The organism is Streptomyces sp. NPDC003284 (assembly GCF_053589675.1).
The window spans coordinates 57672-173014 of sequence record NZ_JBSFSI010000015.1 but is presented as its reverse complement, the minus strand read 5'-3'; the positions used below and the strand labels follow the sequence as shown (position 1 = coordinate 173014).

Sequence of the window (115343 nt, the reverse complement as noted above, 5' to 3'; positions counted from 1 at the left end):
GAGGATGGACCGGCCGCCCAGCGCCCGCGGCCCGAACTCCATCCGGCCGTGGTACCAGCCGACGACCTTGCCCTCGGCGAGCCGCCCGGCGACCGCGTCGAGCAGTTCGGGCTCCCGGCCGCGGAAGTCCAGGAAGCCGCGCGGACCGGCCGCCTCCACGGTCCTGGCCACCTCGGCGGCCGGGACGGGCGGGCCGAGCAGCGCCGAACGCATCCGGGCCGGGGCGATCCGGCTGCCGGTGATCCGCTGGTGGGCCACGGCCGCGGCGCCCAGACTGCCCCCGGCGTCCCCGGCGGCGGGCTGCACGAACACCTCCTCGAACGGCCCCTCCTCGACGACCCGGCGGGTGGCCACCACGTTCAGCGCGACACCGCCGGCCATGCACAGCCGGTCGGAGGGCACCAGGCGCCGGGCGCGGGCGGCCAGCGCGAGCAGGGTCTCCTCGGTGACCAGCTGGAGGCTGCGGGCCAGGTCGCAGTGGACCTGCCCGATCTCCGACTCCGGTTCCCTGGGCGGCACCTGGAGCAGTTCGGTGAGCCGTTCGGTGCCCATGCCGTCGGGGTCGCGGAAGTCGAAGTAGGACAGGTCCAGGGTGAAGGTGCCCTCGTCGGTGACGGTGATCAGCTGCCGCACCCGGTCGGCGAACCGGGGCTCGCCGTAGGGCGCGAGGCCCATCACCTTGTACTCGCCCTCGTTGACCTCGAACCCGAGGTGCCCGGTGATCGTCGAGTACAGCAGGCCCAGGGAGTGCGGGAAGCGGACCTCGTCGACCAGGTCGAGCCGGTCGCCGTCGCCCCGGCCCCAGGTGGTGGTCGCCCACTCGCCGACGGCGTCGACGGTCAGCACGGCCGCGTCGGGGAAACCGGAGTAGTAGTAGGCGCTGGCCGCGTGCGAGAGGTGGTGCTCGACGATCTCCAGCCGCCCGTCGAACCCGAGCACCTCGCGCACGTCCCGGCGCGGCCGGTCCGCGTCGAGCCGGAACAGCGCCTCCGGCCGGGTGTCGGGCACCTTCGGCAGCCCCATCCACAGCTGCCGGTCCAGCTTCTTGACCGGGTCCTCGTAGTACGCCACACAGTCGACGTCGGCGAGGGTCAGCCCCGCCTCGTCCAGGCAGTGCCGCAGCGCCCGGTGCGGTATGCCCGGGTCCTGCTTGACGCGGGTGTAGCGCTCCTCGTGCGCCGCGTTGACCAGCTCCCCGCCCACCAGCACGGCGACCGCCGAGTCGTGGAAGTGCGCCGATATCCCGACGACGACCGGCCCGTCCGCGCGGGCGGCCATCACCGGCCCCGCCGCGGCAGGTCGTACTCGTCGAGCAGCAGGTTGAACGTGATCACAGTCATCAGCAGGTCTTTCTCGAAGGGGACGTTGATCCGGAACCCGGGCCGGGAGTACTCCTCGACGAGCCGGGCGACGGCGCCCGGGTCGAAGTAGCCGTCCGCCTTGATCCGTACGGGATCGAGCAGCGACTCGACGAGTTCGTCCTGCTGCCGCAGGAGGTAGGGGCTGCCGGGCGCGGTGAAGCCGAACTTCTCGCGGTCCACGATCGACGCCGGGATCCAGTCCCGCGCGACCTGTTTGAGCAGGTACTTCTCCTCCAGGCCGCGCACCTTCAGATCCGGCGGCACGCTCGCCACGAACTCCACCAGCTCCCGGTCCAGGAACGGGTGCCTGCTCTCCACGGAGTTGGCGAACGCCATCCGGTCGCCGTGGTCGCCCAGCAGATGGTCGGCCAGGCGCACCTTCAGGTCGATGTAGGAACGGCGGTGCAGCGGGTGCAGCCCCACCAGGCGCTCCCGGTCGAGCAGCGGATGCTCCAGGCAGTCGATGTCCGGGACGTCCTCCAGCAGGCCGTCCGCGTACAGGGCGCGCTTGGTGGCGCGGAAGGCGACGTCGTCGCCCTCGTAGAAGAAGTTCTCGTCGCCCCACACCCGCGCGCGCAGTTCGGCCTCGCGCAGCTCGTCCGGGCCGAAACCGGTCACCTGGCCGCCGCGCACCTGGTCGAAGCGGTAGCCGATGTAGCCGCCGAAGAACTCGTCGGCGCCCTGCCCGGTCAGCACCACCTTGACGCCGTTGTCGTGCACGGTCTCCGACAGCGCCATGGCGGCGGCGTCGAAGGACTCCTTCAGCGGGCACTCGGTGTGCCGGATCACCTGTCTGAGCCGCTCGCTGATCTCGTCGCCGTGGATGAACCGCTCGTGGTGCCCGGTGCCCAGGGCGCGGCTCATCGTGCGCTGGTGGTCGGCCTCGGACAGCTCGCGCTCCGGGAACGCGGCGGAGAACGAGGGGATGTCCGCCTCCGGCATCAGCCGCCGCATGATCGCGCCGACCAGCGAGGAGTCGAGCCCGCCGCTCAGATAGAGGCCCACGCCCACATCGGACAGCAGGCGCTTCTCCACGGACCGGACGAGGAGTTCCTCCAGGCGCTCGGCGTAGTACCGCTCGCTGTGCCGCTCCACGGGCTCGTCGGCGCGCGGGTAGACGAGGTCCCAGTACTTCTCCTCGCGCGGCCGCTCGCCGAGCCGGCACAGCACCGTGGTGCCCGGCGGCACACTGCGCACACCCCGGAACATGGTGCGCGGGCTGACCAGTCCGGGCAGGGTCAGCACCTGGTCGAGACCCACCGGGTCCACGTCGCGTTCCACCGCCGGGTGCTGGAGGATCGCCTTGATCTCGGAGGCGAACACGAGGGTGTCGCCGGTGCTGGTGTAGAAGAGCGGGGTGACCCCGAAGTGGTCCCGGGCGCCCAGGAAGAGGCGCTCGCGCCGGTCGTAGAGCACCAGCGCGAACTGCCCGTCCAGCCGGCGGACGAAGTCGCTGCCGTACTCCTCGTACAGATGCGGCACGACCTCGGTGTCGCAGGTGGTCCTGAAGACATGGCCCCGCGCCGTCAACTGCCGCCGCAGGTCCTGGTGGTTGTAGATCTCCCCGGTGGTCATGGCGACCACGCGGCCGTCCTCGCTGTACATCGGCTGCTGTCCGCCGGCCGGGTCGTTGATGGCGAGCCGGGCGAAACCGAAGGCGACGTGCTCCTCCACATGGGAGCCGAAGAAATCAGGGCCGCGATGCTGGATCGCGTTCTGCATGGACCTGAGCTCGGGGGCCTCGGCGGGAATCGCCTTCGTGCTGATGAAACCGCATAGTCCGCACATTGAAATAGACCGTTCCCCAGTGTCGAAGACGCGAGTGCACACGGCCGCGCCGACTGTGAAGCGGCATGGATCGGCCCATCGGAACGCACTCGGGGACCAGGGAAACGTAGCACCGACACGGCCCGCGGGCAGGGCCTGTCGAGCACTTCTCCAACGCCGCTCCAGCCGCCGCCCGGCCCTCGGGCCCTGGTGGGGGCGGCGCAAGCGGCCCGATCGGGACGTGCTGAAGGATTGCTGGAGCACACGGCGTACGGCATTGACCGCCCGCCGCGCCCGCACCTTGTATGAGAACTCATGAGCCCGATTCCACAAGCTCCTTCGACGCACCTCCTGGAATTCCGTCCAGTTCGTCAAGAGCGGCGGAAGGCGGTCACTTTCCATGGGTGACCGCTTGTCGGAATCGTCCCCGATACCCATGGAATTCGACGCGGACACCGCGGACACCGACGAGGACGGCTCGCTGCGTCTGCTGAGCGGGCTGGCCGCCCGTGCCGCGGCCCGCTGGCCCGGCCGCACCGCCGTCGTCGGTTCCGGACGCGCCGTCACCTTCGCCGCGCTGCGGGACGCCGCCGACGCGGCCGCGCACGCCCTGCGGCGGGCCGGGATCACCCGCGGCGACCGGGTCGTCGTCGCCTGCGAGGACGCGGCGAGCACCCTCGCGCTGCTGCTCGCCACGGCCGCCCTCGGCGCCGTGCACATCCCCGCCGACCCGCATCTGCCCGGCTACGCCGCCGCGCACCTGCTCACCGACGCCGCACCCGCCTGCGTGGTCGCCGACGGCTCGGCGCCGCTCGCGGCCGCCGCCCGCGACCGGCACACACCGGTACGCGATCTGCGCCCCTTCGACCTGCCCGGAGCCCCGGGCGGCCTGTCGCGGCCGCACCCCGGGCCCGGCGCGCCCATCCCGTCCGACCCGGTGAGCATCCTGTACACCTCCGGGTCCACGGGACGGCCCAAGGGCGTGGTCAGCACCCACGCGGGCGTGCTGTTCTGCGTCCGCGCCATCGCCCGCCGACTGCGCCTGCGGCCCGGCGACGTCATCGGCTGCGTGCTCCCGCTCACCTTCGACTACGGCCTCTACCAGCTCTACCTGGGGCTGTACTCGGGCGCCGCGGTCGCCGTCGGACACGGGGTGGACGCCGGACCGGGCCTGCTGCGCTTCCTGCTGCGCCACGAGGTCACCGTGCTGCCCTCGGTGGCCGGACTCACCTGGTCGCTGTGCCGGCTCGCCGAACGGCAGCGTGAGCGGCCGCCGTTGCGCATGCTCACCAACACCGGCGCGGCGCTCTCGCCCGCGCTGGCGGGCCGGGTGAAGGAGGCGTTCCCCGGGATCGACGTCGTCGCCATGTACGGGCTCACCGAGTGCAAACGCGTCTCCGTGCTGCTCCCCGAGGAGTGGGAGCAGCGGCCCACCTCGGCCGGCCGCCCCCTCGACGACACCGAGGTCCTCGTCCTGTGCCCGCGCACCGGACGCGTGCTGCCGCCGGGCGAGGAGGGCGAACTCGTGGTGCGCGGACCGCACCTGATGCGCGGCTACTGGAACGACCCGGAACTCACCGGGCAGCGGCTGCGCCGCGTCGGACCCGCCCAGGAGACCATGCTGTTCACCGGCGACCGGGGGCGTGTGGACGCCGAGGGCTATGTGTACGTGAGCGGACGAGACGACGACGTCTACAAGGCGAACGGCTTCCGCGTCAGCGCCGCCGAGGTCGCCCTCGCCGCCGAGGACGTACCGGGCGTGGAGAAGGCGCACTGCCTGCCCGCGCGCGCCGAGCGGCCCGCCCGGCTCGCCGTGGTCAGCGGCCGCCCCGCCGAGGACATCCGGCGCGAACTCGCCGAGCGCATCGAATGGTTCAAGGTCCCCGACCACATCCACGCGCTGGCCGCCCTGCCGCTGCGCAGCAACGGCAAGACCGACACCGCGGCGCTGGAGACCCTGCTCACCGGAGGCACGGCATGAACGGGGGGTACGGCATGACCGGACCCGCGCGGCTCGCCGGACTGGCGGAGCGCTACGGCACCCCCCTGTACGTCTACGATCTGGCCGAACTGCGCGCCGCCCACGCCGCGTTGCGCCGGGCGCTGCCCGAGGGGGCCCGGCTCTACTACTCCCTCAAGGCCAACCCGCACCCCGAGCTGGTGCGGGAACTGGCCGCGGCGGGCTGCTCCGCCGAGGTCTGCTCCGAGTCCGAACTGGACGCCGCCCGCACGGCCGGGGTGCCCGCCGCCGACGTGCTGTGCACCGGCCCCGGCAAGACCGAGGCCGAACTGCGGCACGCCCTCACGCACGGCGTGCGCCGCTTCTCCGTCGAGTCACCGGTCGACCTGGCCCGCCTCGGCGCCACCGCCCGCGCCGCCGGGGTCCGGGCCGAGGCGCTGCTGCGGCTCAACCCGGAGACGTACCCGGCGGGCGCGGGCCTGGCCATGGGCGGGGCGCCCACCCAGTTCGGCAGCGATGTCTCCTGGGTCCGCCGCTCGCCCGAGGCGTTCCGTACCGAGGGCGTCGACCTGATCGGCTACCACGTCTACTCGGGCAGCAACGTCCACGAACCCGCCCAGCTCGCCCATTGGTTCACCGCGGCGGCCGACGCCGTGACCGAGGCGCAGCGGGCCCTCCGCCTCGACCTGCGCGCGGTGGACCTGGGCGGCGGCTTCGGCCACCCCTACCTCGTCCCCGGCGGCAGGCCCGACCTCGGCGCCCTGCGCCCGCTCCTCACCCGGCTCCTGAAGGACCGGATCGCCCCGCTCGCCGGGCGTCCCGTGGAACTCGCCTTCGAGTCCGGCCGCTATCTGGCGGGCGCGGCCGGCCGGTTCGTGGTCCGCGTCCAGGACGTGAAGGCCAGCAAGGGCCGCCGCGTCGTCGTCGCCGACGGCGGCATCAACGCGCTGGGCGGCATGTCCGGACTGCGCCGCATCCCCCCGATGGCCGCCACCGCGGTGACCTTGACCGCGGGGGGCGGGGGGCGGCCGGGCGGGGCCGGGGGCACTGTCGGTGCCGGTGACACGGGGGGTGCCGGTGACGCCGGGGGTGCCCATGACACCGGCGGGCCGGGGTTCACCGGCGGTGTCGCGTCTATCTCCGGTGCCGGGTCCACCGGCGGTGCCGGGTCCACCGGCGGTCCGGAGTCTGCCGAAGGCACGGAGTCCACCGGCGGGGCCGAATCCATCGGCGGTCCGGGGTTCGCCGGAGGGCCGGAGTCCACCGGAGGTGTCGAGAACACCGGTGAGGCCCAGGCCACCGGCGGCACTGACGACACCGGCGGCCCGGGGATCACCGGCGGGCTGGAGCGTATCGGCGGGCTGGAGCGCATCGGCGGTGCCGGGTCCACTCGGGGACCGAGGGCCGCTGGTGGTCCCGAGTCCACCGGAGCCCCGGAGCGCACCGCCGGTGCCGGGTCCACCGGCGGCCCCAGGGCAACTGGCGGTCCGGAGCGCACCGGCGGCGCCGAGCCCACCGGGGCCCCGGAGTCCAACGGAGGCGCCAAGCACACCGGAGGCGCCAAGCACACCGGCGGCGCCAAGCACACCGGCGGCGCCAAGCACACCGGCGAGGCCGAGGTCACCGGTGGTGCCGATGGCACCGGAGGCCCGGAGCGCATCGGCGGTGCCGGGGACTTCCGGGGTGCCGGGCCCATCGGCGATGCCCTTCTGACCGGCCCGTTGTGCACCACCCTCGACGTCCTCAACGCCCGGCTCCCGCTGCCCGACGTACGCCCCGGAGATCTGCTGGCGATCCCCAACTGCGGGGCCTACGGGATGACGGCGAGCCTGCTCGGTTTTCTCGGGCGCCGGCCGCCCGCCGAGGTGTTCGTCGACGCGGGCCGGGTCCGCGCCGCCACCGTGCTGCGGCTGAGCCGCCACGACATCCATCCCAGGAGGCATCCATGAGCGCCGCCCGCACCGCCTTCCGCGACGTCCTGCTGACCTACCTCACCTGCGACGCGGCGGGGCTGCGGCCCGAGGAGCGGCTGCGTGCCCTCGGTCTCAACTCGATGCGCGCCGTGGACCTGGTGCTCGACCTGGAGGACCGCTTCGGCTTCGCGTTCCCCGACGACCGCTTCACCGACGAGAACTTCGCCACCGAGGCCAGCCTGTGGGCGGCCGTCGAACCGCTGCTCGGCGCGGGAGCCCGGCCGTGACCCCCGCCGTCCCGGACACCCTGGAGAAGGAACTCGCCGCACTCGCGCGCGACGCCGACGGCGACGGCGACCCGGAGGGCCGCGTCGTCGCCCTGCTGCGCGCCCACCGGCTGCTCGGCCACGCCGTGCCCCGGGAACTGGGCGGCGAGGGCGGCGACCTGACCGCGCTGGCGGCGCTCGCCCACCGGATCGGCGGGGTCAGCCCGGGAGCGGGCGTGCTCTGGGTCATGCACTGCCAGCAGGTCGCCATCCTGCGCGACCACGCCCCCGAGCCGCTGCGCACCCGCGTCCTGCGCCGGGTCGCCGAACGGCAGCTGCTGCTCGGCTCGGTGACCACCGAGCCCCGCAAGGGCGGCCATGTGCTCACCGCGCACGCCGCCGCCCGCGCCGAAGGCGGCACCGTCGCCTTCCGCCGCGCCGCCCCCGTGGTCAGCGGCGGCGCCCACGCCGACGCCTTCCTGCTGTCCCTGCGCCGCACCGAGGAGAGCGCCCCGGACGACGTGGTGCTCGTCTACGCCGACCGCGCCCAGAGCGGCGCCACCGTGCTCGGACCGCTGGACCTCATGGGGATGCGGGCCGCCGGGAACGTGGCGATGGAGTTCGACGGCCGCGTCCCGGCCGGCCAGGTCATCGACCCCGAGGGCGGCTTCACCCGGATCACCCTGCGCACCCTCGCCCCGGTCGGCCATCTCGGCTGGGCCGCCTGCTGGACGGGCGCCGCCCGCCGGGCGCTGCGCCAGGTCGTCGCGCTGCTGCGGTCCGGCACCCTCACCCGTACCGACTCCGCCTACCACGCGCTGGCCCGCGCCCGCGCCCGGATCGACGCCGCCGAGGCGCTCGTCCTCGCCGCGCTCGCCGAACACCGCGCCCGGTCGGCGCCGCTGCCCGGCGAGGACCCGGACCGGGCGGGCGCCCGGCTCGACGCGCCCGCCTTCCAGATCCTCGTCAACAACGTCAAGCTGACCGTCTCCGAGGAGACCTGCGCCGCCGTGGACGCCCTGCTCGGCCTGGCCGGGCTCGCCTGGGGCTATCGGCGCGACGCGGGCACCGACCTGGAACGGCTCTTCCGCGATCTGCGGGCCGCCCCCCTGATGTACGGCAACGACCGGCTGGCCGCCGCCGGAGGCCGGCTCGCGGTGATGGACCGCGCCGCGTGCTCCTTCCTGGACACGGGCCTGGACGCCCTGCTCACCGAGGGCGGCGAGGGCCGGTGAACGGGCGGCGCGCGGCGGACGCGGGGGCCCCTGAGGGGCGTACGGCGGTCCGGGGCGACCTGCTGTCCTGCTACACGGCCGCGGTGGCGGTGCTGGCCGAGGCCCGCGGTCTGTCCCACCGGGCGGTGCTGGGCGGGCAGGTGTTCCTCGGGGTGCGCCGGGACGGCACGCGGTGCGAGGTGGTGCACCAGCACACGCCGCTCACCGGCGACGGCGAGATGTTCGCGCTGCCGCTGGTGCGGCGCGGCGCGGCGGACGCCGAGGAGGCGGGGCGCGCCGTCGTGGCGGCCGCCCGCCGGGACGGCGCCGTCATCGTCACCGGGTCCACCGACCGGCTGCCGTGGCTGGCGGGCGCCGCGCCCGCGCCGCACTGGTTCGCCGTCACCCACCGGGACGGTCGGACGGCCGTCGAGGACGTGTTCACCTGGAGCGACGACCGGGGCGACTTCGGCCCCTGCCGCGCCCCGGCCGACGCGCACGCCCTCGGCCCGCTGGCCGCCGCCCCGCCGCCCCCGGACCCGGCGCACCGCACGCGCGAACGGCTGGCCCTGGGCGGCACCGGCGCCGGTCCGGCCGCCCGGCTCGGCCTGCCCTACCAGTGGCTGGAGCTGTCGGCGGCCGGTGACCCGCCGGGCACGCCCGCCGCCGCGCCGCCCGCCGCCGCGGACGTCCTGCTCCGGATGCTGCACCGCACCGCCGCGCCGCCGGACCTCGGGCCGGGGTGGCTGACCGGCCGGGCCGCGGTGGAGGCGCTCGCGGAACTGCTGGCGGAGGCCGGCCGCACACCGGAGGTCCTCGCCGTGCAGAGCGACCTGTGGGTGGCGGCGCGCGGCCGCGCGCTGTTCCGGCAGGTGCTCGCCGCCGAGGCCGCCGCTCTGCTGGGCCCGGCGGCGGCCGGACTCGGCGACTGGCTGGAGGAACGGGTGCTGCCGCTGTGGAGCGGCGTGGTCCGCGCCGTCCAGTACAACGCGCTGCGGATCCGGCGCGGTCACGCGCCCCAGCAGGGGATGGCGCGCGAGCTGCGCCGGCTCGGCGCCTTCGAGGACGAGTTGCGCGACCGGCTCAGGGACGTCCTGGCGCCGGTGGCCCCCGCCGGGGGCCGTACGACGAGTGGGAGATGACATCGTGTCGACGAAGAAGCGGGTGTGTGTGATCGCGGCCAGGGAGCCGCTGCTGCGCCGGGCCGCGGCGCTGGACCTGGAGGTCCTGTCGGTGCAGTCGCCGCAGGAGTTCAGAAGCCTGCCGGCCGGACTCGCCGACTCGGTGACCACGCTGGTGCTGGACTACCACGACCGGGACCTGCTGGTGGAGACCGTGGGCGCGCTGCACGCCGCCCGGCCGCTGGACGGCGTCTTCACCGTCTACGAGGAGGCGCTGCTGCCGACCGCGCACCTGGTCGACGCGCTCGGCCTGCCCGGCGCGTCGTACGAGACGGTCAAGCTGCTCACCGACAAGTGGGCGATGCGCGAGCATCTGCGCGAGGCCGGTGTCGGCACCGTCGCGGCGGCCCTCGGCCGGGGCGAGGCGGACCTCGCGGCCTTCGGCGCCGGGCACGGCTACCCGTTCGTCGCCAAGCCGGTGGCCGGTTCGGCGAGCCTCGGGGTCTTCCGGGTGGACACCGCCGACGAGGTGCCCTCGGTGGCCGGGCGGCTGCGCGAGGTCGGGCTCGACCTGTTCCTGATGGAGGAGTTCCTCGACGGCCACGAGATCAGCGTGGACGGCATCAGCTTCCATGGGCGCTACGTCATGCTGGCCGTCTGCGACAAGATCACCGGAGCGGGCTTCATCGAGTTCGGCCACTCGCTGCCGACCGCGCTGGACGCCGACCGGCTCGGTGCCGTCGAGGAACTGGTCGCCTCCTTCCTGGAGTGCGTCGGGCTCACCGAGGGCCTCTCGCACGTCGAGGTGAAGCTGACCGCCGCCGGACCGAAGATCGTCGAGGGCCACAACCGGCGCGGCGGCGACCGGCTGAACACCATGGTCGACGCCGTGTACGGCGTCGACCTGGAGGAACTGGGCCTGGCCTGGGCGGCGGGCGCCGCCGAGGAACTGCCCGCCGCGCCGCCGGCCCGCTGCGGCACCGCCGTGCGCTTCTTCACCGCCGAGCGCGGTGTGGTGCGCGAGGTGCTGGGCGCCGACGAGGTCCGCGCCCACCCGCAGGTCCTCGAACTGCACGTCAACTTCCCCGTGGGCCGCAGCGTGCCCCGGCTGCGCTGGTCGCTGGACCGGGCCGGGTACGTCGTGGTCCGGGCGGACACCGCCGCCGAGGCCCTCGCGCTCGGCCAGGACCTCGCCTCGCGGATCCGGCTCGTCGTGGACCCCGCCGACCCGGACCGCGCCGCCGACGACGCCTCGCACCGCGAGCTGATCGGCGAACTCGACCAGGCCGGGCGCCTGGGCTACCGGACGTCCTGAGCCGCCCCTGCCCCGCACCTGCCCCGCCCTCCCGCCGGCCGCACGAGAGACGACAGCGGAGTGACCATGTACACGAGCACGTCGACCCTGATGGATCTGCTGGACCGGCAGTGCGCCCTCACCCCGGACGCGGTGGCCGTCGTCGCCGACGACGGGACACTGACGTACGGGCAGCTCGCGCGGCGCTCCCGGGCCGTCGCCGCGCGGCTGCGGGCGCTGGGGGCGGGGCCCGACCGGGTGGTCGCCCTGGCCCTGGAGCGGTCGGCCGCCCTGGCCGTGGCGGTGACGGCCGTGATCCGGGCCGGCGCCGCCTATCTGCCGCTGGCGCCGCAGGACCCGCCCGAGCGGCTGCGGCTGCTCCTCGCGGACTCGGCGGCGGTCGCGGTCCTCACCACGCCCGGCACGGCGCCGGGCACCGAGCCCTGGCCGGTGCCCGCACTCGCCCCGGACGCACTCGATCCGGACGCCCCAGGCCCGGACGCCCCAGGCCCGGTCATCCCAGGCCCGGACACCGCCGGGCCCGTGGCGCCCACCAGCGGTGACCTGGCGTACGTCATCTACACCTCGGGCTCCACCGGCCTGCCCAAGGGCGTGCTGACCGAGCACGGCGCCATCGTCAACCGGCTGGAGTGGATGCAGCGGACGCTGCCGATCGGGCCGGGCGACACCGTGCTCCAGAAGACGCCGTACACCTTCGACGTGTCGGTGTGGGAGCTGTTCTGGCCGCTGATCACCGGCGCCCGGCTGGTGTTCGCCCGGCCGGGCGGCCACCGCGACCCGCGCCATCTGCTGGAGACCGTCCGACGGCACCGGGTGACCGTGACGCACTTCGTGCCGAGCATGCTGGAGGAGTTCCTGAAGGAACTGCCGCACCCCGGGGCCGCGTCGCTGCGGCGCGTCCTGGTCAGCGGCGAAGAGCTGAGACCACGCGTGCGGGACCGTTTCTTCGAGGTGCTGCCCACCGCCGAACTGCACAACCTCTACGGCCCCACCGAGGCCGCCGTCGACGTCACGCACTGGCGGTGCGCCCCCGGCCAGGACCCGGACCGGGTGCCCATCGGACGGGCCATCGACGGCGCCCGGCTGCATGTCCTGGACCCGGAGCTGCGGCCCGTGCCCCAGGGGGAGAGAGGTGAACTCTGCATCGGCGGACCGGTCATCGCCCGCGGCTACCTCAACCGGCCCGAGGAACAGCGCGCCCGCTTCGTCCCGGACCCCTACGCCGACGAGCCCGGCGCCCGCCTCTACCGCACCGGGGACCTCGCCTCCCTGCGCCCCGACGGCGTCATCGACTACCACGGCCGGATCGACCACCAGGTCAAACTGGGCGGCGTCCGCATCGAGGCGGGCGAGGTCGAAGCCGCCCTGGAGGCGCTCGACGAGATCGACCAGGCCGTGGTCGGCCTGCGCACCTGGCCCACCGGACGGCCCGTCCTCGTCGGCTGGGTGACCGGCTCCCCCGGCCCCGCGGGCACGGCCGGCCTCACGGAACGGCTGCGGCGCACCCTGCCCGCCGCCTTCGTCCCCGGCGCGCTGATCCCGCTGGAGCGGCTGCCGCTGAGCCGGCACGGCAAGGTCGACCGCGCCGTACTGCCCTGGCCGCCACCGGAGGAGAGCACCGGCACGGCCGCCGGACCCGACACCTCCTGGCCCGCCGGGGAACCGGAGCCCGGCACCACCGCCGCCCGGGTGCACCGGATCTGGCGCGAGATGGTCCCGCGCCCCGGCCCCCACTTCTACGTCTCCGGCGGGGACTCGCTGCTCGCCGGGCAGCTCGTGGCCGCCGTCTGCCGTGCGTTCGACATCGACCTGTACACGGCCGAGTTCCTCCAGACCCCGCACCTGGAGGGCCTGGTGCAACTGGTCGACAAGGCGCTCGCCTCCGGCGGCCGGGAGAGCGCACGGGTGCCCGCCGTGCCCCGCACCGGCCGGCTGCCGCTGTCCTCGGCGCAGCGCCGGATGTGGCTGCTGCACCGCTCCGACCCGGCGGACGTGGCCATGAACATCCACGGCGGGCTGCGGCTCACCGGGGCGATCGACCCGGCGGGCGCCGCCCGGGTGCTGACCGGGCTGACCCGCCGCCACGAGGTGCTGCGCACCGCGTTCCCCGACTTCGACGGCCACCCGGTCCCGGTGATCGCCGACGCCGTCCCGGTCGAGGTGCCCGGCGAGGAGCACCGGGGACTGGACGCGGCGCGGCGGGAGCGGGCCGTGCGCGACGCCTGCGCCGCGATCGGCGCCGCGCCGTTCGACCTCGCCCGGGGGCCGCTGCTGCGCGCCCGGCTGCTGACCTTCGCCGACGACGACCACTTCCTCGCCCTCGGCCTGCACCACATCGTCACCGACGGCTGGTCCTGGTCGGTGCTCGCCCGCGACGTCGCCCGCCTGTGGGCCGAGGACGGCGCGAGCCTGCCCCGGCTCGCGGTGCAGTACCAGGACCACGCGGCCTGGGAGGCGGCTCAGCCCGAACGCGAGGAGGACGTGGCGTACTGGACCGAGGTGCTGCGCGACCCGCCCCCGCCCCCGCGCCCGGCCGGCACCCCCGGGCGCCCCCCGGAGCTGAGCATCGCCGCCGGGGTCACCGACGTGGTGTGGCCGGACGGCTTCGCCGCGCGCCTCGAAGCGTTCTGCGCCCGGCACGAGGTCACCGTCTTCACCGTGCTGCTCGCCGGGTACGCGCTGCTGCTGGGCCGCCTCGCCCAGCAGGAGGACGTCATCGTCGCCGCCCCGGTCGCCAACCGGACCGGCGTGGACGTGGAACCCCTCGTCGGCTGCTTCATCAACACCCTGCCGCTGCGCCTGGAACTGGACGAGGACCAGACGTTCGCCGAACTGCTCGCGCGGGCCCGGGAGACCGCGACCGCCGCGCAGGCCCACGGACGGCTGCCCATCGAACGGATGCCGCTGGCCGACGCCGACCGCGGCCCCGGCCGCTCCCCGCTGCTCCAGGCCCTCCTCGTCGTACAGAACACACCCCCCTGGCGGGCGGAGCACCGCGGCCACCGCGTCGAGGTCGTCGAGCAGCCCAGCCCACGCACCCACTACCTGCTGAAACTGGAGGTCCTCGGCACCGGCGCCCCGCTGCCGGCCCGGCTGGTCCACGCCGCCGACGCGTTCGGCGCCGCCGAGGCCGCCACCCTCGCCGCCCAGCTGGCCACCCTGCTCGACCAGGCCCTGAGGGACCCGGACGGATACGTCTACGACTTCTCACTCCTCGACTCCCCGCGGCGCTGAGCCCGCGCTCCCCGCCGCACCCGACCCGGAGGAACTTGCCGTCATGACCCCGCACAGCAGCCAGGCGGGCCTGCTCACCGCCCCCGCACCGGCCCTGCCGACCACGGCGCAGGCGGCGGCCCCCCTCACGCCGACCCTGCCCGTACCGCTGACCGCGCGGGTCGAGCGCCTCGCCGCCGAGGCACCCGACCGCCCCGCGGTGCGCCGCGCCGGACGCGCGTGGACCTACCGCGAGCTGGCCGACCGCGCCCACCGCATCGCCTCCGGCCTGGCCGCGGCGGGCGTCGCGCCCGGCGAGACCGTCGCGGTGCACGGCGGGCGCACCTTCGAGACGGTGGCCGCGCTCCTCGGCGTGCTGCGCGCCCGCGCCGTCCTGCTGCTCCTGGACCCGGCCCAGGCGCCCGACCGCACCCGGCTCCTGCTGGCGGAGTCCGGCGCCCGCCGCGTGATCGCCACCGGCGACGCCCCCGAGGGCCTGGACCGGCCGGTGCTGCGCGCCACCGAGCTGGCCGCGACCGGGCCCGCCGCGCTCGCCGAGGTGGACGCCCGGGACCCGGCGTACGTCATCTTCACCTCCGGGACCACCGGACGCCCCAAGGGAGTCCTCGGCTGGCACGGCGCGCTCGCCCACTACGTCGAGTGGGAGCAGACCCGGTACGGCTTCGGGCCGCACGACCGCGTCGCGCAGATCGCCTCGTTCTCCTTCGACGCCGTACTGCGCGACGTGTTCCTCGCGCTGGGCTGCGGCGCCACGCTCAGCCTGCCGCCCACGGACCGCCCCTTCGAGGACCCCGAAGGGCTGCTCGCCTGGTTCGACGAGGAGGCCGTCACCGTCGTCCACACCGTGCCCAGCGTGCTCGCCTCCTGGCTGCACGCCGCCCCCGGCACCGGCGGCCCCTCGCTGCGCGCCGTCCGCCTGCTGGGCCTGGCCGGGGAACCGCTCACCGGCGCCCTGGTACGCCGCTGGCGCACCCGCTTCCCCGGCTTCACCGGAGTGGTCCTCAACCTCTACGGCACCACCGAGGGCACCATCCTCCAGTCCTGCCACGAGGTCCCCGAGGACCCCGCCGACACCGTCCTGCCCGTCGGCACGCCCATCGCCGACACCCAGCTGCTGGTGCTCAACCGGCGCGGCGCGCTGTGCGGCGCGGGCGAGCCCGGCGAGGTCGTCGTCCGCTCGCCGTTCCTGGCCCGCGGCTACCTGGACGCGCCCGCCGGATCCGGCTTCGCCGCCAACCCGTTCCGCGACGACCCGGCCGACCGCGTCTACCGCACCGGGGACGTGGGCCGCTTCACCGCCGACGGCACCCTGCACCTCGCCGGACGCCTCGACGACCAGGTCAAACTGCGCGGTGTGCGGGTGCAGCCCGCGGAGGTGGCCGCCGTGCTCGCCGCGCACCCGGCGGTGCGCCAGGCCGCCGCCGTCGCCCGCACCGCCCCGGACGGCCGCCCCGAACTCGTCGGCTACGTCGTCCTCGGCCCCGACGCCCCCGCAGGCTGGCGGCAGGACCTGCGCGACCTGGTCGCCGCCCGCGTCTCCACCGCCGCCGTCCCCGCCCATCTGCTGCCCCTGGAGGCCCTGCCGCTGTCCGGGAACGGCAAGCTGGACCGCGCCCGGCTGCCCGAGCCGCCCGCCGCCGACGAACAGCCCGCCGGGACCGAGGAGCCGGTGACCGACCCGCTGGAGCGCAAGGTCGCCGCCGTCTGGGCCGGTGTCCTCGGCCTGGCGGTCGCCGCCGTACCGCGCGAGCGGCACTTCTTCGAACTGGGCGGCGACTCCCTGACGATGGTCCGCGTGCTGTCCCGGCTGCGCCGCGACACCGGCGCCGACGTGGGCATGCAGGACTTCTTCCGGCACCCCACCGTCGCCGCCCTCGCCGCCGCGGCCCGCGAGCACGGCGCCGGGACCGCGGGCGGCGGCGACACGATCACCCGCCGCACCCGCACCGGACCGCTCCCGCTGTCGCAGGAGCAGGAGGGCCTGTGGTTCGTCCACCAGGTCGCCCCCGACAGCCACGCCTACCACATGTCCGGCGCCTTCGAAGTCGCCCCGGGCACCCGGCCCGTGGACGTCGAGCGCGCGCTGAGCGATCTGCTGCGCCGCCACGAGGCGCTGCGCACCGTCTTCCGGACCGGCGGGAGCGGCGACGGCCGGCCCGTGCAGATCGTCCTCGACACCAGCGCGCCCGACCTGGCCGAACTGCCCGCGGCCGCGGACCGCGCCGCCGCCCTGGACGCCCTCGCCACCGCCGCCGCCCGGCCCTTCGACCTGTCCCGGGGGCCGCTGCTGCGGGCCCGCCTGATCGCCGAACCGCGCGGCCTGCTGCTCGGCCTGACCGTGCACCACATCGTCTGCGACGGCTGGTCGTGGGAGGTGATGGCGGCCGAGCTGAACGCGTCCCTGGCCGGGCACGCCGAGCCCGCCGCACCCCTCCCGCCGGGCTACGGCGACTACGCGCTGTGGCAGCGGGAGCGCACCGACGAGACACGGCTGGCCGGGCACCTGGCCTTCTGGACCGAGCGGCTGGCCGACGCCCCCCAGCTCGACCTGCCGCTGAGCAGGCCCCGCCCGGCCCGCCTCACGCACCACGGCAAGGTGCGGCGCTTCACCCTCGACCTGCCGCTCGCCGCCGAACTCGACCGGTTCTGCCAGGCCCACGGCTTCACCCGCTACACGGCCCTGCTGACCGCCTTCGGACTGCTGCTGTCCCGCTCCGCCCATCAGGACGAGGTCGTCGTCGGCGTCGACAGCGCGGGCCGCGACCACGCCGAACTGGAGCAGACCGTCGGCTTCTTCGTCCGTACCCACGCCGTGCGCATGGGCTTCGCCGACGGGCCCGGCTTCCTGGACGCGGTGCAGCGCGTGCACGACACGTTCCTGGAGGCGTACCCGCACCAGGACGTGCCCTTCTCCCGGATCGTGGAGAGCCTGAACCCGGAACGCGACCCGAGCCGCACCCCGCTGTTCCAGGTGCTGTTCCGGATGCCGCCGAGCGGGGTGCGCACCGGACCGGCCACCGCGCTGCGCCCGGTGGACCTGGAGGGCACCTTCGTGACCTCCAAGTTCGACCTGACCCTGATGGTGCGGGCCGACGAGAGCGGCCTGGTCTGCGAACTGGAGTACAACACCGACCTGTTCGACGACGAGGTCGCCGAGGCGCTGGGCGCCCGCTACCGCGCCCTGCTCGCCGCCGCCGTCCGCGCCCCCCGCACCCCCGAGCCGGCCCTGCTCCCGGCGGACGGCCCGGACAGCCAGGACGGCCCGGACGGGCAGGACAGCAAAGACGGTCAGGACAGCCAAGACGGCCGGGACGATCAGGAATCCATCCCGTCCGACGCCGGGAGCGAGGCGGCCGGGAAGGACACCCCGCCCTCCGCGCACGCCGCGTTCACCGAGACCGCCCGGCGCACCCCCGGGGCGGCGGCCGTCCGCGAGGACGGGCGCACCTGGACGTACGCCGAACTCGCCGACGCCGTACGGACCCTGGACGCCGCGCTGCCCGAGCGCGCCGTCGTCGCCGTGCTCGGCGGACGCGACCTCGCCTCCGTCGCGGCGCTCGTCGCCGCCACCGACCGGGGCCGCGTCGCCGTCCCCGTCGACTCCTCGCTGCCCCCGGTGCGCCGCCGGGAGATGCTGGCCCGCGCGGGCGTCCAGCTCGCCGTCGTCGTCGGCGCACCGGACACCGAACTGCCCGTGCCCGCCCTGCACATCGGGCCCGACGCCCGCCCCACCGCGACCCCGCCCGACCTGTCCGCCCTCCCGGCGAGCCGGGTCCCCGACGGCGCCGCGTACGTCTTCTTCACCTCCGGCACCACCGGCGAGCCCAAACCGGTCCTCGGACTGCGGCGCTCGCTGGACCACTTCGTCGACTGGGAGCGCCGCCGGTTCGACGTCGGCGCCCACGACCGGGTCGCCCAGCTCACCTCGTACTCCTTCGACGCGGTGCTGCGCGACGTGTTCCTGCCGCTGTCCTGCGGCGGCACCGTCGTGCTGCCCGCGCCCGCCGTCCGCGACGACGCGCTGCGCCTGCTCCAGTGGCTGGAGAGCGAGCGGATCACCGTCCTGCACACCACGCCCAGCGTGCTGGGATCGCTGCTCGCCGTCGCCGCGGACGCCGACGGGACCACCCTCGGCGCGCTGCGCCTGGTCTGCCTGGCCGGCGAACCGCTGACCGACGCCACGGTGAGCGGACTGCGCCGCCGCTTCCCCGGCTGCCCGGCCCGGGTCGTCAACTTCTACGGGCCGACCGAGACCACCATGATCAAGAGCTGGTTCGAGGTGCCCGAACCGCCGCTGCCCGGGGTGCAGCCGGTCGGCCGGCCGCTGCCCGGCACCCGGATCCGGCTGCTCGGCCGCGGCGGACGCCCCTGCGCGCCCGGCGAGCGCGGCGAGATCGTCATCGACACCGGCCACGGCACCCTCGGCTACCTCGCCCCGCCGCGCGCGCCGGGACACCTCGACGTCCTGCCCGGCATCCACGGCGTCCCCTACCGGACCGGCGACATCGGCGTACGGCGGCCCGACGGGACGCTCGTCGCCCAGGGGCGGCGCGACGGACTGCTCAAGATCCGGGGCGTACGCGTGCACCCCGCCGAGATCGCGGCGGCCGCCCTGACCCACCCCGACGTCGCCGCCTGCCACATCGAGGCCGTCGCCCAGGACGGCGGCACCCGGCTCATCGCCTTCCACAGCCCGCGCGAGGGCGCCGCCGTCAGCGCCGAGGCGCTGCGCCGCCACCTGGCCGGGCGCCTGCCCGCACCGGTGGTCCCCGGACTGCTGTTCACCGTGCCCGCGCTGCCGCTGCTGCCCAACGGCAAGGTGGACCGGCGGGCCCTGCTCGACCGGTCCCGGCCCACCGCCGCGAACCGGCCCGCCCCGCCCACCACCCCCACCGAACAGGCCCTCGCCCGGATCTGGGGCGAACTGCTGCACAAGGACGGACTCGGCGTCCACGACGACTTCTTCGAGACCGGCGGCCACTCCCTGCTCGCCACCGTCATGATCACCCGGGTGCGCAAGCAGCTCGGCGCCCAGCTCACCCTGCGCCAGGTCCTGGAGATGCCCCGGATCGCCGAACTCGCCCGCGCCGTCGACAGCGCCCGCGAGGCGGCCGGACCGGAGGACGAGGGCCAGCTCGTACGGCTCTCCGGCGGCGCGGGCGGCGGCCGCCCGCTGTTCTGCGTGCACGGCATCGGCGGCGACGTCCTGCCCTTCCGCGCGCTCGCCGGGGAACTCGGCGACGACGGACCCGTCCTGGCCTTCCGCGCCCAGGGCACCGCGCCCGGCGAGCGGCCCCGCGACGACATCCGCCAGCTCGCCGCCGCCTACCTCTACGAGATGCGCAAGGTCCAGCCCGAGGGCCCCTACCGGATCGCCGGCTGGTCGCTGGGCGGACTCGTCGCCCACGAGATCGCCCGCCAGCTCTCCTTCGACGGCGAACGCACCGAACTGCTGCTGCTGGTCGACACCTACGCGCCCGGCACCCGCGCCTACGACGGCTTCGACGGCGACGCCGCCGCCCGCGCCCGCTCCTTCACCGCCGAACTCGCCGGCACCGGCTTCCCCGGCGACATCCCCGACCCCGGATCCCTGGTCTCGCCCGACGGCACGGCGGACGGCCCCGACGACGAACTGCGGCGCCGCTTCGCCGTCTACCTGGCCCACTCCCGCGCCGCCGCCCGCTACCGCCCCGGTGCCCGGCGGCTCGACGCCGACCGGATCCTGCTGGTGCGGGCCACCGGACAGGAACGCCCCGAGGGCACCTCGCCCGCGCTCGGCTGGGAACGGTTCACCGGCGGCACCGGACCGGAGGTCCTGCCCGTCGACGCCGACCACTACTCCGTGCTGCGGCGGCCCGCCGTCACCTCCCTCGCCCGGAGTCTGCGGGAGGCCGGCACGCAGCACTGACGGCACCCCCGCCCCCACCGCCGCCGCACCCACGGAGATGACGCATGACGGCCCCCGCCCCCGCCCTCGCCCCCACCGCACCCCGGACGCCGTACGTCTACCGACGGCGCGCCCTGGAGGAACCCGACCGGACCCGCTTCCCCGGCTGGCGCACCGTCACCGAGGCCGAGTGGCGCTCCGCCCAGTGGCAGCGCAGCCACTGCGTCAAGAGCGTCCGGGACCTGCGCGCGCTCCTCGGCGACCTGCTCGACACCTGCGTCTACGACGACCTCCAGGCCGACCAGGACAAGCAGGCCACCATGTCCCTGCTGATCCCGCCGCAGATGCTCAACACCCTGATGCCCGACGCCCGTCCGGCCGGACCCGGCTCCCTCAGCGAGGCGTTCCGCACCGACCCGGTCCGTCGCTACATGCTGCCCCTGGCCTCCGACCGGCACCCCGACCGGCCCTCCCACCCGATGGCCGCCCGCGACTCGCTGCACGAGTCCGAGATGTGGGCGGTGGAGGGACTCACCCACCGCTACCCCAACAAGGTCCTGGCCGAACTGGTCTCCACCTGCCCCCAGTACTGCGGGCACTGCACCCGCATGGACCTGGTCGGCAACTCCACGCCCACCGTCGCCAAGACCCGCTTCACGCTGCGCCCCGCCGACCGCACCGAGGCCATGCTCGCCCATCTGCGCGCCTCCCCGGGCATCCGGGACGTCGTGGTCTCCGGCGGCGACGTCGCCAACGTGCCCTGGCCGCGCCTGGAGGCGTTCGTCGACCGGCTCCTGGACCTCGACCACATCCGCGACATCCGCCTCGCCTCCAAGGCCCTGGTCGGGCTGCCCCAGCACTGGCTCGCCCCGGACGTCCTCGACGGCCTGCACCGGCTCGCCGCGCGCGCCGCCCGCCAGGACGTCTCCCTCGCCCTGCACACCCACGCCGACGCGGCCCAGTCCGTGACCCCGCTCGTCGCCGAGGCCGCCCGCGCCGTCCTGGCCGCCGGGCTGCGCGACGTACGCAACCAGGGCGTCCTGCTCGCCGGGGTCAACGACAGCGCCGAGGCGCTGCTCGACCTGTGCTTCGCCCTGCTCGACGGCGCCGGTGTGATGCCGTACTACTTCTACCTCTGCGACATGATCCCGCAGAGCGAGCACTGGCGGCTGCCGCTCGGCCGCGCCCAGGAACTCCAGAGCGAACTGATGGGCCACCTGCCGGGCTTCGCCACGCCGCGCCTGGTCTGCGACGTGCCCTACCTCGGCAAACGCTGGGTCCACCAGGCCGCCGCCTACGACCGCGTCACCGGGATCTCCCGCTGGGAGCCCAGCACCACCGGCGCCCGCTTCGCCGACACGGGCGACAGAGGCGACACCGGCGAATTCCTCTACTACGACCCGCTGCACACCCTGCCGCCCGAAGGCCGCCGCTGGTGGGACCGGCACACCGCCTGAGACCCCCGACCGCCCCCGCTTCGCAAGGACGCACCGATGGCACCCAGCAGACTCACGTACGCGGACCTGGCCCTGCCCGGGGAGGAACTGCACCGCTCCTACGAACAGGCCCTCGCCGCACAGCGCCTGGGCGCGCACCACCCGCCCGGCGCCGCCCGCGGCCCGCACCGCACCGAACACTCCCCGCTCGACGGGCGGATCGCCGTCGGGCACTTCACCGAGGCGCACCCCGACAAGGTCCACCACGCCGTGGCCACCGCCCGCGCCGCCCAGCCCGCCTGGGCCGGGCGCCCCTGGACGGAACGCCTGGAGATCCTGGAGGCCGCCGCCGAACGGATCTCCGCACAGGTCCACGACCTGGCCGTCCTGCTCACACTGGAGATCGGCAAGACCCGCCTGGAGGCCATCGGCGAGGCCGAGGAGGCGGCCGAGTTCTTCCGCTACTACAGCGCCCGCTGGCGGGCCGACGGCGGCTTCGAACGGTCCATGGCCGGTGCCTCCCCGCGCGAACGGACCCGCAGCGTGCTGCGCCCGCACGGCGTCTGGGCGGTGATCGCGCCGTTCAACTTCCCGCTGGCCCTGATCGCCGGTCCCGCCGCCGCGGCCCTCGCCGCCGGCAACACCGTCGTCGTCAAGGCGGCCGAGCACGGCTACCTGGCCGCCCTGCGGCTGCGCGAGACCGTCGTGGCCGCGGGCGTCCCCGCCGAGGCCCTGCACGTCCTGCTCGGCGACGGACCCACGGTCGGCGCGGAACTCGTCGGCGCGGGCGTGGACGGCATCACCTTCACCGGCTCCTACGACGTCGGCACCGAGATCCTCCGGCGCACCGCGGCCGGACCCTGGCCGCGCCCGGTCGTCTGCGAGATGGGCGGCAAGAACACCGCGATCGTCACCCGGCACGCCGACCTCGACGCCGCCGCCGAGGGCATCGTCCGCTCCGCCTTCGGGTTCGGCGGGCAGAAGTGCTCCTCGTGCTCCCGGGTCCTCGTCCAGCACACCGTCCACGACGACCTGGTCGCCGCCGTCGTCGAACGGGCCGCCCGGCTGCGCGTGGGCGACCCGCGCGCACGCGCCACCGACTACGGCCCGGTCATCGACGAACGCGCGGCCAAGCGCTTCACCCGCGCCGTGGAGAGCGCCGCAGCGGCCGGGTCGGTGCTCACCGGCGGCGCCCGGCTGACCGGCGGCCCGTACGCGCACGGCGTCTATCTGGAGCCCACCGTCGTCGCCGTGCCCCGCGACGAACCCCTGTGGCAGGAGGAGCTGTTCCTGCCGCTGGTCGCCGTCTCCCGCTTCGACACCTTCGAGGACGCCCTGGCCGAGACCAACGCCACCCGCTTCGGCCTGTCCGCCGGACTCTTCTCCCACGACGAGGCGGAGACGGCCGCCTTCCTCGACGGCGTGCACTGCGGCGTCGTCTACGTCAACCGGCCCGGCGGCGCCACCACCGGAGCCTGGCCCGGCATGCAGCCCTTCGGCGGCTGGAAGGGCTCAGGCAGCACCGGCCGCGGCGGCGGTGGCGAGCACTACACCCAGCTTTATGTGCGGGAACAGAGCCGCACCCTCCACAGTCTGCGAGGAGACCAGGCATGAACGACCAGGTCAGCCGGCTCGGCGACCACTCCGGCCCGGTGCTGCGCACCCCCCTGCCCGGCCCCCGGGCCCGCCGGACCGTGGCCGAGGACGAACAGGTCACCAGCCCGTCGCTGCCCCGCGCCTACCCCTGCGTCCCGGTACGCGGCGAGGGCTGCCTCATCGAGGACGCCGACGGCAACGTCCTGCTCGACTTCAACGCGGGCATCGCCACCAACTCCACCGGCCACGCCCACCCCCGGGTGGTCGCCGCCGTCCAGGAACAGGCCGCCCGGCTGCTGCACTATTGCAGCTCCGACTTCTACGTCCCCGTCTACGCCGAGCTGTGCGCCCGGCTCGCGGGCCTCAGCCCGTTCGGCGAGGACGCCCGGGTGTTCCTCGCCAACTCCGGTACGGAGGCGGTGGAGGCGTCCCTCAAGCTCGCCCGGCGCCACACCGGACGCCCCAATGTCGTCTCCTTCCTCGGCTCGTTCCACGGCCGCACCTACGGCAGCGTCTCGGTCACCGGCTCCCAGCACACCTACCGCGACGGGTTCGGCCCGCTGCCGCCCGGTGTCTTCCACGCCCCGTACAACGACACGTTCACCCACCCCGACGGCACCCGCACCACCGTCCCCGGCTATCTGGAGGACGTGCTGTTCACGCGGCTGACCGCGCCCGAGGAGGTGGCCGCGGTCCTCGTGGAGCCGGTCCTCGGCGAGGGCGGCTACGTGCCCGCCGACGCGGACTGGCTGCGCGGCCTGCGCGCCCTGTGCGACCGGCACGGCATCCTGCTGATCGCCGACGAGGTGCAGACCGGCTGCGGACGCACCGGCGCCTTCTGGGCCTGCGACCGCTACGGCGTGACCCCGGACATCCTGCTGGCCGGCAAGGGCCTCGCCAGCGGGCTGCCGCTGAGCGCGATGATCGCCCGCGCCGGAGTGATGGACTGGCCGGTGGGCACGCACGGCTCCACCTTCGGCGGCAACCCCGTCAGCTGCGCCGCCGCCCTCGCCACGGCGGACCTCGTCACCGGTTCGCTGGCCGAGAACGCCCTGAAGCAGGGCGCGTTCCTGCTCGACCGGCTCCAGCATCTCGCGGACGGACCGCACGTGGAGAGCGTGACCGGCCTCGGTCTGATGATCGGCGTCACCTTCGCCTCGGCCCGCTTCGCCGCCGAGGTGGAGGCCGCCTGCTTCCGCCGCGGTCTGCTGGTGCTCCAGGCGGGCGACCGCACCGTGCGCGTCTCCCCGCCCCTGGTGCTGCGCGAGGACCAGGCGGCCACCGGCGCCGACCTGCTGTGCGAGGCCGTCGCCGCGTGCGCGGCGGCGGGGATCCGGTGAGGCGCGGCGCCCGCCGGGACCGTACCGTCAGGAGGGTCCGCTGATGCCCGCTCACCTCACCCTGGACGACAGCCGCACGGACGGCACCGGGACACCGTCCGGCCACGGGGAGCACCGGCTGACCGTGTCCGTGCGCATCGCGTCCGCCACCGCCGCCGCGGTGCGCGCCGCGCTCGGCGTGGCCCTGGCCGCGGCTCCCGGGCCGCCCGCCCCGGCGTCCGTACGGACCGCCGTGCGCGACACGGCGGACGGCGCCGAGCTGACGCTCTCCTGCCCGGCCCCCGCCACCGCCGTCGCCGACGCCGCCGCCGTGGGGCGGCTGTTCGCGGACACCGCCCGGCTGCTGGCTCCACCGGACGCGCGGGACGGCGGCGGAACCCTCCGGTGGGAGCGGACCCCGGCCGGGGAGCCGCCCGGACCCGAGCGGCCGGGCGGCTCCCCGGACGCGGCCCGCGGCGATCTGCTCCGCCTCGCCGACGTGATCCCCGGCACCGGCTCCGGCCCGTACGTCCGGCACCTCGACCGCCGCCTGCCCGCCGCCCTCGGGGCCCGCCTGGACCGGCTGGCCGACGAGACGGGCCGCACCCCCGACGACGTGGCGCACCTCGCGCTCACCGTCGTACTGCAACGCCTGGGCGTGGCCCCCGAGACGCTGGGCACCCTGCGCCCCGGCCGGACGGACCGGACCGGGACGGACCGGACCGGCGCGCGCGGGGCACAGGAGGCCGTGCCCGCCCGGCCCGTGGACCCGGACCAGGACGCGCGGACGGCCCTCGCCCTGCCGTCCACCGGACCCGCCGCCACCGGCGCACCGCCCTTCGACCTCGTCCTCGACCGTCGCGGCACGCCGCCGCTGCCCCAGGGCTGGGAGCTGCTGGACTTCTGGTGCCCGGCCGGGGACGGGATCACCCTCGCGCTGCGCCGCACCGGCACCGGTCCGGTGCTGCGCGCCGAGTCCGCCGCACCGGCCGGACAGGACCGCCTGCGGGCGCTGCTCGACCTGTGGGAGGGCCTGCTCGCCGACCTGCTGGCCCGCCCCGGCGCCCCGCTGTCCGCACTCGCCCTGCTCCCCGCCGGCCAGGAGGAGCGGCAGGCCGCGGTGCTCGCCCGCGCCCAGGCGCGGGCCGCCGCGGCGCCCGCCACGCCCCTGGCCGCCCGCTTCCGGGAGCACGTCAGGACCCGGCCCGACGCGCCCGCCTGCCGCCAGGGCATCCGCACCTGGAGCTACCGGCGGCTGGGCCGCCGTGCCGCCGCCGTGGCCGCCCGGCTGGCCGGACTCGGCGACGGTGCCGTCGTCGCGGTGCTGGCCGACGCCGAACCCGACCTGCTCGCCGCGCTGCTGGCGGTCTCCTCGCGCGGCGCCACGTTCCTGCCGCTGTCCCCGCAGGAACCCGCCGCCCGGCTGCGGGACGCCCTCGTACGCTCCGGCGCGTCCCTGCTGCTCACCGGCACCGGCGCGGCCGCCGTCCCGGCCCCCGGAGAATGCCCCGTCCTCGCGCTGCGCGACATCGAGGACGCCGGGCCGGACGGGGAGGAACTGCCCGCGCCGCCCGCCGGGGACTTCGCGGCCCCGGCGTATCTGCTGCGCACCTCCGGCTCGACCGGCGTGCCGAAACTGGTCGCGGTCGGCCGGCCCAGCCTGGACAACTACCTGGACTGGGCCGCCCGCGCCCTGCTGACCGGCGGCAGCCCGGTCCCCGTGGTCTCCAGCCCCATCTTCGACGCCAGCCTCAAGCAGACCCTGGGCCCCCTGTACGCGGGCGGCTGCGTGCAGTTGCTGACCGCCCACCGGCTGGACCTGGAGGCGGTCCGCGCCGAACTGAGCCATATGGCAGCGCCGGTCACGCTGAACTGCGTACCGAGCTACTTCTCGGCGCTGCTGTCCGACGAGGAGGACGCCGGGGACGGCCCGACGATGCGCCTGGACCGGCTGCTGCTGGGCGGCGAACCACTCTCCGCCGACCTGCTGCGCCGGGTCCGGGACCGCTATCCGGCCGTCGAGGTGTGGAACTTCTACGGCCCCACCGAGACCACGTCGACGGCCACGGCGGGACCGATGCTCCCGGCGGGCGGCATCCATGTCGGCACACCGGTGGCCGGTGCCGCCGTCGCCGTCGTCGACCGGCACGGCGCGGTGCTGCCGGAGGGGGTCGTCGGGGAGGTGGTCATCGCGGGCCCCGGAGTGGCCCTCGGCTACCTCGGCGAGGGGTCCGGCCCGTCGCCGTTCACCACGGTGCGGCCGGCCGGACGGACCGTCCGGGTCTACCGGACCGGCGATCTCGGCCGGCTCGACGGCGACGGCAACCTCCGGGTGGCGGGCCGCCGGGACAGCCAGATCAAGCTCAACGGGTGGCGGATCGACCTCCAGGAGGTCGAGCAGGTCGCCCGCCGGGCGCCGGGCGTGCGCGAGGCCGTCGTCGTACTGGACGACCGCACCGGCACCCCCTGCCTGCGCGCCTTCGTCACCGGCCGGGACGCCGAGCCCGCCGCCGTCCGGCGCGCCCTGGGCGAGCTGCTGCCCCGGCCGATGGTGCCCGCCTCGGTGACGGTGCTGCCCCGCTTCGACACCACCGCCACCGGCAAGGTCGACCGGGCCGCCCTCCTGGCCCGCGCGACCGGGCCCGCGTAGCGGCCCGGCACCCGCACAGCAGGGAGCCGGGCGCCCCCCGAGGGGGCGCCCGGCTCCTTCGGCTGCGGCGCGGACCCCGTCCCCGGAGCCCGGCTGCCCGCCTGCCCGCTCCGCCGCCTACCCCTCGCGCAGGGCCTCGCCGAGCCGCGCCGCGACCCCGGCGTCGGTGATCACGGAGTAGTGGTCGGTGTCCGCGACCACCACCGGATCCACGGCGCGGCCGAGCAGTTCGGCCCAGCCGAGGGCCGCGGTGGTCCCCTCGGGCCTGCGCTGGGCGCCCGCGGCGAAGAGCAGCACCCGGGTCCCCGGCAGCCGGGGCGTGGCCGCCCGGTAGCGGGCGGCGCAGGCGCGGTGCGCGCCGAACAGGGCGAGGCGGCGGCGGAGTTCGGCGGTCGTCTCCTCCTCCGGCGCCCCCGCGTGCGGTGTGCGCAGCAGGGCCGCCTCGGTCTCAGCCGGGTCGGCGCCGGTGAGCCGCCCCACGTCCTCGGCGAAGGCCCGCAGATCGGCACGGGCAGAGGACGCGGTGCCGCCGTAGGCCGGGCCGCCCGGGGCGTAGCTGTCCAGCAGGACGAGGAGTTCGGTGCGCTCGCCGTCGAAGGAGAGCTGCCGGGCCATCTCGGCGGCGACGGCACCGCCGAAGGACCAGCCGCCGAGCCGGTACGGTCCCGAGGGCCGCACCCGCCGCAGTTCGTGCAGATACCGGGCGGCCAGCTCGCGCAGGTCGCGCGGCACCGGCCCGCCGTCCAGGGCGGGCGCGCGGAAGGCGTGCACGGCCGGTCCCGGTGGCAGCGCCCGCACCAGCGGCCGGTAGCAGACGACGTCGCCGCCCATCGGATGCACCAGGAACAGCGGGCTCTCCGCCGTGGGCCCTTCCCGCAGCAGGAGCAGCGGCCCCTGATGGCCCGTGGCGCCGCCGCCGTGGCCGTCGCTGCCGCTGCCTTCCGCCGCGCCGCCGGTGCCCGCGCTGCCCTCGGTGCCCGCGGTGCCCTCGGGACCTTCGGCGCCGAGGGCGGCCAGCACCGGGGCCAGCCGGTCGACGCGCGGCGCGGCCAGCAGGTCCCGCAGGGACACGGCCACCCCGAACTCCTTGCGGATCCGGGTGATGAGGACCGTGGCGAGCAGCGAGTGCCCGCCGACGGCGAAGAAGTCGTCCGTCACCCCGGTCTCCGGCCGCCCGAGGACATCGCGCCAGACGCGCAGCAGCCGGGCCTCCCCGGGGGTGCGCGGCTCGGCGCGCCCGGCCGGGGCGGCGGCCCGCGGGGTGGCCGCCGCGCCGCCCAGCAGCGCGTCGCGGTCCGGTTTGCCGTTGGGCAGCAGCGGCAGCGCGTCGACGAAGAGGACCAGGGCGGGCAGCAGCGCAGCGGGCAGCCGTCCGGCCGCGTGCGCGCGCAGCGCCTCGGTGCTCACCCGGGCGTCCGGGACCCGGACGACGTAGGCGACGAGCGAGACGCGGTCCGCGTCCCGGTGCGGTTCCACATGGCAGCCGGTCACCTCGGGATGCGTGGCCAGGGCCGCCGCCACCTCGGCCGGGTCGGCGCGTACGCCGTTGACCTTGACCACGAAGTCCCGGCGCCCGGTCGGGACGATCGCGCCGTCCGCGCCGACCACGGCGGTGTCCCCGGTCCGGAAGAGCAGGTCGTCCGGATCCGCTTCGCGGCAGAAGGAGTTGGGCTGGTACCCGCCCGGCTCGCCGGACAGGTACCGCGCCCGGTAGGGCGTGCGCAGGACGATCTCGCCCCGCTCGTGCGGCAGGCAGGGCCGCCCGTCCCGGCCCAGCACCGCGACCTGGGCGCCCGGCAGCGGGCCGCCGACGGGCAGCACACCCGCGCCGGGCCGCTCGGGCACCCGCAGGAAGGTCTTGATCATCATGGTCTCGGTGGGGCCGTAGAAGTTCACGATCTCGGCCCGGCAGCCCCGCAGCCCGGTGCGCAGCCGCGTCACCAGCTCCCCGGTCAGCGGCTCACCGGCCAGGCAGATCAGCCGCAGCGCCGACAGGTCGGGCCCGGCGGCGTCGGCGCCCAGCGCCAGCCAGGACGCCGCCACCGAGGGGGTCGTGTGCACGACGGTGATCCGTTCGGCCGCCAGCCACTCCAGCAGGCGCAGCGCGTCCTCCCGGGCCGCCGCCGGGGGCAGGCAGAGTGCCGCCCCGGCGGTCAGCGGCACGAACACGTCCCGCAGCACGGCGTCGAAGGAGAACGTGGTGAGCTGGGCGACGCGGTCACCGGGACCGATCGCGAACTCCGCCCGCTCCCAGGCCGCGAAGTGGTCGAGGCCGCGGTGCGCGCCCAGCACGCCCTTCGGTGTGCCGGTGCTCCCGGAGGTGAAGAACACACAGGCGGGCGCGTCCGGCGCGGGCGGGCCGTCCGGTGCGGGGCCGTCCGGTGCGGGGCCGTCCGGCGTGCCGGGGCGCGGCACTTCCGGTACGGCGCCGGGGGCCGCGTCCGCCGCGCGGGCGACCTCCACGACGGGCAGCGCCGCCGCCTCGCACCACGGCGGACGGCGGTCGCGGCCCGCCGCGAGCACCGCCGTGGCACCGGCCAGCTCGGCCAGGGCGCGCTGCCGGGCCTCGGGCAGCTCCTCGTCGACGGGCACGGCGACCGCACCGGCGGTCACGGCCGCGAGCAGCGCCGTGACCGCGTCCGGGTGCTTGCCGCCGACGACCGCCGTGACCTCGCCCGGCCGCAGCCGCCGCGCCGTCGCGGCCACCCGCGCGGCCAGCTCCCCGTAGCCGAGCCGGCCGTCGGCGCAGCGCAGCGCGGTCGCGCCGGGGGCCTCGGCCGCGCGGCGGGCGAACTCGGCCGCCACCCGCGGCTGCGGCCGGGCGGGCAGGGCCGCGCCGAACGGATGGGCGGGGCGGCCCGCGCCGGACACGGCCCGCGGCCGGTCCGGCTCGCGGACGGCCGCCGCCAGCAGCGCCACCAGCCGCCCGCCCAGCGCGTCCACCGATCCGGCGTCGAACAGGTCGGTGTGGTACTCGACGTCCAGCCGCAGCCGGTCCCGCTCCGCGCGCGCCACGAGCGTCAGGTCGAACTTGGCGGCCGGGGCGAGCGCGGCGTCCGCGGGCAGTTCACCGCCCGACAGCTGCCGCACCAGGCGGCCCGTGCGCCCGGGGCCGTCCGGCGGCATCCGCAGCATCACCTGGAAGACGGGCGTCCGGCTCGGGTCGCGGACCGGCCGGACCGCCTCGACCAGCCGGGAGAACGACAGGTGCTGGTGCGGGTGCGAGGCCAGCAGCACTTCGCGGACCCGGCCCACGGCCTCGTCGAAGTCCGGCCCGCCGCCCAGGTCCAGGCGCAGCGCGTGGGTGCGCACGAAGAAGCCCACGGTCTGCTCGGTGTCGGCCCGGTCCCGGCCCGCGCTGTCGGTGCCGAGGACCACCTCGTCCTGGTCCGCGGTGTGCGCGAGGACCAGCCCGAACGCCGCGAGCAGCGCCATGTAGGGCGTCACGCCCCGGTCGCGGCAGTACGCGCTGAGCGCGGCCCCCAGCCCGTCCGGCACCGGCACCGGGCGTACCGCACCGCGATGGGTGCGCACCGGCGGCCGGGGGCGGGCCGTGGGCAGGTCCAGGACCGGGGGAGGGGTGCCCAGGTGCGCGCGCCAGAAGGCGACCGCCGCCGCGCGCCGGGCCTCCTGGCCGGGCCCGCGCGAGCGCAGCGCGTGCTCCGCGAAGCGCGGCGCGGGCGCCGCCGCCTCCGGCTCCCGCCCCTCGCGGGCCGCGTGGAGCAGCCCGTCCAGCTCCCGCAGCAGGATGTCCCACGACCAGCCGTCGCAGGAGAGGTGATGCACGGTCAGGCCGAGGAACTGCTCGGCGGACCCGTCGGCGCACCGCACCAGCCGGGCCCGCAGCGGCCTGCCCTCGGTGAGCGCGAACGGCCGGGCGCCCTCGGCGGTGAGCCGGTCCAGCGCCTCGCCGCGCCCCGCCGCCTCGGGCAGCACACCGAAGTCCGCCGGGCCGGGCGGCAGCACCCGCTGCACCGGCCGGTCCTCGTCCACCACGAACGCGGTGCGCAGCGCCTCGTGCCGGGCCACCAGGCGGTCCAGCGCCGCGCGCACCCACGCGGCCGGTACACCGGCGGGCAGCGCCAGCACCCCGGCCATGTTGTAGGCGCCCGCCTCCGGGGCGAGCTGTTCGAGGAACCAGACGCCCTCCTGCTCGGGGGTGAGCGGGATGCCCTGTTCGGGGGTGAGCGGGATGCCGTGTTCGGGGGTGAGCGGGATCCGCCCGCCCTGTTCCGCGCCGCCGTCCGCCGCCGCCGTCTCCCCGGGTGCGGGGCCGAGGGCGTCGAGCCGGGCGGCGAGCGCGGCCACCGTGGGCGCCTCGAAGAGGTCCCGCAGTTCCAGCGGGGCGCCGAAGTCGCGCCGTACCCGGGACAGGACGCGCGCCATCAGCAGTGAGTGGCCGCCCAGCGCGAAGAAGTCCGCCGCCCGGTCCTCCACCGGCACGCCCAGCACCTCGGCCCAGTATCCGGCGACCGCCTCCTCGGTCCGCCCGCGCGGCGCGCCCGCCGCCTCCAGCGCGGCGGCGGGATCCGCCCCGGCGGCGGGCAGCGCCCGCCGGTCGAGGGTGCCGTACGCGGTCAGCGGCAGCGCGTCGAGCGGGACGACCTCGGCGGGCACCGCGGCGGCCGACAGCCGCTCGGCCACGGCCCGCCGCAGCGCGTCCGGGTCCAGGCCGGTGCCCGCTGCGGGGACGACATGGGCGACGAGCCGCCGCTCACCGGCGCCGTCCTCCGGTACCGGTACCGGTACCGTCACCGCGGCCGAGGCGACCGCCGGATGTCCCGCGAGCACGGCGCCGACCTCGGCGGGATGCACCCGCACGCCCTGGATCCTGACCTGGTCGTCCCGGCGTCCCAGGTACTCCACCGAGCCGTCCGGGAGGTACCGGCCCAGATCCCCGGTGCGCCGCGCGGGCCCGTACGCGGCGTACGCATCGCCCGTGCCGTACGCATCGCCCGTGCCGTTCCTGTCGCTTGTGCCGTTCGTGTCGCCCGTGTCGCTCGTGTCCACGAGGATCTCGCCGAGTTCGCCGACGCCGCACGGCCTTCCGCGCCGGTTGACCACGAGCAGCCGGGTGCCGTCGATGCCGCGGCCGACCGGCACGATGCCCTCGCCCGGCTCGTCGGGCACCGGGTACCAGGCGGCGACCGGCGCCGTACCGGGGGCGCCGTACAGGTTCACGCACCGCGCGGCGGACGCGGGGAACGCCCGGCGCCACCGTCGTACCAGCGCCGCCGGGAGCGGTTCGCCGGACAGGCACAGCAGCCGCAGCCCGGACAGGCCGGGCGCCGGGTGCCCCGCGCCTTCCTCCGCCCCTCGGCCGAGCCCGAGCAGCGCGCCCAGCGCGGTCGGGGCCGTGTGCAGCGCGGTGGCGCCCGAGGCGGCGAGCCGGGCGAGGACCGCCGCCGGGGCCTCCGGCGCACCGCCGGGAGACGGCAGGCAGACGGCGCCCCCGGCGACCAGCGTCGGCAGCACGGCCCGGACCAGGGCACCGGCGGTGAACCCCGCGAGCTGCGCCACGCGTTCGCCCGGCCCGCAGGGCAGCGTGCGCGCCACCCACGCGACTTGGTGGGCGAGGGTGTCGTGGCCGATCGTCGTGGTCACGGTGCGGGGGAGGTCCGGGGAGGCCCCCGTGGCGCCGGATCCGCCGGAGCCCTTAGAGCCCTCGGGGTCTTCCGCGCCTTCCGCGCCTTCCGCGCCGAGGATCAGACAGGCGCCGCCACTGCTCAGCGAGGGCGCGGGCGTCGCGTCTCCCGCGTCCGCACCGTGCGTCATCAGCTCCGCGAAGGCGAGCGTCCGCACCGCGTCGGCCGCCGGGCCGCCGTCCGCCGTCCCGGCCCGCAGCAGCAGGGCCGCCCCCGTCTGTGCCAGGAGCGCCGCCCGGGAGTCCGGCGGCAGCGACGGATCCAGCGGCAGTACGACGCCCCGTGCCCACAGCGCCGCGAGCAGCGCGGGCACCGCCGCCCCCGGGTCACCGCCGTCCACGGCGACCACCGTGCCGGGGCGGAGCCCCCGCGCGCGCAGCGCGGCGGCGCCGTGCCGCACCCGGTCCAGCAGCGTGCCGTAGCTCAGCTCCCCGTCCGGCAGGACCAGGGCCACCGCGTGCGGGGCGGACCGCGCCCGCCGCTCGAAGAGTTCCAGGACGCCGGCCGGGGCCTGCGGGCGCGGGGCGGTGCGCGGGTCGGTGGTGAGGGGGGACGTGGTCATCCGGCACTCCAGGTCAGACGAGGTCAGACGGTGGCGGGGCGGGCACGGGCAGGCACGGGCGGACACGGGCGAGTTCGGGCAGGGGGCGTGGGGGAGGCTCAGGCGAGGGAGTGGTCCCAGACCGGGGCGTCCGGGTCGGTCAGCGCCTGGTCGGCGAGGGCCGCGAGCTGCCGTGCCATCGCCGCGCCGCGGGCCGGTCCGAACATGCCGTCGGGGTGGACGAGCAGGGCCGGCAGACCGGGCCCGGCCGGAAAGACCTCCAGCTTCAGCTCGTAGTGCGTCTGGCCGGACTGCTCCTGGACCACGCTCACCTCGCCCGCCCCGGCGGCGGACCGCCACGACGGGATGTTCTGCACCACCAGCAGGTTCTGGAAGAGCGGCAGACTGCCCGAGCGCCGGTCCACGCCGAGATCGGCCACGATCCGGTCGATGGGCACCCCGGCGTGCCGGTGGCCGTGCAGGGTCGATGTCCGGGCCTGCTCCAGCACGTCCCGGAAGGTCGCGTCTTCCTCCAGCCGCAGCCGGTGCGGCACGGTCGTCACGAAGCAGCCCAGCATCGAACGCGTCCACTCGGGCGTCCGGTTGGCGCTCGGCGAGGCCACGACCACGTCCTCCTGGTCGGCGAGCCGGGCCAGCCAGAGGCCGAACAGGGCCAGCAGCGCCATGTGCCCGGTGACCCGCTCGCGGCGGCAGAAGGCGGCCAGGCGCTCGTCCGTGCCCTCGCTCCAGACGACGGGCCGCACGGCGGCCGGGACGCTCAGCCGCCCGGGGCGCGGCCGGTCGGCGGGCAGGGCGATCCGGGGCGGCGCGCCCGCGAGCCGCTCGCGCCAGTGGGCGCGGGAGTCCGCGAGTTCCGCCTGTGCCTCCTCGTGCCGGGTCCGCTCGTGCAGCCAGGCCGCGTGGTCGAGGAGCTGCGGGGAGGCGCCGGGGGGCGCGGGCGGCTCCCCGCGCCCCACGCGCGCCCAGTCGTCGGCGAACTCCTTGGCGAGCAGCGACCAGGACCAGCCGTCGGTGGCGATGTGATGGAGCGTCAGGATCAGGAGGTGGTCGTCGGGCGCGAACCGCACCAGCCGTGTCCTCACCGGCGGCCCGGCCGCCAGGTCGAAGGGCGCCGCCCCGGCCTCGGCCACCAGACGCCGCACCCGCTCGTCCCGCTGTGCCGGTCCGAGCCCCGGCATCTCCTCGGTCGGGGGCAGCTCGACACCGCCGGGCGCCTCGACGACGGCCAGCGGGCTGCCGTCGCGCTCCGGATAGCGGGTGCGCAGCACGTCGTGCCGCGCGAACAGCGCGGCGAGACAGCGGCGCAGGTCCGCCGGATCGGCGGCGCCGCGCAGCCGCAGCCCGGTCGGGGCGTTCATCGCGGTGCCGTCCGGCTCCAGCCGCTGGAGGAACCACATCCGCTCCTGCACCGGCGCGGGACGTAGCGGCCGCGAGGTGTCCGCACGCGCCGGTCCGTCCGGCCGCGCCGCGGTGCCCGCCTCCGCCACGGCCGCGCGCAGCCCGTCCAGCGTGGGGCGGCGGAAGAACACGTCCAGCGCCACCTCGGCGCCCAACTCGTCGCGTACGGCGGCGAGCAGGGCCAGCGCCTGGAGCGAACTGCCGCTGGAGGCGAAGAAGTCCCGGTCCCCGGCGACACCGGGACCGAGCACCCGGTTCCACACCGCCGCCAGCCGGTCCCCGGCCCCCGCCCCGGACCCCGGCCCCCCGGCCGCTTCCGTGCCCGGCTGTCCGGCGGCCCCCGCCCCGGGTGCCGAGGCCGCCGCCCCTGCCTCCGGCTGCCCGGCCGCTCCCGTCTTCGGCCCCCCGGCCCACTCCGTCCTCGGCCCTTCGGCTGCTCCTGTGCCCGGCCCTCCGGCTGCTTCCGCCCCCGGCTCCCCGGCGGCCCCCGCCCCCGGCTCTCCGGCCGCTCCTGCGCCGGGCGCCGAAGCCGCTCCTGTGTCCGGCTGCCCGGCCGCTCCCGCCCCCGGCCCCCCGACCGCTCCCGCAATGGGCGCCGAAGCCGCCCCCGACCCCGGTTCCCCGGCGGCCCCCGCCCCCGGCGCCGAGGCCGTCTCCGTGCCCCGCGCCCCGGCCGTCTCCGGCGGGGGCCACGGCAGTGCCGCCCGGTCCGTCTTGCCGTGCGCGGTCAGCGGCAGGGCCGTCAGCGGCACCAGCACCGCCGGGACCAGCGCGGGCGGCAGTGTGTCGCGCAGCAGGGCGGTCCACCGTCGGCGCAGCGCGGCGTCCACCGGTTCCCCGGCCACCGGATAGCCGACCAGCAGCGCGGTGCCCGAGCCGCTGTGCCGCACCGCGGCGGCGGCCTGGCGCACCCCGGGGAGCGCGGCCAGCGCCGCCTCCACCTCGCCCAGTTCGATCCGTACGCCGCCGACCTTGACCTGTCCGTCGCGGCGCCCGTGGTACTCCAGCACCCCGTCGGGCCTGCGGCGTGCCAGGTCACCGGTGCGGTACAGCCGGGCGCCGGGCCCGTCGCCGTACGGGTCGGGCGGGAAGCACCGCGCGGTCAGCTCGGGCCGGTTCAGATAGCCCCGGGCGACCTGGACGCCGCCGACGCACAGCTCGCCCCGCTCCCCGTCCGGCACCGGCCGCAGCCGTTCGTCCAGCACATGCAGCCGGACGCCCGTGATGGCGCGGCCGATGGGCACCGGTGCGTCGTCCGGCTCGTCCGGCCGGCACCGCCAGTGCGTCACGTCCACGGCGGCCTCGGTCGGCCCGTACAGATTGTGCAGTTCGACGTCCGGCAGGGCGGCGAAGAAGGCCCGCCGCAGCCCCGGCGTGAGCGCCTCGCCGCTGCACAGCACCCGCCGCAGCCGGGGACCCGCGTCCACCTCGGGCAGCCGCAGCAGCTCGGCGAGCATGCTGGGCACGAAGTGCGCCGTCGTCACCCCGTGTTCGCGGATCGTACGGACCAGGGCACGCGGGTCGCGGTGTGCCCCGGGGGCGGCCATGACCAAGGTGGCGCCGGTCAGCAGCGGCCAGAAGAACTCCCAGACGGAGACGTCGAAGGTGTACGGCGTCTTCTGGAGCACCGTGTCGCCGGGCCCGATCCGGAAGGTGTCCTGCATCCAGCGCAGCCGGTTGACGATGGCCCGGTGCTCGGTCAGCACACCCTTGGGCAGCCCGGTGGAACCGGAGGTGTACAGCACGTACGCGAGGTCCCGGCCCGCCGCCGCGTCCAGCCCGTCGGCGCCCGCCCCCGCCGGGTCCGCGTCCGGGGCCGCCGCCGCGCCGGGCGCGAGCAACGGCACCCCCGACCCGGCCAGCACCTCACGGGCGTCCCCGGCGTCCCCGCCCGCACCGGGGCCCTGCGGGTCCCCGAGGTCCGTCACCACCGCGACCGGTCGGGCGTCGCCGAGCAGCGTCCGCAGCCGGGCGGGCGGGTCCTCCGGGGAGAGTGGGAGGTACGCGGCACCGGACCGTACGACCGCGAGCACGGCGACCGCCAGGGAGACCGACCGCTCCAGGCGCAGGGCGACCACCCGGTCGGGACCCGCGCCCAGGGCCCGCAGCCGGTGCGCGAGCGCCGCGGCGGCCCGCTCCAGCTCCGCGTAGGTCAGGGTCCGCTCCCGGTCCACCACGGCCGGGAGCCCCGGGGTGCGCCGGCACTGCGCCACCACCAGCCCGGCGAGGGACCGCGCACCGGCCGCCGGGACGGCAGCGGCAGCGGCGGCGGTGGTGACGGCGGTGGCGGCGGTGGTGACTTCGGCGGACGGAGGAGGTCGACGGAGCTCAGCGGTCATCGAGGGTCCCTCTCGGCATTCCGGGGGTGCGACCGAACCGGCCCCGGGGCGCGGCTCGCCGCCGCCCCGGACAGCTCCGGAACGTAGCACCGCCACCCGGCACCGGCCGGGCTCGTCCAGCCCTTCTCGACCGCACCTTCAGACGGCCCCGTCCGCCCCGTCCGCCCCGCCACGGCCCCCGCCACGGCCCCCGCCACGGCCCCGCGCTGCGGGACTCACGGACCGCTCCAGGAACGCTGGAACCCGCCCCGGTCCGCCTTGACCGGCGCCGCCCCCGGCCGTTGGATGACACCCCATGAGCCGGACCAGGCACGTTCCCACGACGGACTCGCCGCACATCCCCGGCGAGCGGCGCACGGCGGAAGCCACCCCATGACCGCCCACGTACCGCACCGCACCGCCGCGGGATCCGCCCCGGGCGCCCCACCCCCGGCGCCCCTGCCCTGGCGGCTGTGGACCGTCTGCCCCTCGCACGGCACCGGCTTCGCCGGAGCGCACCCGGCCGACGGGCCCGGCTATCTGCGCCTCCTCGGCGAGCACTGCGCGTGGGCCGAGCGGCTGGGCGCCGACGCCATGCTCGTCTACGACTTCTGGCAGGCCCTCGATCCGTGGACGGCCGCCCAGGAGGTACTGGCCCGCAGCCGCGCCCTCGAACCGGTCGTCGCGGTCACCGCCCCGCTGTCCCGGCCCGCGACGGTGGCCCGCCGCGTGTCCTCGCTGTCCTACCTCCACGGCCGGGCCGTCCACCTGAACATCGTCGCCGGTGCCCGCGGCACGGACCTCGGCCTGCTCGGCGCCGACCCGACGCCCCCGGACGAACGGCAGCTCCGCTGCGCCGAGTTCGCCGCCTGCGTCCGCGCGGTCCTGGCCGGCCGACCGCACGAGTCCACCCACTACCGCGTCCACGCCCCCTCCCCGTCCCCCTCCCCTTCCCCGGGCCCGCTGTCCGGCCGCACCCCGCTCCTGTACGCCCCGGCCTCCGCCTCCCCGGGCTTCGACGCGTTCGCCCCGCTGCTCGACGGCTGCCTGCTGATGGCCAAGCCGTACGACCGGCTCGCCGCCGAGACGGCACGGCTGGCGGAGCAGGGCGCCACCGGGGGAGTGGCGCTGATCGTCGGCATCGTGGCGCGCGAGACCTCCGGCCGGGCGCGGGAGGCGGCCGTCGCCGCGTACGGCGGCTCCCGCCGGGACGCCCTGCTGCGCAAGCTCTTCACCGACGGCCTGACCTCCACCCAGCACCGCGCCACGCTCGACCTGGCCGAGCGGTCCGAGTGGCACGACGACTGCCTCTGGTACGGCGCCGGACGCGTCGGCATCGACACCCCCAAACTCGTCGGCGGCTACCGCGAGGTGGCCGACGCCCTGCTGCGCCTGGCCGCGCTCGGCATGACCACGCTGGTGGTCGACCTCCCGGCCGACCCGGCGGAGTACGCCCATGTGGCGCGCGTGCTCGACGAGGCGGCGCTCGCGGCGGCGGCCCCGGCAGCGCCCGCGGCGGAAACAGGGCGCCCGGCCTGATCGTGCGGCTCTGACCTGGCCGATCGTGTAGAACGAGGGCATGAGCCAGTCGACAACTGCCCCCGCACCGCCCACGATCAGCGCGGAGGGCCTGCTGCTGCGCCCGCTGACCGAGGCGGACGAGTCCGCCGTCGCCGAAGCCCTGCGGGACGCGGACATCCTGCGCTGGGCGGTGGGCAGAGCCGTGACCGGGGCGGCGCCGGGCGAGCGTGCCCGCGCCTGGCTGGCCCCCCGCCTCGCCTGCCGGGACAGCGGCACCGCGGCGTTCGCGATCGCCGACCCGGACCGCGGCACCCTGCTCGGCTCGCTCAGTGTCCGGGAGATCAACCGCCTGCCCGACCAGGCCGTGGTGACCTACTGGGTGACCCCGGCGGCCCGCGGCAGGGGCCTGGCCGCCGGGGCGCTGGACGCCGCGGCGCGCTGGGCGTTCGCCCCGGCCGCCGACGGCGGCCTCGGACTGCACCGCGTCACCCTGGACCACGCCGAGCCCAACATCGGCTCGTGCCGGGTGGCCACCCGGGCCGGCTTCCGCCTGGAGGGCACCATGCGGGACTTCTACGTCGACACCGAGGGCATCCGCCACGACTCCCACCTGCACGCCCGCCTCGCGAGCGACGGCCCGTACCCGCGGGGGTAGCCGCGCCCCGGCTCAGCGGCTGTCCGGGTCCGTGCCGGTGCCGGTGCCGAGCTGGTGGTCGGCCCAGGCCGGCCCAGACGTAGCCCTCGGGCAGCAGCAGCAGCAGCTCGGCGACGGGGACGGCGCGGACGCCGCCCCACGCCCTTCCCCTTCCTCTTCCCCGTCCCCGCCGCCGGGCTGTCGGTGCCGTGTCGATGATCTGTCGCCGGTCTGTCGACGGCCGCCCGGATCGTGGTACCGGCAACAGCGCAGCTCAGGAAGGACACACCATGACCAGCACCCCGGTCACGATCATCGGCGCGGGACTCGGCGGCCTCACGCTGGCCCGCGTCCTGCACGTCCACGGCATCCCGGTCACGGTCCACGAGGCCGAACCCGCACCGGATGCGCGCGCGCAGGGCGGGATGCTCGACATCCACGACTACAACGGGCAGATCGCCCTGGCGGCGGCCGGGCTGACGGAGGAGTTCCGGGCCATCGTCCTGGAGGGCCGCCAGGCGATGCGCGTCCTGGACCGCGACGGCGCCGTCCTGCTCGACCGGCCCGACGACGGCACGGGCGGACGCCCCGAGGTGCAGCGCGGCGAGCTGCGCCGGATCCTGCTCGGCTCGCTCCCGGAGGGCACCGTCCGCTGGGGCAGCAAGGTCACCGGCACCCGCACCCTCGCCGACGGCCGCCACGAGGTGGTGTTCGCGGACGGCGGGACCGTCGTCACCGGACTGCTGGTCGGCGCGGACGGCGCCTGGTCGCGGGTCAGGCCGCTGCTCTCGGACGCGGTGCCCGCGTACGCCGGCGCGTCCTTCGTCGAGACGTACCTCTTCGACGCCGACACCCGGCACCCGGCCGCCGCGAAGGCGGTCGGCGGCGGGGCGATGATGGCGCTCGCGCCGGGCGGGGGCATCCAGGCCCACCGGGAGGAGGGCGGCAGGCTGCACACGTATGTGGCGCTCTCCAGGCCGCGGGAGTGGTTCGACGCCGTCGACTTCTCCGACGCCGCCGGGGCCATCGCCCGGATCGCGCAGGAGTTCGACGGCTGGGCGCCGGAACTCACCTCCCTGCTCACCGAGAGCGACTCCGCGCCGGTGCTGCGCCCGCTGTACGGGCTGCCGGTCGGCCACCGGTGGGACAGGGTGCCGGGCGTGACCCTGATCGGCGACGCCGCCCACCTGGCGCCGCCGAACGGCGAGGGCGCCAACCTGGCGATGCTCGACGGCGCCGAACTCGGCCTGGCCCTGGCCGCGCACCCCGGCGACACCGAGGCCGCCCTCACCGCGTACGAGCGGGACATGTTCCCGCGCGGCGCCGAGGCCGCCACCGACGGCGCGGAGCTGCACGCGCTCATGTTCGGCGAGGACGCGCCGCACGGTCTGCTCGCGGCGTTCGCGGCGGGCGAGGAGGAGGCCGCCGGGGCGCACCCCGGTCAGTGAGTCCGGCCGGTCGGCGAACCCGGCCGGTCAGCGGCTCGGAGTCCGGCCGGTCAGCGACTCGGAGTCCGGCCGGTCAGCGACTCGGAGTCCGGCCGGTCAGCGACTCGGAGTCCGGCCGGTCAGTGAGTCGACGAGGGCCAGGGCGTCGTCGACCGAGCCCGCCGGGTCGTCGAGCGGGTACAGCACGCCCCGGACCGTACGGGAGGAGTCGACGACGAGGGTGAGCCGCTTGAGCCGGTCCGCGCCCCCCGCGCGGAAGGTGGGCAGCCGCAGGGCGGCGGCCAGCTCCAGGCCCGCGTCGGACAGCAGCGGGAAGGCGATCCGCTCGTGCTCCGCGAAGGCGGCGAGCTGGTCGGGGCGCTGCGTACTGACCCCGTGCACCGCCGTGTCGCGCCGCGCGAAGTCCGCCATCCGGTCGCGGTAGGTGCACGACTCCAGCGTGCAGCCGCGGGTGCCGGGGATCAGCTCCCAGCCCGGCGGGTAGGCGTGCGCGCCGGGCGCGTAGGCCCCGGGGAAGCAGTACAGGACCGTGAGGGCCCGGTTCGCCGCGACCGGGTCGGCCGGGGCACCCCCCGGTCCGGCGAGCGTCAGCTCGGGAAGCCGGTGCCCCACCAGGGCGTGCACGCGCCGGGTCTCGGCGGAGTCGGCCGTGCTGGTCGCCGAGAGGGTGCCGTCGCCCATCACATGCCGGGCGCCCCAGTCCTGGAGGGCGACGAGGACCGGCAGCAGTCCGCGCCCCGCCGGTGTCAGGTGGTACGCGTAGCGCGGCGGGTGCGGGCTGTAGAGCCGCTTCTCCAGTACGCCGTCCGCGACCAGCCCCTTCAGGCGCTCGGTGAGCACCTTGCGGCTGATCCCGAGCCCCTCCCGCAGCGCGTCGAACTGGTGCGTGCCGCCCGCGACATCGCGGATGAGCAGCAGCGTCCAGGGATCACCGACCACCGTCAGCGCCTGCGCGACGGCGCAGTCCGGATCGCTCAGCTCTGAGTAGCGCATGATCCATGAGTATAGTGAGTTCCCTAAAGAGACTCACTCGGCTCGCAGGGGGCAGGCATGGCGACGGCGGTACAGGGGCGGCCGGAGGGCGAACGGGACGGACGGGAAGGCCGGGAAGGCCGGGACGGAGCGGAGGGGGAGCCGGGGGACGGCCGGGGGGACGGCCGGGCAGAGGTGCGGAGCGCGGCGGTGTTCTGGCGGTACTGGGGCGCGTCCACGGTGAGCGGGGTCGGCGACGCCGTGACCGGCGTGGCCCTGCCGCTGCTCGCGGTCCTCGTGCTGCACGCCTCCGCGTTCCAGGTCAGCCTGATCACGGCCGCCTCCTACGCCGCGTGGATCTTGATCGGCCTGCCGGCCGGTGTCCTCGTGCACCGGCTGCCGCTGCGCGGGACGCAGGTGGCGATGGACCTGGTCCGGGCCGTCGCGGTGGCCTCCGTACCGGTCGCCGCCGCCTTCGGCGCGCTGAGCCTGGCGCAGCTGATCGCCGTCGCCCTGGTGGTCGGGCTGGCCTCCGTCGTCTTCGACGTGGGCACCTCGACCTTCCTGCCCTCCATCGTCGGCAAGGACGAGCTGACGGCCCGCAACAGCCTCACCTCGGGGACCCGGGCGGCCACCCAGCTCGGCGGCCCGTCCCTGGGCGGCGTCCTGGTCCAGGTGCTCGGCGCGGCGGCCTCGGTCGTGGTCGACGCGGTGAGCTACGTGCTGTCGGCGGCGCTCATGGCCAGCCTGCCGCGCGTCGGCCACCCGGCGCAGGAAGGCCCGCGCCGGGGCATGGGCGAGATGATCCGCGAGGGCTGGCGGTACGTCGTGCGCCACCCCGTCATCGGACCCTGCGCGGCCGACGCGACCGCCGTCAACTTCGTCTGCGGCGGCCTGATGGCGCTCACCCCGGTCTTTCTCGTCCGCACGCTCGACGCCCCGCCCGCACTGGTCGGCCTGCTGATCGCGACCGAGGGCATCGGCACGCTGGCCGGGGCCGCGCTGACCCCCCGGATCGCCGCCCGGCTGGGCACCGGCAGGGCGCTGCGCTGGGCCGCGGTGGCCGCCCCCTGCTTCGCGGTGCTGCTGCCGCTGTCCGGGCACGCCGCGGGCCTCGCCGTGTTCGCCCTGGGCAACGCCGGTTTCGCCGCGGCCGTGGTGGTGACCAGCATCGTCACCCGCACCTACCGGCAGACGGCCACACCCCCGGAGCTGCTGCCCCGGGTCATGGCCACGGTCCGCTTCATCTCCTGGGGCGCGATCCCCTTCGGCGCGCTGACCGCGGGCACCGCCGCCGCCCTGTGCGGCGACCGCGCCTCCCTCGCCCTCCTCGCCGCCCTCTCCCTGATCAGCCCCGCCGTCCTCCTCGCGAGCCCGGTCCGCCGGATGCGCGACCTCACCTGATCCGGCGCCCCGGTTTCCGCTGATCCGGCGGCCCCGGCCGCTCACCGGGCAGCCGCCGCCCCGGCTTCGCTCAGCCGGGCAGGTCCCCGGTGTACCGGTAGATGTTCCCGGCGGAGTTGACCCCCCAGACGGTCCCGTCCGCCCCGGCGCCGATGTCGGTGAGCGCGCCGGGGATCTGTACCCAGGGGCTGGCGTCGTCGCCGGTGTAGCGGTAGATGTTGCCACCGGCGTTTGCGCCCCACACCGAAGTGCGTGAACCGGCGTCGATCGCCTTCAGCCCGCCGCTGATCTGCTTCCAGGTGCTGCTGTCCTGGTCGCCGGTGTAGCGGTAGATGTTTCCGGCGGAGTTGACTCCCCAGACGGTGCCGTCGGCGGCGGCGCCGATGTCGGTGAGCGCGCCGGGGATCTGTACCCAGGGGTTGGCGTCGTTGTTGGTGTAGCGGTAGATGTTGCCGTTCGCGTTGACCCCCCACACGTTGGTCCGGGATCCCGCCGTGATCCGTGTCAGTCCGCCGCTGATCTGCTTCCAGGTGCTGCTGTCCTGGTCGCCGGTGTAGCGGTAGATGTTTCCGGCGGAGTTGACTCCCCAGACGGTGCCGTCGGCGGCGGCGCCGATGTCGGAGAGTCCGCCGGGGATCTGTACCCAGGGGTTGGCGTCGTTGTTGGTGTAGCGGTAGATGTTGCCGCTCGCGTTGACCCCCCACACGTTGGTCCGGGACCCCACCGCGATCCGCGTCAACGCGCCCGAGATCTGCTTCCAGTCGGCCATGGACCGGCTCCTTTCGCCTGAGAAGTGGCTCACCGCGACACTCCCCGAGCGAAACGATTCGCCGGACAAGTGAACTTCCTTGCGCCGTGCGAGAATTGTCCGTGAGGCAACGTTTGGCGACGACGCTGCTCCGCCGGACAGGGCCGCGCCCTGCCCCGGCCATCGTCAACCCGGCCAAAAGCCCTGTCCCACCCAGGGGTTGCCGATCGGCGCGGAGTTGACGGCTCGGCGGATCCGTCAGGCAGCCGTCCGCGGGGGACGGGCCGCGTCGTGGCGGCGCCGGTTGTCCCCGGTCTCCGTGCGCTGGGCGGCGGCCCGGTCGCCCAGCGCGGTCAGGGTGTACTCCACCTTGGGCGGAACGCTCCTCGTCGGCCGCCCCGTGCGCGCCCGGTGATCCGTCAGCCGAACGGCCCGCAAGCGGACTCGGCCCCGGACCCGGAAGCGGCCCCGGACCCGGAAGCGGACCCGGACCCGGACTCGGGCGCGGAGGCGGGTCCCCCCGTCAGATAGCGGACGAGCATGGTGACGAGCTCGTCCTCGAACAGTGCGGCGTCGACCTGTCCGGGGCCCGCCATCACCCGGTGCACCACCATCTCCACCGTGGAGACGACGAGCCGGGCCGCGATGTCGGTGTCGGCGACCCGCACCTGCGGATGACGGCCGAGCAGCGCGCGGACGTACGCGATCCGCCGCTGCTCGTGGTCCGCGACCCGCTCCAGCAACTCCGGTTCCCGCGGCCCCTGTTCGATCATCACGCGGAGCAGCTTCGGGTCGTCGCGGTGGTTCTCGACGACCCCGCGCACGAAGAAGCGGATGATGCCCTCGATGGACTCCGGCAGCCCGTCCTGGTCGAGCGGCGCCGCGGCCATCCCGGCGTCGAGGTGCCGGGTCAGCAGCTCGACCAGGATCGCGTCCTTGTTCGGGTAGTACTGGTACAGCGAGCCGATCGACACCCGGGCCCGCTCCGCGATCCGGTTGGTGGTCCCGGCCGCGTACCCGTACTCGGCGAAAACGCGAGCAGCGGCGTCGAGGATGCGCTGCCGGGTCAGCTCCGCCCGGACCTGACGGGGCTGTTTACGTGGCTGAAGTCCGCGCTGGCCGGACGCCATGGCACCTCCTGCGACGGGCCGTGAAAGCGAGTAGCGCACGACCTGAGTAATTGCTCACAATAGTGTCATGAACTGCGGTGATGCGGCGACAGATCGCTGACGTCCAGCTCGCGCGCCGCCACCCTCCCCGCGCCGAAGGAAGGTGCCATGACCGCCACGACGACCCCGGCCGCCCTGCCGTCCGCCCCCGCGCGCCGCCGTTTCCGCCAGGTCTCCCCACAGGAGGTGCGGGCCCGCCTCGGGCCGCCCGAGGCGCGGATCGAGGCGAAGGTGAAGGACCGCATCGACCGGTACGCCCACTGCTTCATCGCCCACTCGCCGTTCCTGGCGATGGCCACGGCGGACGCGGCCGGACGCGCCGACTCCTCGCCCCGCGGCGACTACCCCGGCTTCGTGAAGGTCCTCGACGAGCACACCCTCGCCCTCCCCGACCGCCCCGGCAACAAGATGGCCGACTCGTTCCGCAACCTCGCCGAGAACGACGGCATCGGACTCTGCTTCCTGGTCCCCGGCGTCCGCGAGGTCCTGCGCGTCAACGGCAGCGCGTACGTCACCGACGAACCCGATGTCCTGGTCCGCATGCGCACCGAGGCGAAACAGCCCGAGCTGGCGATCGTCGTCGAGGTCGCCGAGGTGTACTTCCACTGCGGGCGGGCGCTGGTCCGCTCCCGGCTGTGGGACCCCGCGAGCCAGGCGCTGGCCGAGGAACTGCCCCCGGTCGGCGAGATCGTCGCCGCGCAGTTCGGGGGCGGCGTCGACCCGGCGCTGGTCGAGCGGTCCCTGGAGGACGCGTACCGCAGTCTCTACTGACCGGACCCACCACCCGGCCGACCGGACGCACCACCTGACCGGCCAGACACACCGCCCGACCGAGGGAACACCGCGCGACAGACCGAGGGAACACCGTGCAACAGACCGTCGTCGAACACATCGAACCCGTCGCTCAGGACGTCGTCGCCCTCACCCTGCGCGCCCGCGACGGACACCTCGCGCCCTGGGAGCCCGGCGCCCACATCGACCTGAAGCTGCCCAACTGGCTGACCCGCCCGTACTCGCTGTGCGGAGACCCCGCCGACCGGGACACCTACCGCGTGGCCGTCCGCCACGACCCGCTCAGCCGGGGCGGCTCGGAGTACGTCCACCGCTTCCTGCGCACCGGCCGCCCCCTCGCCGTCTCCGCGCCCCGCAACCACTTCCCGCTCGTCCCGGCCCCGGCGCATCTGTTCCTCGCCGGAGGCATCGGCATCACCCCGCTGCTGCCGATGCTGCGCGCGGCGACGGCCGCCGGACGCCCGGCGACCCTGCTGTACACGGGCCGGTCCGCGCGCACCATGCCCTTCGTGGACGAACTGCGCCGCGCCCACGGCGACCGGGTGCGTGTCGTGGAGACCGAGCGGCAGGGCCGCCCGGACCTCACCGCGCTCGCCGCCGCGCTGGACCCGGACACCCACGTCCACTGCTGCGGCCCGGCGCCCATGCTCGCCGCCGCCGACGCGGCGTTCCCCGCCGACCGGCTGCACACCGAGCGGTTCCAGCCGACGGAGCGCGTCTTCGGCCCCGGCACGGCCTTCGAGGCGCACTGCGCACGCTCGGGTGACACCGTCGCCGTACCGGCCGGGACCTCACTGCTGGACGCCCTCGCCGACGCCGGACACCCGCTGCCCTCGGGCTGCCGCGAAGGTGTCTGCGGCAGCTGCGAGGTCACCGTCCTGGACGGCGAGCCGGAACACCGCGACGACATCGGCGCCGCACGGGGCCGCATGTACACATGTGTGTCCCGCGCGCTGACCCCCCGGCTCGTTCTCGACCTCTGACCCGTTCTCGGTCTCTGTCCGCTCCCGACCTGCGAAAGGCACCCCGCACAGCATGCTGCCCAAGGTGCAGTCACCCACGTCCCGGCGCATGATCACGCTGGAGGTCCGCCGGACCGTCCGGACCACCCCGCACTTCGTCACCGTCACCCTCTGCGGACCCCAGCTCGCACACCTGGTGCCGTCCGGCTTCGACCAGGCCGTCCGGCTGTTCTTCCCCCGCGCGGGCCAGGACACCCTCACGATGCCCACCCTCTCCAACGAGGCGTGGATGGCGCAGGTCCTGCTCCTGCCCAAGTCCCGCAGGCCCTGGGTGCGCAACTACACCGTCCGCCGGGTCCGCCCCGAACTCGCCGAGCTGGACATCGAGTTCGCCCTGCACGGCGCCACCCCCGCCTGCGCCTGGGCGCTGGCGGCCCGGCCGGGCGACCCGGCGGGCGTCTTCGACATGGGCCTGACCTATCTGCCCCCGCCCGGCGCCCGGCGCCAGTTGCTCGTCGCGGACGAGAGCGCCGTACCCGCCGTCCTCGCCATCCTGGAGGACGCGCCCGCCGCCCTGGAGGCGGACGTCTATCTGGAGGTACCCGGGAGCGCGGACATCCGCACGGACCTCACCGCCCCCGCGGGCGCCCGGGTCCACTGGCTGCCCCGCGACGGCTCCACCGCCCTCCCCGGCCGCCTCGCCCTCGACGCGGTCAGTTCCGCGCCGCTGCCCGACGGCCCCTTCTACACCTGGGTCGCGGGCGAGTCCGCCCTCGCCACCGGTCTGCGCAGACACCTCACCCGCGACCGGGGCGTCCCGAGGACCCGCATAGCCTTCCAGGGCTACTGGCGCCACGGCCGCTCCAGCCCCGGCTGACCTGCACGGCTAGGCGGGTACGCAGACTTCCTTGCCCTTCATCGTGTACTGCTCGATGACATCGATGAGCGGGTAGACACACCCGGCGGCGAGATAGGTGGTCCACACCTCCGTGCCGGTGTCGTCGCCCGCGAAGAGCGGTCCGTGGAGGGTCTTGCTGTAGTTCGCGCCGCCGCCCGTGGTGTTCTGCCAGCCGAGGCGTACATGGACGATGTCGCCCGCGTGCTTCCAGTAGCCGACACCGATGCGGCCGGTCTGGCCCACCCCGCCGGTGACGTCGATGCAGAGGTCGCCGTTGCCCAGGTTGGTGCACCGCTGGACATAGGCCAGCGGTGAGCGGGGGGCCGCCGTCGTGGCCGCGCCCGCCGCGGTCGTCGTCGTCAGTACGGTGAGGGCGGCGGCGCCCGCGATGAGCCCGGTCCGGAGGGATGTGCGCACGGGATGTTCCTCTTCTGTGAGGGGGTGCGGGAAAGCCGGCCGTGAGACACGGCCGGCGCCCTCAGCATTCAGGAGCGCCGCGCGCCCGGAACAGCGCGAAACCGGCCAAACGGTGTGATGCCGGGGTGAAGTGATCTCAACGTGACCCGCGCAACCGGAGGACATACGACGCGGTGAGCGCGACGGCGCGGTCCTCGTCCCGGGCCAGTTCCGCGAGGGCACGGGACGAGGTGGCCCCCTCGATGCCCGCGAGCGCCTGGGCCACGGCGTGCCGCCCGTGCGCCGTGAGGGAACCGCGGGCGAGGCGGCCGGCGAGCCCGGCGGCGATCTCCTCCGCCAGGTGCGGATCACCGGCCAGCGCGCTGAGCGCATCGGCCGCGTCGACGTCGTTCGTCCCCCGGACGACCATGTCGATGAGCACCGGGACGGCCGCGGCCACCCCCCGTACGCCGAGCGCCAGCGCCGCGTGCCGGGCGACCACGGATCCGGCACCCGCACCGGCAGCGGCACCAGCACCGGCACTGGCAGCGGCACCAGCACGGTCACCGGCGCCGGATCCGTCTCCGGGCCCGCCCCCGGGACCCGCTCCGGTCTCGCTCAGAGCGCTCCGCAGCAGCGCGGTCGCCTCGTCGCCCTGGATCTCGGCGAGGGCCAGGACGGCTCGTTCGCGCACCTCGGCCACGGGCGAGGCGAGCCCGTCCGCCAGCAGAGCCGCCGCCTGACCGCCCGCCCGCGCCAGCGCCCACCGCAGCGCACCGGCGGCATTCGGGTCCGTCTCGTGCAGTACGGCCTCCACCAGCGCCTCCACCGGCACCGGATCCTGCCCGGCCGAGGACAGGGCCGCGCGCTGGCGCCTCCCGGCGCTCTCCGAGCCCAGGGCGTGCAGCAGCGCGACGGTCTGGAGGACGTCCTCCCAGTCGTCCGGGTCCGCCGCGCCGATCCGCCGGAGCCGGGTGAGCAGCGCCGTCTCCTCCGCGATGCGGGCCCGCGTCTGCCGGACGAGGTCGTCGACGAGCGCCGAAGGCCGGAAACCCGGATCGTCCAGCGCCCGCGCGACCTCGCGCAGCGACAGCCCCAGCGACCGCAGGCTCTCGACATGGAAGATCCGCCGGATGTCCTCGGCGGAGTACTCCCGGTAGCCGGACCCGGTGCGCACGGACGGCCGCACCAGGCCCAGCGACTCGTAGTGCCTGAGCATGCGGGCACTGACCCCGGAGCGCCGTGCCACCTCACCGATCAGCACACGTATCACTCCTCCCGGCCGGTCGGTCCCAGCGCCACGACGCGCTTCGCCTCCTCGATCGCGAACTCGAACCCGGCGTCCGGGTCGCGCAACAGCCGTTCCGTGCCGATCGCGTGCTCACACACCCGGGGGTCGGAGTGCCGGGCCGCACCGCGCAGCACCGGTACGACGACGTCCGCGCCGAGCGCGATCAGCGCCCGGCTCAGACTCAGCCGGGTCTCCCGTCCACCGCGTCCGAGCTGGGTCACCAGCACACCGGCGAGCGCGGGCACCTCGTCCTCGGGGGCCAGCACGACCGCCGCCCGCCAGGCGCTCCGGGCCACCTCGTCGTCGGCGTCGGTCAGCAGCGCCCGGGTGATCGACGGCCAGGCCCGCCGGTCCCCGATCTTGGACAGGGTGTGCAGCGACTGGCTCCGTGCCCGCGCCCGCGCCGAGCGGAGTTCACCGAGGAGCCGGGGCAGCGTCACCGGCACCGGGTGCCGGGTGAGCGCCCAGGTCAGCATGTCCCGTACGAACAGCTCGGGCTCGACGGCGCACCGGTCGACGAGCCCGTCGACGTAGCGCGGATCCGGGTCCGTACCCGCCGCCAGCGCGGTGCGCAGCCGCACCGACGCGTCAGCGTCCTCCAGTCCTCGCAGCACCCGCGCCACACCCGTGCCCTCGCCCGCCTCGTCCATCCCTGTCATCGGGACCACCTCCTGGTCCGCAGTGAAGACCTTGCCACGGTGTCAAGGTCAAACGGCGGCCCTCGGCGGAGAGCCCCTGGCAGCCGGGGCGGCGCCGGAACACCACCCCGAAGCCGCGCTCCCGCACGGCCACCCGGGCCGGGCTAACCGTCCCCGTCTCCCGGCCGGGCCTCCAGCGCGGCGGCCACGAACGACGCGACCAGCGGACGCCGGTCCCGCTCGTTCCAGGCGAGCACGAGACGGCTGGGCGGGGCGTCGGCCATGGGGACGCAGACGAGACCGGCCGGAGCCGGTACGACCAGTGAGCGCGGCAGCATCCCGACCGTCCGGCCCACCGCGACCATCTGGAACAACTGCACGACGTCGGCGACCTCGGGACCGGTGCCGTCGCCCCCGGGCACCCCCTTCCAGCGCGGCAGCGTCTCCTCGGCCAGCTCGGCGGTGCGCACCGAGGCACGCCCGGCCAGGCGGTGGCCGGACGGCACGACGGCCACCCGGTCCTCGGTGTGCAGCGTCTCGTGCGCCAGGCCGTCGAGCGGGTCGAAGGGGGCGTAGAGCAGTCCCGCGTCGGCCCGGCCGTCGCGCAGGAAGTCGGCGCGGTCGGCGGGCCCGCTGAACAGGATGTCCACCTGGTGGGCGTCGGGACGCCGGGCGTACCGGGCGAGGATCGCGGACAGCAGCCCGGCGTCGCCGCCGGGTTTGAGCACGAGCCTCAGCCGCTCCCGGGTGTCCCCGGCGCGCCGGGCCCGCCGGACGGCGGCACCGACCGCGTTGAGCGCGTGCCGCCCGTGCTCTTGCAACGCCTCGCCGGCCGGGGTGAGTTCGACGTGCCGGCTGGAGCGCAGGAACAGCGGGACACCCAGCCGGGACTCGATCCGCCGGATCGCCCTCGACAGCGCCGGCTGGGCGATCGACAGCCGGGCGGCGGCCCGGCCGAAGTGCAGTTCGTCGGCGAGCGTGACGAAGTACTCCAGCTCGCGGGTCTCCAGTTCGGCCATTCCGCCAGGTTATCGCCGCATGCCGAACCGGTCTTGGACGCGGGTGGGGCGAGCCGCCGAGAATCGTCGCATGATTCACCACACGATGCTCGTGTCCTTCGACGAGCCCCTGCCCGACGCCACCCTCGATCAATACCTCACGGACATCGAACGGGCACTGCTCGACTCCGGTCTCGTGCGCTCGGTCGCGGCCCGCCGCCACCTCCCCGTGCCGGGCGAGGAGGCCATCCCGGCGCTGATCGCCACCGTCATCGTCCAGATCGCGGTGACCGACACCGACACACTGGCGAAGGTGTTCGCCGCCCCCGGCCTGCACGAGGTCATCGCCCGCTGGCGGGCCCGGTACTCGTACAAGGTCGCCTGGGCGAACCACGAACCCCTGACCTGACCCGCCCCGCCCCGTCCGGTCCGGCTCAGCGCCGTACGTCGTACACGCGGTTGGTGAGCGTCTCGACGGCGAGCCGCCAGTTGCGCAGGCCCGCCCCGGCGGCGACCGCGGCGAGCGCCTCCTGCCCCGGATGATTGCCGAGCGCGTGCGGCCCGGCCTGTGCCATGGCCGTCGGCAGGCACAGGACGGCCGAGGTGGAGGCGAAGGACCGGCCGATGGGATGGATGTTCTCGCCGGGCTCGGCCGATGCATTCGGTTCGACCACCAGGCAGCTCCCGTCGGCCGCGAGAGCGGCCTCGGCGCGCCGGAGCGCGGCGGCGGGGTCGCCGAGGTCGTGGAGGCAGTCGAAGAACGTCACGAGGTCGTAGCCGCCGCCGGGGAAGTCGTGCGCGGCGGCCACCTCGAACGTCACGCGGTCGGCGACGCCCGCCTCCTCGGCCAGCTTCCGGGCCGCTTCGACGGAGGGCTCGTGGAAGTCGAACCCGTGGAAGCGGGACCGCGGGAACGCCGTGGCCATGAGGACGGTCGAATGGCCGAACCCGCAGCCCACGTCGGCGACCGAGGCACCGTCCCTGAGCTTGGCCTCGACGCCTTCCAGGGCGGGCAGCCACTCCTGGACGAGGGCCGCCTCGTAGCCGGGCCGGAAGAACGCGGCGACGCCTTCCGCCAGTTCCGGCCCGTACTCCCGCCAGCTCACGCCGCCGCCGTCGCGGTAGGCGTCCGCCAGCGCGTCCTCGGCGCCGTAGAGGGCCTTCAGCATGGTGAAACCGGCGGCGACATAGGTCGGCAGAGAGGCATCGGCGAGCACGGCCGCGTGCTCGTCCGGCAGGACGTAGGTGTCCGCCGCCGGATCGTGCAGGACGTAGGCACCGGCGACCTGGGCGGCCAGCCACTCCCGGACGCAGCGCTCGACCAGCCCCGTCCTCGCGGCCAGTTCGTCCGAGGTGAGCGGCCCCGCGCCCGCCATCGCGGTGTACAGCCCCAGGCGGACACCCAAAGAGGTGGAGACCCCGGCGAAGGCGGCGGCGTTGTCGGCCACCACCCGTTCGAGGAATTCCCGTACGCGTTGCTCGTCCGTCATGCCGAAGACCCTTTCAAGCGGCTGATTCCGTTCCCGGTCTTCCCACGAGCGGGACGTCCCGCACGGTTCACCCGGCCCGCTCCCGGTCAGCCGCGCAGATGGCGGCTCACATCACCCACCAGATGGATCCGCACCCGCCGCTCCACGAACCGCCACTCGCCGTCGCGGCGCTCGAAGCGGTCGTGGTAGCGCCCCGCGGCCACGGGCTGCAACGGGAAGTCGGGCAGGCTCTGGAACACGGTCACATAGGCGCGCGCGGTGGCGGTGCCGGCCTCTCCGTCGACCTCGACGGCGACGTTGCTCGTGGCGTGGTGGGTCCGGGGCGTGCCGTCCTCGTAGAGGATCACCGAGTCGCGGAGCATCTTCGCCACGGCCTCACCGCCCCGGACCGGTGCGCCGCTCCCGACGAACACGGCGTCGGCGAACAGTTCCCCGACCCCGGCGAAGTCTCCGGTGTCGACCCGCTCCGCGTAGGAGGCGATCAGGTTGGTGATGGCGTGTGTGTCCGTGGTCGTGTTCATACGTATGAGACTACGTGGCCTTGTGTCCGTCGGTTCCGCACGCGGACCGGCGGGCGGGCACACCTCACTCGCCTCACTCGCCGGGGTGCGCGTCCGGCCGCGCCGCCGCGGCGTCCGCCTTGGCCCGGGTCTCGTCGGCGCGCACGGCGCGCAGCGCGGTGAACAGCTCCGCGGCCCGGTACCAGTTCGCCCGCGCCCGCGCGACGTTCCCCTGCTCCAGCTGGGCGGTGGCGAGGTGGTCGAGCACATCGGCCACGTTGTAGTCGTCGAGGACCTCCTGGTAGATGCCGAGCGCCGTGCCGTAGTGCGCGATCGCGGCGGTGAGGTCGCCCGCGCGCTGCCGGGCGTGCCCCATGTGCCTCCACGTCGCCGCCTCGTCATGGCGGTTCCCGGTCTCCCGCAGCAGCGGAAGCACCTCCTCGCAGGTCGCGACGGCCTCCTTCGGGTCGCCGGACACACAGAGGAAGTACGCCACGATGGCGAGCGCCCGCGCGACCTCGTAGGGCTGTTCCAGCGTCCGGGCGAGGGCCAGGCTGTTGCGGGCGTGCCGCAGGCCCTCGGCGTAGCGCTGCTCGTAGTGGCGTATCCGGCTGGCGTGCCGCTCGGCCTGGAGCTGCTCGTCCAGGGGCAGCCGGGGAAGCTGGCCCAGGATCAGGTCGAGCAGTTCACCGGCCTCGCCGAGGTCCCCCCTCTCGACGAGCGCGCGCGACAGGTGTGCGCCGGTGCGTGCGACGCCGACCGGATCGTCGAGGGTGAGGGCGGCGTCGAGCGCGGTGCGGCAGGCGGCGATCTCCTCGGCCCAGCGCCCGGTGACCGAGTTGTAGGCCACCCACTCCAGCGTGAGGTCGAGGCGGTGGCGCAGCAGCCGCGGGTTGTGGAAGGCGCGCAGAGCGGCGTCGGCGGTGGCCTCCTCCCGGCGGTACCACTCCAGCGCCTCCTCGCGGCCGCCGGTCTCGACACGTGCCACACCCGGCACCGGGGTCCCGGCCGGCCGGGAGGGGAAGCGCCAGACGAACCGGTTGGCGCCGTGGGCGTTGTGCCGCAGATAGTCCAGCAGCCGGGTCTCGGCGCCGAGCCGGTCGTCCTTCTCCTGTGCGAACAGCTCGGTGCCGTAGTCCCGTACGAGATCGTGCAGCACGTAGCGGCCGTCCGTGTCCCGGGTGAGCAGGCTGGCCGCGGTCAGCTCCCGCAGACAGCGCAGGCCCTGCGCCTCCCCGACGCCCGCCAGCGAGGCGGCTGCCTCGGCGGAGACGGCCGGGCCGGGGTGGACGCACAGGTACCGGAAGAACCGTGCCGTCCCGGCGCCGAGCGCCCGGTAGGACCAGGAGAACACGGCACGGACGTCCACCCGGCCGTCGTCGACCGACAGGGCGTCCAGCCGCGGCCGGGTCTCCCGCAGCTCCCGCACGCCCACCCGCAGCGGCATCCCGGGCACCGTGCTGAGCTGGGCGCCGACGACGGCGACCGCCAGCGGCAGGCAGCCGCACAGCTCGACCAGTTCGGCGGCGGCCGCGGGCTCCGCCGCGCACCGCTCCTCGCCGATCCGGGCCGCCAGCGCCGTCACGGCCTCCTCCCGGCTCCACACGTCCAGGCTGACCAGCGAGGCGCCCTCCGCCGCCGCGAGACCGGGCAGCCGGTCGCGCGAGGTGATGATCGTCAGACATCCCGCCGAGCCCGGCAGCAGCGGTCTGACCTGGTCCGCGTCCCGCGCGTTGTCCAGGACCACGATCAGCCGCAGCGCGGCCGCCCGCTCCCGGAACAGGGCGCTGCGCCGCTCGACGCCGGACGGGATGTCCTCGCCGGGCACCTCCAGCGCGCGCAGGAAGCCGCCGAGCGCCTCCCTGGGGTCCAGCGGCTGCCCGTCGGCCTCGAAACCGCGCAGATTGACGTAGAGCTGCCCGTCCGGGAACCGTTCCGCCGCCTCGTGCGCCCAGTGCACCGCCAGCGTGGTCTTGCCGACCCCGGCCATGCCGCCGATCGCGGAGATGACGACGTGCCCGCCGCGCCCGGCCATGTGCGAGGTGAACCCGCGGACGGCCGCGAGCGCCTGCTCCCGGCCGCGGAAGACCGCGAGATCGGGCGGCAGTTGCCGCGGGACCCGCCGGGAGTGCCGGGTGGCCGCGCGCACCAGGCGCCGCCGCTCGCCCTCCTCCAGCCGCAGCGCGTCCAGCAGTTCGCCCAGCGTGGCCTGGCGCGGCAGGCTCCGCCCGCGCTCCATGTCGCTGATGGCCCGGACGCTCACACCCGACGCCTCGGCCAGGCTCTCCAGGGTGAGCAGTGCCCGCTGCCGTGCCTCGCGCAGCAGCCCGCCGAACGTGTTCTCGTCCATACCCACACCCCCGGCGACGGGCCCCGTGCCATGCGTGCCCCGGCCGGATCTCGTCGCTTCGGAACCGTATGAACCTAGCAGTTCTGGATCGGACACCACAGATGCCGTCTCAGCTGGTGAACCGGCACCGGCAGGCACGGGCGTGGGCGGCCCGCCGAACTGCCGCGCGATCCGCCCCACGGCCTCGGACGGCGGGCCGTCCGCGCGCTCGGGTGCCAGGCCCTGCCGCGCACCCGGGAATCACCGCCGGGCCGGCCGGGTTGCCCTGCTGGGCCGCACGACGGGACGGACCGCGGGACCGGGGGACCGGGGTCCCGCCAGGGAGAGGAGAAGGGCACCGATGAGCCTTCGTCAGTTCGAGTACGCGTTGGCCGTGGCGGCGGAGGGCTCGGTGACGGCCGCCGCCGAGGTGCTGCGCGTCGCCCAGCCCTCGGTGTCCCAGCAGATCCGGGGCCTGGAACGGGAACTCGGCGTGGAGCTCTTCGACCGCACAACGAGCGGACTGGTGCCCACCGTGGTCGGCCGCGCGTTCCTGCGGGAGGCGGAGGTCGCGGTGAACGCGTCACGCCGGGCGCGCGCGACCGCGCGGGCCGGTGCCGACGAGCTGGTGGGCGAGCTGATGGTCGCGGTGCAGATGGGCTTCGGCACCCGGCAGCTCCCGCGGGCGCTGGCCGGACTGCGCCGCCGCTTCCCGCGCCTGGAGGTCACCGTCTTCGAGGAGCCCGGCGCCGCCGAGATGGACCGGCTGGGCCGCCGCGACGTACTGGACCTGGCCCTGATGGCGGCCTGCGACGCGACCCCGGCCGACGCCCACCACCTCGGCGACGAGGAGTTCGTCGTGGTGCTGGGCGCCGGGCACCGCCTGCTCGCCGGGGACCGGGTCGGACTGCGCGCGCTGGAGGGCGAGCAGTGGGTGAGGTTCGGCCGTGACAGCGCGCTGGACGGCGTCCTGGTGAACGTACTGCGCGACCACGGCCTGACCCCGGTCACGGCCGCCCGGGTCTCCCAGGCGGCGACGGCCGTGCGCTGGGCCGCCCACGGCCTCGGGGTGGCGCTCGTCCCGGCCTCCGCGGTGCCGCCCGGCCACGAACACCTCGTCCGCCGGCTGTCCCCGGCCGTGTCCCAGCCCGTCATCGCCGTACTCCGGCAGGGCGCGGGCCCGGGGGAGAAGGCCCTGCTGGAACTCCTGCGCGAGGAGGATTTCTCGGGAGAGTGATGATCCGGGGTCGTCCGGGAGTCCGCCTCCTGATGAACCGGCCTCTCGGTGAATTCATCCCTCTGCCAAATCACCCCTCTACAAAATCACCTCTCGGTGAATTCACCCCCTGGGGAATTCGCCTCCGTCCACGACGAGCTTGCTCCCGGTCAGCCAGCTTGCCCGCTCGGACACGAGGAACAGCACCGCGTCCGCGATGTCCTCGGGTCGGCCGTCGCGCCCCAGCGGTGGCACGTCGTCCGCGTTGACCGGGGCCGGTCCGGTGTTCAGCAGCGCCCACTGCTCACGCGTCGCCTCGCCGCCGGGGGTGGTGACCCGGCCGGGACTCACGGTGTTGACCCGGACTCCGGACGGGGCCAGCTCCAGGGCCAGCCCCCGGCTGTAGTTCTCCAGCGCCGCCTTCGCCGCCGAGTAGTGCAGGAAGGGACCGGCCGGGGTGAGGACCGCGGCCGAGGAGATGTGCACGATCCGCCCCTGGCGCCGCTCCCGCATCCCCGGCGTCAGCAGCGCGTCCAGCCGCACCGCGGCCAGGTAGTTCAGGTCCAGCGCGTCCTGCCACTCCTCCTCGGGGATGGCCGAGGCGCTCAGGTGCGGCCGCGCCCCGCCCGCGTTGTGGACCAGGATGTCCACCCCGCCGAGCACCTCCCGCGCGGCCGAGGCGAGCGCCTGCGCCCCGGTCCGGGTCCGTACGTCCGCCGCCACGAAGGCGGCACCCTCCGGCGCCGTACCCGTCGCCGACCTCGCGGTCGTGAGCACGTCGGCACCGGCGTCCAGCAGCCGGCGCACGACGGCCGCCCCGATTCCGCGCGTACCGCCCGTCACCAGCGCCCGCATTCCGGCGAGTTCCCGCTTTTCCGAGCCGCTCTCGACACCGGTCATGTCTCATCATCCTTCTCGTTCTGTGCAATCCGTCGGCCCGGCGGAGAACAACCGAGCCGTTCCACCGTAGGTCCGTAGCGGAACGAGAGACAAAGACGAAACAGCAGCGGACGGTATAGGCGATTCCTCTTCCTCCCCCTATTCCTCCTCTTCTTCTTCCTCTTCCTCCTTCTCTCCCCGCTCCTGTTCCTGTTCCTGGGCCTCGATCCGGGCGCGGCACAAGGGAACGCATCGGTGCGGTGACGCATCTCCACAGACGTACCACCCGTGCCAGCGACGAGAAGGGCCGTTCCGGATGAGGGTGCGACAAGCACGTGTGCTGCTCTTGGCGTTGTCACTGCTGCTGGCCGGGTCGTTCGCGCTGGCCGGGCCCGCCTCCGCCGTCATCGGGGGCGCGAGGAGCGGCTACGGGCCGTGGGCGGTACGCATGCTCGTGGACGGCCGTCCGGCGTGCACCGGGACGGCGGTGGCGCCGCAGTGGATCCTCAGCGCGTCGCACTGCTTCTTCGAGCAGGGACAGCCCGTCGCCGACAAGCGGATCTCGTTCCGCGTCGGCAGCCTCGACATGCGCAAGGGCACCACGGTCCGCCCGCTGCCCGGCAAGCGCGCCGGGAGCGCCCGTGCCGACATGATGCTGATCAAGGTCCCGCCGATGAAGATCCCCACGGCGCGCCTGGCCACGGCCCCGGTCCGGGTGGGGCAGACCGTGCGGCAGTACGGATGGGGCGCCACCTGCACCGGGGACGAGAACGCCTGTCAGTCCCCCGTGCTCAAGCAGTCCGACCTCCGGGTCGTACGGCCCGACGACCCCCGGTGCGCGGGCTTCACCGCCCCGGGCGGCTCCGACTTCTGCATGGAGAAGGTGTCCGGGATCCCGGCCGGGGGCGACTCCGGCGGCCCGGTGATGAGCGTCGGCCCGCGCGGCACCGAGACCCTCCTCGGCGTCTTCGACGGCTCCGACCGCGAGCGGATCGCCGAGGCGGGCGGGATCGCCGGGGAACTCGCCTGGATCCGCTCGGTCGTCGGGAAGTAGCCGCCTGCCGGGCCCGTTCCCGTACGGTCCCGCCCGCCCGGGACGACCGGTCCCGGTCACGGTGCCGGTCCCGGTTCCGGTGTGTGACGCTTCTGCGAAGGACTGTCCGTACCCCCGAGGGCGTACCGCGGGGCGGGATCGCGTTCCGTATCCTGGTGCGCGGAACTGCTGGGTGACCGAGGGGGGCGCGTGCCGCTGCACAAGGAGGACCCGAGATCCATCGGCGGCTACCGGCTGCTCGACCGGCTCGGGGCGGGCGGCATGGGCATGGTCTACCGGGGCAGATCGCGCTCCGGGCGTGAGGTCGCCCTCAAGGTCGTGCACGCCAAGCACGCCCAGGACCCCGTCTTCCGCGCCCGGTTCCGGCACGAGATCGAGGCTGCCCGCCGGGTGAGCGGCGCCTTCACCGCGGCCGTGGTGGACGCCGACCCGGAGGCGGACCCGCCCTGGATGGCCACCCAGTACGTGCCCGGTCCGTCGCTCGCCGCCCGGATCCGCGACGGCGGCCCGCTGCGCGTGTCCGAGCTGCGGCCCCTGGCGCTCGGCCTGGTGGAGGCGCTGCGGGACATACACCGGGCCGGGGTGGTGCACCGCGACCTGAAGCCGGCCAACGTCCTGATGGCCGAGGACGGCCCCCGGGTCATCGACTTCGGCATCTCCCGGGCGGCCGAGAGCCACCACACCCTCACCGAGACCGGGCAGGTCATCGGCACCCCGCCCTTCATGTCCCCGGAGCAGTTCACCGACGCGCGCACGGTCGGCCCGGCCTCGGACATCTTCTCGCTCGGCGCGCTGCTGGTGTACTGCGTCACCGGGCGCGGCCCTTTCGACGCCGACAGCCCCTACCTGACCGGCTACCGGGTGGTCCACAACCAGCCCGCCCTGGACGGCGTGACCGGACCCGTGCGCGCCGTGCTGGAGCGCTGCCTGGCCAAGGAGCCCGCCGACCGGCCCGGACCCGACGAACTGGCACGGGAGTTCGCGAGCGCCCTGCCCGAGCCGGAACCGGGCGACTCGGGCACCATGACGCTGCGGCTGCCCCCGACCTGGCCCGGCACCGCGTCCGCCCCGCACACCACGGCCGTCACCCGCCGCCCCCGCAGGCGCGGTGCGCGGGTGCTGCTGGCCGTGACGGGGGTGCTGGCCGTGGGCCTGGGCGGCTGGTTCGTGGTGGGCATGCGCGGTGACGACGGCGGCGAGGTGACACAGTCCGAGAAGGCCGCCGCGTCCTCGCCGCCGCCCAGCCGCTGGGGCACCCTCCCCGCCGGGTGGAAACCGTGGCAGACGACCGCGGCCGCGCCCGCGGAGAAGGGCGTGCGAAAGGCCCCCGGCTACGAGGGCATCAGGTCACCGTCGTGCGTGGCGGCCGGCGGCGCCCTCTACTGCGCCGGCGCCGCCCTCCTGCCGGAACGGATCGACGCCACCACCGGGCGCACCCTCTGGCGTGCCGACATCGCACCTGCCGGGGTCCCGACCGAGCGGTACGTCACGACGGTCCTCGGCACCCACGAAGGCGTGGTGCTCGTCGAGCTTTCGGTCACCGACGAGGGCGGCCGGGGCGTGTCGCAGGCCGTCTCCGCGCTCGACGCGTCGAGCGGCGAGCGCCTCTGGTCCCACCCGGTACGCACCGAGAGCCTGGGCTCGATCTACGCGGCCGGGGCGACGCTGACGCAGGAGGGCGACAGCAGCACGGTGACCGTACGCTCCGCGCGCGACGGCACCGTACGCCGCCGGATCCCCCTGCCCGAGGGGTACGACTGCCTGCCGTTCGCCGTCGACGACCGCCCCTACGTCGAGTGCACCCCCCAGGAGGGGAAGGACCGCACCACGAAGTTCTTCGTCGTCGATCCGGCCGACGGCTCCGCGCGCACCCTGTCCTCCCCGGCCCAGTGGAGGAGTTTCGTCGGCATGCTGGACGGCAGGCTGCTCTTCGCGGAGACGGACGAACGCCCCGTGACCAACAGCCCCGACATGATCTACACCCGGATCGTGCTCGTCGACCCGCGCACCGCCGAGCCCACCTCGGTCCCGCTGCCCGAGCGGTACCGGGGCAGTCCCCCCGTCCTGACGCACGGCACGCTCTACTTCGCCACCTCCAGCGGCCTGGTCACCGCTGTCTCCCCGACGACGGGAGCCCGGCTGTGGCAGACCCACACGTCCGTGGAGACACCCGGCCCGGCCTCGGTGGACCCGACCGGGCGCACGGTGTACCTGGCCGGGGGCAGCGGCCGGGTGGCCGCCCTCGACACGGCGCGCGGCACCCTGCTGTGGGAGTCGTCGGCACGCGCGGAGGTCCTGGACACCGGGCCGCTGCCCCCCGTGTGGTTCAACGGGGGAGCCCTGGTCCTGGCGGCCATGGACGGCACCGTCTTCACCCTCGACCCGGCCCACCCCGGACGGAAGCCCGTCAGGGTCGGCTGACCCGCAAGAGGCGGGCGTACGTCTCACACCGTCCGCGGCGCCGGAAGGAGCGCCGGGGCCGGGACCGGCGTCCAGCCGGTGCCGGTCGGACGGCCGAACACCTGGTCGCCGAAGTGGAAGGCGAAGCCGATCGTGCCCGGCTGTCCGAGTTCCGCGGTGAGGCGCTCGCGGGCGGCCCGCACCCCGGCCCCGTCCAGGTCGGGCCGCGAGGGCCAGTCGGGGTGCGTCAGCTGCGCCGGTGTGTGGAACACGTCCCCGAGGACGATCACCCGCTCGCTCCCGGCGGATATCACGTAGCAGGTGTGTCCCGAGGAGTGTCCGGGTGTGACCAGTGCGCGCACACCGGGAAAGATCTCCTCGCCGTCGTCGACGGGTGTGTGTTCGGCGCCGATACGGGCGAGCACGTCGGCCGCCGGGGCACCAGGGACCGTCGTACCGCAGCCGTGCGGGGCCCATTCCCGGGCCGCGACCAGATAGCGGGCCCGGGGAAAGGTCTTCTCCGGGGTGAACGCCCACCCGGTGTGGTCGACGTGCAGATGGGTGAAGGCGACCGCCTCGATGTCCTCGGGGGTGTGTCCGAGCGCGGCCAGTGTCGCGAGGAGCGCCCCGCTGTCGCAGTGGCCCACCAGGTCGCCGGACACCTGGACCGGTCCGCGTACGGGCCCGAGACCGGCGTCGATCAGCAGACGGCGGCCGTCCCGCTCGACCAGCAGGCCGCCCGCCGACATGGGCAACCTCCCCTGAGCGTCCAGGAGTTCGGGATGCCGGTCCCAGTGGTCCGCGGGGAAGCCGGGGAAGAAACCGGACGGCAGCATGGCCATCGCACCGTCCACGACATAGGTCATCCGCACCTCACCCAGTACGAGTGACCGGACGGCGGACTGCTGGTCGAGCGCTCCGAGAAGCGTCATCGAACACTCTCCTTCCGCCCCCTCGGGGGCTGTCGGTCCCGCCGGTCAGCGGACGGTCGCCTCGGTACGGCCGCGCAGGTGTGCCTCGTCCTCGACGAGCCGGACGAGGGCGTCGAGCACGTCGCACAGCAGCCCCCGGGCCGGGGAGTCCTCCGGGAACCGGCCGTCGTCACCGAACTGCCGGTGCGCCTGGAAGAGCAGGAACTCGGGCTGCTGCACGACGTGGGCGTTCATCTTGTGCAGCACCTGCCGCAGCGCCGACTGCGCCCGTACGGTGCCGAAGGGGCCCGGGGAGGCCCCGACCACGGCGACCGGCTTGCGCAGCAGCGCGGGCCCCTCCCCGTCGGCCGGACGGGAGAGCCAGTCGAGGGCGTTCTTGAGCGCGCCGGGGAACGAGGAGTTGTACTCGGGCGTGGCGATCAGCACCGCGTCGGCCTCCCGGACGCGGCGGCGCAGCTCGGCGACGGCAGCCGGTGCCGGGTGCTCCTCGTCCTCGTTGAAGTGCGGCAGGAGACCGAGCCCGCCGAAGTGGTCGAACCGCAGCCGCGGCCCGAGGCGTTCGGCCTCCCGGAGAAGGGTGGTGTTGAGGGAGTCGCGGCGCAGACTGCCGGACAGGGCGAGTACGTCGAGGTGGGTCATGGCGCTCCTTCGAGGCGCAGGCCGGACGCGGCCCGAAAGGGGAAGGGGGGTGCGCGGGCCCTCGGACCCGGCATGATCCATCCTCTGCGGACCGCCGATACGGCGCCAGAAACACCCGCAAGAAAGACGATTCCGCGCCACTTCCACCGCGTAAAATGCTGATGGTGCGCCAACACCTCGACGAGACGGACCGGCGGATCGCCGCCGCGCTGATCGCTTCCCCCCGTGCCTCCTGGCGGGCCGTCGCCACCTGCCTCGGCCTCTCCGAACGCACCGTGGTCCGCCGCGCCGGCCCGCTCTACGCCGACGGCACCCTGCGCGCCACCGCGGAGCGCAACCCGATCCGCTTCCCCGACCTGGTGCCCATGGCCCTGCGCATCCGCTGCCGCCCCGACCGCATCCGGGCGGTCGCCTCCACCCTGGCCCGGCGCACCGACACCCTCTGGGTCGACATTCTCGGCGGCGGCGACGAGATCAGCACCATCGTCTCCCTGGACGGTCCCGAGGCACGCAACCGGCTGCTGCTGCGCGACCTCCCGGCCACCGCCGCCGTCCACGGCTGGACGTCCCACACGGTGCTGCGGGTCTTCCCCGCCTCCCTCAACTGGGGCGCCCGGCTGCTGGACGAGGAGGAGACCGCACGCCTGGGAGTACGGCCGTTCCCGCTCAGCTCCCCGCCGCCGGAGCCGCTGCCCGCCGCCGATCTGGCACTGATCGGGGCGCTGACCGAGGACGCCCGCGCCGACTACGCCACCCTCGCCCTGCGGACCGGCACCACCGCGCGGACCGTCCGGCGCCGGCTGGAGGCCCTGGTGGACGACGGCACGGTACGCCTGGTCACCGAGACCGACCTGGCCCTGCTCGGCCTGCGCACCAAGGCGCAGTTGTGGCTGTCGGTCGCGCCCAGTGCCCTCCAGGCCGCCGGTGAACGGCTCAGCCGCGAACCCGCCGTCCGCTTCACCGCCGCGACCACCGGTCCCGCCAACCTCCTGGTCATGGTCACCACCACCGGCCTGGACGCGCTCTACCGCTTCCTCACCGACACCATCGGCGCCATGGAACACGTCACCGCCATCGAGACCACCCCGGTCCTGGCCACCGCCAAGCGCACCGGCCTGATCCGGCCCGGCTTCTGAGGACGAGGTCGTCCGGCGGGCCGGACTACAGGGCCGGACTACAGGGCCGGACTACAGAGTCCGTACGACCCGGGCGGGGTTGCCGACGGCCACGGTGTTCGCGGGGACGTCCTTGGTGACGACCGCACCGGCCCCGATGACGGAGTTGTCGCCGATGGTCACCCCGGGCAGCACGATCGCCCCGCCGCCCAGCCACACGTTGTCCCCGACGGTGATCGGCCGGGCGGCCTCCAGCTTGTCGCGGCGGGGCCCCGGCTCCAACGGGTGCGTCGGGGTGAGGAGTTGCACGTTGGGGCCGATCTGGCAGTCGTCGCCGATGGCGATCGCGGCGACGTCCAGCGCGGTGAGGTGGTAGTTGACGAAGGTGCGCGCGCCGATGGTGATGTTGCCGCCGTAGTCGACGTACAGCGGCGGCCGCACCTCCGCGCCGTCCCCCAGCGAGCCGAGCAGCTCGGCCAGCAGCGGCCGGGCGGCCCGCGCGTCCTCGGCGTAGGCGGCCTGGTAGCGGTGCGCCAGGCGCACGGCGCGCTGCTGGCGGCGGGCGATCTCCGGGTTGTCGGCGATGTAGGGATCGCCCGCGCGCATGCGCTCCAGGTTCGTGCGCGGATCGCCCGCGAAGTGGTCCGTGGTCGGCATGCGGACGAGCGTAGCCGGGGCGGGCACGGACGAACGCTCTCCTCGGCACCCGCCCGGCCCGGATCCCGCCCCCGGCGCGGGCGGGTTCACCGCGTGCGCGCGGGCCCGGACTCGGCGGGGCGCGCGTGAGGGCGGGGGCCGCCCCGGCCGCGCAGCGGTACGTCCGTCTCGGTGAGCATCTTGTGCACGAACCCGTACGAGCGTCCGTGCGCCTCGGCGATGGCCCGTATGGACATGCCGTGTTCGTACTGCTTCCTCATCTCACGGGCCAGTTCCGCGCGGGCCGTGCCGGTGATCTGCTTCCCCTTGTCCATGTGCTCGTCCCCTTTTTTCTGCGTCTCTGCGTCTCTGCGTCTCTGCGTCGCCTTCCGCGGCCGGTGTCCGGCCGTGATCGTCGTCTACCCCGTTCCGGGGCCGGGGCAACAGGGACCGGCGGTATCGGGTGTGGCGGCCGGGGCCGGGGGTAGCCGGACCCGCGTATCACCCCTGTGAAGCGAACCAGTGTGAAGTGAACAAGGGAGCGACACCAGATGCTCATGGCGCATCCCGCAGTCCTGCGGAATCTCGTCGAACAGTACGACTCGCTGCGCATCCTGCACGCGGAGAACGGCAGTGCCGACGTTCGACAGCGCATGGACGACGTCGCGTACACGCTGTGTGTGTCGACCGGCACCCGGGACATCGACGCCGCCCTCGTCGCCGCCCGCCACCGCCTCCCCGGCGCCCGCACCCAGGACGACTCGGTCCTCACCGCCTGAACCCTGTACGCAGGCGGTGCTCAGCCGCGTGTGCCATGCCCCCGGGGCGGCTGGAAGCAGGCCGTGACCTCCTTGCCCCGGGGGCAGCGGTACGCCTCCCAGGCGTCGGCCAGGGCACCGACCAGGAACAGACCGCGCCCGCCCAGGGCGTCCTTGCTCGGCGGACGCTGTTCGGGCAGGCAGGGCGACGCGTCGTGCACGGTCACGTGCAGACACCTCTCGTCCCAGGTGAGGATCAACTGCGCCGCGCTCCGGGCGTGCACGTGCGCGTTGGTGACCAGCTCGGACACGGCCAGCAGCACCGAGTCCACCAGATCCGGATCCGTCCGCGCCCAGCCCAGCGTCTCCAGATGCGCACGCGTCCAGTCCCGGGCCCCCTTCACCTCGCTCGTCATCGGGAGGGAACGCGCCCACCCCACCGCCCTCAGCGACACGTCCTTCGCCACGATCCCTCCTCGAACCAGCCGACCGGATACACCTCACGTGTGCCCGCGATCCGGCCGGCCAAGGCGGAACGGACGAACTCGGACCGTGACCGGCCGCGCGGCGGCGGCCGTCTCCTCGCCGAGCCGGGCGGCGGCCTGCTCACGGACGGCGGCGTGCGACCGCGCGGTGAACCGCTCGACGACGTCGTCCATGACGCGTTCGATCGGCTTGATCATCCCGGCAGCGCAGAGACGCGCCCTACCGGCCCTCACCCGGCGACGGACCGCTCCCGCCGGGCTCGGGCACCACCGCGGAATCCAGCAGCCGGACGTCGTACTCGGTCCAGCAGTCGGAGATCTCCACACCGACCTCACCACCGCACCGGGCGCACAGCAGGTTGGGCCCGTCGAGCCCGTCCCGCCGGCAACACCCGTGGAGGCGGGCCGAGTCCGTGTGGGGTCTCAGCAGCACACCGTCCAGCGGGTTGATCACCCAGGTGCCGGCCGATCCGGCGGGACCGTACGGATCCGGGTCCCTGGCGAAGAATCCCACCCGCACCGTCGACGGACCGTACGAGTAGTGCTCCCTGCCCCGCACCCTCGGCAGCGGCTGCCACGCCCTTTCTTCGAGCGGCTTCGACAACGGGGCGCCGCACGACCGGCATCTGAAGGCGATCAGCATCCGGACAGGGTATCGGCGGGGCCGCGCCGACGACTTCCCGTCCGTTCGGAGCGGTGCGTGCGGACCGATGCTTCACGTCCCTCCCCGCCCCGCACATACTGGAAAAGCCCGGCGGCGACCGGCCCCGCCGGAGTCGGGAAGGGGTGTGACGAGCCCGATGGAGTCCGACGACGATGCCGTGTGGTGTGCGTGCGCCGCGCTCGGTGGCAGCCTGCTGCCGCTGGTCGACCAGGAACCGTGGCGGCAGGCCAGGCGCCGCGAGGAGTTCGGTGAGCGGGGGCTCGGTGTCCGCCGGGGCGAGCTGCTGACCGGGGCCTTCGCCGCGCTCCTCCTGCACGCGCTCGTCGCCGACGCACACGCGGCGGGCAGCCCCCACGACCTCGGGACGCTGCACGCGATACCCCTGCGGGCGGTGGTGCGGGCATTGCACGACAAATGGGACTACGAGATCCTGGCAGGCTCACCGAAGCGATTCCGCGACGACACCGAGGAAACCGCCGTCGCCGCGCTCCGCCTGCTGGCCTATCAGGTAGGCCCGGAGTGCTTCTGGTTCACCTATGTCGGTACATACGTGCGCCGCGCCCTGACCACCCTCATCGACCGCTCCCGCATGCCGTCCCCGACCTGCGGCGACCTGCGGCAGTGGGCGGGCGGGGCCGGTCTGCTGCCGTGACCCGCGACGAGCGCGTGCAGGAGGAGCGCGGGATCCTCCGGCGAAGGCCCGCGCCCCGCCGTCGCCCCCGTCGCTCCCGTCACCCCGCCGCTCACAGCGCGATGTCCGTCCTGGAACCGACGTTCAACTTCCGCATCACACGCGCCACATGATGCTCCACCGTGCGGACGGACAGCACCAGGCTCTCGGCGATGTCGCGGTTGGAGCGGCCCTGGACGACGAGGCGGGCCACCTCGCGTTCCCGGGGTGACAGCTGGTCGCCGTAGCCGAGGCGGCCACGGCGGTGCGTGGAGACGATGTCGTGGCGGCGCAGCAGCCGTTGGCAGCGGGCCACGTCCCAGCGGGCGCCCAGCTCGCGGTAGACGTCGACGACGTCCCGCAGCCGGTCGGCCGCCGTGGGACAGCGCAGGACGAGCAGACACCGCCCGTGGGCCTCGGCCGCCCGCGCCGCGTCGAAGGGCCGGCCGAGCCGCCGCCACCGCGCCTCCGCGTCCGCGTACGGGCCGAGCGCGTCGGCCGGACCGCCCCCGGCCTCGGCGAGCAGCGCCCGGCACAGGGCCAGCGCCGCCTGCCCGCACGGGACGTCGCGGCCGTCGAGCCCGGCGGCGAAGTCGGCGACGAGCCGCCGCGCCCGCTCGGTCTGGCCGCTCTCGCACAGCGCGGTCACGGCCGTCGGCGCCACCTCCCCGGCCCACACCCAACCGCCGGTCAGTTCCAGCCGGTTGAGGGTCTCCGCCACGGCCTCGCACGCCTGCCCGGGGCGACCGGCCTCCAGGTGGACGCGGGCGGTGGCGGCGGCGGACGCGGTGAGGATGACCCCGGTGTCGTAGCGGGTGACCCGGGCGGCCTCGGCGAGGTCGAGCCGGGCCCGGGAGACGTCCCCGAGCACATGCAGCGCGGTCAGTCCGCGGACCAGCATGGCCTCGGCGGTCAGATCGGGGATCTCCGCGTAGAGCCGGGCGGTGCGGTCGGCGGCGGCGTGCAGCCCCTGCCAGCGGCCCTCGTGCCAGGCGAGGACCAGACGGGCGGTCTGGGTCAGCCCCTCCAGATACGGACTGCTCGTACCGGCCAGCCCGGCGGCGGCCCGGCCCAGGAACTCGTGCGCCCGCGCGCCGTAGCCGAGGGCGGTGGCCGCGTGCGCCAGGTTGGTCCAGCCACGGGTGTGGTGCGCGGCCTCCATCACCGTGGTGGCCGGGCCGCGCAGTTCCTCGGCGGCGGCCCAGGCCCCGGGCTCGCCGAGCAGCATGAGCGCGGTGGCCCGGTTGGCGGCGACGGCGGCCCGCGCGACCGGGTCGGTGATCCGGCCGGTGAGCGCCTCGCCGCGGCGCAGCCAGAAGCGGTGGCGTTCGACGGGCCAGCCCTTGATGGACGGGATCGCGGCCACCGCCATGGCGCGCGCCGCGGTCTGCGGGTCGGACGCCTCCAGGTCGGGGATGGCGCGGGCGACCTCGTTGAGGCTGTCCAGCGCCCCTCCGCTCTGGTTGCGCAGCACGACGCTCAGGTGCAGCCGGATCTCGCCGCGCAGCCGGGGCGGCGGATCGTCCTCGTCCAGCACGCGCCGGACCGCGGCCACCACATGGTCACCGGCACGGGCGAGCTGCGCGGTCCGGGCGAGCCGCCCGGCGGTGCGCACCCGGCTCGCGGCGCGCGGATCCTCGGCGACGGCACGGGTGTAGAGCGCGGTCGCGGTGGCGTAGTCACCGGCCGCGGCCGCCCGGTCGGCGGCCACGACGAGGCAGCGCACGCCCTGGACCGCCTCGCCGCCCAGGATGTGGAGCCGGGCCAGGTCGACCAGCGGCGGCGGCCCGTCCCCGCACCTGCGCAGGGCGCGGGCGCCCCGCAGACCCAGCCGGGCCAGCCGGGGCCCGGGGATCCGCGCCAGCGCGGCCCGGCGCTCCAGCGGCTGCCGTACGGCGACGAGCGGCCCCTCGGCCCGCAGCACCGCCCGGCGCAGGCCCTCCTCCACGGCGGCCTCGGCGCGCTCGGGCACGAGCCCCGCCGTCGCGGCGAGTACACCGGTCCCGGCCGGTCTGCCGAGGACGGCCGCCGCTTCGACGAGGCGCCGCGCGTCCTCGGTGAGCGCCGCGCACCGCCGCTCCCACCCGCGCCGCAGGCCCGGCGCAGGCCCGGCCTCCCGCAGGGCGGTGAGCAGCGGACCCGCCGGGACGTCGGCCTCCTCCCAGGCCCACGGGGCACCCGTGCTCCCCGGCCGGGGACGTTCCGCCGCGCCGCCCTCCCGCAGCAGCTCCTCGGCGGCGGTCAGCAGATGGTGCGCGAACCCGGGCAGCCCGCGGGTCAGTTCGCGCACCGCCGCCGCGGCCTCCTCCCCCTGCGCCGCGTGTTCCGGCAGCCGGGCACCGAGCCACCACCGGACGAACTCCGCCGTCTCCGCGCCGGTCCAGGGTCCGACGTCGATCTCCTCGACCGGCAGCCGCGCCGGAGCCCGGAAGCCGAGGACCGGGACCCCCGGTCCGGGATCCTCGGTGACGACCAGGCGCAGCCCGGCAGGCATCGCCCCGATCAGGCGGCGGAGCAGTGCCAGGGTGGTGGCGTCGGCGCGGTGCACGTCCTCCAGCACGCACACCGTGCCGGTGTGCTCGTACGCCGTCGGCGGCGGCCCCGCCGCGTGCGCCGACAGGGCGCGCAGCAGCCCGTGTTCGGCGCGGCGGCAGGACGACGACGGGCACCGTGCGACCGGACCCGCCCAGCCCGCCGGACCCGCCGGACCTTCCGGGCTGGGCGGACCCGCCGGGCTGGGCGGGCTGGGTGGTCCGGGTGGTGCGGCGGAAGCCGGGACGGTGCCGGTCACCGGCGGCAGCGACCGGCCGGGCGGCAGGAGCGGCGGCGCGGCCGGTGCGGCGGCGACGGCTCCGGGCGGCACCGCCTCCGCCGCCTCGGCGCAGGTCCCGCGCAGTTGCGTCCACGCGGCGAACTCCGGGGCGAGCAGCGCCTCTTCGACCAGCCGGGACACCCCCGCCCCGGACTCCCCGCGGACCACGGTGAGACCCGGCCCCTCCCACAGGGCCGCCCGCAGCCGCCGGACCTCCTGCGCCCGCCCGGTGAACGGCGCGTCGCGGCCCGCCGTCCGGCCCTGTCCCGTGTCGAAGCACCGTCTCTCCACGGTTCCGCCTTCCGCCGACCGCCCGCACCCTGTCGCTCGGACCGGTTTCCTTCCGGCCACGGGGACTTCGCCCCGCCGCCCGGCAGGTGGTCTACCTCCCCGACGGCCGAAGTCGCAATAGGGGTCCACCACCTACAGAACGGCGCGGCGCGGCCCGTACCCCGCGCCCGGACCGGCCGCCGCGCCCGGCTGCGGGGTCCGTCCCCGGCCGCCAATTGTTGGGTAGCGGTACGGATTGCCGGTCCTCGACCGGGTGGCCCAAGCTCTGGGCAGTCCGGCGACGCCTCCCCGTACCCGGTCTCCCCGGCCGGCAGGACGGGCGGTACGGGACGGCCGCCACCCGCGGCCGACCGGCGTGGCCGGACCGTGCCGCACGGGGCCTGATCCCGTGCGGCACGTCGCCCCCACCGCAGCGGACCGCCTGAACCACGAGGCGGCCCGAGCGACGGCCGCCCGGTGCTTGTCATGCCCGCAACATGGGTGACGCGAGTGCTTCCCCGACGGGCCGTGCGCCCCGGGACGAGCGCCTCCCCGCCTCGCCGGGGCGCCCGGTCGGCGGGGGCGACGCCCATCCCCACCGGCCCCCTGCCGGGTCCGGACCGTCCCCAAGGGAGAAACCATGGAGTTCGACGCCCGCGCCGTCCGGCGGGTCCTCGCCGCAGGCGCCAGCGCCGCCCTGCTCTTCGGCGCGGCCATCACCCAGGCCACGGCCGCCCCCGTACCGCCGGGCGGCGGTGAGGGCCGCATCGTCGGCGCCGACCGCCCCGGAGCGGTCGAGGGCTCCTACATCGTCACCTTCACGAACTCCGTCGACCGCGCCGACGTGCCCGCCTCCGCCAAGACCCTGGTCGCACGGCACGCGGGCAGCCTGCGCTACACCTACACCGCCGCCCTGCACGGCTTCGCGGCACGTATGTCGCCGCAGGAGGCGAAGAAGCTGGCCGCCGACCCGTCCGTGGCCCGGGTGGAGGCCGACGCGGCGGCGTACGCGGTCGACACCCAGACCAACCCGCCCTCCTGGGGCCTGGACCGCGTCGACCAGCGCGACCTGCCGGTGGACCGCAGCTACACGTACGGCAGCACCGCGTCGAACGTCAACGCGTACATCGTGGACACCGGAGTCCGCCTGAGCCACCGCGACTTCGGCGGCCGGGCGGTCAGCGGCTACGACTTCATCGACAACGACACCAACGCCTCGGACTGCGCCGGACACGGCACCCATGTCGCCGGCACCGTCGGCGGCGGCTCGTACGGCGTCGCCAAGGGCGTCAAGCTGGTCAGCGTCCGCGTACTGAACTGCCAGGGCACCTCGGGCGACACCTGGGCCCCGGTCCTCGCGGGCATCGACTGGGTCACCAAGAACGCGGTGAAGCCCGCCGTGGCCAACATGAGCATCGGCGGCGGCAAGACCCAGTCGGTGAACGACGCGGTGGCCGCCTCCATAGCCTCCGGTGTCACCTGGGTCGTGGCGGCGGGCAACAACAACGCCGACGCCTGTTCCTACTCCCCGGCCTCCACCGCCTCGGCCATCACGGTCGGCGCCACCGACAGCCGGGACGCCCGCGCCACCGGCTGGTCCAACGGACAGGGCTCCAACTACGGCTCCTGCCTGGACATCTTCGCCCCGGGCGACAGCATCGTCTCCTCGTCCAACGCCGGGGACACCGCCTCCCAGACCATGAGCGGCACCTCCATGGCGACCCCGCACGTGGCCGGCGCCGCCGCCCTGCTGCTCGCCGCGCACCCGACGTGGAGCCCCGCCCAGGTCCGCGACCGACTGGTCGCCGACGCCACGTCCGGCAAGGTCACCGACCCCCGCACCGGCTCCCCGAACAAGCTGCTCTACACCGGCACCGGCACCACCACCCCGCCCACCGGCACCACGTTCGAGAACACCGACGACTACACCATCCGCGACAACAGCACGGTGGAATCGCCCCTCGCGGTCACCGGTGTGAGCGGCAACGCACCGGCCGCCCTCAGCGTGCGCGTGGACATCCGGCACACCTTCCGCGGCGACCTGAAGGTCGAACTGGTCGCCCCGAACGGCTCCGCCCACCTGCTGAAGGACTTCAACAGCAACGACAGCGCCGACAACGTCCAGGCCACCTACACGGTCGACGCCTCCGCCGCGCCCGCCAACGGCACCTGGAAGCTGCGCGTCACCGACAACTGGGCCAACGACACCGGCTACATCAACGCCTGGTCGCTCCAGTTCTGACGCGCACCGCCGGGCCCGCTCCCGACCGCCGGGAGCGGGCCCGGCCGTCCGGGGAGACGGTCAGGAGAGCTGTCCGTCGTAATCGGGGAGCTGGAATCCCCGCTCGTAGTTCTTGTACTCGAAGTCACCTGGGCGATTTCCCACGTTCGCGACGAGGGTGTATCCCTCGGAGACGAACTGCTTGCGGCACCGGATCTTCACATCGACCGCATGGGACTCGTTCTTCTTGAGGCAGATCTCGGTGACCGCCGGATATCCGGCCTTGTCGAGAGCGGCGAGTGCGGCCGATTTCCCGCTCTGTTTCCGGGCGGTGGCGACGAGCACCGCCACGTGGTGGGAGGCCGCCGCCTCGGCGAACTCCAGCACCGGCTTGTTCGGTGCTCCCGGGTGGTACTCGGTCTCCAGCGAGGTGTTGTCGATGTCCAGGACGACGGCCAGCTTCGTACCGCCCCGGGCGACCCGGTCCTCCAGGTAGGGCACGGAAGGGTCCATGACCTCGCGTACGTCCGACTGCCAGGTGGCGTAGTCCGGGAGCGAGGAGACGGCGCGCGGTGCGACGGCCGTCGCGGAGCGGCCCGCCGCGGCCGCGGGCGGGATCGCGGCCGAGCCGAGTGCGGCGAGTGCGGCGGCCGCGGTGGCGGCCCGGAACAGATTCTTACGCATGCTGTTCGCTCTCCATTCGTCTTCTCGTCACCGAGATGTTCTTCTCGTCACCGAGAGGGAAAAGATGAGCTTCCCTGAATTCGGGGAAGCCGCCGTAGAGTTCGCGAGCAGGACGCTAGCAACATCGGCACGGCATATCCAAGAGCGCGTCCACGACCGGCCGTTCACGGTTTTGACGCGTCCGCCCGGCCGCTCATTCCGACGGCGCGGCGTCCCCCTCCGCCATGTGCCAGGAGACGCCGAACTTGCCGGGCCCGAAGTCCAGACCTACGGCGAGCACGGCACCGGAAGGGCTGACCTCCAGCTCGCGGACGGCCTTCGGCTCCCGCTCGCCGATACGGGTGGTGAGCTGACGGCACCGCACCGGCAGGGCGCCGGGATGGAAGCGGACCTCCAGGACGTAGGCGCGCACCACCCCGCGGAAGTACCGGGAGGAATGGTCGCCGCTCACGACGGACCCCTCCGGGGCGCCGGGCCGTACGGAGTCGTACTCGATGAGGACGGTCTCGTTCCTGCGCAGGGCGCGTTCGAAGACCAGTTCCACCGCGGTGAGGCCGGAGGCCGGGTGGCGGACGACCCGTCCCGCCCGGCAGTTGCGCAGATTGGTCAAGGGCGACTCCGCGCTCCGGCCGTCGCCCCAGTCCGACAGCAGGACCAGCCGGTCGGGGCCGTCCTCCTCCGCGCGCAGCACCAGGGTGGCGCGCAGTTCACGGGCCCGGCCGTCCGGACCGACGGTGACCCGGTCGTGCAGGCTCAGCCGGCGCAGGGAGTCGTCGGCGTAGGGGAGGAGCGGAGCCAGCAGACCGGCGGCCTCGGGCCGGGTCGCCCACACGTCGCGGGTCGACGGCATCCGGTCGGCCAGCGTGCGGCGCCCGCGTGGCCGGGGCGGCGCGAGCAGCGCCCGCAGGCCGTTGCCGGGCAGTCCGAGCACCGCTTCGAGGTGCCGCAGCGCCAGCAGCGAACCGGGCCGCTCGGGATGGCGCCGCCCGGACTGCCAGGAACTGAGGGTCGCGACGCTCAGCGAGGCACCGCGCCTGACCAGCCGGTCGCGGACCCGGTCCAGGCTCAGTCCGCTGGCCGTGATGGCGGCCCGCAGCGCGTCCGCGAACGGTCCTCGCTCCAGCAGCCCGGCCAGCTCCTCCGCGAGGGGATCCCCGGAGCCCTCCGAACGCCGCGCCGCAGCATCCGCCATCGACCTTCCACCCTGCTTCCGGCGCCTGCGCGCTTCCCGGCACTTCCCGGCGCTTCCCGGCAGGCGGACGACCTCCACGATGGTGGGGCCTGGCGGCGGCGGGCACAATGCGGCCGTCGTCGGCTGCCGGTCCGGTCCTGTGCGCCGAGCCGGCTCCTCAGACGGTCAGGCGACTCTTCCGGAAGCAGCAGCACGAAGCTAGCGGCACCTGGGCCTGAAGAAAATCTGTCGTGGCTGGAGTAGACATTGGCTTGGGGGAGGGTTAGGGTTTTGTCCGTAGCCCAGAAGTCGAAGAGCGATGGATCGATGGATCGTTCGAAAGAGGTCAATCGAAAGAAGTGAAGAGGTAAAGAGGTAAGGAGCGAACGCCATCAGGATCGCCCGGGTGAGGAGGAAGACCACCCGGGTACCGCAGACCCCGGATTGGAAGGTGGTCCCCGGTCACGCATCCGCGATCCCCGCAGCCCCGCCCCTCCGGGCGGAGCGTGCGGACAACGAGAACCGGCGAAGTCGGCCGGTAGACGGTGGTGAAAGCTCGGGGCCCGAGCGCCGGTCGGCGCTCGGGCCCCCCGACGCGTCCCCCGGAAGAGCCGGAAGAAGAGGTCTATGCCCCCTGCCCGTCCCCGTCCTGCCCACCCCCGACCCGCCGTCACCCCGCTCGACGACGACGACTACCCCGCCTACACCATGGGCCGGGCCGCCGACATGATCGGCAGCACCCCCGCCTTCCTGCGCACCCTCGGCGAACACCGGCTGATCACCCCGCTGCGCTCCGGCGGCGGCCACCGCCGCTACTCCCGTTACCAGTTGCGCATCGCCGCCCGCGCCCGCGAACTCGTCGACGCCGGTACCCCCGTCGAGGCCGCCTGCCGCATCATCATTCTTGAGGACCAGCTCGAAGAGGCCCAGCGCATCAACGAGGAACTCCGGGCCGCCCGCGCCCGGCCGAAGCCCCCGTCCTGACCGGAACGCGTCCTTGCCACCGGACCGGTGACGACACCACCCATGCCACCGGGCGTGCCGGTGCATAGAATTCGATCTCATGTCGAAGCCTGACGAACTGATCATTGACATCGCCGCCCTTGTGGAGTCGGGGCAGAGCAACCAGATGTCCCTGACTGTGGTCGCCGGTGGTGCTGTCATCACCGGCCGACTGGCCCCCGAAGCCGTATGGAGGCAGCGGGTGTCAGAGGTGCTGACGGACTCCGCGCGCCTGGGCGAGTTCTCCGCCGTCTTCGACGTCCCCGCGAAGAAGGACGGCCCGCCCACCCATCTGCACTTCCACGTCGCCCGGATCCTCCAGGGCACGGTGGGCATCCCGGAGACGGGCGGCATGTACCGCGTCGCGATCGAGGACGTCACCGCCTGGACCGTCGGCGACTTCAGCTACTCCGACTGACCGGCCCGCCACCCCGTCCCTCTCGGCCCCTCTCGGCCCCTCCCGGCCCCTCTCGGCCCCTCCCGGCCCCTCCCGGCCCCTCCCGGCCCCTCCCGGCCCCTCCCGGCCTCTCTCGGCACGCAGCAGCCGCCGGGGCCCGTCCGGTGTCCACCGGCCGGGCCCCGGCGCTCCACCGGGACGGCCGTGTGCACCCGCCGGTTTGGACTTGAGGGTCCAGAAACTTCCTCCTAGGGTCACGGGTCCGAGGACCACAGGGCTCACCAGGAGGAAGCTCCGATGAACGCGGACAAGGACCTGATCCAGGACAGGATCGACATCGTCGAGACACTCGCCCGCTATGTGCGCGACGTGGACGACCACGAGGTGGAGAAGGTCGCCGACCTGTTCACCGCGACCGGAGCACTCCAGATCCACACGCGGACCGGACGGCAGCCCTACCAGAAGCTCGGCGAGGCGTTCGTGGGCCGCGAGGGGCTCCGCGAACTGGCGAAGAGCTGGCCGCGCGAGCGCGTCGCCATGCACCGGACCTCCGATCACATCGTGCGGATCGACGGGGACGGCGCGGAGCTGAGCGCGCGCTTCATCGTGGTGGACCTCACCGACGACCGCCGGATCGAGGGCAGCGGGATCTCCGCGTACACGGTGCAGTTGGGCGGCCAGTACGAGGCCACCCTCCTGAAGGCCGACGGCGAGTGGAGGTTCACCCGGCTCGACATCCGCATCTCCGGACCGCTGGGCTGACACCCACCGGCACATCCACCGGCACACCTCCCGGCGGTCCGGGTGTGCGCCGGCCGCGTACGATGGGGCCGACATGAGTGACACACATATCCAGCTCCACGGCGGTCTGGCCGGTGATCTCCACGGCGACCCGGACGACGCCCGTCCCCCGCTGGTCCTGCTGCACGGCCTCACCTCCGACCGGCGCCTGTGGGGACCCCTGCTCGCCGAACTCCCCGAGGGGCGCCGGGTGCTGGCCCTGGACCTGCCCGGCCACGGCGGCTCCCCGCGGAGCGCCTCCTACACCCCGGACGCGGTGGCGGCGCTGCTGCACCGGGCCATCACGTCGGCCGGTCTCGACAGGCCCGTGCTGGCCGGTCATTCCCTCGGCGGTCTGCTCGCCACGGTCTACGCCGCCGCACATCCCGCGCGCGGTGTCGTCAACATCGACCAGCCCCTGCTGCCCGGTCCCTTCGGCGAGCTGCTGCGCGGCAACGAGGCGCTGCTGCGCGGCCCCGGCTACCTCCGGCTGTGGGAGCGGCTGACCGCCGGCATGGGCATCGACACGCTGCCGCCCGCGGCACAGGATCTGGTCCGCGACGTCAGCACGCCCCGGCAGGACCTGCTGCTCGGCTACTGGCACGACATCCTGACCCGGCCGGAGGACGAGATCCGCGAACGCCGGGAACAGGACCTGACCGCTCTGCACACCCGCGGCGTCCCCTACCGGCATGTGAGCACCGGCGAGGTCCCCGAGCCCTACCGTGTGTGGCTGCGCTCCGCCCTGCCGGGCGCGGTCTTCACCGTCCTGCCCTCCGCCGGGCACTTCCCGCACCTCTCCCACCCCCGGGAGCTGGCCGCCCTCATCGGCGCGGGCTGAACGACGGGCCGTCGGCCGCCGGAGACATGTGCCGCCGACGGCCGGTCGGTGTGTGCGAGGATCCCCGTCACAGGGTGTGTCACGGAGTGTGTCACAGGGTGTGTCACGGTGTGTTGTTGGCCAGGGCCAGCAGACGGGAGCGGTCGGCGCTGAAGCGGTCGCGGTCGACGTTGCCGGAGACACCGCTCACCGCGCCGGTGGAGGTGTACTGCCACACGGTCCAGAACGGGAAGCCCTGCGGGATGCTGGGACTCGCGGCGGAGGTCCAGTGGGCCACCCACAGCGGGCTTCTGGCGGACATGCCGGTCCAGCCGCCGGTGCAGGAGTTCCACCAGCTCGGGCTGGTGTAGATCACCACGTCGCGGCCGGTGCGGGCCTTGTAGGTGGTGTAGAAGTCGAGTATCCAGGACTGCATCGCCGCGGGCGTCTTGCCGTAGCAGCTGCCCTCGATGTCCAGCACACCCGGCAGCGTCAGGTTGTCGCGGGACCAGGCGCCCCCGTTGCTCGCGAAGAAGTTCGCCTGCGCCGCGCCACCGGACACGTCGGGCCGTGCGAAGTGGTACGCGCCCCGGATCACACCGGCGTTGTAGGCGCCCAGGTAGTTGGTGCTGAAGGTGGGGTCCTTGTACGAGGTGCCCTCGGTCGCCTTCATCCAGGCGAACTCGATGCCCGCGCCGCGCACCGACTTCCAGTTGATGCTGCCCTGCCAGACGGAGATGTCCACGCCCACCGGATTCGCCAGGAGCCCCGTCTCCGGCGCCGAGTCGAGGGCCAGTTGCCGGGTGTCGGGCTGGAAGTCCTTGGCGTCGCTGACGTAGCCGACGCCCATGTAGCCCTTGCCCAGGGGGACGGCGGCACCGGACGGCAGCGGCGCCGGGGACGCGGTGCCCGACAGCAGCCCGAGCGTCAGTGCGGCGGTGGCGCCGAGGACACCGGCCGCGGTGAGTCCGCGCCGGGCGGATGCGGGGATGAGTCTCTGGGGGAACAAGGCTTCCTCCTGCTCGGTGGGGGGGGAGAGAGAGAAGGACCGCGGTGGCGGGGAGTGGTCCTCCGGTGTTCTCCGTGCTCTCTGTGTTCTTCGTGTTCTCCGGGCGGGGTCTACGCGCGTCTACTTGTCGCGAACACGTCATAGTGAGCCATAGAAACGCATGCGCGGTAAACAGTTTTCCGGTGTGCTAGTGGTCTGGACCTGTTCTCGCTCCGGTGAGCTGCGGAAACGGACCGGCATCGGCCGAACTTTCTTCCGGTGGCGGGCGGTTCGCCTCGGCGGAGGTCCGGCCGCGCCGACCGGCGGCCACGACGGACGGCCCCGGTGGTCCGCGCGTCGGATCCGGCGGCGGCATCGGGACCGGTGGGCTCAGAAGGAGCGGGGCTGGTCGGCGAGTTCGGGCGCACGCTCGTCGGCGGTCCTCTCCTCGGGCCGTGGGCGGGGGTCCGCCTTGGCCGGGATGAGCAGGCAGGCGAGGAGTCCCGCCGCGGCGGCCGCGGCGAGCAGGACGAACACCGTTGTGTAGCCGCCCTCGTCGGGGAAGCCGCCGGTGCTGGTGCGGGAGGCGAGGACGGTGGCAACGACGGCGGCGCCCACGGCCCCTCCGATGGTGCGGATGTTGGCGTTCATCCCCGTCGCCGCGCCGGTGTGCTCGGCGGGAACGGCGTGCACGACGACGACGGAGAGTGCCGAGAGGCCGATGCCGAAGCCCACGCTCGCGACCGCGGTCCCGAGCGCCACCTGCCAGGCGCTGGCGTGCAGGACGGCCAGCAGAAGGAATCCGGCGACGGTCGGTACGGAGCCCGCGACGAGCAGTGTCTTCGTCGGCACCCTCCGGGCGAGCGGTCCGGCGGCGAGTCCGGCGAGGAACTGGGTGGCGGTGGCGGGAAGGAAGAGCAGGCCCGCCGCCGTGATCGACTCTCCCAGGCCGTACCCGGTGCCGGTGGGTGTCTGGAGGAAGGACGGGATGAACCCGAACGCCGAGTACAGCGTGACTCCGAAGAGGAACGACGCGAGGTTCGCCGTCCACACCGGCCGCAGCCGGAAGACCCGCATGTCGATCAGCGGGAAACGGGAGCGCGTCTCGACGGCCACCCACGCGGCAGCGGCCACGAGCGCGGCGGCGAACAGGCCCAGGGTCCGCACTGATCCCCAGCCCCACTCCTGCCCGAGGCTCAGCGGCAGCAGGAGCAGCACGAGGGCGGCGGCGAGCAGGAACCCGGCCGGCCAGTTCATCCGGCCGCCCGCCGCCGTGGTCCCGGTGTCCGGGACGGTCAGGAGCACGGCCAGGACCATGATCCCGTTCGCGATGGCGGGCAGCCAGAACAGCCAGGGCACACCGAGCCCCTCGATGATCGGGCCGGTGACCAGCACACCGATGGCGCCGCCCACCGAACTGACGGCCGCGATCAGCCCGACGGTGGTTCCGACCCGGGCCGTGGGCAGCAGATCGCGGACGATCCCGAAGGCGAGCGGCAGTGTGGCGCCGCCCGCGCCCTGGAGCAGCCGCCCGAGGACCAGCACGGGCAGGCTGGTCGCCAGCGCGGCGACCAGGCTTCCGGCCGTCAGCAGCAGCAGGACCGCGATCAGGATCCGGCGCTTGCCGACCTGATCGCCCAGGCGGCCCAGGACCGGGGTCAGGACGGCGCTGGAGAGCAGAAACGCCGTGAGCACCCAGCTGACCCCGAGCTGAGTCGTGTGCACATGGCCGCGCAATGCCTCCAGGCCCGGATTCACCATCGACTGGACCAGCGCGTAGGACACCGCCGAGACCGACAGCACCACCACGACGGACCGGCCGCGCGATGTGGCGGACGGTCCGTCGGCAGGTCCGGAGGACCCGGACCGGGGAGAGTTATTGGACTTCATGGTCCAACTATCGGCAGTCAAGATAGGACTGTCAAGTCCAGTCTTGGCTGGGCGCGGGGCCCCCGCCCTTCGTGGGTGTGGGTGTGAGTGTCGCTCCGGGTGTGGGTGCCGCTTCGGGTGTGAGTGCGGGTCCGGGTGTGCGGGCGGCGGTGGGGCGCGGGACGGGGAGGTTGACGAGGAAGAGCGAGACGAGGGCGGCGGCCAGGAGGGAACCGGCCGCCCAGAGGTAGGCGCTGCGGTAGCCGTGCACGAGTGCGGTGGCGTGGGCGGCGCTCCCGTGGGAGGCGAGGTATCCGGCGGTGGCACCGGTGGCGATGGTGTTGAGCAGGGCCGTACCGATGGAACCCCCCACCTGCTGCGAGATGTTGATCATCGCCGAGGCCACTCCCGCGTCCTCGGCCCCGACACCGTGGTTCGCGAGGCTGGTGGCCGGCATCAGCGCGACTCCCAGGAAGAGGCCGAGACCGAGCTGCGCGACCAGCAGGACGGGGCTGTAGGAGCTGCCGGTGTCGAGCAGCAGCAGGAGCAGGACGGAGAGGGCGGCGCCCAGGTATCCGGCGGTCATGACCGTCCCCGCGCGCAGCCGGGTCAGGAGCCGTGAGCTGAGCCAGGCGGCGCCGGTGGCCTGGGCGGCGACCAGCGGCAGGAAGGCGATGCCGGTACGGGCGGGGGAGTACCCCTTGACGGTCTGGAGGTAGAACGTCAGGAACAGCGACACACCGTAGAGGCTGAGCAGTCCGAGGGCCGCGGAGAGGTACGCGCCGAGCCGGTTGCGCTCCGTCAGGATCCGCAGGGGCAGCAGGGGGTCGCGGCGGCGGGCCTGGAGCAGGGTGAAGACGGCCAGCAGGAGCGCGGCGGCGGTGAACGTGCCGAGCGTGACCGCGTCGGCCCAACCGCGGTTCTGCGCGAGGGTGAAGCCGTACACGAGTGCGGCGAGGCCCACCGTGGCCAGCACCGCGCCCGGGATGTCCAGCCGGGCCGTGCGGTCGGCCCCGCTGCCGTCATCGACGTACTTGAGCGCTCCCACGAGGGGGACGAGCGCGAGGGGGACGCTGACGAGCAGCGCCCAGTGCCAGTTGAGGTACTGGGTCAGCAGACCGCCCAGCAGCAGTCCCACCGCGCTGCCGGACGTGGTGATGGCGGCGAACACCCCGAAGGCGCGGGCGCGTTCCCTCCCGTCGGGAAAGGACAGCGAGATCAGGGAGAGGACGGCCGGGGCCAGCAGCGCGCCGAAGACACCCTGGAGCGCGCGGGCGGTGAGCAGCAGCCAGGTCGCGGACGCGACCCCGCCCAGGGCGGACGCGGCGGCGAAGCCGACGAGTCCGACGAGGAAGACGCGCTTGCGGCCCCAGAGGTCCCCGAGCCGGCCGCCGAACAGCAGCAGCCCGCCGAAGACCAGGGTGTACGAGGTGAGCACCCACTGCCGTCCGGCGTCGGAGATGTGCAGGTCGGCCTGGGCGGAGGGGAGGGCGACGTTCAGGATCGCCGCGTTGACGATCACGATGAGCTGGGCGGCCGACACGAAGACGAGGGCGAGCCAGCGCCGCCGGTGGTCCGGGGCGGCGACAACCTGAGACATGGGACATCCAAGGGCCTGGGCAGGGGACGGGGGAGGGGGGCAGGTCGCCTGCCCGGCGGTGGAGGTGCGGCTGCGGAGGTACGGCGGTGGTGTGTCGCGGAGACCGCGGGTCCTGGCCCGGTCCGGTCTGGTCCGGATCGGTCTGATGCTGTCCGGGCCGGTGCGGCACCGGACCAGGATCAGGACCGGGACCAGGACCCGCGGGAGACCTCACCGCAGGTTCCGGAAGGTCTCCCGGATGTCGGTCACGAAGGCGTCGGGGTTCTCCCAGGGACCGAAGTGACCGCCCTCCGCATGTGCCTTGACGTTGACCGGGTTGAACCAGGGGCGGCTGGGGCCGTTCTCGAAGGCGGCGACGCGCTCCTCGGTCGTCCGGACGCCCGGCGGGTAGGTGTCGCCGAGCAGGAGGCTGAAGCCGGCCGGCGGCTCGACCTGCGGGTGCCGGTCGTGCTCGGGCTTCCACGGGTGGCGGACGGCGTTCTTGTAGACCCGCATCGACGAGCCGATCGACTGGGTGACCCAGTAGATGGTGGCGTTGGTGAGGATGAAGTCCCGGGGGAACACCTCGTCGAACTTGTCGCGGTTGTTCTTGTCGCTCCACTTCTTCCACCGCTGGAGGAGCCAGGCCAGCATGCCCACCGGGGAGTCGTTGAAGCCGTGGGTGACGGTCTGCGCATCCAGCATGTGGACCGCGACGTGGGAGGCGAGGGTCGCGTCGAAGCGCAGCAGGTCCTCCCGCAGGAGCGGCGAGGCGTCCTTCGGGATGGTGTTGCCCTCGGTGATGTCCCAGTAGCGGTCGTTCTGGAAGATGCCGGGGAAGAGGTCCTGGCCGTAGTGCAGCCCGATCACACGGTCGGCGTACTTGTGGCCGAGCTGGCTCTGCACCAGGGCGCCGTAGTCGGTGCCCGCGGAACCGTACTTGTCGTAGCCGAGCACGTCGGTCATCAGGGTGTCGAAGATGTCGGCCATCTTCCAGTAGTTCATGTCGCCCCGGCCGACGGGCGTGGAGAAGCCGAAGCCGGGCAGGTCGGGCACGATCACGTCGAACGCGTCCGCGGGATCGCCGCCGAAGGAGGCGGGGTCGGCCAGCGGCCGGATGACCTTGTTCCAGAAGTTCCCGATCCACGGCCAGCCGTGGTTCAGGAGGAGCCCGATCGGACGGGGTCCCTTGCCCGGCTCCCGCACGAAGTGCACCGGGGTACCGTCCAGTTCGATGCGGTGCCGCGTGAAGGTGTTCAGCTCCTTCTCCACCGCGCGCCAGTCGAACCCGTTCGCCCAGTACTCGACCAGCGGCTTGATGTAGGCGGTGCTCAGACCGTAGTACTCGGTCTCGTTGTCCAGGTCCGGCGCGAAGCGCGTCGCCTTCAGGCGCGCCTTCAGGTCGTCCAGGACGTCCTGCTGGACATCGATCGTGTACCGCTCCAGCGAACGGCCCTTGGCGTTGTCACTCATGATGTGTGTGTCCTCTTGTCTCGTTGGTGTCGTCTTGTCGGCTGTCGGCGAAGTGCGCGGAACCGGGTGGGGCGCACGCTCAGTAGGTGAAGTCCATGTGCAGCCGGGTCTGTTCGAGCTCCGCGATGTACCAGGAGCCGTCGAGCGCGACGAACCGGCCGCGGTAGTGGCCGTATCCGTGCATCCCCTTGAAGGGGAAGTCCGCGGGCGGTTCGATGCCCTCGGGACGGATGATGAGGTCTTCCATCGCCCACACCCCGTGGGCCGACGTCGCCGAGTCCACGTCGACCTCGGACGAGAACAGGTGGTGGATCAGGGTGTCCTCGGGGGTGTTGGCGGCGGCGAGCTTCGCCGCGATGTCCTCGCGGCCCTCCATCCGCAGCCAGGGTGTGCCGTCCGGCTTGTACGGGGTGTAGGTGCCGTCCGGTGCGAACAGGCCGGCCAGGTCCTGCCAGCGGTGGTGGTCGGCGTAGCGGGCGTAACGGGCCATGAGCCGGCGTACGTCCTCGGTGATCGCCAGTCGTTCTACGGCGTCCATATCAGGTGTGTCCTAGGGGAAATGCGACTGAGGTATTCGACGGTTCTACGGGTTCTACGGGCTCGAAGGAACGGGAGTGGACCGGATCCGGGCATACGTCACCGGACGTCGATCATTTCGTTCTCGGAATCGAGCCGGGCGAGGGGTCCGGGAATTCCGGACAGCCCGCGAGAAATTCGGACCGGCATTTTGCGGTCCGGAGCCGGACTCACGCTTGAGCCCGCGCTCCAGGCACTCCAGGCGCTCTAGGCGCTCTAGGCGCTCTAGGCGCTCTAGGCGTTCTTGTTGTTCTCGGAGTTCTCGGGGTTCTCGACGCGCAGTCCGCGGCGCAGCGCGTCCGTCATTTCCGCGACCATTCGGATGCTCACCCCGGCCTGCGGGGCGAGCTGGGCCGAGCCGTGGAAGGTGCCGGGGAAGTGGTGGATCTCGGTCGGCACCCCGGCGGCGATCAGCCGCTGGCCGTAGATCAGGTCCTCGTCGCGCAGCGGGTCGAACTCGGCCGCCGTGATGTAGGTGGGGGGCAGTCCGGACAGGTCCTCGGCGCGCGCCGGTGCCGCGTACGGGCTGGTGTCGTCGCCGCCGCGGAGCCCCTCGCCGCCGAGGTAGTAGTCCCAGCAGACCTCGGCGTTGTGCCGGTTCCAGCCCGGTACGTCGGTGAAGGTCCGCATGGAGAGGGTGTCCAGGCGGTCGTCGAGGGCCGGGATGCCGAGGTACTGCATGACCAGGGCGGGGCCGCCGTGGTCACGGGCGTACAGGGCGAGGCCCGCGGCGAGGCCCGCGCCGGCGCTCTCCCCGGCCACCCCGATGCGCTCCGGGTCCACGCCCAGCTCGTCCGCGTGGGCCGCGAACCAGGTCAGGGCGGCGTAGCAGTCCTCGATCGGGGCGGGGAACGGGTGCTCGGGGGCGAGCCGGTACTCGACCGACGCCACGACCGCGCCCACCTCGGCCGCGATGCGCAGCGTCTCGTTGTGGAAACCGGCGACACTGCCGATGGCGAATCCGCCGCCGTGTATGTAGAGAAGGCCGGGAAGCTTGCCCTTGTGGCCCGCCGGCGTGTAAATGCGCACGCCGATCTCGGGGGCGCCGTTCAGTCCGGGAACGGTGATGTCACGGAAACTGACATCGGTCGTCTGCTCGGCCGCGTCGAATGACATCAGTTCGGCTTCCGCGGCGCGCATCTGCTGCACATTGGTGTAGTCGATGCCCGCGAGGAGAGAAAGCCACGGGGCCAGTTCGGGGTCGTATGCGTACGTCATTTCCGGTGTCCTCCTTGGTTGGTGTTCACCAGTTTCCAGGAACAACCGGAGGTCGCACAGCCGACGCGTGGTGGCCTCTCGGCACCGGAATCCGCCAAGTGTCGGATGACATCTCGTGCGCAGGCGGAATGACGCGAGGACCCCGAAGCCGGGCGCTGCTCGGTGCTGCTCGGTGCTATTCGGCCGTGTCGCGCAACTGCCGCAGCAGGATGGCGAGTTCGAGGCGCAGCCGACCGGCGGGAGCGCCGAAGGAGAAACCCAGCCGGGTCTCGGCGTGGGCGAGCCGGGCCATGACGGTGCTGTGGTGCCGGTAGACCTCGGCGGCGGCCTTGCGGGCCGAACCGGTCGCGCAGTAGGCGGTGAGTACGGCCAACGTGTCCGCGCCGTGCTGCTCGTCCGCGAGCGAGTCGAGTGCGGCCACGTCCGCCACCTGAGCGATGTCCTGGCCGCGCAGCCGGGCCGCGATGGCCGCGAACGCCCCCAGCTCCCCGGCCCGTACGACGGCGGGGAAGAGCGCGTCCAGCGTGGCGAAACGCAGTGCGGTGCGGGCCTGTTGCCAGGCTTCGGGCGCGTCGATCACGGGCAGCGGGTCGCTCACGCCGACGCGCATGCCCTTGGCCGGCAGATCCGGCAGGTCCGGCGGCAGCGAACGGGTCAGGACGGCGTGCACCCGCCCGAGCGAGGCGGCCCGCACACCCGGGCTGCTCTCGCCCAGCGCGGCGAGGAAGCCCTTGACCGCCGCGGGTTCGGCGGCCACCGCCATGACGTGCAGTTCGGTGGCCGGTTCGAACCGCATCAGGCGTACGGCCCGCGCCCGCTCGACCTCACCGGCACTGGCCGACAGCGCCAGCTCCACCAGGGCCGCGTCGCCCAGCTCGGGCAGGGGGCCCCGAGTGTGCTCCAGGAGCAGTGCGGCGGCGATCGAGAACCGTTCGAGCACGATGTCGTCGAGGGCGAGCGGCGTCCCGGTGCGTTCGAGCCACACCCGGCTGGTCGGGGAGAGGTCCCGGACGAGGGCGTCGGCCGGTTCCTGGACGTCGGCCAGGATGCGGCCGGTGTGATCGGCGCGCAGGCACACACCCAGTTCGGCGTCGGTGACACCCGCCGAGCACTCGGCCAGCCTGGCGGTCTCCCGCACCAGCGTGCGGAGTGTGACCCGGCCCGAGACCAGTTTGTCGAAGAAACCGATCACGCGCACAGCGTTCTCCGCGTCGGCGTCCAGAGCCGACAGCCGCAGCAACAGACCCTTCATGCGCGGAACACTACGTCATCCGACAACTGGCTGAAACGTGTGACGCATCACCGCCATCCGACGGCTGGCCGGGACCCGCGCGGGTCGCGGAGACTGGCGCCGAGGCACTGACGAAAGAGACCGAGGATGACCTACTCCTTCGATCCCGAACTGGCCGCCTGGGTTTCTCTGCTGTCGGAGGCGGACTTCTCCGAGATCGCACGGGTGCGGCAGGTGGAGGCGCAGCTCACGGGGCTGGCGCCCCGCGAGCGTGCGGCCGCCGTCGACATCCGTGACCTCACCGTGCCCGCGACCGAGGAGGGGCCGGGCGTAGGTGTCCGGATCTACTCGCCCGCCGGCCGGCGGGGCGGCCTGCCGGGGCTGCTGTACATGCACGGCGGCGGGTTCGCCATCGGTAGTGTCGACACCTTCCACGCCGAGACGAGCCACATCGCGGCCGAGGTGGGCGCGGTCGTGGTGTCGGTGGAGTACCGGCTCGCCCCCGAGCATCCGTTCCCGGCCGCGCTGGACGACTGCTACGCGGTGCTGAAGTGGATGGTGGCCAACTCCGATGAGCTGGGGGTGGATCCGGAGCGTATCGGGGTGGCCGGGGAGAGCGCCGGGGCGGGCCTTGCCGCGGGCCTCGCCCTGTACGCCCGTGACCGCGGCGGTCCCGCCCTGGTCATGCAGTACCTCGGCACACCTGTCGTGGACGACCGCCTGGACACCCTCTCCATGCGGGCCTTCACCGACACGCCCGGCTGGAACCGGCACAACGCGGAGCTCAGCTGGGACTACTACCTGGGCGGGCGGGGGCGCCGCGGTCGCGAGGGGGTCAGCCCGTACGCGGCACCGGCGCGCGCCGAGGACCTGTCCGGGCTGCCCCCCGCCTACGTCACCGCCTGCGAGTTCGATCCGCTGCGTGACGAGGACCTGGGCTATGCGCGGCGCCTGGTCTCGGCGGGTGTGCCCGCCGAGGTGCACCACTTCCCCGGCACCTTCCACGGCTCGGCCCAGCTCGCCCCGCACGCCGGGGTGAGCCGCCGGATGATCGCCGAGCTGCTGGACGCACTACGACGCGGACTGCGGGCGGCCGACGGCGAATGACCGTCATATGACGGTGGGCGGGCGTACGCCGGACGCACAGACTTGAGGCGAGGCGCTGAACGAAGGAGATGGCGGATGTCTTACGGTTACGATCCGGAGCTGACCCCTTGGATCGACCTCCTCCCGGACGTGGACTTCGCCGAACTCGACCGGGTGCGGCGGGTGGAGGCCGAGATCATGGAGTTCGGGCAGTACGAGCCGCCCGCACCCGTCGACGTCCACGAGGCCACCGTGCCGGCCTCGGACGGCGCTCCCGAGGTCGGCGTCCGTGTCTACCGGCCCACCGGACGGAGCGGGCGCCTGCCCGGACTGCTGTATGTGCACGGCGGCGGGTTCGCCATCGGCAGCGTCGACGCCTTCCACGGCGAGACGACGCGCATCGCGGCCGAGGTGGGCGCGGTGGTGGTGTCGGTGAAGTACCGGCTGGCTCCGGAACATCCCTTCCCGGCCGCGCTGGACGACTGCTACGCGGCGCTGCGGTGGATGGCGTCGCACGGGGACGAACTGGGTGTGGACCCGGAGCGCCTCGGGGTCGCCGGAGAGAGCTCCGGCGCGGGCCTCGCCGCCGGCCTCGCCCTGTACGCCCGCGACCGCGGCGGCCCCGCCCTGGCCATGCAGTACCTCGGCGTCCCGGTCCTCGACGACCGCCTGGACACCCGCTCCATGCGGATCTTCACCGACACACCCGGCTGGAACCGCCACAACGCCGAGGTCACCTGGGACTACTACCTCGGCGGGCAGGGGCGCCGAGGCGGCGACGACATCAGCCCGTACGCGGCACCGGCGCGCGCCGGGGACCTGTCCGGGCTGCCGCCCACCTACATCACGGCCGGCGAGTTCGATCCCGTACGCGACGAGGACCTGGCCTACGCCCAGCGGCTGATCGCCGCCGGGGTGCCCACCGAGGTGCACGTCTTCCCCGGCACCTTCCACGGCTCCACCCAACTCGCCCCGCAGGCCCGGGTGAGCCGCCGCATCGTCGCCGAACAGATGCTGGCACTCCGCCGCGGCCTGGGCACCGAAGAGGACGAGGACTGATCTCCGCACCGTGGCCTTCGGCGACTGGCGACCTCGTCCCCCCGTTCAGGCAGGCCGGCGGCCGGTCTCAGTCGTCCTCGTCGTCGAGCAGGGCGAGCCGGGCCGTCACGTCGTCGGCGAAGCGGGCGAGGAGGCGGACGAGGTCGTCGCGGTCCTTGTGGGGCCAGTCGGCGAGGGTGTCGGTGAACCAGCCGAGCACGAAGGCGAGATAGCGGTCGACGGCCTCGGCGCCGACGTCGGTGGGTTCGATGAGGCGGGCCCGCGCGTCGTGCGGGTCGGGGATGCGGCGGACGAGGCCGCGCTTCTCCAGGGCCTGCACCTGGCGGGTGATGTGCGGGCCCACGACCTGCATGCGGTCGGCGATCTCGCCGATCCGCAGGGGCCGGTCGGCCGTGCGCAGGGTGACGAGCACGCCCACCGCGGCGCGGTCGCGCCCGAGGCCCGCTTCCTCGGCGGCGCGCTCGACGAGGCGGCCCCGGCTGACGGCGGTGCTGAGCCGGGTGAGCCGGGGCAGCATGGCGAGGAACCCGGGGGACCCGGGGACCCCGGGAGAGCCCGGTGACTCGGGGGGTTCGGCGGACATGGCACCTCCAGTTGCATACCTGAGGTAGGTATCTGTACCGTGGGGGACGGGTCGCCGCCCGCGAGGGCGACGTACGGCCCGCATAAAGATACCTGAGGTACGCATCTGATGCCCGTCCAGTGCTTCCAGTGCGTACCACCCACGTCCCGGCGGTGCCGCCCGCCGCCCGCCGGAGAAGCGAGAGGCCACGAACACCATGAACGCCCTGCACACCACGAACACAGCGTCACGCCCCGCCCGCCGCGTCCTGATCTCCGGAGCGAGCATCGCGGGCCCCGCGCTCGCGTACTGGCTCGACCGGTACGGCTTCGAGGTGACCGTCGTCGAGAAGGCCCCCGCCGTACGCGGAGGCGGCTACGCCATCGACATCCGCGGCACCGCCCGCGAGGCCGTGGAGCGCATGGGGCTGCTCCCGCGCCTGCGCGCCGCCCATGTCGACAGCCGTCGCATCACCTTCATCGACCCTGCCGGAGAGACCGTCGGCGCGCTGCGCCCGGAGCAGATGACCGGCGGCGAGGCCGGACTCGACCTGGAGGTCCGGCGCGGCGATCTGGCCGCCGCCCTCCAGGAGGCGCTGGGCGACCGGGTCGAGTTCCTCTTCGAGGACTCCATCGCCGCGCTGGACGACGACGCGGACTGCGTCCACGTGGTGCTCGACAGCGGTGCCCGCCGCGACGTCGACCTCGTCATCGGCGCGGACGGCCTGCACTCGAACACACGCCGCCTCGTCCTCGGCCCCGAGGAGCCCTTCCACCACTACCTCGGACACGTCTTCGCCGGGTTCACCCTCCCGAACGAGTTCGGGCTCGCCCACGAGGGCGTCATCTGGAACGACGTCGGGCGCAGCGCGGTCCTCTACGCGCACGAGCCGGCCGACCGCGTCCACGGCTTCCTCACCTTCACCCGCGACGTCCCGCCCTTCGAGGCCTTCCGCGACCCGCGCGCCCAGCGCGATCTGGTCGCCGCCCGCTTCCCGGAGCGGGTCTGGCACGTACCGCGGCTGGTGGAGGCGATGGGCGAGGCCGACGACCTGTTCTTCGACATCGTCAGCCAGATCCACCTTCCGGCCTGGTCGCGCGGACGGGTGGCGTTCGCGGGCGACGCCGCACACGCCACCTCGTTCCTGTCCGGCCAGGGTTCGAGCGTCGCCCTGGTCGGCGCCTACGTCCTGGCCGGTGAACTGGCCACGCACACCGACCACACCGCCGCCTTCGCGGCCTACGAACACCTCATGCGCCCCTTCGCCGAGCGCAACCAGGCACTGGCCACCAGCGGCGGCACCATCGTGACCCCGACGACACGCGAGCAACTGGAGTCCCGCAACGCCCTGTTGCGCGACCCGGAGTTCCTGGCGAAGGAACTGGCGACGCCGGGCGCGCAGACGCACAGGGAAGCGCACTCGGGCCTCGTACTGCCGGACTACCCCGGGGCACGGTGACACCGACACCACCGGCGTGCTCCTGCCGCACCGGCACCTCGGCGGGTGAGGCCGCGTCGCCGGTCCGGCGCAACCGCCCCGCCGTCGCCCGCAGTCCGTCGAGCGCGTGCCTGGTCGTCTCGACACGTTCCCCCAGGCACTTGCGGGTCTGCGCCGGGCGGGTGCCGAAGAGGTGGGCGGCGACCGTGGCCCGCGCATCGGCCAGGGTGATCCGGGGTGGGCTTCAGCGCCGGGAGATACGGGCCTCGATGCCGTCGAGCACGACGTCGAGACCGATCCGGAAGGTCTGGTCGGCGTCCAGGTGGGCGGCGTCGTGCACCACCGTGGCCAGCGCGGGGAACCGGCCGGTGGCGAAGGTCCGCCGCAGATAGGGGCCGAGTGCCTCCTGCCACCGCCTCTCGTCCATTCCGGTGGCGCGCTCGGCCCGCCGCTCGGCGACCTCCCGGCGTACCGCGCCGACCGCGTACGCCTTGACGGCGGCGACCACCGGCATGACGTCGTCCACGCCGACGCCGTCCAGCGCGGCCACCACGGTCTCCCCGGTGGCCAGCGCGTGCGGCCCGAGCTGGGGGCGGCCGTCCAGGAGATCGGCGAGCCACTCGTGGGTGTGGGCGGCGTGCCGGATGGACTCGGCGAGCGAGCGCAGCACTTCCCGCCAGCCGTCCCCGGCCGGCCGGATCTCGGCGTGGACGGCGTCGACCATGAGGTCGAGCAGCTCCTCCTTGCTCGCGATATAGCCGTACAGCCGCATCGGACGGACGTCCAGCGCGGTGGCGACCTTGCGCAGCGACACCGCGTCCAGGCCGTCCGCGTCGGCCAGCCGGATCGCCGCCCGCACGATCCGCTCCCGGCTCAACGGCGCCGGTACCGGGCGACTCGGCGGCTCCGGCCTCTCCCACACCAACATGCGGCTCACCATACATCGCATCGAGCGATACAGTGTATCGAGGAGTACAGCGTATCGGGCTGTACTCCAACTGTTTCGAAGGGGGAGGCGATCATGACCACGACCATTGCCATCGTCGGAGCCGGTCTCGGCGGCCTGGCTCTCGCCCGTGTGCTGCACGTGCACGGCATGGAATCCGTCGTGTACGAACGCGAGCCGTCCCGCGACGCCCGGGGCCAGGGCGGCATGCTCGACATCCACTCCGGCCAGCGGGCGCTGCGCGAGGCCGGTCTCCTCGACCGGTTCCACGAGATCGCCCGCGGCGAGGGCCAGGACATGCGGCTGCTCGAACCGGACGGCACCCTGCTGTTCCAGGAGGACACACCCGACGACGCCCCGCTCGCACGACCCGAGGTCGACCGCGCCGACCTGCGCCGCCTGCTGCTGGACTCCCTCCCCGAGCACACGGTGCGCTGGGGGCAGGCGTTCACCTCCGCCGGGGACGGCCTGCTGCACCTCGCCGACGGCACCAGCGCGCCGTACGGCCTGCTGGTCGGCGCGGACGGCGCGAACTCCCGGGTCCGCGCGCTGCTCACCGACGCCCGGCCGCACCACATCGGCCAGAACGTCGTCGAGATGGGTATTCCCGACATCGACCGTACGCACCCCGAGCTCGCGGCGATGGTCGGGCGCGGCAACTACTGGGTGCTCGGCCACGGCATGTCCCTGGCGGCGCAGCGCAACGGCGACGGCCGCGTCCGTATCGGCCTCAGCTTCTACCGCACCCCCGAGGACTGGTTCGCCACCAGCGGCATCCCCTTCGACGACCCGGCTGCCGCGCGGGCCCGGCTGACCGAACTGCTCAGCGGCTGGGACCCGCGGTTCACCGCGCTCGTCGCGGCCTGCGACGACGAGGTCGTACCCCGGTCGCTCACCACCCTCCCGACCGGCCTGACCTGGCCGCCGGCCCCGGACGTCACCCTGCTCGGCGATGCCGCGCACCTGATGCCGCCGGTGGGGGAGGGCGCCAACATGGCCCTGCTCGACGGCGCCCTGCTCGCCCTCGCGCTGGCCGCGCACCCGGACGACTTCCCCGCCGCCGTCAGGGAGTACGAGGACGAGATGTTCGAACGCACCGGCGCGGCCGCCCGGATGTCCGCCAAGATGCAGGAACTGCTGATGTCACCGGACGCCGCCCAGCGGCTGCTGGCGTTCTTCCGGCCCGGTTGAGGACGGCTGAGCACGCTCGGACCTCCTCCTTCTCCCCCCCTCCTCTCCTCCTCCCCTCCTCTTCTTCTCCTGGGGCCCCCGCGCCCCGGGACGCTCAGTCGTCGGCGATTTGCAGGGCCAGCACGAAGTGCCTTCCGTCCGTCGCCGCGAGGAGGCTGTCGAACAGCGGGGTGAGTCCGTTGACCGCGCCGCACGACGCGTCGTGGTTGGTCCACCAGTCGGTTCCTGGACCGAGGAGGGACACCACCCGCCGCGCCGCGCGCCCGGCGGTCTCCGCGGGCAGATGCCGGTGGTCCGGCCAGAGCAGGTCCACGGCCGCGACCCGGGCCAGGAAGGGGACCGCCTCGCCCGCCGCCAGCGGTTCCAGGGCCGCGCGGATCTCGGCGACGGACGGCGGGACGTACCCGCGCAGGAAGCGCCGCCAGGACTCGTCCGCCGCGACCGCGGCCAACTGCGCGCGGATCCGGGCCGCCAGCTCCGGCAGACCCGGTTCCGGCTCGGCGAAGCGTCCGGCCGTCACGTACACCCGCGCCGGAGTGCACAGCCGCGCCATGGCTGCTTCCAGGTCGGCCAGGATTCCCGTGGACGTCACACCGGCATTCTGCCGCAGGGCAGGTGAAGATCTCGTCGACGAACGTCCCCGCAGGTGCCCTCACGTGCCACGCTGCGGTACCGGCGCCGACACGGCCGGAGGCGACGGGAGCGACAGGACCGACGGGAGCGACGCGATGCCACGCAGGGAACGGCCGCTGGACGACGACGGCGGTCCGCTGGTGCGACTGGCCGGGGCGCTGCGGGAGTTACGGACCGAGGCGGGCCGGCCGACGTACCGGGAACTGGCCCGGCTGGCCGGATTCTCCTCCTCGACGCTGTCGGCCGCCGCGGCCGGCCGTCAACTGCCCAGCCTGCCCGTGCTGCTGGCCTTCGTCCGCGCCTGCGGTGCCGAACCCGGGCCGTGGGAGGAGCGCTGGCGCGCCACGGCGGCCGAACTGTGCGGCGAGGACTCCGCCGCCGGCGAGGCGCCGGGCGACCGCCAACAGGCGCCGTACGCCGGGCTCGTCGCCTTCCGCACCGAGGACGCGCCGTGGTTCTTCGGCCGTCGGCGGCAGATCGGGCAACTGACGGAACGGGTGGGCCGCCGCCGGTTCACCGCCGTGGTGGGCGCCTCCGGAGCGGGCAAGTCGTCGCTGCTGCACGCCGGGTTCGTCCCGGCCTGGCGGGCGGAGCATCCCGAGGGGCAGGTGGTGACACTGACACCGGGACCCCACCCGCTGGCAGCCTGCCTGAAGGCACTGCGCGCACCGCGGGCGGCACACCGGAGGGACGCCGGTGCCGGGGACGACGACCCGGTGGGCCGCGCCGCCCTGCGGCTGCTGGGCGACCGGCCCGCGACGGCCGAACTCCTCCTCGTGGTGGACCAGTTCGAGGAGACCTTCACCCTGTGCGAGGAACCCGGGGAAGCCTCCCGCTTCATCGCGGCCCTGCTGGCGGCGGCGCACACGCCCGGCAGCCGGTGCCGGATCGTGGTGAGCCTGCGCGCCGACTTCTACGCCCACTGCACCGACCACCCCGCGCTGGCCGACGTGATGCGCGAGGACCAGGTGCCGGTCGGCGCCCTCACCACGGAGGAACTGCGGCAGGTCATCTGCGGGCCCGCCGCACGGGCCGGTCTGACCGTCGAATCGGCGCTACTGGCCGAGCTGGTGGCCCGCGCCCAGGGGCGGTCGGCGGTGCTCCCCCTCCTCTCCCACGCCCTGCGCGAGACCTGGCGGCGGCGCCGCGGCAACGCCCTGACCCTGGCCGCCTTCGAGGCCACCGGCGGCATGGAGGAGGCCCTCGCCCGCACCGCCGAGCAGGCGTACGACGCGCTCGACCCGGCACGGCAGCGCATCGCCCGCGACGTACTGCTGCGCCTGACCGCCCCCGGCGACGGTGCCGAGGACGTCAAACGCCGGGTGCAGCGAAGCGAGTTGAAGCTGTGCGGCGGCGACCCGGCCCCGGTCCTCGAACACTTCGCCCGCGCCCGGCTGCTGGTCCTGGACCACGACACCGTGGAGATCGCGCACGAGACCCTGATCCGCCGCTGGCCCCGGCTGCGCGACTGGCTCGCCGAGGACCGCGAGGGACTGCGCGTGCACCGCGAACTCACCTGGGCCGCCCGCCAGTGGGCGGCGGTCGGCCGCGACACCGGCGCCCTCTACCGCGGCGTACGGCTGGACCGGGCCCACGCCTGGGCGTCGGCGCGGGACTCCCGTGCCCTCAGCGGCGACGAGCGGGACTTCCTCGCGGCGAGCCTGCGCGCCCGGAGCCGCGAGCGCGCCGCCGCCCTGCGCGAACGGCGGCGGCTGCGCGGCCTGCTCGCCCTCGTGACCGCCCTGCTGGCCGGGGCCCTGGCCGCCACCGGGATCGCGGTCGGCTCCCGGCAGGAGGCCACCCGCCAGCGCGACCAGGCCCGCTCGCAGCAGATGGCGCAGCAGGCCGGTCAGTTGCGCCGGACCGACCCGGCCCAGGCACTGCGCATGGCGCTCGCCGGGTACCGGACACGGCCCACCGCCGCCGCGCGCGGAGCCCTCCTGAGCATGTACGCCACCCCGTACGCACGGCAGTTGAAGGGAGACGTACGGGTCGAGGCGGTCGCGTTCGGCCCCCGGCCCACGCAGGCGGACACGCTGGCGACGGGCGACGCGGACGGCGTGCTGCGCGTCTGGGACACCTCCGGACCGCGCCCCCGCCCCGTGGCCGTCGCACGAGGCCGGACGGCCCTGCGCTCGCTCGCGTTCAGTCCGGACGGCGCCCTGCTGGCCTCGGCGGACGCCCGGGGCGAGGCGACCCTCTGGCTGGTCGGGCCAGGGGGACAGCTCACCCGGCGTGCCGTGCTGACGCCGCGCAGCCCGGCGCGCTTCGACGGCCCCGCCGCGGTGGTCTTCAGCCCGGACGGCCGCCACCTCGCCGTGGCCGGACCCGGGGGCGCCGTCTCCCTGTTCCCGAACACGGTCACGAGCACGGACACACGCACAAGCAGGGACACACGCGCGAGTACGGACACACGCGCGAGTACGCATATGGCCACGGGGGCGGGCACGGACCGTATCGCCCCCCGCGCCACCCTCGGCGACCAGCGCCGCGGCTACCTCCAGTCGGTCGCCGTCGGCGCCGACGGCCGCTCCGTGGCCGCCACCGGTCCGGGCGGCACCGCCGTATGGCACCTCGACCGGGCCTGGACACACCCCGACCGCCCGGTACGGGGGCTGCCCGCCGCCGACAGCCTCGCCTTCGCCCCGCACGGCGACCGCCTGGCCACGGCGGAGGCCGACCGCACGGTGCGGATCCGTGACCTGTCCGGCCGCAGGCCACGCACCACGGCGGAGCTGACCGGCCCCACGGACCGGATCCTCGCCCTGACCTTCAGCCCGGACGGCCGCACCCTGGCCGGTGCGGGCGTCGACCCCACGGTCCGGCTCTGGGACATCGCCGGACCCGCCGACCCGCAGCCCCCCACCGGACCGGGCACCCCCACCGGACCGGCCACCTCCACCGGACCGAGCACCCCAGCCGAGCAGGGCACCCCAGCCGAGCAGGGCACCCCCGCCGAGCAGGGAGCCACCGCCGGAGCGGGCACCCCCGTACAGCGCCCGCTCAGCGGCCACACCGGCTACGTCACCTCGATCGCCTTCAGCCGCGACGGCCGTACGCTCGCCACCGGCGGCAACGACCGCACCACCCGCCTGTGGGACCTCCCGGGCCCCGCGCTGGCCGGGCACTCCAGCTCCGTGTACGCCGTCGCGTTCAGCCCGGACGGCCGCACCCTCGCCACCGGCAGCTACGACCGCACCGTCCGCCTCTGGCGCGTCACCGGACGGCACGAACGCCCCGAGGCCGTCCTCGGCGGCCATGACGCCGCGGTCAACTCGGTCGCCTTCGCACCGCACGGCCGTCTGCTGGCCTCCGGCAGCCTCGACCGCACCCTGCGGCTGTGGGACGTGGGCGGCCCCGGTCCCCCGCGCCGGCTCGCGCGTGTCGTCGCCGGTTCGGACGCGGTCAACGCCGTGGCGTTCGCCCCGGACGGGCGCCACCTCGCCACCGCGGGCGGCGACCGCACCCTGCGGATCTGGGACATCCGCACCCCCGCAAGGCCCCGGCAGATAGCGGTGCGGACCGCCCACCGGGACGAACTGGAGGCGGTCGCCTTCAGTCCGGACGGCCGTACGCTCGCCACCGGCGGCCGGGACCGGACCGTACGCCTGTGGGACGTCGGCCGCCCGGACCGGCCCCGCCCGCTGGCCGTACTGCGCTGCCACCACGACGCGGTCAAGACGCTCGCCTACAGTCCGGACGGGCGCACGCTGGCCTCCGGGGGCGACGACCGCCGGATGTGCCTGTGGGACACCGCCCGGCCCGCCGCCTACCCCCGGCTCCTGGCCACGCGCGGCGACTTCCCGGGCGCGGTCAAGGCGCTCGCCTTCGCCCCCGGGGGCCGCTTCCTCTACTCGGCCTCCGACGACGCCGTACGGCAGTGGGACGTACGCGACCCCGGCCGCCCCGCCGAGTGGGCCGGGCTGCGCGGGCACGCCAAGCCGGTCGACGCGCTCGCCGTGAGCCCGGACGGGCGCACCCTGGCCACGGGAAGCGAGGACTGGACGGCGCTGCTGTGGGACACCGACCCGGACCGGGTGGCCCGCCGGGTGTGCCGGACCACCGGCCCGGACGACCTCACGGCCGCCGACTGGCACCGCTACCTGCCCGGCCTCACGCCCCGGCCACCGTGCCCGGCCGGACCCGCGACGCGCTGACCGCCGGGGCTCACGGCCCGGTGTCACCCGGGTGCGCGCACAGGCCGCCCTGGTAGTTGCTGTCGTACCAGGCGCCCGTGGCGTTCGAGTCCAGCACCGTCTTGCCGGGGCCCACACAGCGGTGGTAGTCGCCGCTGGGCCACATGCGGGTCACCTGGATCCACACGTTGGTACGGGTGTCGCAGTGCTCGTAGAACGGGTGCTCGGTGCCGGGGTTGTTCCAACCGCATCCCGACAGCCGCGCGGTGGACCCGGTGGCGGGTCCGGCCGCCTGGGCGGACGGTGCGACGGCGCACGCCAGTACGGCGGCCAGCGCGGCGGCGGGCAGTGCGAGCAACCGCGCGGAACGCCGGGCCGACCGGGCGCCCGATGCGCGGGCGGTGCCGCCGGTGCCAGTGGTGTCGGTGGAGCTGCTGATGCGCACGTATGTGTCCTCTCGTCCATCCGGTACGGGCCTTTCGACGGCGGCTGGTCGGACCACCGCGGGCCCGCAGGCCCGGGACCCGGTCCGGCCGCGAGTACGGCCGGGCCGTCGGCGTCCCGGGGGCCGTGACCAGTCGAGCAGGCGGCCGCGTTGACCGACAGTGCCGCCCCGATACCGATCAACCCGCCGCGTTGTCCGGCTTCGCGGCCGACGGCCGGGCAACGGCCGTGTCCTGGGCCGCGGTTGTTTTCCGCCGTCCTCCGGGCAACGCTTGCCGTGCTGCCGCTGGTCATCGGTACGATGGCGTCTGATGCCGAAAAGCCGCCAGTCGCCGGTGCCGGTGCCGTCCCCGCTGCCGCCGCCCACGCTGCCCACCGAACTCCAGGGGAAGCTCAGCGGAGCGGGGTGGATGCCGCACGGCCACTCCCTGGCCGCCCACTCCCACACCACGGGCCAGCTCGTCTACGCGGCCGCCGGAACGCTCGCCACCACGACGGAGCGCGGCACCTGGGTCGCCCCGGCCAACCGGGTCACCTGGACACCGCCCGGCTTCGTCCACTCCCACCGCTTCTACGACCGCACCCACGTGCGCCTGCTCACCGTCCCCGTCGAGCTGTGCGGTGAACTCCTGCCGTATCCCAGCGTGTTCGCGGTCAGCCCGCTGCTGCGAGAAGCTGTGCTCGTCCTGACCGAGGACCGGCCCGAGAACCGTCCCGGCGCCCGCGGACGGCTGCTCGCCGTGGTCATCGACGAACTGACCGACACCCCCGAACTCTCCCTGCACCTGCCCGAACCGGCCGACGACCGGCTGCGCGCCGTCACCGACCTCCTGCACGCCGACCCCGCCCGGCCCGCGACCCTGGCCGAGCTCGGACGCGCTGCGGGAGCAGGCGAGCGCACACTGAGCCGCCTGTTCCGCACCCAGCTCGGGATGAGCTTCCACCGGTGGCGCACCATCCTGCGCATCCATCACGCCCTGGCCCACCTGACGGACGGCATGTCGGTCACCGACACGGCGATGGCGTGCGGCTGGTCCAACCCGTCCAGCTTCATCGACGCCTTCAACGACGTCGTCGGCCAGACCCCGGGCAGCTACCGCGCGGACCTGCGCGACAGCCTGACATCGCCGTAGCGGCCGCGCCGACGGAGCCAGGGACGCAGTCGGCACAAGCCCTCACACGCTCGGCGCGCGCCATGTTGGCGGCTTTCCGGTACGCCGTGTCCGGTCACCGGTTGGCCGGGACCGCGGGCGGTTCCACAGTGGGACCAGCACGCCGCGCCGCCCGGGTGGGACGACCACCCGCACTCCGGCGCGTGCGACCCCCCATCCCGCGAGGAGCTCGAAGACCCATGACCCAGACCGGCAACGACACGACCGTGGTGATCGTAGGAGGCGGAGTCGCCGGACTCGCGCTCGGCACCTTCCTCGTGAGGAAGGGGATCGACTGCGTCGTCCTGGAGAAGAACAGCCGTGAGTACGTGGAACAGCGGCAGCGGGCCGGTTCCCTCGACGCCGTCGGCGTGAGCGTGCTGAACGAGTGGGGAGTGGGCGAGGCCGTCCAGGGCGACCGCCACGACGGCTCCACCGCGGGCATGCCGCTGCTGATCGACGGCGAGCTGCGGCAGTGGCGGCGCGGCGGTCACGGCGGGGAGGAGGGCACCGGCGGGGTGTTCTGCCCGCAGCAGATCCTCGTCCGCAACCTCATCAGGATCTTCCTGCGCGACGGCGGCGACCTCCGCTTCGAGGCCGCCGACGTCTCGCTGCACGACATCGAGACCGACCGGCCGCTGGTCCGCTACCGGGACGTCCAGGGCACGACGCGGACCCTCAGGTGCGACGTCGTCGCGGGCGGCGACGGCTACCAGGGGGTCAGCAGGACCGCTTTCCCCGACGACGTCCTCACCTGCCGCACCCATGAGTTCGGCTACGCCTGGCTCAGCGTGATGGCGGCGGTCCCGGCGGACCCCCTGTCCGTGCTGGCCGTGCACTCCCGCGGCTTCGCCGCGAAGATCACCCGTGGCCCGGACCGGAGCCGCATCTACCTCCAGTGCCCGCTGACCGACACCGTCGGGCAGTGGCCGGACGAGCGCATCTGGAGCGAGCTGGAGGCACGCTTCGACGGCCCGGTGGAACCCCGGGGCCGGATCCTCAGCAAGCAGGTCGTCCCGCTGCGCGGCGTGGTGTTCAGCCCCATGAGTCATGGCCGGCTCCACCTCCTCGGGGACGCGGCCCACCTCATCCCGCCCATGAGCGCGGAGGGCATGAGCCTCGCCGTCCACGACGCCGACGTGCTCGCCCGCGCGATCGTCCGGCAGGTGGAGAAGCAGGACTCCACCCTGCTGGACGGCTACTCCGACACCTGTCTGCACCACACATGGGAGCGCCAGGCCGCCGCGGTCGCCCTCACCGACCTGATGCACGACTCCGGCGACGCCACCTACACGGGGGAGTTCCGCAGGCAGATCGCCCGGAAGAACCTGGAGGCGATGCTGGAGCCGCTGGAGGCACACCACGAGAACGCGTGAGCCGGCTCCTCGCCGGGCCGGACGCGCGGGCGGGTGGTGCGGCGGCCGCCCGCCCGCGCGTCCGGGACCGGGGGCTACAGCGGAGCGAAGCGCGCCCCGCGAGCGCGCAGCGTCGTCAGCGCCGTATCCAGCGCTTTGACGGTGTGTGAGCGGTCACCCCCGCCGTCGTGGCAGAGGATGATGTCGCCCGCGTGCGCGCGTGAGATCCGCTCGACTATGTGCTCGACAGCGGGCCGGCGCCAGTCCTTCGGATCCACCGTCCAGTCCACCGGCGTCAGGCCGTGGTGGCGTACGGCGGCGAGAACCGAGCGCGACCAGCCGCCCGCCGGGGCCCGGAAGAGAACAGGGGCGACACCGGTCTCGTCCGCCACCACGCGCTGGGTGTGGGCGATCTCGTGGTCGAGCGCCCCGGCCGCCAGGGCGGCGAACGGCTGGCGGTGGGTCAGCGAGTGATTGCCGAGGTGGTGTCCCTCGGCCAGCACTCGGCGCAGGAGTCCTGGGTGCGCTCTCGCCCGTGCGCCGACCACGAAGAAGGTGGCCCGCACCCCGTGGGAGGCGAGGACGTCGAGCAGGGCCGGCGTCCAGTCGGGGTCGGGACCGTCGTCCACCGTGAGTGCCAGGGGCGCGTCGAGGGTCGGCGCGCCCGCCGTGCCGACCGGGACGCGGAAGACGGGCCCGTGCCCGAGCAGGGGACCGGCCACCGCGCCCTTGGCGGCCCGGGCCCGCAGCGCCTCGGCCCGGCGCACCAGGCTCCAGGCCGCCTGTGCCCCGAGGGCCAGCACCGCCGAAGGGGACGTCTCAGGCGCCATAGGGTGCCTCCCCCGTCACACCGAGGGGGCTCCCGCCCCGGCGTGCGGTCGCCGAGCGGCCCGCCAGTACGGCCGTACCCGCGCCCAGGATCTCGGTGGCGGTGCAGCACAGACGGCTGGCCAGGGCGGCGGCGCCCGCCTGGGGCCAGGGCAGATCCGCGGTGAGGACGACCATCAGGACGACTTCACGGACGCCTGCTCCGCCGGGGACGACCAGGGCGGCGGCGCCCGCGGCGGCGGCCAGCGCGAAACCGCCCACGCACAGGCCGAGTGCTGCGGCGCCGGAGGCTCCGAGCACCACCGAGATCATCCACAGGTGCGCGCCGCCGACGACCCAGGACAGCACTTCCCAGACGATGGCCCGGCGCAGGTCGCTGTCCCCGACCCGCAGCTCCGGTTCGGGCCTGCGAAGGAGCTTCGCGGCGGCGCGCGCCGCCCGGGAGACGGCAGCCGGTTTCCAGAGCAGGGCCGCCAGCGCCAGGGCCACCGGCAGCAGCCACCAGGCGCCGTCGCCCATCGCCCGGGGAGCGGCGAACACCCCCACCACGGCCGCCGTCAGCAGTACCACCACCGAGTTGAGGACGTACCCGGTGACCATGCGCTGTGCGGGGACGCCGTTGCGACGTCCCAGGTGCACTCCGGCCAGAGCGCTCCAGAAGGGACCGGGCAGGTACTTGCCCAGGACGGTCGCGCCGAAGATCTCAGCAGTGGGTCCCCAGCGCAGGGGGGATCCCACGCCGGCCAGCGTGCTGCGCCAGGACGCCATGCTCAGCGCCAGTCCGGCGAGGTTGACGACAGCCGAGCCGACCAGCCAGGGAACCGCGCCCTCGCGGGTGAACAGATCTCTGACGACCGGGCCGCTGCCGTCCAGGGCCCGCCACATCCCGTACGCGGCGCCGCCCACCAGCACCACGGCCAGCGCCCGCCGCACCGGCCGGGACCACTTCCGTCTCCCGGGGGCGGAGCCGGAGCCGGGAGACGCGGTGTGCGTCCCGCCGGGCCCGCGCTCGGCAGCGCGTTTGCCGTCGGGGCCGGGGACGGTGGCCACCGACGGCCCGGGAGGCGCGACGCCGTCCGTCCTGCCGTCGCGGCGGACCCCGGTCATCCGGTTCCCCCTTCCGTACGCTCGCGGGACGCGAAGCGTGCGGTGCGACGCGCCGGGGGCGTCCCGTCCTCCTGGAGGCGGTGGCCCGGGGGCGCGCCGAAGTCCCGGTCGATCTTGCTGCGCAGCCAGCCGGTGGCGGCGCCCAGCGCTATCTGGAGGTTGACCAGCAGGTGCAGGCCGACGAACAGCGGCAGGAATCCGGGCCCGCGCCGCCGCCCGACGAAGCACAGCAACGGCAGGTCGGCGCACGCGAAGGCCACCAGCCCGAGCAGGGGGAGCACGGCCAGCGGCGGGACCGCGACGGCCGGCAGCGAGGCCACGGTGAACAGCGCCGCGACGACCCCGGCCATGCTGTTGGCCCGGAGCGCCCCGGGCCGGCGCCGGTGGGCGGCGGCGAAGGGAAGCAGGTACTGGGCCCGGCGGAACTGCTCGCGCAGCATCGCGCCGAGCCGGTGCTCCTCGTCGTGGGCGGCCTCCACCTGCGCGGTGAGCAGGATGCGGTACCGGGCGGACAGCCGTTCGCTGTACTCCACGTCCTCGCTGTCCCGCAGCGCCGGGTGGAAGGGCCCCACTTCCTCGAAGACATGCCGCGGAACCGCTGCCGCGGCGAAGAACGCGGTGGGCGTGGGGCCCACACCCTTGAGCCGCCAGTGGTGGGCGTGCAGGGTGCGGTACCACTCGATGGGGCCGTCGTCCACGAGCGGTTCGGGGGCTATGACGCCGTGCACGCATCCGAGTCCGGGATCCTCGGCCAGGAGCCGTACGGCGTTCTCCAGCGAGCGGGGTGACAGGGCCTCGTCGGAGTCGAGGAAGAAGAGGATGTCACCGCGGGCGGCGGCGGCGCCGGCGTTGCGGGCGGCGGAGACGCCCTGATTGGCCGTCGCCCGCAGCACCCGGCAGCCGAAGCGCTCGGCCACGTCGGCCGACCCGTCGGTGCTGGCGTCGTCGGACACGATGATCTCGAAGGGCGGCAGGGTCTGCCGGCGCAGGGATTCCAGGCACAGCGGCAGTGTCTTGGCGTAGTTGTAGTTCGGGATGACCACCGAGACACGGGGTGGCGAGGCGCCGCCCGTGCCGTCGGCGGATCCCGGCGGGACCGCGTGCGGGCCGGATCCGGTCACAGGGACACCTCCATGACTTGGGCTCGATGATCGGACAGGCGGTTCATGTCGTCGAAGCGATAGCTGTCGACCGTGACCGGGCCGGTGGAGAACGCCCAGTCCAGCCGCCACAGCCCGAGGACGGTGACCAGTTCGTTCCAGGAGTGCGGGTAGAGATCCGTACCGCTGTCCGCCGCGTCCCGCATGGTGCTGCGCAGCTCTTGCATCTCCCCCATGGCGGGACTGCTGTTGAAGTCCCCCGCGACGAGGGCGGCGGCACCCTTCGCGCGCTGCTCGCGCAGTTCCGCGTTCAGGCCCCGGAACTGCGCCGTCCTGGTGCGCTGACGGTCACGCAGCATGCCGAAGACACCGGGGGAGATGAGCTGGGGGCCGGGGTCGATCTGCACCGGTATGTGGACGTTGTACAGGGACAGGGACCGGCCGTGCACCCGGATGTCGACACGCAGGGTCTTGACCGCCCGGTACACCTCCAGCCAGGGCGCGTCGGGTCTGTCGGCGACCGACTGGCCGGTGCCGACCAGCTTGGAGCCGATGACCGGAAACCGCGAGAGGGTGATGAGTTCCCCGCGGGTCACGACGTGGTATCCCGGGAACTCACGGTGGATCCGGGCCAGATCGTCGACCGGCCTCAGGTTCTCCTGCCGGTAGTCGATGCCGTGGAGGTACTCCTGGAGCAGGTAGACGTCGGCACGCTGGGCACGCAGTGTCTGCCAGAAGCGGTCCGTGTCGACGTCCTGCCCCCACCATGTGGTGTTCCAGGAGACGATGCGCAGGTCCCCGGCGGTGGACGACACGTGGTGGGTGAGCGCGGTGAGCCGTACTCCGTTGCGTGACCAGCTGACCGAGGCGGAGACCAGGGCCAGGCAGCACACCAGGAGCAGGACCGCGCGATGCCGTCCGGGCCGCGGCACCGGGTGCCCGGACGGTCCGCTCGCCCGGCCGGTGTCCGGCTCGGCGACGCGTACGGCCGCGCGGCCCCCGTCCGCGCTCACCGCGCTGTCGCCGGCGGTGCCGGCTGCCGTGCCGAACTCCCGCACGCCGGTGCCCTCGGCCGCCCCCCGGCCCCTGCGCCGCAGCCCGGCGACACCGGCCCACACGATCAGCAGCACCGGAACGAGCAGGAAGGCGAGGGGCGGTACGAGGTCGGGGACCAGCATGACCCACCACCGGCCGCTGAGTATGCGCTGCACCACTGCGAAGCAGGTCCAGAGCACGGCCAGGGCGGTCAGCGTCCGGGGCGTGTGCAGCCGCCGTGCCCGGCCGGCCCGCGCGCCCCGCTTCCTGAGGGTGCTGTGTCCGCCGCCGGGCTCGGTGTCCGTGCCCGCCCGTCCGGCCGCGGTGCCCCGCACGGCCGTCCCGTCGCCGGGCTTCACAGCGCCGGCGCGACGGCCGGGACGGCCGGGTCGCGGTCGTAGAGTCTGCGGAACGACGGCGAGCAGAGCCAGTGCACCGTCCCGACGCCCACTCCCACCGCCACGGTGAGGTTGAAGGCCAGCTGGACGCTGATGAAGCTGGGCATGAACGCGATGCCGCGGCGGGCGGCGACGAAGCGGTACATGCCGAGGTCGAGGCCGATGACGGCGCACAGCAGCACCACGGGGAGCGCCCACGCGACCGGTCCCAGCAGGGCGGGGGCCGCGAGGGAGACCGCCGCCAGCAGCGAGACCAGGCTGGCCCAGGAGCGGGAGGCCGTCTCGAAGCCCTTGGCGAATTTCCTGCGCCGGGCGTAGAGCGGGATGCGCAGCCGGGCCCGGGTGAAGATCTTGCGGATCAGCGGCCACATCTCGTGGTCGTCGTCGTGGAAGCCGCGGATCACCGGGGTCAGCAGCAGGTCGTAGCGCTGGCTCAGCCGCTGCCCGTAGTCGACCTCCTCGGTCTGGCGCAGGTTCGGATTGAACGGCCCGATCTCCTGGAAGACCTCGACCCGCATGGCGCACATGGCGGAGATGAGGAAGCTGACCGTGCCCTCGGAACTGGTCCGCCAGTAGTAGGCCTGGAGGCAGCGGCACTCCTCGACGAGGCTGTCCCGGATCAAGGGCTCCGGCTCGTACATGCCGCAGACCGCGCCCGCCTCCGGGTGCGCGGTGAGCAGTTCGACCGCTGCCCGCACGGCACCCGGTCGCAGCGCGACATCGGAGTCGAGGAAGAACAGGATGCTCCCGCGGGCGTGTGCCGCTCCGGTGTTCCTGGCGGTGGCCACCCCGCTGTTGGTTCCGGTACTCACCACGCGCACGCCGTGGGACCGGGCGATCTCGTAGGAGCCGTCCGTGCTGCAGTCGTCCACGACGATGATCTCCAGGTTCGGGTAGTCCTGGTCCTTGGCCGACTGGATGGACAGTCCGAGAGACCTCGCGTAGTTGTAGTTGGGGATGATCAGTGACACCAGTGGTTCTGCCACGGCTGTCCTTTCGGTGTTGTCGGGCCGGTGCCTTCCGGTGCCGCGCCGGCACCGGGAACAGGTGCGCCGGAGCGGCCGGCGGGGAGGGGTGCCTTCAAGATCCAGAAGTTTCAGAAGAGGGGGGAGAGGTCTTCAGGCGAGGAGCGCGAAGAGGCCCGCCCACGCCACACCGCAGCCGATCAGCAGCCGATCCCTGAACAGGGTCCGTACGGGATCGGCGCCGCCGCCGCCGACCAGCAGCACCTGGAGGTACCGGAAGACGGCGAAGACCGACACGGTGAGTGTGAGGAAGGCGGACGCGGCCGCGGTACCGCTCGCGTCGGGCGCGGCCGTCAGGCAGATGCCGAGGGCGACCGCGGTCAGCGTGGCGCTGATCATGGTCAGGCAGTCGATGAGCTGGAGGGAGTACCCGGCGAGGGCCGGCCTGTGCTCGCCCGCCACGTCGATCAGCTCCCTGCGCCGTTTGCCGAGCACGAGGAGCAGGCAGCTGCTCAGCACCGTCAGCAGCAGCCAGGAGGAGGGCCGCGCGCCGATGGCCAGGTAGCCCTGGACGGCTCGCAGGACGAAGCCCAGCGCCACCACGAACGAGTCGACGAGCGACACGTGTTTGAGGCGGTAGCTGTAGGCGAGGTTCAGGACCAGATACGCCAGGACCGGCCAGGCGGTGGCCGGTGACGCGAGGGCCACGCCCACCGCCAGCGCGGCGGCGACCACGGCCAGATACGTCCAGGCGGCACGTGGCGACAGGGCACCCGAGGCGAGCGGGCGGTGGCTCTTGGCGGGGTTGAGCCGGTCCCGCTCGCGGTCGGTGATGTCGTTGAGCACGTAGACCGCGACCGAGGCGAGTGTGAACAGCGCCGTGGCCCACAGGACGGCGAGGGCCGTCCGGGCCGCGTCCTGGTGGACGAGCACCGCGGGCAGGGCGATGACCAGCGGGTTCTTGGCCCACTGATACGGGCGGGAAAGACGCAGCAGGGCACGGGCCATGCCGGGCGCGGAGCGATCGGCGGCGGACACCCGCCCGGGGGCGGGGGAAGCGGTGTCCGGAACGGCCGGTGTGCCGGCGACCGCTGGAGCTGGAGGGACGGTGGGGGACGACGGGACGGCGGCGGGGGCCGCCGGGTTGACACCGTGCATGGCTCTCCTCGAACCGGCGGGAGGGGGAGCGGGAGGGGGAGCAGGAGCGGGAGGGGGAGGGGGCGCTGACCCGTTCACGCGACGGTTCAGAAGACGGCCTTGGCGAGCCGGAGAACCCCCTGCTGCCAGGGGTCGCGGCTCGTCCGGCCGCCGGAGCGGTCACCCGTTGTGTGCTGCTGGCCCTGCCACCAGGCGAAGCTGCGGGAGATCGCCTCGCGGTTGGAGTAGCGGGGAGCGAAGCCGAGCTGGTCACGGATCTTGGAGATGTCCATGTAGCTGTCGGCGCGGAGTTTGCGGATGAGCCGCATGTAGACGGGCGAGAGACGGGCGCGCGCCAGCAGTTCCAGCACCGCGACGGCCGGCCGCATGGGCAGGCCGATGACCCGTTTGCCGTGTCCGGCCGCGTCCAGGACCGTCTGGAAGTCCTCGCGCAGCGTGCCGAACTGCGCCGCGCCGACGTTGAACTCGGTGTCGGCCACGTCGGCCGGGGCCTCGGCGGCGAGCAGTACGGCGTCGACGAGGTCCTCGACGTCCAGCATCTGGCTGCGCACCCGGCCGGAGCCGAGCACGGGGAAGTGGTGTCCCTCGGCGGCCCATTCGAAGAGCATCGCGAAGATGCCCAGCCGGCCCGGCCCCAGAAAGGTCTTGGGCCGGAGCACGGGTATCACCGTGCCGTCGGCTCGGGCCCGCTCCACCAGCTCCTCGGCGCGGGCCTTGGCCCTGCCATAGGGATCGATCGGCCGGCGGGGGCAGGTCTCCGGTGTCGGGACCTGGGTGGGCAGGCCGTAGACCGAACCCGTCGAGAGGTGGACGACCCGGGGAACGCCCTGGCTCGCCGCGGCGGCCAGGACCGTACGCGTGCCCTCCACGACGATCGAGTCGATCTGCGCGGGGGCGTAGCTGGGCAGCGCCGAGGCACTGTGGACCACCAGGTCGGCACCTGCGACGGCACGCCGTACCGCGGCGCCGTCGCGGATGTCGCATGTCACCAGGCGGGTGGCCGCGGCGTCCGGGCGGTGCGCCAGGTCGAGGCCCACGACCTCGCAGCCGTTCCCGGCCATCCGCCGCGCCAGCGCGGTGCCGAGCATGCCGCTGCTGCCGGTGATCACCACGCGGCGGAGCACGGGGTCACCTCCCGCTCGGGGGAAGGCATGGAGACACATGTGAATGCGGACTGTTTCATGAGTGTTTCCGTTCAGTGAATCGGACGGAAAGGCCAGCTGACACCTGTGGTGAGCCCGGCCCGAGTCGGTGAGACACGTGTCGAAACCATGGCATGGCACTCAGTGCCCAGTGAAGACACCTCATGATCTGATGAGGAGTCAGATATATCTTCCGGTCAGTCTGGCGAGCCGGAATTCGCTACCCCGTTCCTTCGCCGCCTTCTCGGCCGCGCCCTCGCATCGGTGAACAAGTGCGAAGAATGTTCGAGCCCTCACACTCAAAGGAGCGTGCATACTGCGCAGGTGAGGGGCCGGGTGACCGAAAGGCATGCCGTCGATCCGGCGCGGAAGTCATATGCAGAGTGGCCGGATCAAAGCCGCGCGATCACGGAAGGTGATCTGCCACTTGCGTATGTGTGTGTTTCTCGACGTAGTGTGCCGAGACATGAACACATTGCGAGACAGACGACTGGGCGGCAGCGACATCACGGTCGGGGCGCTCGGTCTGGGCTGCTGGGCCATCGGCGGCGAGTGGCAGGACCCGGAGGGCAACCCGCTGGGCTGGGGCGCGGTCGAGGACGAGGAGTCCGTCGCCGCCGTCCGCCGGGCCCTCGACCTCGGCGTCACCTTCTTCGACACCGCCGACACCTACGGCGCCGGCCACAGCGAGCGCGTCCTCGGACGCGCCCTGCGGGGACGGAGGAGCGAGGCCGTCATCGCCACCAAGTGGGGCAACGTCTTCGACGAGACGACAAAGACCCTGACCGGTACCGACGACTCACCCGAGCACATGCGCCGCGCGCTCGTCGCCTCGCTGGAGCGCCTGGGCACCGACTACGTCGACCTGTACCAGCTCCATCTGTCCGACGCCCCGCTCGACCGCGCCCTCATGCTGCGCGAAGCCTGCGAGGACCTGGTCCAGGAGGGGCTGGTCCGGGGATACGCATGGAGCACCGACGATCCGCGGCGCGCGGCCCTCTTCGCCCAGGGGGCCAACTGCCTCGCCGTCCAGCATGCGGCCAACGTCCTCCAGGACGCGCCGGAACTGTTCGCCCTCTGCGCGGCTGAGGGCCTCACCAGCGTCAACCGCAGCCCGCTGGCGATGGGGCTGCTGGCCAAGGCGGCGGGATCCGGGTCCGGAGGCGGCGCCCGTGACATTCGCGCCGTGCCGCCCTCCTGGCTGACGTGGTACGGGCCGGGCGGCGTACCCGCGCCCGACTGGGCGCGGCGGGTGGCGGCCGTCCGGGAGGTGCTGATGAGCGGGGGCCGCACCCTCGCGCAGGGAGCCCTGGCCTGGCTGTGGGCGCGCAGTCCGCAGGCCCTGCCGATCCCCGGATTCCGCTCCGTCGCGCAGGTCGAGGAGAATGCCGGGGCCTTGGAGCGCGGCCCGCTGGAGGAGAGCCTGATGAAGGAGATCCAGGTCCTGCTCAGCGCCTGACGGCGGCGCGCCCGACGAGCCCCCCCGTATCGGGGGCGGACGAGCCACGCGCGCGGACCCCGGACCGCCGATCCCGGGAGCCGTGCGCGAACACAGCACGCCGCAGGCGGACTTCGGCGCCGCGGCGCCAGCCGAGTGAACCAAGTGAACCAGGGGTTCCGCGCCTATGACAGACACCCGTACCATCGACGCCCCGGTGGAGCAGTTCACCGAGGACGGGTTCCTCGTACTCCCCGGATTCCTGCCGTCCGGCCTCGTCGACCGCCTCGTACCCGAGGCCGACAAGTGGGTGGACACCGGCCTGCGACAGGCATCCATCGACGCCTGCCGACCCGGCGCACGGCCTCCGCTGACCGTCGAACTGGACCTGGAGGCGCACGGGGAACTCGCGGCGTACCCGCCGTTGCTCGAACTGCTCAGCCACCCCGCCCTGTTGGGCGAGTCCTTCGTCTTCCATCATCTGCACAGCGACCGGCGGCCCGCCGGAGCGCCCGGCAAGAGCTGGCACCACGACTACGAGCAGCGTCCCCAGCGGGACCGGCGGCTTCCCATGGTCCACGCCCTGCACTACATCCGCGGCCTGACACCGGAACAGGGCCCGCTGGCGGTTCTCGCGGGATCCCACCGCGAGGTCGCGGACAAGGACGTCCTCAGCCACCGGGGCACGGGCACCCTGCCGGGTGAGACGGTCATCGACACCCTGCCGCCCGGCTCCACCGTGGTACTGCACTCGGCGCTCTTCCACACGCGCCGGCCCGCCGCCCCGGACGCGGGCGCGACCGCACCGCGCTACATGATCGACGGGTCCTACTGCCGTACCGGCCGGCTGTGGCCGCCCGTCAAGCCCTACTGGCGAGAGATCCTGGCGGTGGCACGCGCACGCGGCCTGGCCGCGGGACGACCGGAGCTGTTCGACGAACGGCACTTCGCCGAGTACGGGCGGCCGGAGGCCCGCGAGCGGTGAGGGTGCTGGAGACCCTTCCCTTCGAGGCGGTGCTGCGCCGCTTCGCCGAGGACCACACCTACGACGCCGAGGATCGCACCAACTTCAACGACCGGGCCGAACGGCACCTCCTCTCCGCGCGGCGGGAAATGCCCGGCCGCTGGCGGCGGCTCCTGCTGGAGGGGCCAGAGGTGGGGAAGGTGGTCCTCCCCTGGCACGCGGGCGAGGGCGGTGAGGCCGAACTCGTCCCCGCCACCGGACTGACCGTGACCGAGGCGGTGGACCGGCTCGCCGCCCTGGGCACCTCCTACGAGCGCTCCAATCCCCTGTGCTCCCTGAAGATCGCCCGGCAGCGCCGAGCGGATCCCCTGCCGCTGTTCCTGAGCACACGCCCCGTGAGCGGCCCCGACCACGATTCCCTGACTATCCGTCAGGGGATCATTCACCTGGACGGACTGCATCGCATGCTCGCCTGGGCCACGTCCGGCCGGCTCACCCCCGGCCGGTGGTTCGAGGCGTATGTGGCCGGACCGGGGCACGGCGATGAACCGTGCCCCGGCGGACCGTCCCCCTTTTGACCGGAGGCCCCATGAACACCCGTGCAACGACGCTGCCCCGTACCCGGCAGAGCCGTGTCTGGTTCGAACGCGCTCAGGCGTCGCTCGCCGGCGGCATCAGTTCCTCCTCCCGGGCGACCTCGGCTGGACCGCACCCCTATCCGCTCTACATCGAAAGCGGATCCGGCAGCCGCATCCGGGACGTCGACGGCAACGAGTACATCGACTACCTCATCTCCTACGGCAGCGCGGTGCTCGGCCACGCCTCCCCGCACCTCACCGAGGCACTCACCGGTGTCCTGCGGACCGGCACGATGTTCGGCACCTGCAACACCCTGGAGGTGGAACTCGCCGAACTGATCCGCGACATGGTGCCCTGCGCGGAACTCGTCCGCTTCGCCAACTCGGGCAGCGAAGCGGTGCAGGGCGCGGTACGCGCGGCGCGCGGCCACACCGGGCGCTCCAAGATCCTCAAGTTCGAGGGGCACTACCATGGCTGGACCGACACCCTGGCCGTCTCCAACCGCCCGACGGCCGTCGAGGCAGGCCCCGACACCGCCCCGGTGTCGGTACCCCACTCACCCGGCATCCCCGCCGGGGTGGTGGACGACGTCGTCGTCTGCCAGTGGAACGACCCGATCGCCCTGAGAACCGCGCTCGACGCCCACGGCCGTGAGCTGGCAGCGGTCGTCTGCGAGCCGATCGTGGCCAACAACGCCTGCACCATGCCGCAGCCCGGCTATCTGGACCTGCTGAGGAAGGAATGCACAGCACGCGGCATCGTGCTCGTCTTCGACGAGGTGTGCACGGGGTTCCGCACCGGTCCCGGCGGTGCCCAGGGCATGTTCGGGGTCGTACCCGACCTCGCGGTCTTCTCCAAGGCTCTCGGCGGCGGCCTGCCCATAGCCGCCTTCGCCGGACGCAGGGAGGTGCTGGAATCCGTCGCGGAGGGCCGGGTCAGACACGGCGGCACCTACAACGCCTCGCCGCTGTGCGCGGCCGCCGCGCTGGCCACCCTGCGCCGGCTGAACCGGCCCGAGGTCGTCACACACCTGCGGGAGAGCGGCGAACGTGTCATGGAGGCGATCCGCCGCGCCGCTCACGACCGGCGCGTTCCGTGCGCGGTGCAGGGCGTGGGCGCCATGTTCCAGGCCGTCTTCACCCCCGACGGCGCACCGACCCGCAGATACCGCGACCTCCTCGGCGCCGACCAGGCCCGCCACGACACCTTCCGCCACGAACTCTTCAGACGCGGCATCCACACCAACGCCTACGGCCTGGCCTGCTGGTTCGTCCCCGCCAGCATCACCGGAGCCGAACTCGACTCCACGTGCGAGGCGGTGGAGGCCGCGTTCGCCGCACTGTGACATGACGGCAACGGGCAGGCCGTAGGCCATCGCGAACACGGTCCGCCAGGAGGAACGCGGGAATGCCGGGACGCCGCCGGGCCGGGTTCCTCCGGAACCGACCCCGGACAGCAGCAACGAAACGGACCAGGCCATCATGAAGACCTGTGCCCGCGTCCGAGGAAAGGCCCCCGGCGTGCCCCACCAGAAGGACCCCCAGCGGCAGTTGCTCGGACAGCAGTCCCGGGTGCGCGGGATGATGCTCGGCCTGGCGCTCGGGGACACCCTGGGCGCGGCACGGGGCGAACTGCCCGCCGCCGGCCCGCTGCGGGCCGGGGTCAGCACCCAACTGGCCTGCTTCACCGCGGAGGGCATCATCCGCGCACAGGTCCGCGGCAACCACAAGGGCATCTGCCACGCACCGGGCGTGGTCCTGCACGCCTACTGCCGGTGGGCCTTCCTGCAAGGCATCGAGACGGCGACGATGCGCCGCCGCTGGGCGAGTCACGGCAGCACGCCGTGGCCGGACGGCTGGCTCGCCGCCGTACCCGCGCTGGCCGAGCGGCGCGGCAGCGCACCGGCCACGGTGGCGGCCCTGTCCCGGATCGAGGACGGCTACGAGCGGATGGCGACCGGGAGCCGGGGCTCCCACGCACTGACCCGGGGCCTGCCGATCGCGGTCACCGGACTCGGCGGCATCGCCCAGTCCGCCGCGGTCGCCGCCCTCACGCACGGCGACGCCGCCGCCCAGTCCGCCACCGTCCACGCGGCGGTCCTCGCCCACCACTGCCTGACCCGCCCGGCGGCGGCGCCCGGCCCGCCCTCCGGGACCGGCGCCCCGGCCGGGCCCGCGCTGCACGCGGGTGTCGCGGCCCTGCCGTCCGCGGGCCGGCCGGTCACCGCCGACGAGCACGACCGGCTCGTGACGGTACTGCGGTACGCGCAGGAGCACCCCGCCGACCGGACCCGGCTGGCCCGCCTCGCCCCGGACGCCACCGCGCCCTCGGCCCTGCTCGGCGGCCTCTACGCCGCGGCCTCCTTCCCCGGGCGTACGGCGGTCCGCGCCGCCCTGGAGTTCGCCGCGGGCGCCCCGGACGGCGCCTCCGTCGCCTGTGTCACCGGCGCGCTGCTCGGCGCCGCCCACGGGGCCGAGGCGCTCCCCGCCGGTTTGGTCGCCCGCCACGAACTGGCCTGGGTCCTCGACACCCTGGCCCGCGACCTGGTCACGGAACTCGACGACTCGCCCAGCGGCAGCGAGTACGTCCCGGGCTGGGACCCGCACTGGTGGGACCGCTACCCCGGCTGGTGACGCCCCGGCCCGCGGGCGCACACCCGGTCCGGATCCGGTGTCGAAGACGGATCCGCGGGCATCGGGGATCCATGGACGCAGGGTCAGTGATGTCGTACGGACAGGGGAAGGCCCGCCGCGCCGCCCGCAGCAGGGCGGTGGCCGGCGCGGCACGGGCGGGGTTCGCGGCCCGCGGGCTGATCTACGTACTCGTGGGTGTGATCGCGCTGGAGATCGCCTTCGACCGCGGCGGCGGCGGGCGGCAGGCCGATCGCGGGGGCGCCCTCGGCGAACTGGCCGACAGCCCCTTCGGATCGGTCACGCTGTGGATCGTCGGCACCGCGCTCGCCGGGATGGCGCTGTGGCGCCTGTCGGAGGCGGCGGTCGGCGGTCCCGGCCCGGACGGCGCGAAGCCGTCCCGGCGGGCCATGGCGGCGGCCCGCTGCGCCTTCTACGTCTTCGTCTCCTTCTCCGTGCTCTCCTACGCGGCCGGGGACCGGGGGAGCGGCAGCGGATCCTCCGACCGGCAGACGGACGACGTGACCGCCACGGCGCTGTCCTGGCCGGCCGGCCGGTGGATCGTGGGCGCCGCGGGGACCGCCGTGGTGATCGCCGGTCTGTGGATGTCGGTCCGGGCCGCGCGGAAGACGTTCCGGCGGCGTCTGCGCACTGAGGACATGTCCCGCCGCGCCCGCCGGTGCACCGATCTCCTCGGTGTCGCGGGCGGGACCGCCCGCGGCGTCGTCTTCGCCTCCGCCGGGGTGTTCGCCCTCGTGGCGGCCGTCCGCCGACAGCCCGGAGAGGCCAAGGGGATGGACGACACCCTGCGCGCGTTCCGGGACCTCCCCGCCGGACCGTGGGTGCTCGCCCTGGTCGCCCTCGGGCTGGCCGGGTTCGGCGCCTTCTCGTGGTGCCACGCCCGCTGGCGGCGCCTGTGACCCGCCCGCGGGGCCGCTGCCGGGGCCCCCGCCGGGGCCCCGGTCACCGGGCGCCGAGGGTTCAGCCCGGAAGGGAGGCGAGCCAGGTGGTCAGCAGGCGGTTGACCTCCTCGGGACGTTCCTGCTGGATCCAGTGCCCGCAGCCGTCGAGGAGGTGGGCGGCGGCCAGGTTCGGGAGGGTGACCGGATAGGCGTCGATGGCGTCGGCCATCCAGGTCGTGGAGGCGTCCAGGTTGCCGCCGACGAACAGCGAGGGCTGCTGGATCGGGGCACCTTCGTAGGGGGCCAGGTCCTCCCAGTCGCGGTCCATGTTGCGGTAGCGGTTGAGCGCCCCGGTCAGTCCCGTACGCTCGAACTCGCCCGCGTACACGTCGAGTTCGTCCTCGGACAGCCAGGCGGGCAGCTTCCCGCCGGGGAAGCGGTCGCGCAGCCGGCCGCCGTCGCGCGTCACGAAGTGCGGGTCGGGCTCGCCCGGCGCGGGCATGGTGTCGGCGGACAGCGCGGCGTAGAAGCCCGCGAGCCAGCCCCGGACGTCGGGCTCGATCTCCGCCTCGGCCCGGCCGGGCTCCTGGAAGTACGACACGTAGAACTCCTCGTCGCCGCCCATCCGCGCGAAGACGTCGGAGGGGCGCGGCCCGCCGGGCGGTGTGTAGGGGACGCTCAGCAGCCCGACCGCGCGGAACACCCCGGGGTGGACCAGGGCGGAGGCCGCCGCGATCCCGGAACCCCAGTCGTGCCCGACGACCACCGCCTGCTCCTCGCCCAGCGCACGCACCAGGGCGACGTTGTCCTCGACCAGATCGAGCATCCGGTACGCGTCCGTCGCGACCGGCTTGGAGGAGCGGCCGTAACCGCGCACATCCGGGGCGACCGCGCGGTATCCCGCCGCCGCGAGGGCCGGAAGCTGGTGGCGCCAGGAGTACCAGCTCTCGGGGAAGCCGTGGAGGAGCAGGACCAGCGGTCCGCTGCCCTGCTCGACCAGGTGCAGACGGCCGGCGGGCCCCTCGACGGTGCGGTGGCGCGGCCCGGCGGACGGTGTCGGCTGGTGCATCGCTTCTCCTCGGTTCACGGTGTGCGCGGTCACCCGACGATCATGCGGCGCCGCGGCCGTCCGGCGCGAGCGACCGTTGCCAGTCTGGCAAACTGGCAGGACAGAGCGGTGGTGAGATGACGGTGGAGACGGTACGACCGGAAGGCGCGTGGGACGAGATGACGGACGACGGCACAGCCGACGCACTGGCGGCCCTGGGCCCCCGGCTGCGGACCGCCCGCGAGCGGTGCGGCGCCACACTCACCGGCGTCGGCCGGGCGACCGGTATCGCGCCGAGCACGCTGTCGCGGATCGAGACCGGCCGGCGCAAGCCGACCCTGGAGGTGCTGCTGCGAC

The 115343-nt window shown here is 74.4% G+C and carries 89 protein-coding genes (2 of these 89 cut by a window edge); 45 read left to right on the top strand and 44 right to left on the bottom strand.

The window, feature by feature from the left end; all coding sequences use genetic code 11:
* Both ACWDYF_RS27735 and asnB read right to left on the bottom strand, forming a co-directional pair.
* Positions 1-1278 carry the 5' portion of a carbamoyltransferase family protein gene (locus ACWDYF_RS27735; RefSeq protein ID WP_389468242.1) on the bottom strand. 507 nt of this gene lie to the left of the window's left edge, so the window shows 1278 of its 1785 coding nt (coding positions 1-1278); the start codon lies at positions 1276-1278; its stop codon lies beyond the left edge, outside the window.
* Entirely contained in the window at positions 1278-3149 is a 1872-nt protein-coding gene (gene asnB, locus ACWDYF_RS27730; protein ID WP_381741568.1) for an asparagine synthase (glutamine-hydrolyzing), read from the bottom strand. The genes ACWDYF_RS27735 and asnB overlap by 1 nt, the downstream gene beginning before the upstream one ends.
* 415 nt (positions 3150-3564) lie before the next feature.
* Here asnB and ACWDYF_RS27725 point away from each other — a divergent pair, with 415 nt between their 5' ends.
* The 12 genes from ACWDYF_RS27725 to ACWDYF_RS27670 all read left to right on the top strand — a co-directional run bounded on the left by ACWDYF_RS27725 (position 3565) and on the right by ACWDYF_RS27670 (position 27039).
* Complete coding sequence (locus tag ACWDYF_RS27725) at positions 3565-5109, top strand: class I adenylate-forming enzyme family protein (RefSeq protein ID WP_389468237.1); 1545 nt, start codon at positions 3565-3567, stop codon at positions 5107-5109.
* A gap of 14 nt (positions 5110-5123) precedes the next feature.
* Positions 5124-7037, top strand: a complete 1914-nt coding sequence (locus ACWDYF_RS27720) for a type III PLP-dependent enzyme domain-containing protein (protein WP_389468234.1) — start codon at positions 5124-5126, stop codon at positions 7035-7037.
* Positions 7034-7288, top strand: a complete 255-nt coding sequence (locus ACWDYF_RS27715; RefSeq protein ID WP_355478859.1) for an acyl carrier protein — start codon at positions 7034-7036, stop codon at positions 7286-7288. Before ACWDYF_RS27720 ends, ACWDYF_RS27715 begins: the two co-directional genes overlap by 4 nt.
* Positions 7285-8502: an acyl-CoA dehydrogenase family protein gene (locus ACWDYF_RS27710; RefSeq protein WP_389468230.1), complete on the top strand. Its 1218-nt coding sequence runs from the start codon at positions 7285-7287 to the stop codon at positions 8500-8502. Before ACWDYF_RS27715 ends, ACWDYF_RS27710 begins: the two co-directional genes overlap by 4 nt.
* On the top strand, positions 8499-9623 hold the full coding sequence (locus ACWDYF_RS27705) for a hypothetical protein (RefSeq protein WP_389468227.1): 1125 nt from the start codon (positions 8499-8501) through the stop codon (positions 9621-9623). The genes ACWDYF_RS27710 and ACWDYF_RS27705 overlap by 4 nt, the downstream gene beginning before the upstream one ends.
* 4 nt (positions 9624-9627) lie before the next feature.
* Positions 9628-10917 (top strand): ATP-grasp domain-containing protein, encoded by a 1290-nt coding sequence (locus ACWDYF_RS27700; protein ID WP_389468225.1) that lies wholly within the window; start codon positions 9628-9630, stop codon positions 10915-10917.
* Between the two features lie 66 nt (positions 10918-10983).
* Complete coding sequence (locus ACWDYF_RS27695; RefSeq protein WP_389468222.1) at positions 10984-14151, top strand: amino acid adenylation domain-containing protein; 3168 nt, start codon at positions 10984-10986, stop codon at positions 14149-14151.
* A gap of 43 nt (positions 14152-14194) precedes the next feature.
* The gene (locus ACWDYF_RS27690; protein ID WP_389468219.1) at positions 14195-20059 is read left to right on the top strand and encodes an amino acid adenylation domain-containing protein; all 5865 of its coding nucleotides are present in this window, start codon (positions 14195-14197) and stop codon (positions 20057-20059) included.
* 44 nt (positions 20060-20103) lie between these two features.
* On the top strand, positions 20104-21495 hold the full coding sequence (locus ACWDYF_RS27685; RefSeq protein WP_389468216.1) for a KamA family radical SAM protein: 1392 nt from the start codon (positions 20104-20106) through the stop codon (positions 21493-21495).
* 36 nt (positions 21496-21531) lie between these two features.
* Positions 21532-23088 carry an aldehyde dehydrogenase family protein gene (locus tag ACWDYF_RS27680; RefSeq protein ID WP_389468213.1) on the top strand — a complete coding sequence of 519 codons (1557 nt, stop codon included), beginning with the start codon at positions 21532-21534 and terminating at the stop codon, positions 23086-23088.
* The gene (locus ACWDYF_RS27675; RefSeq protein ID WP_381741551.1) at positions 23085-24410 is read left to right on the top strand and encodes an aminotransferase class III-fold pyridoxal phosphate-dependent enzyme; all 1326 of its coding nucleotides are present in this window, start codon (positions 23085-23087) and stop codon (positions 24408-24410) included. Before ACWDYF_RS27680 ends, ACWDYF_RS27675 begins: the two co-directional genes overlap by 4 nt.
* Positions 24411-24453: 43 nt before the next feature.
* Complete coding sequence (locus ACWDYF_RS27670) at positions 24454-27039, top strand: AMP-binding protein (protein WP_389468212.1); 2586 nt, start codon at positions 24454-24456, stop codon at positions 27037-27039.
* Positions 27040-27156: 117 nt separating this feature from the next.
* Here ACWDYF_RS27670 and ACWDYF_RS27665 read toward each other — a convergent pair whose 3' ends face one another.
* Entirely contained in the window at positions 27157-33246 is a 6090-nt protein-coding gene (locus tag ACWDYF_RS27665) for an AMP-binding protein (RefSeq protein ID WP_389468210.1), read from the bottom strand.
* A gap of 98 nt (positions 33247-33344) precedes the next feature.
* A complete protein-coding gene (locus ACWDYF_RS27660; protein ID WP_389468207.1) occupies positions 33345-36983 on the bottom strand; it encodes an amino acid adenylation domain-containing protein in 3639 nt (1212 codons plus the stop codon).
* A gap of 372 nt (positions 36984-37355) precedes the next feature.
* Between ACWDYF_RS27660 and ACWDYF_RS27655 the strand changes: the two genes are divergently transcribed.
* The 3 genes from ACWDYF_RS27655 to ACWDYF_RS27645 all read left to right on the top strand — a co-directional run bounded on the left by ACWDYF_RS27655 (position 37356) and on the right by ACWDYF_RS27645 (position 40565).
* Positions 37356-38501 (top strand): LLM class oxidoreductase, encoded by a 1146-nt coding sequence (locus ACWDYF_RS27655; RefSeq protein WP_389468203.1) that lies wholly within the window; start codon positions 37356-37358, stop codon positions 38499-38501.
* 40 nt (positions 38502-38541) lie between these two features.
* A complete protein-coding gene (locus tag ACWDYF_RS27650; protein ID WP_389468199.1) occupies positions 38542-39138 on the top strand; it encodes a GNAT family N-acetyltransferase in 597 nt (198 codons plus the stop codon).
* A 269-nt stretch (positions 39139-39407) separates the two neighbouring features.
* Positions 39408-40565 (top strand): FAD-dependent oxidoreductase, encoded by a 1158-nt coding sequence (locus ACWDYF_RS27645; protein WP_389468196.1) that lies wholly within the window; start codon positions 39408-39410, stop codon positions 40563-40565.
* Between the two features lie 96 nt (positions 40566-40661).
* Here ACWDYF_RS27645 and ACWDYF_RS27640 read toward each other — a convergent pair whose 3' ends face one another.
* The gene (locus ACWDYF_RS27640) at positions 40662-41558 is read right to left on the bottom strand and encodes a winged helix-turn-helix transcriptional regulator (protein WP_389468194.1); all 897 of its coding nucleotides are present in this window, start codon (positions 41556-41558) and stop codon (positions 40662-40664) included.
* 57 nt (positions 41559-41615) lie between these two features.
* Between ACWDYF_RS27640 and ACWDYF_RS27635 the strand changes: the two genes are divergently transcribed.
* The gene (locus ACWDYF_RS27635; RefSeq protein ID WP_389468191.1) at positions 41616-42941 is read left to right on the top strand and encodes an MFS transporter; all 1326 of its coding nucleotides are present in this window, start codon (positions 41616-41618) and stop codon (positions 42939-42941) included.
* Positions 42942-43011: 70 nt separating this feature from the next.
* Here the strand turns inward: ACWDYF_RS27635 and ACWDYF_RS27630 are convergent, their stop codons facing one another.
* Both ACWDYF_RS27630 and ACWDYF_RS27625 read right to left on the bottom strand, forming a co-directional pair.
* A complete protein-coding gene (locus tag ACWDYF_RS27630) occupies positions 43012-43710 on the bottom strand; it encodes a tectonin domain-containing protein (protein ID WP_389468187.1) in 699 nt (232 codons plus the stop codon).
* Positions 43711-44108: 398 nt separating this feature from the next.
* Positions 44109-44819 carry a TetR/AcrR family transcriptional regulator gene (locus ACWDYF_RS27625; protein WP_389468182.1) on the bottom strand — a complete coding sequence of 237 codons (711 nt, stop codon included), beginning with the start codon at positions 44817-44819 and terminating at the stop codon, positions 44109-44111.
* Positions 44820-44966: 147 nt separating this feature from the next.
* Between ACWDYF_RS27625 and ACWDYF_RS27620 the strand changes: the two genes are divergently transcribed.
* The 3 genes from ACWDYF_RS27620 (at position 44967) to ACWDYF_RS27610 (ending at position 47489) form a co-directional block, all read left to right on the top strand.
* The gene (locus ACWDYF_RS27620) at positions 44967-45629 is read left to right on the top strand and encodes an MSMEG_1061 family FMN-dependent PPOX-type flavoprotein (RefSeq protein ID WP_381741536.1); all 663 of its coding nucleotides are present in this window, start codon (positions 44967-44969) and stop codon (positions 45627-45629) included.
* A 95-nt stretch (positions 45630-45724) separates the two neighbouring features.
* Positions 45725-46633: a PDR/VanB family oxidoreductase gene (locus ACWDYF_RS27615; protein WP_389468179.1), complete on the top strand. Its 909-nt coding sequence runs from the start codon at positions 45725-45727 to the stop codon at positions 46631-46633.
* Between the two features lie 88 nt (positions 46634-46721).
* A complete protein-coding gene (locus ACWDYF_RS27610; protein ID WP_389468369.1) occupies positions 46722-47489 on the top strand; it encodes a siderophore-interacting protein in 768 nt (255 codons plus the stop codon).
* 9 nt (positions 47490-47498) lie between these two features.
* On the opposite strand, the gene ACWDYF_RS27605 is transcribed toward ACWDYF_RS27610, so the two are convergent.
* The 4 genes from ACWDYF_RS27605 to ACWDYF_RS27590 all read right to left on the bottom strand — a co-directional run bounded on the left by ACWDYF_RS27605 (position 47499) and on the right by ACWDYF_RS27590 (position 50854).
* Positions 47499-47927 (bottom strand): hypothetical protein, encoded by a 429-nt coding sequence (locus ACWDYF_RS27605; RefSeq protein ID WP_389468176.1) that lies wholly within the window; start codon positions 47925-47927, stop codon positions 47499-47501.
* Between the two features lie 136 nt (positions 47928-48063).
* Positions 48064-49170, bottom strand: coding sequence for a MerR family transcriptional regulator (locus ACWDYF_RS27600; RefSeq protein WP_389468173.1), 1107 nt, complete (start codon positions 49168-49170; stop codon positions 48064-48066).
* Positions 49171-49175: 5 nt separating this feature from the next.
* Positions 49176-49856, bottom strand: a complete 681-nt coding sequence (locus tag ACWDYF_RS27595; protein ID WP_389468170.1) for a HEAT repeat domain-containing protein — start codon at positions 49854-49856, stop codon at positions 49176-49178.
* Positions 49857-49999: 143 nt separating this feature from the next.
* A complete protein-coding gene (locus ACWDYF_RS27590; RefSeq protein ID WP_389468167.1) occupies positions 50000-50854 on the bottom strand; it encodes a LysR family transcriptional regulator in 855 nt (284 codons plus the stop codon).
* 70 nt (positions 50855-50924) lie between these two features.
* Here ACWDYF_RS27590 and ACWDYF_RS27585 point away from each other — a divergent pair, with 70 nt between their 5' ends.
* Positions 50925-51242, top strand: a complete 318-nt coding sequence (locus ACWDYF_RS27585; protein ID WP_381741527.1) for a hypothetical protein — start codon at positions 50925-50927, stop codon at positions 51240-51242.
* A 25-nt stretch (positions 51243-51267) separates the two neighbouring features.
* Here the strand turns inward: ACWDYF_RS27585 and ACWDYF_RS27580 are convergent, their stop codons facing one another.
* The 3 genes from ACWDYF_RS27580 to ACWDYF_RS27570 form a co-directional block, all read right to left on the bottom strand.
* Positions 51268-52323, bottom strand: a complete 1056-nt coding sequence (locus tag ACWDYF_RS27580; protein WP_389468164.1) for a class I SAM-dependent methyltransferase — start codon at positions 52321-52323, stop codon at positions 51268-51270.
* 86 nt (positions 52324-52409) lie between these two features.
* Positions 52410-52844: a nuclear transport factor 2 family protein gene (locus ACWDYF_RS27575; protein ID WP_381741524.1), complete on the bottom strand. Its 435-nt coding sequence runs from the start codon at positions 52842-52844 to the stop codon at positions 52410-52412.
* A gap of 73 nt (positions 52845-52917) precedes the next feature.
* On the bottom strand, positions 52918-55173 hold the full coding sequence (locus ACWDYF_RS27570) for an ATP-binding protein (protein ID WP_389468160.1): 2256 nt from the start codon (positions 55171-55173) through the stop codon (positions 52918-52920).
* Positions 55174-55513: 340 nt separating this feature from the next.
* On the opposite strand from ACWDYF_RS27570, the gene ACWDYF_RS27565 reads away from it, so the two are divergent.
* Entirely contained in the window at positions 55514-56389 is an 876-nt protein-coding gene (locus ACWDYF_RS27565; protein WP_389468158.1) for a LysR family transcriptional regulator, read from the top strand.
* Positions 56390-56491: 102 nt separating this feature from the next.
* Here ACWDYF_RS27565 and ACWDYF_RS27560 read toward each other — a convergent pair whose 3' ends face one another.
* Entirely contained in the window at positions 56492-57268 is a 777-nt protein-coding gene (locus tag ACWDYF_RS27560) for an SDR family oxidoreductase (RefSeq protein WP_381741519.1), read from the bottom strand.
* Between the two features lie 295 nt (positions 57269-57563).
* On the opposite strand from ACWDYF_RS27560, the gene ACWDYF_RS27555 reads away from it, so the two are divergent.
* The gene (locus ACWDYF_RS27555; protein WP_389468153.1) at positions 57564-58301 is read left to right on the top strand and encodes a S1 family peptidase; all 738 of its coding nucleotides are present in this window, start codon (positions 57564-57566) and stop codon (positions 58299-58301) included.
* A gap of 189 nt (positions 58302-58490) precedes the next feature.
* The gene (locus tag ACWDYF_RS27550; protein WP_389468151.1) at positions 58491-60722 is read left to right on the top strand and encodes a protein kinase domain-containing protein; all 2232 of its coding nucleotides are present in this window, start codon (positions 58491-58493) and stop codon (positions 60720-60722) included.
* 23 nt (positions 60723-60745) lie between these two features.
* Here the strand turns inward: ACWDYF_RS27550 and ACWDYF_RS27545 are convergent, their stop codons facing one another.
* Positions 60746-61633 (bottom strand): MBL fold metallo-hydrolase, encoded by an 888-nt coding sequence (locus ACWDYF_RS27545; protein ID WP_389468148.1) that lies wholly within the window; start codon positions 61631-61633, stop codon positions 60746-60748.
* Between the two features lie 45 nt (positions 61634-61678).
* Positions 61679-62272: an NADPH-dependent FMN reductase gene (locus ACWDYF_RS27540; RefSeq protein WP_389468146.1), complete on the bottom strand. Its 594-nt coding sequence runs from the start codon at positions 62270-62272 to the stop codon at positions 61679-61681.
* A 155-nt stretch (positions 62273-62427) separates the two neighbouring features.
* On the opposite strand from ACWDYF_RS27540, the gene ACWDYF_RS27535 reads away from it, so the two are divergent.
* Positions 62428-63408 carry an Lrp/AsnC family transcriptional regulator gene (locus ACWDYF_RS27535; protein ID WP_389468144.1) on the top strand — a complete coding sequence of 327 codons (981 nt, stop codon included), beginning with the start codon at positions 62428-62430 and terminating at the stop codon, positions 63406-63408.
* 51 nt (positions 63409-63459) lie between these two features.
* Here the strand turns inward: ACWDYF_RS27535 and ACWDYF_RS27530 are convergent, their stop codons facing one another.
* Together ACWDYF_RS27530 and ACWDYF_RS27525 are read right to left on the bottom strand one after the other, a co-directional pair.
* Positions 63460-64044 (bottom strand): sugar O-acetyltransferase, encoded by a 585-nt coding sequence (locus ACWDYF_RS27530; protein WP_389468142.1) that lies wholly within the window; start codon positions 64042-64044, stop codon positions 63460-63462.
* 86 nt (positions 64045-64130) lie between these two features.
* Positions 64131-64358, bottom strand: coding sequence for a helix-turn-helix domain-containing protein (locus ACWDYF_RS27525; protein WP_018567271.1), 228 nt, complete (start codon positions 64356-64358; stop codon positions 64131-64133).
* 216 nt (positions 64359-64574) lie between these two features.
* Between ACWDYF_RS27525 and ACWDYF_RS27520 the strand changes: the two genes are divergently transcribed.
* Positions 64575-64802, top strand: coding sequence for a DUF5133 domain-containing protein (locus ACWDYF_RS27520; protein WP_018567272.1), 228 nt, complete (start codon positions 64575-64577; stop codon positions 64800-64802).
* 20 nt (positions 64803-64822) lie between these two features.
* Here the strand turns inward: ACWDYF_RS27520 and ACWDYF_RS27515 are convergent, their stop codons facing one another.
* Genes ACWDYF_RS27515 through ACWDYF_RS27505 form a run of 3 tightly spaced genes read right to left on the bottom strand, consistent with a single transcriptional unit; the run spans position 64823 to position 65909 of the window.
* On the bottom strand, positions 64823-65248 hold the full coding sequence (locus ACWDYF_RS27515) for an ATP-binding protein (protein WP_381741507.1): 426 nt from the start codon (positions 65246-65248) through the stop codon (positions 64823-64825).
* A gap of 33 nt (positions 65249-65281) precedes the next feature.
* Positions 65282-65464: a hypothetical protein gene (locus ACWDYF_RS27510; protein WP_389468139.1), complete on the bottom strand. Its 183-nt coding sequence runs from the start codon at positions 65462-65464 to the stop codon at positions 65282-65284.
* A gap of 22 nt (positions 65465-65486) precedes the next feature.
* Complete coding sequence (locus ACWDYF_RS27505) at positions 65487-65909, bottom strand: hypothetical protein (RefSeq protein ID WP_389468136.1); 423 nt, start codon at positions 65907-65909, stop codon at positions 65487-65489.
* Between the two features lie 145 nt (positions 65910-66054).
* On the opposite strand from ACWDYF_RS27505, the gene ACWDYF_RS27500 reads away from it, so the two are divergent.
* A complete protein-coding gene (locus ACWDYF_RS27500; RefSeq protein WP_389468133.1) occupies positions 66055-66582 on the top strand; it encodes a hypothetical protein in 528 nt (175 codons plus the stop codon).
* A gap of 91 nt (positions 66583-66673) precedes the next feature.
* Here ACWDYF_RS27500 and ACWDYF_RS27495 read toward each other — a convergent pair whose 3' ends face one another.
* Positions 66674-69703 carry a helix-turn-helix transcriptional regulator gene (locus tag ACWDYF_RS27495; protein ID WP_389468130.1) on the bottom strand — a complete coding sequence of 1010 codons (3030 nt, stop codon included), beginning with the start codon at positions 69701-69703 and terminating at the stop codon, positions 66674-66676.
* A gap of 619 nt (positions 69704-70322) precedes the next feature.
* On the opposite strand from ACWDYF_RS27495, the gene ACWDYF_RS27490 reads away from it, so the two are divergent.
* On the top strand, positions 70323-71924 hold the full coding sequence (locus ACWDYF_RS27490) for a S8 family peptidase (RefSeq protein ID WP_389468127.1): 1602 nt from the start codon (positions 70323-70325) through the stop codon (positions 71922-71924).
* 60 nt (positions 71925-71984) lie between these two features.
* Here the strand turns inward: ACWDYF_RS27490 and ACWDYF_RS27485 are convergent, their stop codons facing one another.
* Both ACWDYF_RS27485 and ACWDYF_RS27480 read right to left on the bottom strand, forming a co-directional pair.
* The gene (locus ACWDYF_RS27485) at positions 71985-72587 is read right to left on the bottom strand and encodes an HAD family acid phosphatase (RefSeq protein ID WP_389468124.1); all 603 of its coding nucleotides are present in this window, start codon (positions 72585-72587) and stop codon (positions 71985-71987) included.
* A 193-nt stretch (positions 72588-72780) separates the two neighbouring features.
* On the bottom strand, positions 72781-73779 hold the full coding sequence (locus tag ACWDYF_RS27480; RefSeq protein ID WP_389468121.1) for a hypothetical protein: 999 nt from the start codon (positions 73777-73779) through the stop codon (positions 72781-72783).
* 606 nt (positions 73780-74385) lie between these two features.
* Here ACWDYF_RS27480 and ACWDYF_RS27475 point away from each other — a divergent pair.
* The 4 genes from ACWDYF_RS27475 (at position 74386) to ACWDYF_RS27460 (ending at position 76778) form a co-directional block, all read left to right on the top strand.
* The gene (locus ACWDYF_RS27475) at positions 74386-74742 is read left to right on the top strand and encodes a MerR family transcriptional regulator (RefSeq protein ID WP_381741494.1); all 357 of its coding nucleotides are present in this window, start codon (positions 74386-74388) and stop codon (positions 74740-74742) included.
* Between the two features lie 79 nt (positions 74743-74821).
* The gene (locus ACWDYF_RS27470; protein WP_026252451.1) at positions 74822-75178 is read left to right on the top strand and encodes a hypothetical protein; all 357 of its coding nucleotides are present in this window, start codon (positions 74822-74824) and stop codon (positions 75176-75178) included.
* A gap of 276 nt (positions 75179-75454) precedes the next feature.
* The gene (locus ACWDYF_RS27465; protein WP_381741492.1) at positions 75455-75919 is read left to right on the top strand and encodes a nuclear transport factor 2 family protein; all 465 of its coding nucleotides are present in this window, start codon (positions 75455-75457) and stop codon (positions 75917-75919) included.
* 73 nt (positions 75920-75992) lie between these two features.
* The gene (locus ACWDYF_RS27460; RefSeq protein ID WP_389468117.1) at positions 75993-76778 is read left to right on the top strand and encodes an alpha/beta fold hydrolase; all 786 of its coding nucleotides are present in this window, start codon (positions 75993-75995) and stop codon (positions 76776-76778) included.
* A gap of 103 nt (positions 76779-76881) precedes the next feature.
* Here ACWDYF_RS27460 and ACWDYF_RS27455 read toward each other — a convergent pair whose 3' ends face one another.
* The 7 genes from ACWDYF_RS27455 to ACWDYF_RS27425 form a co-directional block, all read right to left on the bottom strand.
* Complete coding sequence (locus tag ACWDYF_RS27455; RefSeq protein ID WP_389468114.1) at positions 76882-77766, bottom strand: GH25 family lysozyme; 885 nt, start codon at positions 77764-77766, stop codon at positions 76882-76884.
* 369 nt (positions 77767-78135) lie between these two features.
* On the bottom strand, positions 78136-79635 hold the full coding sequence (locus tag ACWDYF_RS27450) for an MFS transporter (RefSeq protein ID WP_389468111.1): 1500 nt from the start codon (positions 79633-79635) through the stop codon (positions 78136-78138).
* Positions 79636-79666: 31 nt separating this feature from the next.
* Positions 79667-81214 (bottom strand): MFS transporter, encoded by a 1548-nt coding sequence (locus ACWDYF_RS27445; RefSeq protein WP_389468108.1) that lies wholly within the window; start codon positions 81212-81214, stop codon positions 79667-79669.
* Between the two features lie 210 nt (positions 81215-81424).
* Positions 81425-82666 carry an epoxide hydrolase family protein gene (locus ACWDYF_RS27440; RefSeq protein ID WP_389468106.1) on the bottom strand — a complete coding sequence of 414 codons (1242 nt, stop codon included), beginning with the start codon at positions 82664-82666 and terminating at the stop codon, positions 81425-81427.
* A gap of 79 nt (positions 82667-82745) precedes the next feature.
* A complete protein-coding gene (locus ACWDYF_RS27435; protein WP_018567288.1) occupies positions 82746-83204 on the bottom strand; it encodes a nuclear transport factor 2 family protein in 459 nt (152 codons plus the stop codon).
* 272 nt (positions 83205-83476) lie between these two features.
* The gene (locus tag ACWDYF_RS27430; RefSeq protein WP_389468103.1) at positions 83477-84460 is read right to left on the bottom strand and encodes an alpha/beta hydrolase; all 984 of its coding nucleotides are present in this window, start codon (positions 84458-84460) and stop codon (positions 83477-83479) included.
* A gap of 175 nt (positions 84461-84635) precedes the next feature.
* Entirely contained in the window at positions 84636-85712 is a 1077-nt protein-coding gene (locus tag ACWDYF_RS27425) for a helix-turn-helix domain-containing protein (protein WP_381736516.1), read from the bottom strand.
* 126 nt (positions 85713-85838) lie between these two features.
* Between ACWDYF_RS27425 and ACWDYF_RS27420 the strand changes: the two genes are divergently transcribed.
* Together ACWDYF_RS27420 and ACWDYF_RS27415 are read left to right on the top strand one after the other, a co-directional pair.
* Positions 85839-86798, top strand: a complete 960-nt coding sequence (locus tag ACWDYF_RS27420; protein WP_389468100.1) for an alpha/beta hydrolase — start codon at positions 85839-85841, stop codon at positions 86796-86798.
* A 75-nt stretch (positions 86799-86873) separates the two neighbouring features.
* A complete protein-coding gene (locus ACWDYF_RS27415) occupies positions 86874-87836 on the top strand; it encodes an alpha/beta hydrolase (RefSeq protein ID WP_018567292.1) in 963 nt (320 codons plus the stop codon).
* A 67-nt stretch (positions 87837-87903) separates the two neighbouring features.
* On the opposite strand, the gene ACWDYF_RS27410 is transcribed toward ACWDYF_RS27415, so the two are convergent.
* The gene (locus tag ACWDYF_RS27410; protein ID WP_381736519.1) at positions 87904-88419 is read right to left on the bottom strand and encodes a MarR family winged helix-turn-helix transcriptional regulator; all 516 of its coding nucleotides are present in this window, start codon (positions 88417-88419) and stop codon (positions 87904-87906) included.
* A 196-nt stretch (positions 88420-88615) separates the two neighbouring features.
* Here ACWDYF_RS27410 and ACWDYF_RS27405 point away from each other — a divergent pair, with 196 nt between their 5' ends.
* Positions 88616-89857 (top strand): FAD-dependent monooxygenase, encoded by a 1242-nt coding sequence (locus ACWDYF_RS27405; RefSeq protein WP_389468091.1) that lies wholly within the window; start codon positions 88616-88618, stop codon positions 89855-89857.
* A 223-nt stretch (positions 89858-90080) separates the two neighbouring features.
* Here the strand turns inward: ACWDYF_RS27405 and ACWDYF_RS27400 are convergent, their stop codons facing one another.
* A complete protein-coding gene (locus ACWDYF_RS27400; protein WP_381736521.1) occupies positions 90081-90764 on the bottom strand; it encodes a TetR/AcrR family transcriptional regulator in 684 nt (227 codons plus the stop codon).
* A 93-nt stretch (positions 90765-90857) separates the two neighbouring features.
* Here ACWDYF_RS27400 and ACWDYF_RS27395 point away from each other — a divergent pair, with 93 nt between their 5' ends.
* Positions 90858-91973, top strand: a complete 1116-nt coding sequence (locus ACWDYF_RS27395; RefSeq protein WP_389468087.1) for an FAD-dependent oxidoreductase — start codon at positions 90858-90860, stop codon at positions 91971-91973.
* A 94-nt stretch (positions 91974-92067) separates the two neighbouring features.
* Here ACWDYF_RS27395 and ACWDYF_RS27390 read toward each other — a convergent pair whose 3' ends face one another.
* A complete protein-coding gene (locus tag ACWDYF_RS27390) occupies positions 92068-92565 on the bottom strand; it encodes a hypothetical protein (protein WP_389468085.1) in 498 nt (165 codons plus the stop codon).
* Between the two features lie 136 nt (positions 92566-92701).
* Between ACWDYF_RS27390 and ACWDYF_RS27385 the strand changes: the two genes are divergently transcribed.
* Positions 92702-96763, top strand: coding sequence for an nSTAND1 domain-containing NTPase (locus ACWDYF_RS27385; RefSeq protein ID WP_389468082.1), 4062 nt, complete (start codon positions 92702-92704; stop codon positions 96761-96763).
* Positions 96764-96773: 10 nt separating this feature from the next.
* Here the strand turns inward: ACWDYF_RS27385 and ACWDYF_RS27380 are convergent, their stop codons facing one another.
* Complete coding sequence (locus tag ACWDYF_RS27380) at positions 96774-97187, bottom strand: DUF6355 family natural product biosynthesis protein (protein WP_389468077.1); 414 nt, start codon at positions 97185-97187, stop codon at positions 96774-96776.
* Positions 97188-97596: 409 nt separating this feature from the next.
* On the opposite strand from ACWDYF_RS27380, the gene ACWDYF_RS27375 reads away from it, so the two are divergent.
* Together ACWDYF_RS27375 and ACWDYF_RS27370 are read left to right on the top strand one after the other, a co-directional pair.
* Positions 97597-98319, top strand: coding sequence for an AraC family transcriptional regulator (locus ACWDYF_RS27375; protein ID WP_451584308.1), 723 nt, complete (start codon positions 97597-97599; stop codon positions 98317-98319).
* 218 nt (positions 98320-98537) lie between these two features.
* Positions 98538-99713 carry a 4-hydroxybenzoate 3-monooxygenase gene (locus ACWDYF_RS27370; protein WP_389468070.1) on the top strand — a complete coding sequence of 392 codons (1176 nt, stop codon included), beginning with the start codon at positions 98538-98540 and terminating at the stop codon, positions 99711-99713.
* Between the two features lie 74 nt (positions 99714-99787).
* On the opposite strand, the gene ACWDYF_RS27365 is transcribed toward ACWDYF_RS27370, so the two are convergent.
* The 7 genes from ACWDYF_RS27365 to ACWDYF_RS27335 form a co-directional block, all read right to left on the bottom strand.
* Entirely contained in the window at positions 99788-100522 is a 735-nt protein-coding gene (locus tag ACWDYF_RS27365) for a polysaccharide deacetylase family protein (protein WP_389468067.1), read from the bottom strand.
* Complete coding sequence (locus ACWDYF_RS27360; RefSeq protein WP_389468064.1) at positions 100512-101627, bottom strand: lysylphosphatidylglycerol synthase domain-containing protein; 1116 nt, start codon at positions 101625-101627, stop codon at positions 100512-100514. The genes ACWDYF_RS27365 and ACWDYF_RS27360 overlap by 11 nt, the downstream gene beginning before the upstream one ends.
* On the bottom strand, positions 101624-102748 hold the full coding sequence (locus ACWDYF_RS27355; protein ID WP_381736529.1) for a glycosyltransferase family 2 protein: 1125 nt from the start codon (positions 102746-102748) through the stop codon (positions 101624-101626). Before ACWDYF_RS27355 ends, ACWDYF_RS27360 begins: the two co-directional genes overlap by 4 nt.
* Complete coding sequence (locus tag ACWDYF_RS27350; RefSeq protein WP_389468060.1) at positions 102745-104097, bottom strand: endonuclease/exonuclease/phosphatase family protein; 1353 nt, start codon at positions 104095-104097, stop codon at positions 102745-102747. The genes ACWDYF_RS27355 and ACWDYF_RS27350 overlap by 4 nt, the downstream gene beginning before the upstream one ends.
* A 20-nt stretch (positions 104098-104117) precedes the next feature.
* Positions 104118-105146, bottom strand: coding sequence for a glycosyltransferase family 2 protein (locus tag ACWDYF_RS27345; protein ID WP_389468058.1), 1029 nt, complete (start codon positions 105144-105146; stop codon positions 104118-104120).
* A gap of 132 nt (positions 105147-105278) precedes the next feature.
* Positions 105279-106133: a UbiA prenyltransferase family protein gene (locus tag ACWDYF_RS27340; RefSeq protein ID WP_389468055.1), complete on the bottom strand. Its 855-nt coding sequence runs from the start codon at positions 106131-106133 to the stop codon at positions 105279-105281.
* A 236-nt stretch (positions 106134-106369) separates the two neighbouring features.
* Positions 106370-107407 (bottom strand): NAD-dependent epimerase/dehydratase family protein, encoded by a 1038-nt coding sequence (locus ACWDYF_RS27335; RefSeq protein ID WP_381736533.1) that lies wholly within the window; start codon positions 107405-107407, stop codon positions 106370-106372.
* Between the two features lie 484 nt (positions 107408-107891).
* Here ACWDYF_RS27335 and ACWDYF_RS27330 point away from each other — a divergent pair, with 484 nt between their 5' ends.
* From ACWDYF_RS27330 to ACWDYF_RS27305, 6 genes are all read left to right on the top strand, one after another.
* The gene (locus ACWDYF_RS27330) at positions 107892-108884 is read left to right on the top strand and encodes an aldo/keto reductase (protein ID WP_381736534.1); all 993 of its coding nucleotides are present in this window, start codon (positions 107892-107894) and stop codon (positions 108882-108884) included.
* 166 nt (positions 108885-109050) lie between these two features.
* Complete coding sequence (locus tag ACWDYF_RS27325; protein WP_389468051.1) at positions 109051-109848, top strand: phytanoyl-CoA dioxygenase family protein; 798 nt, start codon at positions 109051-109053, stop codon at positions 109846-109848.
* Entirely contained in the window at positions 109845-110405 is a 561-nt protein-coding gene (locus tag ACWDYF_RS27320; RefSeq protein WP_389468048.1) for a DUF6309 family protein, read from the top strand. Before ACWDYF_RS27325 ends, ACWDYF_RS27320 begins: the two co-directional genes overlap by 4 nt.
* A gap of 11 nt (positions 110406-110416) precedes the next feature.
* Positions 110417-111751 (top strand): aspartate aminotransferase family protein, encoded by a 1335-nt coding sequence (locus tag ACWDYF_RS27315; protein WP_389468045.1) that lies wholly within the window; start codon positions 110417-110419, stop codon positions 111749-111751.
* A 175-nt stretch (positions 111752-111926) separates the two neighbouring features.
* Positions 111927-113039, top strand: a complete 1113-nt coding sequence (locus ACWDYF_RS27310) for an ADP-ribosylglycohydrolase family protein (RefSeq protein WP_389468043.1) — start codon at positions 111927-111929, stop codon at positions 113037-113039.
* Between the two features lie 71 nt (positions 113040-113110).
* Positions 113111-113956 (top strand): DUF1206 domain-containing protein, encoded by an 846-nt coding sequence (locus tag ACWDYF_RS27305; protein ID WP_381736539.1) that lies wholly within the window; start codon positions 113111-113113, stop codon positions 113954-113956.
* Positions 113957-114017: 61 nt separating this feature from the next.
* Here the strand turns inward: ACWDYF_RS27305 and ACWDYF_RS27300 are convergent, their stop codons facing one another.
* Positions 114018-115007: an alpha/beta fold hydrolase gene (locus ACWDYF_RS27300; protein WP_389468039.1), complete on the bottom strand. Its 990-nt coding sequence runs from the start codon at positions 115005-115007 to the stop codon at positions 114018-114020.
* Between the two features lie 158 nt (positions 115008-115165).
* On the opposite strand from ACWDYF_RS27300, the gene ACWDYF_RS27295 reads away from it, so the two are divergent.
* Positions 115166-115343 carry the start of a helix-turn-helix domain-containing protein gene (locus ACWDYF_RS27295; protein WP_389468366.1) on the top strand. Its footprint extends 467 nt past the window's final position, so 178 of the gene's 645 nt are visible here — the first part of the coding sequence; the start codon lies at positions 115166-115168; its stop codon lies off the right edge, out of view.

What these genes read in the sequence shown, in the direction of transcription:
- asnB (WP_381741568.1), bottom strand. Translation starts at nt 3,149, where the DNA reads ATGTGCGGACTATGCGGTTTCATCAGCACGAAGGCGATTCCCGCCGAG.
- ACWDYF_RS27725 (WP_389468237.1), top strand. Translation starts at nt 3,565, where the DNA reads ATGGAATTCGACGCGGACACCGCGGACACCGACGAGGACGGCTCGCTG.
- ACWDYF_RS27720 (WP_389468234.1), top strand. Translation starts at nt 5,124, where the DNA reads ATGACCGGACCCGCGCGGCTCGCCGGACTGGCGGAGCGCTACGGCACC.
- ACWDYF_RS27715 (WP_355478859.1), top strand. Translation starts at nt 7,034, where the DNA reads ATGAGCGCCGCCCGCACCGCCTTCCGCGACGTCCTGCTGACCTACCTC.
- ACWDYF_RS27695 (WP_389468222.1), top strand. Translation starts at nt 10,984, where the DNA reads ATGTACACGAGCACGTCGACCCTGATGGATCTGCTGGACCGGCAGTGC.
- ACWDYF_RS27690 (WP_389468219.1), top strand. Translation starts at nt 14,195, where the DNA reads ATGACCCCGCACAGCAGCCAGGCGGGCCTGCTCACCGCCCCCGCACCG.
- ACWDYF_RS27685 (WP_389468216.1), top strand. Translation starts at nt 20,104, where the DNA reads ATGACGGCCCCCGCCCCCGCCCTCGCCCCCACCGCACCCCGGACGCCG.
- ACWDYF_RS27680 (WP_389468213.1), top strand. Translation starts at nt 21,532, where the DNA reads ATGGCACCCAGCAGACTCACGTACGCGGACCTGGCCCTGCCCGGGGAG.
- ACWDYF_RS27675 (WP_381741551.1), top strand. Translation starts at nt 23,085, where the DNA reads ATGAACGACCAGGTCAGCCGGCTCGGCGACCACTCCGGCCCGGTGCTG.
- ACWDYF_RS27670 (WP_389468212.1), top strand. Translation starts at nt 24,454, where the DNA reads ATGCCCGCTCACCTCACCCTGGACGACAGCCGCACGGACGGCACCGGG.
- ACWDYF_RS27665 (WP_389468210.1), bottom strand. Translation starts at nt 33,246, where the DNA reads ATGACCACGTCCCCCCTCACCACCGACCCGCGCACCGCCCCGCGCCCG.
- ACWDYF_RS27660 (WP_389468207.1), bottom strand. Translation starts at nt 36,983, where the DNA reads ATGACCGCTGAGCTCCGTCGACCTCCTCCGTCCGCCGAAGTCACCACC.
- ACWDYF_RS27655 (WP_389468203.1), top strand. Translation starts at nt 37,356, where the DNA reads ATGACCGCCCACGTACCGCACCGCACCGCCGCGGGATCCGCCCCGGGC.
- ACWDYF_RS27650 (WP_389468199.1), top strand. Translation starts at nt 38,542, where the DNA reads ATGAGCCAGTCGACAACTGCCCCCGCACCGCCCACGATCAGCGCGGAG.
- ACWDYF_RS27645 (WP_389468196.1), top strand. Translation starts at nt 39,408, where the DNA reads ATGACCAGCACCCCGGTCACGATCATCGGCGCGGGACTCGGCGGCCTC.
- ACWDYF_RS27640 (WP_389468194.1), bottom strand. Translation starts at nt 41,558, where the DNA reads ATGCGCTACTCAGAGCTGAGCGATCCGGACTGCGCCGTCGCGCAGGCG.
- ACWDYF_RS27635 (WP_389468191.1), top strand. Translation starts at nt 41,616, where the DNA reads ATGGCGACGGCGGTACAGGGGCGGCCGGAGGGCGAACGGGACGGACGG.
- ACWDYF_RS27630 (WP_389468187.1), bottom strand. Translation starts at nt 43,710, where the DNA reads ATGGCCGACTGGAAGCAGATCTCGGGCGCGTTGACGCGGATCGCGGTG.
- ACWDYF_RS27625 (WP_389468182.1), bottom strand. Translation starts at nt 44,819, where the DNA reads ATGGCGTCCGGCCAGCGCGGACTTCAGCCACGTAAACAGCCCCGTCAG.
- ACWDYF_RS27620 (WP_381741536.1), top strand. Translation starts at nt 44,967, where the DNA reads ATGACCGCCACGACGACCCCGGCCGCCCTGCCGTCCGCCCCCGCGCGC.
- ACWDYF_RS27610 (WP_389468369.1), top strand. Translation starts at nt 46,722, where the DNA reads ATGATCACGCTGGAGGTCCGCCGGACCGTCCGGACCACCCCGCACTTC.
- ACWDYF_RS27595 (WP_389468170.1), bottom strand. Translation starts at nt 49,856, where the DNA reads ATGACAGGGATGGACGAGGCGGGCGAGGGCACGGGTGTGGCGCGGGTG.
- ACWDYF_RS27590 (WP_389468167.1), bottom strand. Translation starts at nt 50,854, where the DNA reads ATGGCCGAACTGGAGACCCGCGAGCTGGAGTACTTCGTCACGCTCGCC.
- ACWDYF_RS27585 (WP_381741527.1), top strand. Translation starts at nt 50,925, where the DNA reads ATGATTCACCACACGATGCTCGTGTCCTTCGACGAGCCCCTGCCCGAC.
- ACWDYF_RS27580 (WP_389468164.1), bottom strand. Translation starts at nt 52,323, where the DNA reads ATGACGGACGAGCAACGCGTACGGGAATTCCTCGAACGGGTGGTGGCC.
- ACWDYF_RS27575 (WP_381741524.1), bottom strand. Translation starts at nt 52,844, where the DNA reads ATGAACACGACCACGGACACACACGCCATCACCAACCTGATCGCCTCC.
- ACWDYF_RS27570 (WP_389468160.1), bottom strand. Translation starts at nt 55,173, where the DNA reads ATGGACGAGAACACGTTCGGCGGGCTGCTGCGCGAGGCACGGCAGCGG.
- ACWDYF_RS27565 (WP_389468158.1), top strand. Translation starts at nt 55,514, where the DNA reads ATGAGCCTTCGTCAGTTCGAGTACGCGTTGGCCGTGGCGGCGGAGGGC.
- ACWDYF_RS27560 (WP_381741519.1), bottom strand. Translation starts at nt 57,268, where the DNA reads ATGACCGGTGTCGAGAGCGGCTCGGAAAAGCGGGAACTCGCCGGAATG.
- ACWDYF_RS27555 (WP_389468153.1), top strand. Translation starts at nt 57,564, where the DNA reads ATGAGGGTGCGACAAGCACGTGTGCTGCTCTTGGCGTTGTCACTGCTG.
- ACWDYF_RS27545 (WP_389468148.1), bottom strand. Translation starts at nt 61,633, where the DNA reads ATGACGCTTCTCGGAGCGCTCGACCAGCAGTCCGCCGTCCGGTCACTC.
- ACWDYF_RS27540 (WP_389468146.1), bottom strand. Translation starts at nt 62,272, where the DNA reads ATGACCCACCTCGACGTACTCGCCCTGTCCGGCAGTCTGCGCCGCGAC.
- ACWDYF_RS27535 (WP_389468144.1), top strand. Translation starts at nt 62,428, where the DNA reads ATGCTGATGGTGCGCCAACACCTCGACGAGACGGACCGGCGGATCGCC.
- ACWDYF_RS27530 (WP_389468142.1), bottom strand. Translation starts at nt 64,044, where the DNA reads ATGCCGACCACGGACCACTTCGCGGGCGATCCGCGCACGAACCTGGAG.
- ACWDYF_RS27525 (WP_018567271.1), bottom strand. Translation starts at nt 64,358, where the DNA reads ATGGACAAGGGGAAGCAGATCACCGGCACGGCCCGCGCGGAACTGGCC.
- ACWDYF_RS27520 (WP_018567272.1), top strand. Translation starts at nt 64,575, where the DNA reads ATGCTCATGGCGCATCCCGCAGTCCTGCGGAATCTCGTCGAACAGTAC.
- ACWDYF_RS27510 (WP_389468139.1), bottom strand. Translation starts at nt 65,464, where the DNA reads ATGATCAAGCCGATCGAACGCGTCATGGACGACGTCGTCGAGCGGTTC.
- ACWDYF_RS27505 (WP_389468136.1), bottom strand. Translation starts at nt 65,909, where the DNA reads ATGCTGATCGCCTTCAGATGCCGGTCGTGCGGCGCCCCGTTGTCGAAG.
- ACWDYF_RS27490 (WP_389468127.1), top strand. Translation starts at nt 70,323, where the DNA reads ATGGAGTTCGACGCCCGCGCCGTCCGGCGGGTCCTCGCCGCAGGCGCC.
- ACWDYF_RS27485 (WP_389468124.1), bottom strand. Translation starts at nt 72,587, where the DNA reads ATGCGTAAGAATCTGTTCCGGGCCGCCACCGCGGCCGCCGCACTCGCC.
- ACWDYF_RS27480 (WP_389468121.1), bottom strand. Translation starts at nt 73,779, where the DNA reads ATGGCGGATGCTGCGGCGCGGCGTTCGGAGGGCTCCGGGGATCCCCTC.
- ACWDYF_RS27475 (WP_381741494.1), top strand. Translation starts at nt 74,386, where the DNA reads ATGCCCCCTGCCCGTCCCCGTCCTGCCCACCCCCGACCCGCCGTCACC.
- ACWDYF_RS27470 (WP_026252451.1), top strand. Translation starts at nt 74,822, where the DNA reads ATGTCGAAGCCTGACGAACTGATCATTGACATCGCCGCCCTTGTGGAG.
- ACWDYF_RS27465 (WP_381741492.1), top strand. Translation starts at nt 75,455, where the DNA reads ATGAACGCGGACAAGGACCTGATCCAGGACAGGATCGACATCGTCGAG.
- ACWDYF_RS27460 (WP_389468117.1), top strand. Translation starts at nt 75,993, where the DNA reads ATGAGTGACACACATATCCAGCTCCACGGCGGTCTGGCCGGTGATCTC.
- ACWDYF_RS27450 (WP_389468111.1), bottom strand. Translation starts at nt 79,635, where the DNA reads ATGAAGTCCAATAACTCTCCCCGGTCCGGGTCCTCCGGACCTGCCGAC.
- ACWDYF_RS27445 (WP_389468108.1), bottom strand. Translation starts at nt 81,214, where the DNA reads ATGTCTCAGGTTGTCGCCGCCCCGGACCACCGGCGGCGCTGGCTCGCC.
- ACWDYF_RS27440 (WP_389468106.1), bottom strand. Translation starts at nt 82,666, where the DNA reads ATGAGTGACAACGCCAAGGGCCGTTCGCTGGAGCGGTACACGATCGAT.
- ACWDYF_RS27435 (WP_018567288.1), bottom strand. Translation starts at nt 83,204, where the DNA reads ATGGACGCCGTAGAACGACTGGCGATCACCGAGGACGTACGCCGGCTC.
- ACWDYF_RS27430 (WP_389468103.1), bottom strand. Translation starts at nt 84,460, where the DNA reads ATGACGTACGCATACGACCCCGAACTGGCCCCGTGGCTTTCTCTCCTC.
- ACWDYF_RS27425 (WP_381736516.1), bottom strand. Translation starts at nt 85,712, where the DNA reads ATGAAGGGTCTGTTGCTGCGGCTGTCGGCTCTGGACGCCGACGCGGAG.
- ACWDYF_RS27420 (WP_389468100.1), top strand. Translation starts at nt 85,839, where the DNA reads ATGACCTACTCCTTCGATCCCGAACTGGCCGCCTGGGTTTCTCTGCTG.
- ACWDYF_RS27415 (WP_018567292.1), top strand. Translation starts at nt 86,874, where the DNA reads ATGTCTTACGGTTACGATCCGGAGCTGACCCCTTGGATCGACCTCCTC.
- ACWDYF_RS27410 (WP_381736519.1), bottom strand. Translation starts at nt 88,419, where the DNA reads ATGTCCGCCGAACCCCCCGAGTCACCGGGCTCTCCCGGGGTCCCCGGG.
- ACWDYF_RS27405 (WP_389468091.1), top strand. Translation starts at nt 88,616, where the DNA reads ATGAACGCCCTGCACACCACGAACACAGCGTCACGCCCCGCCCGCCGC.
- ACWDYF_RS27400 (WP_381736521.1), bottom strand. Translation starts at nt 90,764, where the DNA reads ATGTTGGTGTGGGAGAGGCCGGAGCCGCCGAGTCGCCCGGTACCGGCG.
- ACWDYF_RS27395 (WP_389468087.1), top strand. Translation starts at nt 90,858, where the DNA reads ATGACCACGACCATTGCCATCGTCGGAGCCGGTCTCGGCGGCCTGGCT.
- ACWDYF_RS27385 (WP_389468082.1), top strand. Translation starts at nt 92,702, where the DNA reads ATGCCACGCAGGGAACGGCCGCTGGACGACGACGGCGGTCCGCTGGTG.
- ACWDYF_RS27375 (WP_451584308.1), top strand. Translation starts at nt 97,597, where the DNA reads ATGCCGCACGGCCACTCCCTGGCCGCCCACTCCCACACCACGGGCCAG.
- ACWDYF_RS27370 (WP_389468070.1), top strand. Translation starts at nt 98,538, where the DNA reads ATGACCCAGACCGGCAACGACACGACCGTGGTGATCGTAGGAGGCGGA.
- ACWDYF_RS27365 (WP_389468067.1), bottom strand. Translation starts at nt 100,522, where the DNA reads ATGGCGCCTGAGACGTCCCCTTCGGCGGTGCTGGCCCTCGGGGCACAG.
- ACWDYF_RS27360 (WP_389468064.1), bottom strand. Translation starts at nt 101,627, where the DNA reads ATGACCGGGGTCCGCCGCGACGGCAGGACGGACGGCGTCGCGCCTCCC.
- ACWDYF_RS27340 (WP_389468055.1), bottom strand. Translation starts at nt 106,133, where the DNA reads ATGGCCCGTGCCCTGCTGCGTCTTTCCCGCCCGTATCAGTGGGCCAAG.
- ACWDYF_RS27330 (WP_381736534.1), top strand. Translation starts at nt 107,892, where the DNA reads ATGAACACATTGCGAGACAGACGACTGGGCGGCAGCGACATCACGGTC.
- ACWDYF_RS27325 (WP_389468051.1), top strand. Translation starts at nt 109,051, where the DNA reads ATGACAGACACCCGTACCATCGACGCCCCGGTGGAGCAGTTCACCGAG.
- ACWDYF_RS27315 (WP_389468045.1), top strand. Translation starts at nt 110,417, where the DNA reads ATGAACACCCGTGCAACGACGCTGCCCCGTACCCGGCAGAGCCGTGTC.
- ACWDYF_RS27305 (WP_381736539.1), top strand. Translation starts at nt 113,111, where the DNA reads ATGGACGCAGGGTCAGTGATGTCGTACGGACAGGGGAAGGCCCGCCGC.
- ACWDYF_RS27300 (WP_389468039.1), bottom strand. Translation starts at nt 115,007, where the DNA reads ATGCACCAGCCGACACCGTCCGCCGGGCCGCGCCACCGCACCGTCGAG.